General features: G+C 63.2%; 98 protein-coding genes, 2 tRNA genes, 3 rRNA genes and 1 pseudogene (2 of these 104 running past the window's edge). 58 read left to right on the plus strand and 46 right to left on the minus strand.

The features are described 5' to 3' along the window. The 4 genes in view from ACPFMA_RS06460 to ACPFMA_RS06475 are tightly spaced (at most 3 nt apart) and all read left to right on the plus strand, a layout consistent with a single transcriptional unit that may run on beyond the window. A protein-coding gene (locus ACPFMA_RS06460) for a chorismate mutase (RefSeq protein WP_425929871.1) crosses the window boundary here: on the plus strand, positions 1-16 show its final stretch. 323 nt of this gene lie to the left of the window's left edge; 16 of the gene's 339 nt are visible here — the last part of the coding sequence; its start codon lies off the left edge, out of view; the stop codon is at positions 14-16. Continuing rightward, the gene (gene pabB, locus ACPFMA_RS06465) at positions 4-2,013 is read left to right on the plus strand and encodes an aminodeoxychorismate synthase component I (RefSeq protein ID WP_425929872.1); all 2,010 of its coding nucleotides are present in this window, start codon (positions 4-6) and stop codon (positions 2,011-2,013) included. Before ACPFMA_RS06460 ends, pabB begins: the two co-directional genes overlap by 13 nt. 3 nt (positions 2,014-2,016) lie before the next feature. Then, entirely contained in the window at positions 2,017-3,006 is a 990-nt protein-coding gene (locus ACPFMA_RS06470; RefSeq protein ID WP_425929873.1) for a prephenate dehydrogenase dimerization domain-containing protein, read from the plus strand. Beyond that, positions 2,903-4,360, plus strand: a complete 1,458-nt coding sequence (locus ACPFMA_RS06475; protein ID WP_425929874.1) for an MFS transporter — start codon at positions 2,903-2,905, stop codon at positions 4,358-4,360. Before ACPFMA_RS06470 ends, ACPFMA_RS06475 begins: the two co-directional genes overlap by 104 nt. A gap of 110 nt (positions 4,361-4,470) precedes the next feature. On the opposite strand, the gene ACPFMA_RS06480 is transcribed toward ACPFMA_RS06475, so the two are convergent. From ACPFMA_RS06480 to ACPFMA_RS06515, 8 genes are all read right to left on the minus strand, one after another. Further along, positions 4,471-6,129 carry an ATP-dependent DNA ligase gene (locus ACPFMA_RS06480; protein ID WP_425929875.1) on the minus strand — a complete coding sequence of 553 codons (1,659 nt, stop codon included), beginning with the start codon at positions 6,127-6,129 and terminating at the stop codon, positions 4,471-4,473. Then, a complete protein-coding gene (locus tag ACPFMA_RS06485) occupies positions 6,126-7,145 on the minus strand; it encodes a ligase-associated DNA damage response exonuclease (protein ID WP_425929876.1) in 1,020 nt (339 codons plus the stop codon). The genes ACPFMA_RS06480 and ACPFMA_RS06485 overlap by 4 nt, the downstream gene beginning before the upstream one ends. Positions 7,146-7,319: 174 nt before the next feature. Further along, positions 7,320-9,749 carry a penicillin acylase family protein gene (locus ACPFMA_RS06490; protein ID WP_425929877.1) on the minus strand — a complete coding sequence of 810 codons (2,430 nt, stop codon included), beginning with the start codon at positions 9,747-9,749 and terminating at the stop codon, positions 7,320-7,322. 123 nt (positions 9,750-9,872) lie between these two features. Beyond that, positions 9,873-10,514 carry a glutathione binding-like protein gene (locus ACPFMA_RS06495; RefSeq protein ID WP_009394438.1) on the minus strand — a complete coding sequence of 214 codons (642 nt, stop codon included), beginning with the start codon at positions 10,512-10,514 and terminating at the stop codon, positions 9,873-9,875. Between the two features lie 119 nt (positions 10,515-10,633). Next, a complete protein-coding gene (locus ACPFMA_RS06500; protein ID WP_064303720.1) occupies positions 10,634-10,831 on the minus strand; it encodes an SEC-C metal-binding domain-containing protein in 198 nt (65 codons plus the stop codon). 6 nt (positions 10,832-10,837) lie between these two features. Beyond that, complete coding sequence (locus ACPFMA_RS06505) at positions 10,838-11,311, minus strand: LEA type 2 family protein (RefSeq protein WP_425929878.1); 474 nt, start codon at positions 11,309-11,311, stop codon at positions 10,838-10,840. A 2-nt stretch (positions 11,312-11,313) separates the two neighbouring features. Continuing rightward, a complete protein-coding gene (locus ACPFMA_RS06510) occupies positions 11,314-11,790 on the minus strand; it encodes a YchJ family protein (RefSeq protein ID WP_009398572.1) in 477 nt (158 codons plus the stop codon). Positions 11,791-11,794: 4 nt separating this feature from the next. Beyond that, a complete protein-coding gene (locus ACPFMA_RS06515; protein WP_064303722.1) occupies positions 11,795-12,289 on the minus strand; it encodes a DUF6231 family protein in 495 nt (164 codons plus the stop codon). A 140-nt stretch (positions 12,290-12,429) separates the two neighbouring features. On the opposite strand from ACPFMA_RS06515, the gene ACPFMA_RS06520 reads away from it, so the two are divergent. The 4 genes from ACPFMA_RS06520 to ACPFMA_RS06535 all read left to right on the plus strand — a co-directional run bounded on the left by ACPFMA_RS06520 (position 12,430) and on the right by ACPFMA_RS06535 (position 15,024). Beyond that, positions 12,430-13,128: an OmpA family protein gene (locus tag ACPFMA_RS06520; protein ID WP_420059009.1), complete on the plus strand. Its 699-nt coding sequence runs from the start codon at positions 12,430-12,432 to the stop codon at positions 13,126-13,128. A gap of 90 nt (positions 13,129-13,218) precedes the next feature. Next, positions 13,219-13,941: an OmpA family protein gene (locus ACPFMA_RS06525; RefSeq protein ID WP_009398579.1), complete on the plus strand. Its 723-nt coding sequence runs from the start codon at positions 13,219-13,221 to the stop codon at positions 13,939-13,941. Between the two features lie 59 nt (positions 13,942-14,000). Continuing rightward, on the plus strand, positions 14,001-14,273 hold the full coding sequence (locus tag ACPFMA_RS06530) for a DUF1145 domain-containing protein (protein ID WP_009398581.1): 273 nt from the start codon (positions 14,001-14,003) through the stop codon (positions 14,271-14,273). Beyond that, positions 14,266-15,024 (plus strand): collagen-like protein, encoded by a 759-nt coding sequence (locus ACPFMA_RS06535; RefSeq protein WP_425929879.1) that lies wholly within the window; start codon positions 14,266-14,268, stop codon positions 15,022-15,024. The genes ACPFMA_RS06530 and ACPFMA_RS06535 overlap by 8 nt, the downstream gene beginning before the upstream one ends. Positions 15,025-15,080: 56 nt before the next feature. On the opposite strand, the gene ACPFMA_RS06540 is transcribed toward ACPFMA_RS06535, so the two are convergent. Further along, positions 15,081-15,545, minus strand: coding sequence for a CopD family protein (locus tag ACPFMA_RS06540; RefSeq protein WP_009398585.1), 465 nt, complete (start codon positions 15,543-15,545; stop codon positions 15,081-15,083). Positions 15,546-15,644: 99 nt separating this feature from the next. On the opposite strand from ACPFMA_RS06540, the gene dinG reads away from it, so the two are divergent. The 5 genes from dinG to pdxH all read left to right on the plus strand — a co-directional run bounded on the left by dinG (position 15,645) and on the right by pdxH (position 23,312). Next, entirely contained in the window at positions 15,645-17,789 is a 2,145-nt protein-coding gene (gene dinG, locus ACPFMA_RS06545; RefSeq protein WP_420059012.1) for an ATP-dependent DNA helicase DinG, read from the plus strand. A 185-nt stretch (positions 17,790-17,974) separates the two neighbouring features. Continuing rightward, entirely contained in the window at positions 17,975-20,218 is a 2,244-nt protein-coding gene (locus ACPFMA_RS06550; RefSeq protein WP_425929880.1) for a beta-galactosidase, read from the plus strand. Between the two features lie 201 nt (positions 20,219-20,419). Then, entirely contained in the window at positions 20,420-21,565 is a 1,146-nt protein-coding gene (locus tag ACPFMA_RS06555; RefSeq protein ID WP_420059014.1) for a serine hydrolase domain-containing protein, read from the plus strand. Positions 21,566-21,652: 87 nt separating this feature from the next. Continuing rightward, entirely contained in the window at positions 21,653-22,645 is a 993-nt protein-coding gene (locus tag ACPFMA_RS06560; RefSeq protein ID WP_425929881.1) for an OmpA family protein, read from the plus strand. A gap of 19 nt (positions 22,646-22,664) precedes the next feature. Beyond that, positions 22,665-23,312 (plus strand): pyridoxamine 5'-phosphate oxidase, encoded by a 648-nt coding sequence (gene pdxH / locus ACPFMA_RS06565; protein ID WP_064303729.1) that lies wholly within the window; start codon positions 22,665-22,667, stop codon positions 23,310-23,312. Here the strand turns inward: pdxH and ACPFMA_RS06570 are convergent. Beyond that, positions 23,309-23,542, minus strand: a complete 234-nt coding sequence (locus ACPFMA_RS06570) for a hypothetical protein (RefSeq protein ID WP_420059016.1) — start codon at positions 23,540-23,542, stop codon at positions 23,309-23,311. The two genes, pdxH and ACPFMA_RS06570, sit on opposite strands and share 4 nt — an antisense overlap. Positions 23,543-23,685: 143 nt before the next feature. Between ACPFMA_RS06570 and ACPFMA_RS06575 the strand changes: the two genes are divergently transcribed. Continuing rightward, the gene (locus ACPFMA_RS06575) at positions 23,686-24,150 is read left to right on the plus strand and encodes a glycine zipper 2TM domain-containing protein (RefSeq protein WP_009398593.1); all 465 of its coding nucleotides are present in this window, start codon (positions 23,686-23,688) and stop codon (positions 24,148-24,150) included. A 66-nt stretch (positions 24,151-24,216) separates the two neighbouring features. Here ACPFMA_RS06575 and nhaA read toward each other — a convergent pair whose 3' ends face one another. Further along, positions 24,217-25,398, minus strand: coding sequence for a Na+/H+ antiporter NhaA (gene nhaA / locus ACPFMA_RS06580; protein WP_425929882.1), 1,182 nt, complete (start codon positions 25,396-25,398; stop codon positions 24,217-24,219). A gap of 206 nt (positions 25,399-25,604) precedes the next feature. On the opposite strand from nhaA, the gene ACPFMA_RS06585 reads away from it, so the two are divergent. Next, entirely contained in the window at positions 25,605-26,699 is a 1,095-nt protein-coding gene (locus ACPFMA_RS06585; RefSeq protein ID WP_420059018.1) for a PLP-dependent cysteine synthase family protein, read from the plus strand. Between the two features lie 104 nt (positions 26,700-26,803). On the opposite strand, the gene ACPFMA_RS06590 is transcribed toward ACPFMA_RS06585, so the two are convergent. The 7 genes from ACPFMA_RS06590 to ACPFMA_RS06620 all read right to left on the minus strand — a co-directional run bounded on the left by ACPFMA_RS06590 (position 26,804) and on the right by ACPFMA_RS06620 (position 34,368). Beyond that, on the minus strand, positions 26,804-28,420 hold the full coding sequence (locus ACPFMA_RS06590) for an NAD(P)/FAD-dependent oxidoreductase (RefSeq protein ID WP_009408374.1): 1,617 nt from the start codon (positions 28,418-28,420) through the stop codon (positions 26,804-26,806). A 105-nt stretch (positions 28,421-28,525) separates the two neighbouring features. Beyond that, a complete protein-coding gene (locus ACPFMA_RS06595) occupies positions 28,526-29,203 on the minus strand; it encodes a COG3650 family protein (protein ID WP_420059020.1) in 678 nt (225 codons plus the stop codon). A gap of 179 nt (positions 29,204-29,382) precedes the next feature. Continuing rightward, positions 29,383-30,084, minus strand: a complete 702-nt coding sequence (locus ACPFMA_RS06600) for an ABC transporter ATP-binding protein (protein WP_009408370.1) — start codon at positions 30,082-30,084, stop codon at positions 29,383-29,385. Then, the gene (gene livG / locus ACPFMA_RS06605) at positions 30,085-30,852 is read right to left on the minus strand and encodes a high-affinity branched-chain amino acid ABC transporter ATP-binding protein LivG (RefSeq protein WP_009408368.1); all 768 of its coding nucleotides are present in this window, start codon (positions 30,850-30,852) and stop codon (positions 30,085-30,087) included. Continuing rightward, positions 30,849-32,105, minus strand: a complete 1,257-nt coding sequence (locus ACPFMA_RS06610; protein ID WP_009408366.1) for a high-affinity branched-chain amino acid ABC transporter permease LivM — start codon at positions 32,103-32,105, stop codon at positions 30,849-30,851. The genes livG and ACPFMA_RS06610 overlap by 4 nt, the downstream gene beginning before the upstream one ends. Continuing rightward, the gene (gene livH / locus ACPFMA_RS06615; protein ID WP_009408365.1) at positions 32,102-33,025 is read right to left on the minus strand and encodes a high-affinity branched-chain amino acid ABC transporter permease LivH; all 924 of its coding nucleotides are present in this window, start codon (positions 33,023-33,025) and stop codon (positions 32,102-32,104) included. Before livH ends, ACPFMA_RS06610 begins: the two co-directional genes overlap by 4 nt. Positions 33,026-33,252: 227 nt before the next feature. Continuing rightward, complete coding sequence (locus tag ACPFMA_RS06620) at positions 33,253-34,368, minus strand: branched-chain amino acid ABC transporter substrate-binding protein (protein WP_009408364.1); 1,116 nt, start codon at positions 34,366-34,368, stop codon at positions 33,253-33,255. A 364-nt stretch (positions 34,369-34,732) separates the two neighbouring features. Between ACPFMA_RS06620 and ACPFMA_RS06625 the strand changes: the two genes are divergently transcribed. Continuing rightward, entirely contained in the window at positions 34,733-35,038 is a 306-nt protein-coding gene (locus ACPFMA_RS06625; protein WP_009408363.1) for a DUF2288 domain-containing protein, read from the plus strand. 237 nt (positions 35,039-35,275) lie between these two features. Here ACPFMA_RS06625 and ACPFMA_RS06630 read toward each other — a convergent pair whose 3' ends face one another. Beyond that, entirely contained in the window at positions 35,276-37,459 is a 2,184-nt protein-coding gene (locus ACPFMA_RS06630; protein WP_064303734.1) for a hypothetical protein, read from the minus strand. A 196-nt stretch (positions 37,460-37,655) separates the two neighbouring features. Here ACPFMA_RS06630 and ACPFMA_RS06635 point away from each other — a divergent pair, with 196 nt between their 5' ends. Beyond that, a complete protein-coding gene (locus ACPFMA_RS06635) occupies positions 37,656-38,546 on the plus strand; it encodes an NAD(P)-dependent oxidoreductase (RefSeq protein ID WP_420059022.1) in 891 nt (296 codons plus the stop codon). On the opposite strand, the gene ACPFMA_RS06640 is transcribed toward ACPFMA_RS06635, so the two are convergent. Then, on the minus strand, positions 38,446-40,704 hold the full coding sequence (locus ACPFMA_RS06640; RefSeq protein WP_425929883.1) for a putative bifunctional diguanylate cyclase/phosphodiesterase: 2,259 nt from the start codon (positions 40,702-40,704) through the stop codon (positions 38,446-38,448). The two genes, ACPFMA_RS06635 and ACPFMA_RS06640, sit on opposite strands and share 101 nt — an antisense overlap. A 269-nt stretch (positions 40,705-40,973) precedes the next feature. Between ACPFMA_RS06640 and ACPFMA_RS06645 the strand changes: the two genes are divergently transcribed. Beyond that, positions 40,974-42,329 carry a spinster family MFS transporter gene (locus ACPFMA_RS06645; protein ID WP_420059024.1) on the plus strand — a complete coding sequence of 452 codons (1,356 nt, stop codon included), beginning with the start codon at positions 40,974-40,976 and terminating at the stop codon, positions 42,327-42,329. A 117-nt stretch (positions 42,330-42,446) separates the two neighbouring features. Here ACPFMA_RS06645 and rapA read toward each other — a convergent pair whose 3' ends face one another. Then, a complete protein-coding gene (gene rapA / locus ACPFMA_RS06650) occupies positions 42,447-45,296 on the minus strand; it encodes an RNA polymerase-associated protein RapA (RefSeq protein ID WP_425929884.1) in 2,850 nt (949 codons plus the stop codon). Between the two features lie 198 nt (positions 45,297-45,494). Here rapA and ACPFMA_RS06655 point away from each other — a divergent pair, with 198 nt between their 5' ends. From ACPFMA_RS06655 to ACPFMA_RS06680, 6 genes are all read left to right on the plus strand, one after another. Beyond that, positions 45,495-45,839, plus strand: coding sequence for an aspartate-semialdehyde dehydrogenase (locus ACPFMA_RS06655; RefSeq protein WP_420059026.1), 345 nt, complete (start codon positions 45,495-45,497; stop codon positions 45,837-45,839). Between the two features lie 70 nt (positions 45,840-45,909). Continuing rightward, positions 45,910-46,080: a hypothetical protein gene (locus ACPFMA_RS06660; RefSeq protein WP_009408356.1), complete on the plus strand. Its 171-nt coding sequence runs from the start codon at positions 45,910-45,912 to the stop codon at positions 46,078-46,080. Positions 46,081-46,214: 134 nt separating this feature from the next. Continuing rightward, complete coding sequence (ccoM, locus tag ACPFMA_RS06665) at positions 46,215-46,331, plus strand: cytochrome c oxidase subunit CcoM (RefSeq protein WP_042122864.1); 117 nt, start codon at positions 46,215-46,217, stop codon at positions 46,329-46,331. A gap of 322 nt (positions 46,332-46,653) precedes the next feature. Beyond that, positions 46,654-48,642 carry an FUSC family protein gene (locus tag ACPFMA_RS06670; protein WP_425929885.1) on the plus strand — a complete coding sequence of 663 codons (1,989 nt, stop codon included), beginning with the start codon at positions 46,654-46,656 and terminating at the stop codon, positions 48,640-48,642. Beyond that, positions 48,629-48,826, plus strand: a complete 198-nt coding sequence (locus ACPFMA_RS06675; protein WP_420059028.1) for a DUF1656 domain-containing protein — start codon at positions 48,629-48,631, stop codon at positions 48,824-48,826. Before ACPFMA_RS06670 ends, ACPFMA_RS06675 begins: the two co-directional genes overlap by 14 nt. Before the next feature lie 11 nt (positions 48,827-48,837). After that, complete coding sequence (locus ACPFMA_RS06680) at positions 48,838-49,734, plus strand: efflux RND transporter periplasmic adaptor subunit (RefSeq protein ID WP_064303740.1); 897 nt, start codon at positions 48,838-48,840, stop codon at positions 49,732-49,734. Here ACPFMA_RS06680 and ACPFMA_RS06685 read toward each other — a convergent pair. Further along, positions 49,698-50,456: an SDR family NAD(P)-dependent oxidoreductase gene (locus ACPFMA_RS06685; RefSeq protein WP_064303741.1), complete on the minus strand. Its 759-nt coding sequence runs from the start codon at positions 50,454-50,456 to the stop codon at positions 49,698-49,700. The two genes, ACPFMA_RS06680 and ACPFMA_RS06685, sit on opposite strands and share 37 nt — an antisense overlap. Positions 50,457-50,628: 172 nt before the next feature. Next, entirely contained in the window at positions 50,629-51,843 is a 1,215-nt protein-coding gene (locus ACPFMA_RS06690) for a GAF domain-containing sensor histidine kinase (protein ID WP_425929886.1), read from the minus strand. 200 nt (positions 51,844-52,043) lie between these two features. Between ACPFMA_RS06690 and ACPFMA_RS06695 the strand changes: the two genes are divergently transcribed. Continuing rightward, positions 52,044-52,367, plus strand: coding sequence for a DUF2025 family protein (locus ACPFMA_RS06695; protein ID WP_009408346.1), 324 nt, complete (start codon positions 52,044-52,046; stop codon positions 52,365-52,367). A 3-nt stretch (positions 52,368-52,370) separates the two neighbouring features. Here ACPFMA_RS06695 and ACPFMA_RS06700 read toward each other — a convergent pair whose 3' ends face one another. Together ACPFMA_RS06700 and ACPFMA_RS06705 are read right to left on the minus strand one after the other, a co-directional pair. Then, on the minus strand, positions 52,371-54,944 hold the full coding sequence (locus ACPFMA_RS06700; RefSeq protein WP_425929887.1) for a bifunctional diguanylate cyclase/phosphodiesterase: 2,574 nt from the start codon (positions 54,942-54,944) through the stop codon (positions 52,371-52,373). A gap of 54 nt (positions 54,945-54,998) precedes the next feature. Continuing rightward, positions 54,999-56,072 (minus strand): diguanylate cyclase, encoded by a 1,074-nt coding sequence (locus tag ACPFMA_RS06705; protein WP_064303744.1) that lies wholly within the window; start codon positions 56,070-56,072, stop codon positions 54,999-55,001. A gap of 557 nt (positions 56,073-56,629) precedes the next feature. Here ACPFMA_RS06705 and ACPFMA_RS06710 point away from each other — a divergent pair. The 5 genes from ACPFMA_RS06710 to rrf all read left to right on the plus strand — a co-directional run bounded on the left by ACPFMA_RS06710 (position 56,630) and on the right by rrf (position 61,803). Continuing rightward, a 16S ribosomal RNA gene (locus tag ACPFMA_RS06710) occupies positions 56,630-58,166 on the plus strand. Positions 58,167-58,244: 78 nt separating this feature from the next. Further along, a tRNA-Ile gene (locus ACPFMA_RS06715) sits at positions 58,245-58,321 on the plus strand. 35 nt (positions 58,322-58,356) lie between these two features. Further along, positions 58,357-58,432 (plus strand) — tRNA-Ala (locus tag ACPFMA_RS06720). A 228-nt stretch (positions 58,433-58,660) separates the two neighbouring features. Then, positions 58,661-61,551 (plus strand): 23S ribosomal RNA (locus ACPFMA_RS06725). A 136-nt stretch (positions 61,552-61,687) separates the two neighbouring features. After that, positions 61,688-61,803, plus strand: a 5S ribosomal RNA gene (gene rrf / locus ACPFMA_RS06730). The 16S, 23S and 5S rRNA genes sit together here with 2 tRNA genes alongside, the layout of an rRNA operon. Before the next feature lie 103 nt (positions 61,804-61,906). On the opposite strand, the gene ACPFMA_RS06735 is transcribed toward rrf, so the two are convergent. Continuing rightward, the gene (locus tag ACPFMA_RS06735) at positions 61,907-62,206 is read right to left on the minus strand and encodes a hypothetical protein (RefSeq protein ID WP_425929888.1); all 300 of its coding nucleotides are present in this window, start codon (positions 62,204-62,206) and stop codon (positions 61,907-61,909) included. Positions 62,207-62,399: 193 nt separating this feature from the next. Here ACPFMA_RS06735 and ACPFMA_RS06740 point away from each other — a divergent pair, with 193 nt between their 5' ends. The 7 genes and pseudogenes from ACPFMA_RS06740 (at position 62,400) to ACPFMA_RS06770 (ending at position 70,417) form a co-directional block, all read left to right on the plus strand. Next, positions 62,400-62,903: a sigma-70 family RNA polymerase sigma factor gene (locus ACPFMA_RS06740; protein ID WP_420059295.1), complete on the plus strand. Its 504-nt coding sequence runs from the start codon at positions 62,400-62,402 to the stop codon at positions 62,901-62,903. Next, positions 62,903-63,856 carry a FecR domain-containing protein gene (locus ACPFMA_RS06745; protein WP_420059294.1) on the plus strand — a complete coding sequence of 318 codons (954 nt, stop codon included), beginning with the start codon at positions 62,903-62,905 and terminating at the stop codon, positions 63,854-63,856. Before ACPFMA_RS06740 ends, ACPFMA_RS06745 begins: the two co-directional genes overlap by 1 nt. Before the next feature lie 90 nt (positions 63,857-63,946). Next, positions 63,947-66,403, plus strand: a complete 2,457-nt coding sequence (locus tag ACPFMA_RS06750) for a TonB-dependent siderophore receptor (RefSeq protein WP_425929889.1) — start codon at positions 63,947-63,949, stop codon at positions 66,401-66,403. A gap of 331 nt (positions 66,404-66,734) precedes the next feature. Next, positions 66,735-68,873: a catalase/peroxidase HPI gene (katG, locus tag ACPFMA_RS06755; RefSeq protein WP_420059292.1), complete on the plus strand. Its 2,139-nt coding sequence runs from the start codon at positions 66,735-66,737 to the stop codon at positions 68,871-68,873. A gap of 115 nt (positions 68,874-68,988) precedes the next feature. Then, positions 68,989-69,732: a class I SAM-dependent DNA methyltransferase gene (locus ACPFMA_RS06760; RefSeq protein WP_420059298.1), complete on the plus strand. Its 744-nt coding sequence runs from the start codon at positions 68,989-68,991 to the stop codon at positions 69,730-69,732. A gap of 168 nt (positions 69,733-69,900) precedes the next feature. Beyond that, positions 69,901-70,140, plus strand: a complete 240-nt coding sequence (locus ACPFMA_RS06765) for a type II toxin-antitoxin system RelB/DinJ family antitoxin (protein ID WP_420059291.1) — start codon at positions 69,901-69,903, stop codon at positions 70,138-70,140. After that, a pseudogene (locus ACPFMA_RS06770) lies at positions 70,130-70,417 on the plus strand (type II toxin-antitoxin system RelE family toxin). Before ACPFMA_RS06765 ends, ACPFMA_RS06770 begins: the two are co-directional and overlap by 11 nt. A gap of 217 nt (positions 70,418-70,634) precedes the next feature. On the opposite strand, the gene ACPFMA_RS06775 reads toward ACPFMA_RS06770, so the two are convergent. From ACPFMA_RS06775 to ACPFMA_RS06785, 3 genes are all read right to left on the minus strand, one after another. Next, positions 70,635-71,147: a BRO-N domain-containing protein gene (locus ACPFMA_RS06775; protein ID WP_425929890.1), complete on the minus strand. Its 513-nt coding sequence runs from the start codon at positions 71,145-71,147 to the stop codon at positions 70,635-70,637. Between the two features lie 193 nt (positions 71,148-71,340). Further along, positions 71,341-72,588, minus strand: a complete 1,248-nt coding sequence (locus tag ACPFMA_RS06780) for a ribonucleotide-diphosphate reductase subunit beta (protein WP_009398010.1) — start codon at positions 72,586-72,588, stop codon at positions 71,341-71,343. A 173-nt stretch (positions 72,589-72,761) separates the two neighbouring features. Beyond that, positions 72,762-75,665 (minus strand): ribonucleoside-diphosphate reductase subunit alpha, encoded by a 2,904-nt coding sequence (locus ACPFMA_RS06785; RefSeq protein ID WP_279897944.1) that lies wholly within the window; start codon positions 75,663-75,665, stop codon positions 72,762-72,764. A gap of 766 nt (positions 75,666-76,431) precedes the next feature. Between ACPFMA_RS06785 and ACPFMA_RS06790 the strand changes: the two genes are divergently transcribed. Continuing rightward, positions 76,432-77,157, plus strand: a complete 726-nt coding sequence (locus ACPFMA_RS06790) for a response regulator transcription factor (RefSeq protein ID WP_009398006.1) — start codon at positions 76,432-76,434, stop codon at positions 77,155-77,157. Next, entirely contained in the window at positions 77,154-78,764 is a 1,611-nt protein-coding gene (locus ACPFMA_RS06795; protein WP_420059288.1) for an ATP-binding protein, read from the plus strand. Before ACPFMA_RS06790 ends, ACPFMA_RS06795 begins: the two co-directional genes overlap by 4 nt. A 3-nt stretch (positions 78,765-78,767) precedes the next feature. On the opposite strand, the gene ACPFMA_RS06800 is transcribed toward ACPFMA_RS06795, so the two are convergent. Together ACPFMA_RS06800 and ACPFMA_RS06805 are read right to left on the minus strand one after the other, a co-directional pair. Next, positions 78,768-79,469 carry a 4'-phosphopantetheinyl transferase family protein gene (locus ACPFMA_RS06800; RefSeq protein WP_425929891.1) on the minus strand — a complete coding sequence of 234 codons (702 nt, stop codon included), beginning with the start codon at positions 79,467-79,469 and terminating at the stop codon, positions 78,768-78,770. A 113-nt stretch (positions 79,470-79,582) separates the two neighbouring features. After that, complete coding sequence (locus ACPFMA_RS06805; protein ID WP_064305029.1) at positions 79,583-80,371, minus strand: dienelactone hydrolase family protein; 789 nt, start codon at positions 80,369-80,371, stop codon at positions 79,583-79,585. Positions 80,372-80,519: 148 nt separating this feature from the next. Here ACPFMA_RS06805 and ACPFMA_RS06810 point away from each other — a divergent pair, with 148 nt between their 5' ends. From ACPFMA_RS06810 to ACPFMA_RS06825, 4 genes are all read left to right on the plus strand, one after another. After that, a complete protein-coding gene (locus ACPFMA_RS06810; RefSeq protein ID WP_009397998.1) occupies positions 80,520-81,119 on the plus strand; it encodes an outer membrane protein in 600 nt (199 codons plus the stop codon). An 81-nt stretch (positions 81,120-81,200) separates the two neighbouring features. Further along, positions 81,201-81,878 carry a response regulator gene (locus ACPFMA_RS06815; protein WP_009397996.1) on the plus strand — a complete coding sequence of 226 codons (678 nt, stop codon included), beginning with the start codon at positions 81,201-81,203 and terminating at the stop codon, positions 81,876-81,878. Then, complete coding sequence (locus ACPFMA_RS06820) at positions 81,875-83,221, plus strand: ATP-binding protein (RefSeq protein WP_064305028.1); 1,347 nt, start codon at positions 81,875-81,877, stop codon at positions 83,219-83,221. Before ACPFMA_RS06815 ends, ACPFMA_RS06820 begins: the two co-directional genes overlap by 4 nt. Before the next feature lie 278 nt (positions 83,222-83,499). Further along, on the plus strand, positions 83,500-84,828 hold the full coding sequence (locus ACPFMA_RS06825; protein ID WP_009397990.1) for a dicarboxylate/amino acid:cation symporter: 1,329 nt from the start codon (positions 83,500-83,502) through the stop codon (positions 84,826-84,828). A gap of 153 nt (positions 84,829-84,981) precedes the next feature. On the opposite strand, the gene ACPFMA_RS06830 is transcribed toward ACPFMA_RS06825, so the two are convergent. Both ACPFMA_RS06830 and ACPFMA_RS06835 read right to left on the minus strand, forming a co-directional pair. Then, on the minus strand, positions 84,982-85,476 hold the full coding sequence (locus tag ACPFMA_RS06830; protein WP_009397989.1) for a SprT family zinc-dependent metalloprotease: 495 nt from the start codon (positions 85,474-85,476) through the stop codon (positions 84,982-84,984). Positions 85,477-85,604: 128 nt separating this feature from the next. Next, a complete protein-coding gene (locus ACPFMA_RS06835; protein WP_064305027.1) occupies positions 85,605-86,204 on the minus strand; it encodes a Yip1 family protein in 600 nt (199 codons plus the stop codon). Between the two features lie 270 nt (positions 86,205-86,474). Here ACPFMA_RS06835 and ttcA point away from each other — a divergent pair, with 270 nt between their 5' ends. Together ttcA and ACPFMA_RS06845 are read left to right on the plus strand one after the other, a co-directional pair. Continuing rightward, positions 86,475-87,299 (plus strand): tRNA 2-thiocytidine(32) synthetase TtcA, encoded by an 825-nt coding sequence (gene ttcA, locus ACPFMA_RS06840; protein WP_009397987.1) that lies wholly within the window; start codon positions 86,475-86,477, stop codon positions 87,297-87,299. A gap of 3 nt (positions 87,300-87,302) precedes the next feature. Beyond that, positions 87,303-87,974, plus strand: coding sequence for a DNA-3-methyladenine glycosylase I (locus ACPFMA_RS06845; RefSeq protein ID WP_064305026.1), 672 nt, complete (start codon positions 87,303-87,305; stop codon positions 87,972-87,974). An 87-nt stretch (positions 87,975-88,061) separates the two neighbouring features. Here the strand turns inward: ACPFMA_RS06845 and ACPFMA_RS06850 are convergent, their stop codons facing one another. From ACPFMA_RS06850 to arsC, 3 genes are read right to left on the minus strand one after another with little or no spacing between them, the layout of a single operon-like run. After that, positions 88,062-88,478 carry a DUF2069 domain-containing protein gene (locus tag ACPFMA_RS06850; RefSeq protein WP_064305025.1) on the minus strand — a complete coding sequence of 139 codons (417 nt, stop codon included), beginning with the start codon at positions 88,476-88,478 and terminating at the stop codon, positions 88,062-88,064. Further along, a complete protein-coding gene (gene wrbA, locus ACPFMA_RS06855; protein WP_064305024.1) occupies positions 88,471-89,076 on the minus strand; it encodes an NAD(P)H:quinone oxidoreductase in 606 nt (201 codons plus the stop codon). The genes ACPFMA_RS06850 and wrbA overlap by 8 nt, the downstream gene beginning before the upstream one ends. Then, positions 89,073-89,426: an arsenate reductase (glutaredoxin) gene (gene arsC / locus ACPFMA_RS06860; protein WP_420059286.1), complete on the minus strand. Its 354-nt coding sequence runs from the start codon at positions 89,424-89,426 to the stop codon at positions 89,073-89,075. Before arsC ends, wrbA begins: the two co-directional genes overlap by 4 nt. Before the next feature lie 86 nt (positions 89,427-89,512). Here arsC and ACPFMA_RS06865 point away from each other — a divergent pair, with 86 nt between their 5' ends. Beyond that, a complete protein-coding gene (locus ACPFMA_RS06865) occupies positions 89,513-89,977 on the plus strand; it encodes a TlpA disulfide reductase family protein (RefSeq protein ID WP_009397982.1) in 465 nt (154 codons plus the stop codon). 116 nt (positions 89,978-90,093) lie between these two features. Here ACPFMA_RS06865 and ACPFMA_RS06870 read toward each other — a convergent pair whose 3' ends face one another. From ACPFMA_RS06870 to ACPFMA_RS06885, 4 genes are all read right to left on the minus strand, one after another. Further along, positions 90,094-90,483, minus strand: a complete 390-nt coding sequence (locus ACPFMA_RS06870; protein WP_425930578.1) for an META domain-containing protein — start codon at positions 90,481-90,483, stop codon at positions 90,094-90,096. Positions 90,484-90,494: 11 nt separating this feature from the next. Beyond that, positions 90,495-90,932 (minus strand): hypothetical protein, encoded by a 438-nt coding sequence (locus ACPFMA_RS06875; protein WP_064305021.1) that lies wholly within the window; start codon positions 90,930-90,932, stop codon positions 90,495-90,497. A gap of 30 nt (positions 90,933-90,962) precedes the next feature. Then, positions 90,963-91,952, minus strand: coding sequence for a 2-hydroxyacid dehydrogenase (locus tag ACPFMA_RS06880; RefSeq protein ID WP_279897953.1), 990 nt, complete (start codon positions 91,950-91,952; stop codon positions 90,963-90,965). 66 nt (positions 91,953-92,018) lie between these two features. Continuing rightward, entirely contained in the window at positions 92,019-94,772 is a 2,754-nt protein-coding gene (locus ACPFMA_RS06885; protein WP_420059283.1) for a response regulator, read from the minus strand. 172 nt (positions 94,773-94,944) lie between these two features. Between ACPFMA_RS06885 and ACPFMA_RS06890 the strand changes: the two genes are divergently transcribed. From ACPFMA_RS06890 to ACPFMA_RS06920, 7 genes are all read left to right on the plus strand, one after another. Further along, the gene (locus ACPFMA_RS06890; protein WP_064305018.1) at positions 94,945-95,661 is read left to right on the plus strand and encodes a response regulator transcription factor; all 717 of its coding nucleotides are present in this window, start codon (positions 94,945-94,947) and stop codon (positions 95,659-95,661) included. A gap of 43 nt (positions 95,662-95,704) precedes the next feature. Next, positions 95,705-97,033, plus strand: coding sequence for a histidine kinase sensor domain-containing protein (locus ACPFMA_RS06895; protein WP_425930579.1), 1,329 nt, complete (start codon positions 95,705-95,707; stop codon positions 97,031-97,033). Between the two features lie 94 nt (positions 97,034-97,127). After that, on the plus strand, positions 97,128-98,030 hold the full coding sequence (gene cysM / locus ACPFMA_RS06900; protein WP_037059881.1) for a cysteine synthase CysM: 903 nt from the start codon (positions 97,128-97,130) through the stop codon (positions 98,028-98,030). Next, a complete protein-coding gene (gene rlmD, locus ACPFMA_RS06905) occupies positions 98,030-99,397 on the plus strand; it encodes a 23S rRNA (uracil(1939)-C(5))-methyltransferase RlmD (RefSeq protein ID WP_420059282.1) in 1,368 nt (455 codons plus the stop codon). Before cysM ends, rlmD begins: the two co-directional genes overlap by 1 nt. A 90-nt stretch (positions 99,398-99,487) precedes the next feature. Continuing rightward, entirely contained in the window at positions 99,488-101,728 is a 2,241-nt protein-coding gene (relA, locus tag ACPFMA_RS06910; protein WP_009397967.1) for a GTP diphosphokinase, read from the plus strand. 51 nt (positions 101,729-101,779) lie between these two features. Next, the gene (gene mazG, locus ACPFMA_RS06915) at positions 101,780-102,610 is read left to right on the plus strand and encodes a nucleoside triphosphate pyrophosphohydrolase (protein WP_425929892.1); all 831 of its coding nucleotides are present in this window, start codon (positions 101,780-101,782) and stop codon (positions 102,608-102,610) included. A gap of 27 nt (positions 102,611-102,637) precedes the next feature. Next, complete coding sequence (locus tag ACPFMA_RS06920; protein ID WP_009397965.1) at positions 102,638-103,177, plus strand: DUF2058 domain-containing protein; 540 nt, start codon at positions 102,638-102,640, stop codon at positions 103,175-103,177. A gap of 65 nt (positions 103,178-103,242) precedes the next feature. On the opposite strand, the gene ACPFMA_RS06925 is transcribed toward ACPFMA_RS06920, so the two are convergent. The 5 genes from ACPFMA_RS06925 to purM all read right to left on the minus strand — a co-directional run bounded on the left by ACPFMA_RS06925 (position 103,243) and on the right by purM (position 107,583). Continuing rightward, positions 103,243-103,425 (minus strand): hypothetical protein, encoded by a 183-nt coding sequence (locus tag ACPFMA_RS06925; protein ID WP_009397964.1) that lies wholly within the window; start codon positions 103,423-103,425, stop codon positions 103,243-103,245. Positions 103,426-103,634: 209 nt separating this feature from the next. Then, positions 103,635-105,001 (minus strand): IS3 family transposase gene (locus ACPFMA_RS06930; RefSeq protein ID WP_425928094.1). Its coding sequence is split into 2 segments (ribosomal slippage): positions 103,635-104,536 and positions 104,536-105,001, totalling 1,368 coding nucleotides; the frame shifts between segments, so codons are not numbered across the junction. Between the two features lie 151 nt (positions 105,002-105,152). After that, positions 105,153-105,863, minus strand: coding sequence for a DUF3108 domain-containing protein (locus tag ACPFMA_RS06935; protein ID WP_009407376.1), 711 nt, complete (start codon positions 105,861-105,863; stop codon positions 105,153-105,155). Between the two features lie 8 nt (positions 105,864-105,871). Further along, entirely contained in the window at positions 105,872-106,525 is a 654-nt protein-coding gene (gene purN, locus ACPFMA_RS06940) for a phosphoribosylglycinamide formyltransferase (protein WP_009407377.1), read from the minus strand. Then, positions 106,525-107,583, minus strand: coding sequence for a phosphoribosylformylglycinamidine cyclo-ligase (gene purM, locus ACPFMA_RS06945; protein ID WP_009407380.1), 1,059 nt, complete (start codon positions 107,581-107,583; stop codon positions 106,525-106,527). Before purM ends, purN begins: the two co-directional genes overlap by 1 nt. Before the next feature lie 333 nt (positions 107,584-107,916). Between purM and ACPFMA_RS06950 the strand changes: the two genes are divergently transcribed. The 5 genes from ACPFMA_RS06950 to ACPFMA_RS06970 all read left to right on the plus strand — a co-directional run bounded on the left by ACPFMA_RS06950 (position 107,917) and on the right by ACPFMA_RS06970 (position 112,312). Continuing rightward, the gene (locus ACPFMA_RS06950) at positions 107,917-108,972 is read left to right on the plus strand and encodes a DUF2066 domain-containing protein (RefSeq protein ID WP_064305016.1); all 1,056 of its coding nucleotides are present in this window, start codon (positions 107,917-107,919) and stop codon (positions 108,970-108,972) included. 12 nt (positions 108,973-108,984) lie between these two features. Then, positions 108,985-110,058, plus strand: coding sequence for an AI-2E family transporter (locus ACPFMA_RS06955; protein ID WP_425929893.1), 1,074 nt, complete (start codon positions 108,985-108,987; stop codon positions 110,056-110,058). A 115-nt stretch (positions 110,059-110,173) separates the two neighbouring features. Next, complete coding sequence (hda, locus tag ACPFMA_RS06960; RefSeq protein WP_009407385.1) at positions 110,174-110,878, plus strand: DnaA regulatory inactivator Hda; 705 nt, start codon at positions 110,174-110,176, stop codon at positions 110,876-110,878. Between the two features lie 115 nt (positions 110,879-110,993). Next, complete coding sequence (locus ACPFMA_RS06965; protein ID WP_279897959.1) at positions 110,994-111,635, plus strand: C40 family peptidase; 642 nt, start codon at positions 110,994-110,996, stop codon at positions 111,633-111,635. Positions 111,636-111,772: 137 nt separating this feature from the next. After that, on the plus strand, positions 111,773-112,312 hold the full coding sequence (locus ACPFMA_RS06970; protein ID WP_081263301.1) for an NlpC/P60 family protein: 540 nt from the start codon (positions 111,773-111,775) through the stop codon (positions 112,310-112,312). Positions 112,313-112,419: 107 nt separating this feature from the next. Here ACPFMA_RS06970 and ACPFMA_RS06975 read toward each other — a convergent pair whose 3' ends face one another. Beyond that, positions 112,420-113,163: the 3' portion of a PQQ-dependent sugar dehydrogenase gene (locus ACPFMA_RS06975; RefSeq protein ID WP_420059280.1), read on the minus strand. The gene runs 573 nt beyond the window's last position; the window shows 744 of its 1,317 coding nt (coding positions 574-1,317); its start codon lies beyond the right edge, outside the window; it ends in the stop codon at positions 112,420-112,422.

A 113,163-nucleotide genomic window follows, 5' to 3' on the forward strand; every position in this document is an offset into this window, starting at 1 on the left:
ACCATGCGCACGCTGATCATCGACAACTTCGACTCCTTCACCAACAACATCGCCCAGTACCTCTATGAGGTCTGTGGCGAGCAGCCGGTGGTGCTGCCCAATACCTGCAGTTTCGAGCAACTCGACCTGGCCCGTTTCGACGCCGTGGTGCTGTCGCCCGGGCCGGGGCACCCGACCCGCGAGGCGGACTTCGGGGTGTGTCGCGAAGTGCTGGAGAGGGCGCGTATTCCCTTGCTGGGCGTGTGCCTCGGGCACCAGGGCATCAACTGCTACTTTGGCGGCAAGGTCGAGCACGCGCCGCAGCCGGTGCATGGCTACCGCACGCGCATCCGCCATACCGGGCAGGGCCTGTTCGCGGGGCTTGCCCAGGATTTCGAAGTGGTGCGCTACCACTCGCTGGTCTGTACCCGGGTGCCTGAGTGCCTGGAGGTCACCGCCCGTTCCGATTGTGGCCTGGTCATGGGCCTGGCCCATCGCGGGCGACCGATCTGGGGTGTGCAGTTCCATCCCGAGTCCATCGACTCCGAGCATGGCCGGCAGATCCTGCGCAATTTCGCGGGCATGGTGACAGCAGGCCGTGCCCACCGTCGCGAGGCGGACATCGCCAGGGCCTTGCGTGAGGCGGGCGGTCCGCAGCGCCTGGCGTTCGATTTCCAGCCGTTGGCACGGGTGCCGGACCCCCTGGACGCCTTCGCCGCCCAGTTCGGCGACCAGGGCGCGGCGTTCTGGCTCGACAGCGAGCTGGCTGACCGCGGCCAGGCCCGCTACTCGCTGATGGGCGCCTGCGACCCGGGCTCGGCCCTGGTGTTCGGCTATGACGTGGAGAACCGTCAACTGAGCATTCAAGGCCCGCACGGGCAGAGTCTGCTGCGGGGCGACTTCTTCGAGTTGATGGGGCAGGTCATGGCCCGGTTGCGCCAGCCCGAGCGACCCCAGGCGCCTTTTCCCTTCACCGGTGGGCTGGTGGGCTACCTGGGCTACGAACTCAAGGCCTTGACCGGTTCCGACAACATCCATGTCTCCGAACTGCCGGACGCACTCTTGTATCTGCCGCGCAACCTGCTGGTGTTCGACCATCTGCGCAACAAGGCCTGGCTCTGTCATCTCTGGGGGGAACGCCTGGCCCTGAAACCGCCGGGCAAGACCAGCCGGGCGCGCATTCCGCAGTTCTTTCCCGGCCCGGTGTGCGAATCGTCCCTGGGACTGGCCGACTGCGCCGCCACTTACCAGGAAAAGGTCGACCGCTGCCTGCGTGAAATCGTTGACGGCGAGTCCTACGAGATCTGCCTTACCAACCGCGCACGCATGCCTTGCGATGACGCGCCGCTCAAGGCCTACCAGCGCATGCGGGCGATCAGCCCGGTGCCCTATGGGGCCTTCATCGATACCGGTGACTTCGCCATCCTCAGTGCCTCGCCGGAAACCTTCCTGCGTATCGACAGCAGCGGGCGCATCGTTTCAAGGCCGATCAAGGGCACCCGGCCGCGGGGCTGCAATACCGAGGTCGACCAGTCGCTGCGCCAGGAGCTGGCCGACTCGGCCAAGGATCGCGCGGAAAACCTGATGATCGTCGATCTGGTCCGGCACGACCTCAACGGCATCTGCGTACCCGGTTCGGTCAAGGTACCGCGGGCTTTCGCCATCGAGAGCTACTCGTCGGTGCATCAACTGGTGTCCACCGTCGAAGGCCAGTTGCGCGCCGATGTCGCGCCGTTCGCGGCCATTCGTGCCTGCTTTCCCGGAGGCTCCATGACCGGTGCGCCGAAACGCCGGACCATGCAGATCATCGATCGCCTGGAGTCCTCGGCGCGCGGCGTGTACTCCGGTGCCCTGGGCTGGATCGGCATGGACGGCTACACCGACCTGAGCATTGTCATTCGCACTGCGGTGCTCAAGGATGGCACCGCCAGCTTCGGTATCGGCGGCGCCATAGTCGCCGCCTCGGACCCGGCCGAAGAAATGCGCGAGACGCTGGTCAAGGCGAGCGTGCCGTTCCACAGCCTCAGGAGGTGAACCTTGGACAACTATCTGGTCGTCGGCGGCGCCGGCATCGTCGGACGCTTTATTGCCGGGCTGCTGGCCGATGCCGGCCATGCACCATTGATCATCGACCGGGAGCCTGCCGGGCGCGCCTTCGACCAGCGGGTGATGGACGCCCTCGACCTGCCGGCGCAGGCGCCCGAGCTGCTCGAGGCCACCACGGCCCTGGTCCTGGCCCTGCCCGAGGAGGTCGCCTTGCAGGTGCTGGAGCGCTGTGCAGGGGCGATGCCGGCGCTGCGCCTGCTGGTCAATACCTGTTCGGTGCAGCAACCGTTCCAGGAATGTGCCGGAAGGTTGCTGCCGGGTGTGCCGTCGCTGGGGATCAACCCGATGTTCTCGCCGACCCTGGATTGCCGCGGCCGCCCGGTGGTGTTGTGCGAACGCGAACCCGGCGCGGCGGGGGCGCGCTTCGCCACCTTGCTCGCCGGGCAGGGCATGCGCGTGCGGCATCTGGGCCCCGAGGCGCATGACCGGACCATGGCGGTGTGCCAGACACTGCCCCATGCGGCGGTCATGGCCTTTGCCTTTGCCCTGCAACGCAGCGAGTGCGATCCCGGGCTGCTGGCCGAACTGGCACCGCCGCCGATGCAGGCGCTGCTCGCGCTGGCCGCGCGCATCCTGCACAACCCGCCGCAGACCTACTGGGATATCCAGCGCCACAACCGCCATGGCGCCCGCCAGCGCGAGCACCTCGCCGGCGGGCTGGATCTGCTGCACCAGTTTTGCCGCCAGGACTCGGCGGATGCCTTCGCCGCCGAGCTTGATGCGGTGCGCCATTGGTTCGGTCCGGGGGCCGCCGGATACAGCCGGACCTGCACGCGGCTTTTCAATCTGTTGAACCTGTACCAAGGAGATTTACCCGATGCACGAAGCGTCAAGCCCTCTGTTCTCGATGATGCGGGATCGCGCCAAGGGAGCGGCACTGCTGGTGATCATGCTGCCGGTCCTGCTGGTGACCATCGATAACACCATCCTCAACTTTGCCCTGCCACGGATTGCAGCAGACCTGAACCCTGGCGCCGCCGCGCAACTGTGGATGATCGACGCCTATTCGCTGGTGCTGGCCGGATTGCTGGTCACCATGGGCAGCAGCGGCGACCGGCTTGGCCACCGGCGCCTGCTGTTCATCGGCTGCGGCGGTTTCGCCGTGGTTTCCTTGCTGCTGGCGCTGTCCCAGCAGCCCTGGCAACTGATCGCCGGTCGAGCGCTGCTTGGCGTCTTCGGGGCGATGATCCTGCCGGCGACCCTGGCACTGATCAGCAGCGCCTTTCCCGACCGTGAGGAGCGGCGGGTCGCCGTGGCGGTCTGGGCCACCTGCCTGACCCTTGGCTCGGCGCTGGGGCCGCTGCTGGGCGGGGTGCTGTTGCAGTTCTTCGACTGGCCCTCGGTCTTCCTGGTGGCCTTGCCGTTCCTGTTGCCGGTATTGCTGCTGGCACCCTCGATCGCGGAGACCGAGCGGCAGGCCGGGGGCGGCATCGACCTGGCCAGCATCCTGCTCAGCCTCGCCGCGATGACCGGGGTCATGCTCGGCCTCAAGCATGCCGCGACTACGGGCCTCGATGCCCAGGCGGTGCTCTGCCTGCTCGCAGGCGCGGCCTGGGGGCTGCTGTTCGTGCGCCGGCAACTGCGACTGGACCAGCCGCTGCTCGATCTGCGGTTGTTCCGCCGACCGACGTTCAGCGTGTCGATCCTGGTCAACCTGGTCAGCCTCGGCTTGCTGATCGGTTTCATCTTCTTTGCTACCCAGTTGCTGCAACTGGTGTTCGGCTTGTCGCCGCTGGCGGCCTGCCTGGTGCTGGTGCCGGGGCAGGCGCTGGCGATCATGGCCGGGATGGCCGTGGTGCCGGTCGCGCAGCGGGTGGCGGCGAATCGCCTGATTGCCTTGTGCCTGCTTGGCGCGGCGGCGGCCTTTGCGCTGATGGCGCTGGTGGAGGCCACGGTGCTGAGCCTGGGCATCGCCTTCCTTTTGCTGAATGTCAGCGTGGCGGCGATCACCAGCGTGTCCAATGACCTGGTGCTGGGTAGCGTGCCGGCGGATCGCGCAGGGAGTGCTTCGTCGGTGAGCGAGACGGCGTACGAGGTCGGGGTGGTACTGGGGACCACCTTGATTGGCGGGGCGGTGGCGGCGGTGTATCGACTGTCGCTGGTGGTGCCTGATGGGATTTCTGCGGCAACGCTGGCCGAGGCTTATGCCGTGGACGGGCTGGCGCCGGCGGCGGGGCTGGCGTTCCGGGAAGGGGTGATGGTGACCAGCGGGGTGGTGGCGGTGGTGGTCGTGGCTTTTGCGTTGGTGGTGATGCGGGGGTTGCGGGTCAGGTAAGGGTTGTTGTCGATGCTGATGGCCTCATCGCTGGCAAGCCAGCTCCCACAGGGCCTCTGTGGGAGCTGGCTTGCCAGCGAGAGGCCATCAGCAGCACCATAAGGCCCTGGTCAACTGAGCAACCCCTGCAACGTCGCCAGGTCATCCGCTTCCTCCACCGGCTTGTCCTGCCGCCAGCGCAGCATTCGCGGGAAGCGTACCGCGATCCCGCTCTTGTGCCGTTTCGACAGGGCAATGCCTTCGAAGGCCAGTTCGAAGACCATGCTCGGCGTCACGCTGCGTACCGGGCCGAAGGTTTCGATGGTGGTCTTGCGGATCAGTGCATCGACGCTGCGCATTTCGGCATCGCTCAGCCCGGAATAGGCCTTTGCAAAGGGCACCAGGCTGCGTTCCGGCGAGCCCGCCGGCGCATCCCAGACGGCAAAGGTGTAGTCGCTGTACAGGCTGGCGCGCCGGCCATGTCCGCGCTGCGCATAGATCAGCACTGCATCCACGGTAAACGGATCGATCTTCCACTTCCACCACACGCCCATGTCCTTGGTCCGTCCCACGCCGTAGAGCGATTCCCGGGCCTTGAGCATCAGTCCCTCGACCCCCAGGCTGCGCGACGCTTCGCGCTGTCGGGCCAGATCATTCCAGTCACTGGCGGTCAGTACCGGCGACAGTTGCAGTACCGATGCCGCGCAATTGCCCACCACCTGTTCCAGTTGCTGGCGCCGCTGGTACTGCGGCCGGTTGCGCCAGTCTTCGCCCTGCCACTCCAGCAGGTCGTAGGCCAGCAAGGCCACCGGTGCATCGGCCAGCAGTTTCTTGCCCAGGGTTTTGCGTCCGATACGCTGCTGCAACAGGGCGAAGGGCTGTACGGCGATGGCATCGGTGCGGGTGTCGGGCTTCCACACCACGATCTCGCCATCGAGCACCGTGCCGTCCGCCAGGCAGGCGGCGACGGCATGGAGTTCGGGAAAGCGCTCGGTGACCAGTTCCTCGCCGCGCGACCAGATCCACAGTTGCCCGTCGCGCTTGACCAGTTGCGCGCGAATACCGTCCCACTTCCATTCCGCTTGCCAGTCGCCGACCGGGCCGAGCAGGGCGTCGAACTGCTCCACCGGCTGTTGCAGGGCATGGGCCAGGAAGAACGGGTAGGGCTGGCCACCGCGCTGCGCATGTTCCTCGGCGCTGGGCGGGGCGATGAGTGCCAGGTAGCCCTCGGGTTTGGGGCTGTGGCGCAGGTCGGTATAGCCGACCAGGCGCTGGGCGACCTGCTTGGCATCAAGGTCGGCCAGTTGTGCCAGGGCGCGGGTCACCAGCAGTTTCGATACGCCCACCCGGAAGCTGCCGGTGATCAGTTTCATGCACACCAGCAGGCTGTTGCGGTCCAGTTGCGCCCACAGGGGCGGCAGGCGTTCGGCCAGGTCAGTGGGCGCCAGCCCACGCAGGGGCAGCAGTTGTTCCTCGACCCAGTACGCCAGCCCGGCATCGCTGCTGTGCTCGGTCTCCGGCAGCAGCAGGGAGAAGGTCTCGGCCAGGTCACCCACCGCCTGGTAGCTCTCTTCGAACAACCACTCGGGCAGGCCCGACAGGCGCACGGCCAGCTCGCGCAGCAGGCGGGTCGGCACCAGTTGCCGAGGGCGTCCCCCGGAAAGGAAGTACACCGCCCAGGCGGCATCCTCGGCCGGGGCCTCAGCGAAGTAGTCCTGCAAGGCCTGCAGCTTGGCGTTGCTGGAGGTCGTGGCGTCGAGGCGCAGGTACAGCTCGGCGAAGGCCTTCATGCTTCGGCCTCGCCACTAGTGTTGGCATCGTCTTCCTCACCGTACTCGGTGACGAAGCCCCGGGCATCGAGGCCCTGCTCCTTGAGGTAGCGCACCAGCACCTGCACCGAACCGTGGGTGACCATCACCCGTTCGGCGCCGGTCTGCCCGATGGCCCAGAGCAGGCCGGGCCAGTCGGCATGGTCCGAAAGCACGAAGCCGCGATCCACCCCGCGCCGCCGCCGCGTGCCGCGCAAGCGCATCCAGCCGCTGGCGAAGGCATCGCTGTAGTCGCCGAAGCGGCGCATCCAGCTGCTTCCGCCGGCGGACGGCGGGGCGATGATCAGGGCCTGGCGCAGCAACGGGTCGTTGCGTGGGATATCGCCGGCGTAGCGGGTTTCCGGGATGTACACCCCGGCCTCGCGGTAAACGCGGTTCAGCGGCTCCACCGAGCCATGGGCGAGGATCGGGCCAAGGCTGGCATCGATCCCGTGAAGAATGCGCTGGGCTTTGCCGAACGCGTAGGAAAACAGCACGCTGGCCTTGCCCTTGGCCTGGTTGTCGCGCCACCAGGCGTTGATCTGTTCGAAGATCTCCTGCTGGGGTTGCCAGCGGTAGATAGGCAGGCCGAAGGTGGATTCGGTGATGAAGGTATGGCAGCGCACCGGCTCGAACGGCGCGCAGGTGCCGTCGGGCTCGACCTTGTAGTCGCCCGACGCGACCCAGACCTCGCCCTGGTATTCCAGGCGCACCTGGGCCGAACCGAGGACATGGCCGGCAGGGTGGAAGCTGAGGGTGACGCCATGGTGCAGCAGCGTCTGGCCGTAGGGCAGAGTCTGCAGGTTGATGTCTGCGCCGAGCCGGCTGCGCAGGATGCCCGCACCGGGCTCGGCGCAGAGGTAATGCTGGTTGCCGGGGCGGGAATGGTCGCCGTGGCCATGGGTGATGACCGCGCGGTCTACCGGACGCCAGGGGTCGATGTAGAAGTCGCCGGGTGGGCAGTACAGGCCTTCGGGGCGGGCGATGACAAGGTCCATGGGCGTGGGGCCGGAGTGGGTGGGCTTGTATCGATAGAGCAATGGTTGGTCTGGTGGTTCGATTTGTCTGGCGCACTGCGGACCCTGTGGGAGCGGGTTCACCCGCGATTACGCCGGTGAATTCACCACCGTCATCGCGGGTAAACCCGCTCCCACAAGGGACCGAATGTGCACTTACTTGCCAGGCACCAGGGTCAGCCGCTTGCTGCCGAACACCCGCTCATGGTTCTGTCCCTGCAACGGCACGCTCTGGTACTGCCCGCGGAACCAGCCGTCCAGCCCGTTGAATTGCGGGCTTGCCGGGTTCCCCGATTGCCCGGCGCTGGTCAGCACCTGCAACGGCTCGGCCTGGCCGAAGTCCACCACCATGCGTATCGACGAAGGCAACGAGGCCTTGAAATCCTGGCCCCAGGCATAGCCCGACGGATTCAGCGTGCTGTGGTCGCCACCGCTTGCCTGGGCCTGACGCTCGACGTTGTCGCCAATGCCGAACAGGTTCGCCGCCGGCCATTGGTACTGGTGCAGGCGTCCCCATTGCCAGGTACGGCGGTCCGCGCCCATCTGCCGCTCGCCTTCGCTGATCGCCGCGGCAAGGCTGCGGGCCAGGATCGTCGGTTTGTCTTCTTTTGCCGGGGTGTTGCGGTCATCCCAGAACGGGCTGTCGTCCCGGCCCAGCAGGTGGTCGGCCTGCGCCGAGTAGGAGGATCGCGCGGTGCTGACGAACGCCTGCCAGGCCGGGCCCGACTCCGGGCCCAGTTCGTCGAGGAAGATGGCCTTGGTGCTTTCCTGCAGGAACAGCTCGTAGATCGCGGCATCGGTAGAGGTCTGGCTAAGACGTCCATCGAAAGCCATCAACCGGGTATAGGCCTCGCGGGCCCTGGCCTTGTGCTCCGGCGGCAGGGCCTCGATGGCCTTTTTCAGCGGCTGGGCCATGCCCGGGGCTTCGAACATCGCCTTGAGCCTGGTGGCGAACAGCGTGGTCTGGTCGTTCTGCATGGCGATCAGGCTGCGACCGTCATGCTTGCCATTGCCGGCCAGTTGCGCCAGGCGCTCGGCCCGCTCCGGATAGGACCAACTGCTGGACAACTGCATGCCGTAGCCCTTGGGGGCGCTGCGCTGGTTGGCGGTACCGAGCCAGCCCTGCATCGGGTCCTGGTCGTAGGGGTGCAACATCGGGTCGGCGTAACCGTCCCAGTCGTAGCGGCTTTCCCAGCCCGGCGACGGCACCAGGCCCTGGCCTTCGCGACGGTTCGGATAGCGTCCGGTGACCTGCCAGCCAATGTTGCTGGCGTCGGCGAAGATCATGTTCAATGCCGCCGCACCGATCTCGCGGCTGGCTTCGGAGGCCCGCTCGACATTGCGCGCGCGGCTCAGGTCGAACAGCGCATCGAGGCTGCGATCGCCCTTGAGGTCGGGCATTTTCAGGGCCAGGCCAAGGCCGCCCTGGGCGCCCGTGAGCAGCGTGCCGTGGCCGGTTTCGTAGATGACCTCGCGCAGCGGGCTGCGGCCCTTGATGATGTAGGTCTCGTTGCGCGCGCGCGCCGGCTGCCAGCGGCCGTCCACTTCGTAGCTCAATTGGTTGCCGCTGCGACGCAGTTTCTCCAGGTACAGGTCCTGGTTGTCGCCCATTACCGCGCTGCTGGTCCAGGCCAGCGCGCCGTTGAAACCGGAGAGTACGAACGGCAGGCCCGGCAGGCTGAAGCCGGCGGCCTGGTACTTGCCGGTGCGGATCTGCACCGGGCTCAGCACCCAGGCGCCCTGGCTGTCGGCGGCCAACAGGCTCTTGCCGCTGCGGCTGCGCTGCGGGGCGATGGCCCAGTTGGCCGAATTGCCGCTGCCGAGCACATTGAAGGCAGCCAGTTGCGCACTGACGGCGCTCACCGAGGCCAGGCCGGGCAACTGGCTGGCGAGGTTGAGGCCCTTGAGCTTGTCTGCCTCGGCCTCGGCCAGCGGTTCGTCCGGGTAGGTCGGCAGTAGCCATGCCAGTTTGTCGGCGCCGACTTTCTGCGCCAGGGTCAGGGCCGCCAGTTCTTCCTGCAGGTTCACCGACTGGCCGAAGCTGTACAGGGCGAAGACCAGCGCCGAGTCCTCGGCCTTCCAGTATTCCGGGCGATAGCCGGCAATCGGCGAAGGCAGTTTTTCGCGGTAACGGAACAGGTAGGCGTTGACGCCCCGGGCATACACCTCGAAGAAGCGCTTCACCCGTGGCGAGGCGTCGGCGTAGAGCTGGCTGGCGCTCTGCCGCAGGTTGGCCGCGCGCATGAAGCGATCGGCATCCAGGGCGTCGGCGCCGGCCATCTCGGCCAGGCGTCCCTGGGCCAGCAGGCGCATGGCCAGCATCTGCCCGATGCGGTCCGAGGCATGCACGTAGCCGAGGCTGAACAGGGCGTCATGGAAGGAGCTGCTTTCGATCAGCGGCAGGCCCTGGGCGCTGCGCCGTACCGACACGTTGTTCGCCAGGCCCTTGAGCGGTTGCACGCCGACGCTGGGCGGCACGCTGTCGCGGACATTGCCCATCTGGCAACCGCCGAGGCTTAGCAGGCCGAGCGCGGCCGCAGCGACGCCGAAGCGCAGACGTGAAAGGGGAAAGGCTGGCGAGGCCATGGCGAAGCTCCTGCATGCAAGGGGAAGGCTGGCGGCGAAAGGCGCTACGTTAGTGAGCGCGCCAGCGCCATGCAAGCAGGGGCGCGGGCTTTATTTGCAAAGCCGCGCGCTGGCCATGGGCGCTTATTTCTGCGGCGGGTTGATCTTCTCCACCAGGGCGTAGGCGCGCTGGGTCGCCGGACGCGCCTGAATACCTTCGAACCAGGCCTTCAGGTGAGGGAAATCGTCAAGATTCTGCTCCTGCCACTTGTGCGAAACGATCCACGGATAGATCGCCATATCGGCGATGCTGTAGGCCTCTCCGGCGACGAACGGTCGGTCGGCCAGGCGCTTGTTCAACACGCCGTACAGGCGCGCGGTCTCGTCGACGTAGCGTTTGATCGCATAGGGAATCTTTTCCGGCGCGAAGCGGTTGAAATGGTGGTTCTGCCCGGCCATCGGGCCGAGACCGCCCATCTGCCAGAACAGCCATTGCAGGACTTCCTGGCGGCCGCGCAGGTCCTGGGGAATGAATTTTCCGGTTTTCTCGGCGAGGTAGAGCAGGATGGCCCCGGATTCGAACAGCGACAATGGCTGGCCGTCCGCCGTGTCGTGGTCGACGATGGCTGGGATGCGGTTGTTGGGGGCGATTTTCAGGAAGTCGGCGGCGAATTGCTCGCCTTTGCCGATGTTGATCGGGTGGATCCGGTAGGGAAGGCCGGTCTCCTCAAGGAACAGGCTGATCTTGTGGCCGTTGGGGGTGGTCCAGTAGTACAGATCGATCATGAGGCGCTCCGTCAGGAGACGGCGGCATTGAGCATGTCGCCGTCGGTCTGCCGCGCTCTAGCGCAGCGGTCGGCGTCATGGATACCACAAAGCCGCACCGCTGTTACATATTGAAATGCTCAGGCACCATGGCACTTCTTGAATTTCTTCTCGCTGCCGCACGGGCAAGGATCGTTGCGACCGACGTCCTTCAGGGCGTTGCGCACCGGCTCCTGGTGGCCGTGGTTGCAGTGCGGGCCATGTACATGGCCGTGGTCGTGGTGATGATCGTGGTCGTGGTTGCAGTCTGGGCCGTGGACGTGGGGTTGCTGGTTCATTGCAGGTTACTCCGGGAAAAAATCGCCGGGGATTATCTCACCACTGCGCGCCAAGTGCAGGTCGCGGGCGAAGAATAATCCGGTGCGCAGCGTGCCCTCGAGGCGGTAATGCAGGGGCGTGTGCTGGCGTAGCATCTTCGCCACCGGCCTGGCGTGCTTCCACAGGTTGGTGCGCACCTCGACCCTGAAGATCCGGCTGCCATGGGCATCGACCCGCAACCACTGGCCGTCGTCGCCTTCGGCCAGCAGCATGTCGTTGAGGCGCACGGCATAGCTCAGGCCGCGAACCTGCAGGGTGCTGTCGTTGGGGTTATCGATCCGCAGGTGAAGGATGAAGTGTTGCTGCAGCAGGCGCGCCTTCACCGTTTCGATCCTGACCAGGTGCACTTGCGGTTCGCGCCAGTCGCTGTCGAACCAGCTGGCACAACCGCCCAGGCCCAGCAACAGGCTGAACAGCAGCAGCCGCGCCAGCGTCGCCATGCTCAGTTACCGACGTAGCTCGAACAGCATTTCTTGAACTTCTGCCCGCTGGCGCAGGGGCAGGCGTCGTTGCGCCCGGCCTTGAGGCCCACGGTCGGGTCGATGAAATACCAGCGGCCCTGGTTCTGCACGAAGGCCGAGCGCTCACGGTGGCTGTGTTCGCCGTCCAGGTCGTGCCAGCGCGCAGTGAAGGTCACGAAGGCATGCTCGGGCTGGCCGCCGAACACCTCGGCCGATTCAACCTCCAGTCCCAGCCAGGTGCTTTGGGCGCTCCACGCGGCAATGGCTGCGCGGTCGAGCCCGGCCTGCTGCACCGGCAGGGTGGTCGCCACCAGGTAATCGACCAGGCCCAGCACATAGGCGCTGTAGCGCGAGCGCATCAGGGCCTGGGCGTCGGGAGCCGGATGCCCGGCGTGATAATGCCCGCAGCAGGCGTCCAGCAGGTTGCCGCTGCCGCAGGGACAAACCGAAACGCTCATCGTGTCACCACCAGTACTTGCCGAAATTTTGCGGGTTGGCCCAGAACTTGGCGTTGAGCCAGTCCGGGACCTGCTTGTAGTCGCGCACGTCGTAGGTGAACAGGTCAAGCACCTGCTCGTCGCGGCGGAAACGCTCGCTGGCCTGCAAGGCCAGGGAGTAGAAGTCGCGGTCTTGCCATTGGCTGGCGCCCTTGTCGGCGAGCACGGCGATACGGCTGGCATTGAGATTGCGTATGCCGCCCAGCAGTTGCAGGCCGTCGCGTTTCTCCAGGTGCTCCAGGCAATCCACCAGCAACGCCAGGTCGTAGCGCTTGCCGGCCAGTTCCGCCGGCAGCGGGCCGGGGCTGGCGATATCGATGGTGGCTTGCGGATGCGCTGCGGCGAAGGCGTCGAGTGCAGGGAAGGACGCACCCACCAGCAGCACGCTGTGCGGGGCGTAGTGATCCAGCAGCGCCGCCAGGGCCTGTTGTGGCGTGCGCGAAGAAAAACTCTCGGTCATCGAAGATCCTCGTCTGTTCCGCCAAGCCTAGCGGGCAAAGGCTTTCGCGTCATGGCTTATTGCTGGCGGAGATGGAATCGGCGGTCTTTACTCCCAGAGCAGCGGTACCGCAAGGCACATTTCCCATGGAGAAGCAACAGATGAGCATAGTTCGCACAGCTTTACCTCTGGTTCTGCTAACCAGCGTACTGACTGGTTGTGCAGGTCTGCAAAAGACCGACTGGCCGAAATGCGCGGCGGTCGGGGGTGTCGGCGGTGCCGCGTTGGGCGCCATTGAAAGCAGCAGTTGGGCGGGTTGGGGCGCGCTGGTGGGCGGCTCGATGGCGGCTGCCTATTGCTGGGTGCATGGTGATGGCGATGAAGACGGCGATGGCGTACCGGACAGCCGCGACAAGTGCCCGGGCACGCCGCGTGGCACTCCGGTGGATGCCACCGGTTGCCCGCTGGCTCCGCCCGCACCGCCTGTGGTCGAAGAAGTGGTGGTGGTGAAGGAGGAAACCATCGTCATCCGTGATGTGCACTTCGCCTTCGACTCCGACAAGCTGACCGCCGCCGACAAGTCGCGCCTGAACACCATCGCCGAACGCCTGCGGGCAGAGAAAGAGGGTGTGCAACTGACCGTGACCGGACATACCGACAGTGTCGGCTCCGACGCTTACAACCAGAAGCTGTCCGACAGGCGTGCGCACTCGGTCGTTGAATATTTGATCGAGAGCGGCGTGCCACGGGGCTACTTCGGCCGCGTCAGCGGCGCAGGTGAAAGCCAGCCGGTCGCCGATAACAAAACCGCGGAAGGCCGGGCCATGAACCGCCGTACCGAGATCAAGATCCAGCGTTGATGTCCCGCGGCCCGTGGCTTGAGAACTGCCACGGGCCGGTCTTTACTCCTGTGTGCCGGTAATGGCCGGTAACACAGGAGGCATTTCCCCATGAACGCACTCACCAAGGCCGCGCTTCCGGTGTTACTGGCAGCCGGCCTGCTTTCAGGTTGTGCAACCCACAGCGACGGCAGCGCTCCGCTCAATCAACGTACCTGGCCGATCTGCAGCCTGCTGGGCGGGCTGGTCGGTGGCGGTCTCGGCGCCATCGAAAGTTCGGCCTGGGCCGGTGGTGGCGCGGCGGCCGGTGCCATTGCCGGTGGCTTGATCTGTTTTGTCCAGGATGGCGACCAGGACGGTGACGGGGTCTTCGACCGCCGCGACCGTTGCCCGGATACGCCGGCCAACACCCCCGTCAGCCACAACGGCTGCCCGTTGCCGCAATACCCGCCTGCGCAGAAGGTCGCCGAGCCTGAACCGCCGCAGCCCGAGGTGATTACCCTGAGCGACCAGGGCAACGTGCTGTTCGCCTTCGATTCCGCCGAACTGACCCCGGCGGCCCGGCAGCAACTGCAAGGGCTGGTGGAAAGATTGAGCGGTGCGCAGGTCCTGAGTATCCGGGTGGTCGGGCATACCGACAGCAAGGGCACCGATGCCTACAACCAGGCGCTCTCCGAACGGCGTGCCGGGGCGGTGGCGACCTGGCTGATCAACGAGGGCATCGCGCCGCAGAAAGTCACCAGCATGGGCCGTGGCGAAAGCGAGCCGGTGGCCGACAACGAAACCGACGAAGGGCGTGCGCAGAATCGCCGGGTCGAGCTGCATCTGAATTGATCCGGCAACGCTGGCGGTTCGTTTGCGCACGGGCCGCCACGGTTTGAGGAGAACGACGGATGAAAACACTGCTGGGCCTGTTCAAGGTCCTGACCGTGCTGTTCTGGTGGGTGGTGCTGGCCAATCTGCTGATGCCGGCGGAGAAACCCTTCCATCAGTTGATCAACCTGGCGGGCGCCGCCCTGCTGGGCTTGCACCTGCTGGAAGTGCTGTTCTATAACGGTCGCCTGCGCGAGCGCAGCCACCGTTGGTTCGACCGCTTGCAGATCCTCCTGGTGGGCATCTTCCATATCCTCTCCATTCCCGCACCCAAGGAAGTACCGCATGCGTAAGCTGTTGCTGTTGACTGCGATGTTCAGCCCGCTGGCCCTGGCCGGTTCCCTGAACGTCGAGCCCCACTCGGTGTTGCGCCTGGCGGGCAAGGCCGGCGTGGTGCACCTGGAGCGGCTCGAGGTGGCGGACTCGGCCACCCTGGTTTTGCCGGCCAGCCTGGTGGAGCTCAAGGTCGACCAGTTGCACCTGGGGCGTGACGCGCGGATTTCCGTGGTGCCGGCCGATGAAACCTTGCGCATCGCGGTGCAACGGGCGCAACTGGAGGAAGGCAGCCTGATTACCGCCACCGGCATGGCCGGTACCTATGAGCGCGCCGCCAGGCCGGGGCGCAACCTCGACCTGCGCTTGCAGCAGTTGCAGGCGCCCGTACTGGCCATCGACGCCCGGGGCGGCGCCGGAGCGCCGGGGTATGTCGGGCTGGATGGCGCCAATGGCAAGGCCGGCGGCTGCACCTGGGGTTCGGCCAGTCGCGGGGCGAATGGCGACAACGGTGGCGACGGCCACGACGGCTCGGCCGGTGGCCGGGTGCGCCTGGCGTTGCCGGCGGATTACCCGGTCGAACAGATCAAGGTGCGGCTTGAAGGTGGGGCGCCGGGCAAGGCCGGTGCAGCGGGCAAAGCCGGGCAGGGTGGGGCGAGCAAGGGCTGCCTGGTGTATCGCACCGAGGCCGGGGCCGATGGCCGGCCCGGGCTGGAAGGGCAGCCTGGGATGGCTGGGGCTGCTGGCGAGTTGAGTGTTCAGCGCCTCTGAATCTTCTTTGTTCTTCAGGGCCTCATCGCTGGCAAGCCAGCGATGAGGCCCTGAAGTCAGAAGGAAAGCCGGGTAGCTGCCACCAATACCACGGCAATCCCCAGCAGCAGATTGATCCCCACCATCTTCCTGATTTTTCCCAGTACGGCAGCGCCCGCTGCCCAGTCCCCGGCCTCCACTGCCTTGCGCATTTCCGGTAGCAGCAGGCTCTGGATGCGCATGAACAGCGCGAACATCGCGATGCCGCCGCCAATCATCACCTGCACATGCCGCGGCGCGGTGTCGAGGGTGCCGAAGTGCATATGCAACATCCCGACACCACTGACTGCCAGAACCAGGATCGCGATCCATACCCAACTGAAGAACCGGGAAAACACTTCCAGCCACAATTGCAAGCGGGCCGGGCCCTCCAGCACCGTGGCGGCCGCCGGACGCAAGACCATCCAGGCGAAGAACATGCCGCCGACCCACACCAGGGCGGCCAGCACATGCAGGCTATAGGGAAGGGCAAAGGCGGTCATCGGGCACTCCATTCAGCGCAAAGGGAAATTGGCGGGTATGATAGCCCGCTCATTCGAAACACTGAAAATATATCCAGCCCTTCGCGGGCGCCCGAGACCATGATCAGCAACGAACTCAAGTCCCAGATTCAGGGCGCCTATACGCGTTTTCTCGAGGCCAAGGGCCTCAAGCCTCGCTATGGCCAGCGCCTGATGATCGCCGAAGTGGCCAAGGTCCTCGGCGACATCGATTGCGATGAGGAAGGCCGGCGCAGCGGCGAACCGGCGGTAGTGGCGGTGGAAGCCGGTACCGGTACCGGCAAGACCGTGGCCTACAGCCTCGCCTCGATTCCCGCGGCCAAGGCTGCCGGCAAGCGCCTGGTGATCGCCACCGCTACCGTCGCCCTGCAGGAACAGATCGTCTTCAAGGATCTGCCCGACCTCATGCGCAACAGCGGCCTGAACTTCAGCTTCGCCCTGGCCAAGGGGCGCGGCCGCTACCTGTGCCTGTCCAAACTCGACCTGCTGCTCCAGGAAGGCCATGCGCAAAGCGCCACGGCCCAGCTTTTCGAGGAAGAAGGCTTCAGGATCGAGGTGGACGAAGCCAGCCAGAAACTGTTCAACAGCATGATCGAGAAGCTGGCCGGCAACCGTTGGGACGGTGACCGCGACAGTTGGCCCACCGCCCTCGAAGACCAGGACTGGGCACGGGTGACCACCGACCATAGCCAGTGCACCGGACGCCACTGCCCGAACTTCGGCCAGTGCACCTTCTACAAGGCCCGCGAAGGCATGGGCAAGGTCGATGTGATCGTCACCAACCACGATATGGTCCTGGCCGACCTGGCCCTGGGCGGCGGTGCGGTGCTGCCGGATCCGCGCGACACCATCTATGTGTTCGACGAAGGTCATCACCTGCCGGACAAGGCCATCGGCCATTTCGCCCACTACAGCCGCCTGCGCTCCACGGCGGACTGGCTGGAGCAGACCGCGAAGAACCTGACCAAGCTGCTGGCGCAGAACCCGTTGCCGGGTGACCTGGGCAAGTACATCGAGCAGGTTCCCGAGCTGGCGCGGGAGATCAAGAACCACCAGCAGTTCATGTTCGCCGCTTGCGAGCAGGTCGCCGATTTCCGCCCCGGCGAGGATGCCGAAGGCCGTGAACGCCCGCGTTACCGCTTTATCGGCGGGGTGGTCCCGGAGCATATCCGCGAGATCGGCATCGAGCTGAAGAAGGGCTTCGCCCGCCTCAACGACCTGTTCACCCGCCTGGCCGACCTGCTCAAGGAAGGCATGGATGGCGAAGTCAATATCGGTATTCCGAGCCATCAGGCCGAGGAGTGGTACCCGCTGTTCGGCACCCTGCTGACCCGCGCCGGCAGCAACTGGGAGCTGTGGACCGCCTTCACCGCCGAGGACCCGGAAGACAGCCCGCCCATGGCGCGCTGGCTGACCCTGGCCGAAAGCGGCGCGCTGTTCGATATCGAGGTCAATGCCAGCCCGATCCTTGCGGCCGAGATGCTGCGGCGCAACCTGTGGAATGTCGCCCATGGTGCCCTGGTCACCTCCGCGACCCTCACCGCACTGGGTACGTTCGACCGTTTCCGCATGCGCTCGGGCCTGCCGAAGGCCGCGGTCACGGCGGTCGTACCGAGCCCGTTCCACCACACCGACGCCGGCGTGCTGCGGGTCCCGGACCTGCGCGCCGACCCGCGGGACGCCGCCGCCCACACCGCCGCGATCATCCGTGACCTGCCGGAGCTGGTGGAAGGCTCGCGGGGTTCGCTGGTGCTGTTCTCCTCGCGCAAGCAGATGCAGGACGTGTTCGACGGCCTGGACCGCGACTGGCGCCGGCAGGTGTTCATCCAGGGCAACCTGTCCAAGCAGGAAACCCTGAACAAGCACAAGGCACGGGTCGATGACGGCGAGTCCAGCGTACTCTTCGGCCTGGCCAGTTTCGCCGAGGGCGTGGACTTGCCGGGGGCGTACTGCGAGCACGTGGTGATCGCCAAGATTCCTTTTGCCGTGCCTGACGATCCCGTGGAAGCGGCGCTGGCCGAGTGGATCGAAGCGCGGGGAGGCAATCCGTTCATGGAGATCTCCGTGCCGGATGCCTCCTTGAAGCTGATCCAGGCCTGCGGGCGTTTGCTGCGTACCGAGCAGGATCGCGGGACCATCACCTTGCTTGACCGTCGGGTGGTCACCCAGCGCTATGGGAAGGCTATCCTCAATGCGCTGCCGCCGTTCCGTCGGGAAATTTCCTGAAGGCTGACGCGATTCCTGTGGGAGCGGGTTTACCCGCGATTGCTGTGGTGAATTCACCGACGCCATCGCGGGTAAACCCGCTCCCACAGAGTCTGCGATCATCCTGAACAATCTTTTGCGCTTGCCGCTGTCTATCACCGGAACCAAGGCCCCTGAAAAGGCCCCTCAAGGAGAACTCCAGCCCCATGTTGCGCCGTACCCTTCCTGCCGCCTTCCTGCTAGTGCTCAGCCAACCCTTGCTGGCTGCGCAACAGACGCTGTTCAACTTCGTGCGCCCGACCTCGGTGGTCAACGTGGCGACCGAGGATGCCAGCCTGCCGCAGTACAACGCGGAACAGACGGCCGAGGGCGAGGTGCTGCGGCGGGTGGTGTTCAACCCGGTGCAGCGGCCCAGCCTGCGCATGAGCCCGCAGACCGGCGTGTGGGACTGGTCCGCGCAGAAAACCCTGACCCTGCGCCTGCAAAGCGGCATGGACTGGGCCCTGACCCTGAAAGTCACTGTGCAGAGCGCCGATGGCAAGACCCTCACCAGCCGCATCGACCTGCCCGCCGGCCCGGCACAGACCGTGGTGATCCCGCTGCAGGCCGCTTCGCCCCTGAGCCAGGGCATGCGCGCCGGTCCACCGATGCCGTGGACGTACGAGGGCCAGCGCCTGATCGTTGCCAGCAGCAGCGGCGAGCTGGACCTGAGCCAGGTCAGCGCCATCAGCCTGTCGATGAACCAGCCCAACGTCGCCCAGAGCGTGCTCATCGAGCGGATCAACGTGCAGGATGACGAGCGCCTGCAACAGGCCGCCTATGGCCAGCTTATCGACGGCTACGGCCAATACAGCCGGGGCCGCTGGCCGGAAAAGGTCGCTAGCGATGAACAGCTCAAGGCCGCGGCCGGTAAAGAACAGCAACAACTCAAGACCTGGCTCGCCGAGCGCGAGAAGCAACCGCTGGACCGCTTCGGCGGCTGGACCGGCGGCCAGACCTTCGATGCCAAGGGCTTCTTCCGCACGGTCAAGCGCGATGGCCGCTGGTACCTGGTGACCCCGGAAGGGCATCCGTTCTACTCCCTGGGCGTCAATGCGGTGAATGACGAGCCCGGGCGCACCTATGTCGCCGGTCGCGAAAGCATGTTCAGCGACTTGCCGAAAGCCGACTCGCCGCTGGCCGCCTTCTACGGCGAAGGCAACAACAACGACGGCAATGCCTCGTCGAAAGGCCGCAACTTCAACCAGGGCCGTTGGTTCGATTTCTATGCCGCCAACCTGGAAAGGGCCTACGGCAAGCCGTGTCCGACACCGACGGCAGACGCCAAACCCTGCCCGCAGCCTGTCCTCGATGCCGCCCGCTGGCAAACCCACACCCTCGATCGCCTGCAGGCCTGGGGCTTCAATACCCTTGGCAACTGGAGCGAGTCGAGCCTGGAACAGGCCGAGCGGGTGCCCTACACCCTGCCGCTGGCAATCGTCGGCGATTACGCCAGCATCAGCACCGGCATGGACTGGTGGGGCGCCATGCCCGACCCGTTCGACCCGCGTTTCGCCATGGCTACCGAGCGTGCCGTGGCCATCGCCGCCCGTGATCATCGTGACGACCCGTTCCTGATCGGCTACTTCGCCGACAACGAACTGGCCTGGGCTGCCCCGGGAGATGACCCGAAATCCCGCTATGGCCTGGCCTACGGCACCCTGCGCCTGACCACCGACGTACCGGCCAAGCGCGCCTTCCTCAAGCAGTTGCGCGACAAGTACCGTAACCAGGAAGGCCTGTCCAAGGCCTGGGGTATCCAGCTGACCGCCTGGGAACTGATGGAAGATCCGGGCTTCGAGGCGCCGCTGCCAAGCGCCGAGCACCCGCAGATCGAAGAAGACTTCAAGCACTTCCAGCGCTCCTTCGCCGATGCCTACTTCAAGACCATCTCCGATGCCCTGAAATGGCATGCGCCCAACCATCTGCTGCTGGGCGGTCGTTTCGCCGTGACCACACCGGAAGCGGTGGCGGCCTGCGCCCAGTACTGCGATGTCCTGAGCTTCAACTTCTATACGCCCAAACCCCAGGATGGCTACGACTTCGCCCGCTTGCGCGAGCTGGACAAACCGGTGCTGGTCTCCGAGTTCCACTTCGGCTCTCGCGATCGCGGTCCGTTCTGGCCGGGGCCGATGGAGGTGGCACGGGAGGAGGACCGCGGGCCGGCTTACGCCGCGTTCCTCAAGGCGGCGCTGGAGGAGCCGGCGATCGTCGGCGTGCACTGGTTCCAGTTCTTCGACCAGCCGGCCAGCGGGCGTCTGCTCGATGGTGAAAACGGTCACTTCGGTCTGGTGGCAATCACCGACGTGCCGTACCAGGGCTTCATCGAACAGGTGCGCAAGGCCAATCTGCAGGTCGGGAAGCAGATCGTGGGTGTGGCGCACAAGCCCGAGACCGAGCCCGCCAGATAGCTCGCAACCCTTGTGGGAGCGGGTTCACCCGCGATTGCGATGGTGAATCCACTATCGCAATCGCGGGTGAACCCGCTCCCACAGGGTCCGCGCCGTCCCACATGAATAGTGGTCATTGTCCGACCCATGTCTGTTCCAAAATCCTTCGCGGGCTGAAACAATGCACGCCACTTTTCAAACGCTTTCCAGGGGAGTCAACGGGTGCAGATCCAGGGTCATTTCGAACTCAGGTTCGAGGCGGTACGCGAGGCCTTTGCGGCACTTTTCGATGATCCCCAGGAACGTGGTGCGGCCCTGTGCATCCAGGTCGGTGGCGAGACGGTAGTCGACCTCTGGGCCGGCACGGCCGACAAGGACGGCCGTGAGGCCTGGCACAGCGACACTATCGCTAACCTGTTTTCCTGCACCAAGACCTTTGCCGCGGTGACCGCCCTGCAACTGGTGGGCGAGGGCAAGCTGCAACTGGACGCCCCGGTGGCCCGCTACTGGCCCGAGTTCGCCCAGGCCGGCAAGGAATCGGTGACCCTGCGCCAACTGCTCAGCCACCGCGCCGGCCTCCCGGCGATCCGCGAACTGCTTCCCGCCGAAGCCCTCTATGATTGGCAGACCATGGTCGACACCCTGGCCGCCGAAGCCCCCTGGTGGGAGCCGGGGACCGCGCACGGCTATGCGGCGATTACCTATGGCTGGCTGGTCGGTGAACTGATCCGCCGTGCCGATGGCCGCGGCCCCGGCGAATCCATTGTCGCCCGCACTGCCAGGCCCCTGGGGCTGGATTTCCACATCGGCCTGGACGATGCCGAATTCCACCGCGTCGCCCATATTGCCCGGGGCAAGGGCAACCTGGGCGATGCAGCGGCGCAGCGCCTGCTCAAGGTCACCATGACCGAACCCCAGGCCCTGTCGACCCGGGCTTTCACCAATCCCCCGGCGATCCTCACCAGCACCAACAAACCCGAGTGGCGGCGCATGCAACAGCCGGCGGCCAATGGCCACGGCAATGCCCGCAGCCTGGCCGGTTTCTACGCCGGTCTTCTGGACGGCAGCCTGCTGGAGTCGGAGCTGCTCGACGAATTGACCCGCGAACACAGCCTTGGCGATGACAGGACCCTCCTGACCCAGACCCGTTTCGGCCTCGGTTGCATGCTCGACCAGCCCACCGTGGCCAACGCCACCTTCGGCCTTGGCGCTCGCGCCTTCGGGCACCCCGGGGCGGGCGGTTCGGTAGGTTTCGCCGATCCGGAACATGACGTTGCCTTCGGGTTCGTCACCAATACCCTGGGCCCCTACATCCTCATGGATCCGCGCGCGCAGAAACTGGTGCGGGTTCTCGCCGACTGCCTTTGATCGGGTGCCACTGTACTCGCGGGCACGGTTGGCTATTCTGTGACCAGCTCTTTTCCATTTTTCCTTCATTTTCATGGTGTATCGCTGATGTCTTCACATAAAACCTTAGCTCTCGCCCTGTGCCTGGCCATCACTGGCTGCGCCCAGAACCCCCAGAAAGGCGCTGCGGACAGTGGCCACGGCTGGTGGCCGTTCGGCTCGGACAAGGTGGTTGACCAGGAAGTGAAGGAAGCGGTGCAGGAGAAGGTTGCCCGGTCCGAGGCCAAGGCCGAAGCCAAGTCCGAGGGCGGCAACTGGTGGTGGCCGTTCGGCGGCAATGATGACAAGCCTGCGGACAAGGTTGCTGCGGTGCCCAAGGTCGACGTCAAGGCCACCCAGGCCTGGCTGGATAATTACGAGCCGAAGGTGCGCGAGGCGATCAAGGACAGCAAGCTGGAACTGGAGCGCCGCGAAGACGTGCTGGTGGTGACCTTGCCGGTGGACAGCGGCTACAACCCGGACCGTCCGGCCATGCTCCTGCCGATCAGCCTCGGCCCGATCACCAAGGTGGCCAAGGTAATCGAAACCGATCCGAAAACCGCTGTGCTGATCCTCGGCCATGCCGACAGCAGTGGTGCTGCTGCCACCAACCAGAAACTCAGCCTGGAGCGCGCCGCATCGGTGTCGGCGATCTTCCGTCTCAGTGGCCTGCAGCGTGACCGCCTGACCCTGCGCGGGATGGGCTCGGTCGCTCCGCGTGCGGCCAACGACAGCCTCCAGGGCCGCTCCCTGAACCGCCGCGTGGAAATGATCCTGACCCCGCAAGAGACGCTGGTCGCCCTGGTGGCCAAATATAAGCAACCGACCCCAAGCCCGGCCGAGCTGGTCGCGGTGCAGGACGTCAAGCCGGCCGCCGCTGCCGCCAAGCCTGCTGCAAAACCGGCGGCCAAGGCTGCCGCGAAAGCCCCGGCCAAGGCCACCACGGCGAAGAAAACCGCCGCGGCCACTAAAAAAGCGGCTCCAGCCAAAGCGGCTGCGAAAAAAGCCGAGCCTGCCGCCAAGAAGGTGGCAGTCAACAACAGCCCTGCGAAGACCAACTGATCCTCAAGGAACGCTGTAGATGACCCAGACACTGGCTGATATGCGCCGTGACTACACCCGTGACGGCCTGGCCGAGGCGCAAGCACCGGCCGAGCCGTTCGCCCTGTTCCACCAGTGGTTCGCCGACGCGGTGAAAACCGAGCAGGCGCCGGTGGAAGCCAACGCCATGACCCTGGCCACCGTCGATGCCGACGGTCGGCCGCATTGCCGTGTTCTGCTGCTCAAGGGCCTGGACGAGCACGGTTTCACCTTCTTCACCAACTACGAGAGCGCCAAGGGCCAGCATCTGCTGGCCAACCCGTTCGCCGCCATGACCTTTTTCTGGCCGGCGCTGGAGCGTCAGGTGCGTATCGAAGGACGGGTGGTGAAGGTGTCGGCGCAGGAGTCCGACGCGTATTTCCAGGTACGCCCGCTGGGCAGTCGCCTGGGCGCCTGGGCCTCGCCGCAGAGCCGGGTGATCGCCGACCGTGGCGAGCTTGAAGCCTTGCTCAAGGCTACCGAGCAGCGCTTCAGCGATACCCAGCCGCACTGCCCGGAGCATTGGGGTGGTTACCGGCTGCTGCCGGAGCGCATCGAGTTCTGGCAGGGACGCCCCAGCCGTCTGCATGACCGCCTGAATTACCGCCTGGAGCAGGGCAACTGGCTGCGTGAGCGCCTGGCTCCTTAACCGGCGTAGTTGGCGGCCTCGCGTTCCAGCCAGGCCGCCAGTTCCTTTCGCTTGACCTTTTGCGCTCTTGCGGCATCCAACCTTTGCAGCATGAATGTGCGCTTGTCTTCGTCCTTGCCGGCGAAGGACAGCGCCAGGTCACGATCGGTCCATCGTCTGATCCGCACATAGAGCCAGCCGTGGAAATACAGGCCGGCCAGGGTGGTGATGGCGATGATGAAGTAATCCATGTCTATTCTTCCTGCAGGTTTCTGACGGTTCAGACCGAATGCCCCTGTACCGGAGCTGAATGAAAGCAATTTTATCCATCGCACGTCGTGACAGTCGTCAACACGCGCAGTCTAATGGGCACCTGTCTTAAGGAGTGATTCCTATGCGTAAATCTGTACTGCTGGTCGCATCGTTCACCACGATGTCGCTGTTGCTGGGCGGTTGTGCCTCGAACCTGTCCGGTGATTCCTATTCCCGTGACGAGGCGCGCCGCGTGCAGACCGTGCGCATGGGCACCATCGAATCCCTGCGCCCGGTCAAGATCGAAGGCACCAAGACGCCAATCGGCGGTGGTGCAGGTGCGGTGGTCGGCGGGGTTGCCGGTAGCGCCATCGGTGGCGGCCGCGGCAGTATCGTCGCCGCTGTGATCGGTGCGGTTGCCGGTGGTTTGGCCGGCTCTGCCGCCGAAGAAGGCCTGACCCGTACCCAGGGCGTGGAAATCACCGTGCGCGAAGACGACGGCAGCATGCGTGCCTATGTGCAGCAGGTTCAGGAAAACGAGATTTTCCGGGTCGGCGAGCGCGTGCGCATCATGACCGTAAACGGCACCAGCCGCGTCAGTCACTAAGGCTTGCGGCAAAAGAAAACCCCGGTCGGCTTGAGCCGCTCGGGGTTTTTTTACGCCTCTCGATCGTCAGCTGGTTGGCTGTTTCGGACTGGAGAGGGCAGTGATGGTGTAGCCGATGATGGCCGCAAGGATCGAACCGGTGAGGATACCCATGCGGTCCATGCCCACGTACTCGCTGGCGCCGGGGACGAAGGCCAGGGAGCCGACGAACAGGCTCATGGTGAAGCCGATGCCACAGAGGATCGCCACGCCGAGGACCTGCCCCCAGTTGGCCCCGGCCGGCAGCGCGGCCAGGCCCAGCTTGATGGCGATCCAGGTCAGGCCGAACACGCCGATGGTCTTGCCCGCCAGCAGGCCCACGGCAATGCCCATGGGCACGGCGTGGGTGAAGTTTTCAAGAGTCACCCCGGCGAGGGACACGCCGGCGTTGGCGAAGGCGAACAAGGGCAGGATGCCGAAAGCCACCCATGGGTGCAGGGCGTGTTCCAAGGTGAGCAGGGGCGAGGTTTCGGCATTGCGCGTGCGCAACGGGATGCACAGCGCCAGGGTGACGCCCGCCAGGGTTGCATGCACGCCACTCTTGAGTACGCAGACCCAGAGGACAAGGCCGATCACCAGGTACGGACCTAGCTTGACCACGCCGAGGCGGTTCATCGCGATCAGTGCGGCGATGCAGGCGGCTGCCAGCATCAGCGAGAGGGTCGACAGGGCACCGGAATAGAACAGGGCGATGATGATGATCGCGCCGAGGTCGTCGATGATCGCCAGGGTCATCAGGAACAGCTTCAGCGACACCGGCACGCGCTTGCCGAGCAGCGCCAGCACGCCGAGGGCGAAGGCGATGTCGGTGGCGGTGGGGATGGCCCAGCCGGCGATCGCGGAGGGGTTGTCGCGGTTCATGAACCAGTAGATCAGCGCCGGCACCAGCATGCCGCCAAGGGCTGCCGCGCCGGGCAGGACCACCTGGGACGGCTTGGACAGATGTCCCTCGACCAGCTCGCGCTTGACCTCTAGGCCGATGAGCAGGAAGAACAGCGCCATCAGGCCGTCGTTGATCCATAGCAGCAGCGGCTTGGCGATGCTCAGGGCACCCACCTGCACGGCCACCGGTACCTCCAGCAGGCCGTTGTAGAGCCAGGACAGCGGCGAGTTGTTGACGATAAGGGCCAGCACCGCAGCGGCGATCAGCAACAGGCCGCTGGCGGCTTCGAGCTGGAAGAACCGGGTGAATGTGCTACGTAGAGGCAAGGTCGCTCCTCCATCGAATGACAAAAAGGTCGAACACCCTAACCCGTTGTGATATTCATTAAAATAAAAATTATATTCTTTTTTGTTATAAGCTGTTTCAGTGTTTTCATGGCTATCGGGCTTTTCTGGCAAGGATGTAGGAAGTTGCCTAAATGGACGGTAGTCGTTTCTACAGCCATTTGCCCCTGACGCATGAGAACCGCCCCATGAATCATCACCGCACCTGGGTCCGTGAAGCCATTCGCATCATCGATGCCGATTTCCAGCGTAGTGCCGATACCCATCTGATTCCCCTGTCCATGCCGGGCTTTCCGGATATCGACCTGTACTTCAAGGACGAGTCCAGCCACCCCACCGGCAGCCTCAAGCACCGGTTGGCCCGTTCGTTGTTTCTCTATGCCTTGTGCAATGGCTGGTTGCGCCCCGGAGCGCCGGTGATCGAGGCGTCCAGCGGTTCGACGGCCATTTCCGAAGCGTATTTCGCCCGGCTGCTGGGCTTGCCTTTCATTGCGGTCATGCCGGCCACCACATCGCGGGAAAAGATCGCGCAGATCGAGTTCTATGGTGGCCAGCCGCACCTGGTCCAGGACCCGACGCAGATCTACGCCGAGTCCGAGCGTCTGGCCCGGGAAAGCGGCGGCCACTTCATGGATCAGTTCACCTACGCCGAGCGTGCCACCGACTGGCGCGCCAACAACAATATCGCCGAGTCGATCTTCAGCCAGATGCACTTCGAGCGGCATGCCGAACCGGCCTGGCTGATTTCCAGCCCGGGTACCGGCGGGACCACGGCGACCCTGGGCCGCTACGTGCGCTACCGCCGACACGCGACGCGGGTGCTATGCGCCGACGCCGAGCGCTCGGTGTTCTTCGATTGCTATCGCAGTGGCGATCGTTCGCTGCGCCTGGACTGCGGTTCGCGCATCGAGGGCATTGGTCGGCCGCGGGTCGAGGCCTCGTTCCTGCCGGCGGTGATCGATGCGATGGTCAAGGTGCCGGATGCACTGTCGCTGGCGGCCATGCACTACCTGGCGCAGCGTCTGGGACGGCGTGTCGGCGGTTCGAGCGGGACCAACCTGGTCGGGGCTTTGCAGGCGGCGCTGCATATGCAATCGGCGGGCGAGTCGGGATCGATCGTGGCGATCCTGTGCGATAGCGGGGAGCGCTACGCGACGACTTATTACGATGAGCAATGGCTGGGGCAGCAGGGGTATGTGTTGGAACCGTTGATTGCGGCGGTGGCGGGGTGTGTGGAGCGTGGAGAGGGGTTGCCGGAGTCGGTACTGCGCGAAGGGATCTGATCATTTGTGTTGTTGCTGATGGCCTCAACGCCGGCTCCCACAGGTTCGGTGTGCGCCGCGAACCTTGTGGGAGCCGGCGTTGCCGGCGATGAGGCCCGAGAGCCTTACTCGGTCAGCCCGAGCATACTGCGGGCCACGGCTTCGGCAATCCGGATGCCATCGACACCCGCCGACAGAATGCCCCCGGCATACCCGGCCCCTTCACCCGCCGGGAACAACCCCTTCAGGTTCAGGCTCTGCAGGGTCTCGTCCCGGGTGATCCGCAGCGGCGACGAGGTCCGGGTCTCGATGCCGGTCAGGATTGCGTCCGCCAGGTTGTAGCCCTTGATCTGCCGGTCGAAGGCCGGGATCGCCTCGCGCAGGGCTTCGATGGCGAAGTCCGGCAGGCTCGGCGCCAGGTCGCCGAGGTTGATGCCCGGCTTGTACGAGGGCTCTACGCTGCCCAGGGCCGTGGACGGACGACCTGCCACGAAATCACCCACCAGTTGAGCCGGCGCGTGGTAGTTGCTGCCACCCAGTTCATAGGCGCGCTCTTCCAGGCGCTCCTGCAGCTCGATCCCGGCCAGCGGGCCACCCGGATAATCCTGCTCCGGAGTGATGCCGACGACGATGCCCGAGTTGGCGTTGCGCTCGTTGCGCGAGTACTGGCTCATGCCGTTGGTCACGACACGGCCCGGCTCGCTGGTGGCGGCGACCACGGTCCCGCCCGGGCACATGCAGAAGCTGTAGACCGAACGGCCGTTTTTCGCGTGGTGCACCAGCTTGTAGTCGGCGGCGCCGAGTTTCGGGTGGCCGGCGTACTTGCCCAGGCGCGCCTTGTCGATCAGCGATTGCGGGTGCTCGATGCGGAAACCGATGGAGAACGGCTTGGCTTCCATGAACACGCCACGGCCGTGCAGCATGCGGAAGGTGTCGCGGGCGCTGTGGCCAAGGGCCAGGACGACATGGCGCGAATGCAGCTGTTCGCCGGTATGCAGGACCACGCCATGGAGCTGGCCGTCTTCCATCAGCAGGTCGGTGACCTTGTGCTCGAAGCGCACTTCGCCACCGAGTGCGATGATCTCCTCGCGGATGTTCTCGACCATGCCGGTCAGGCGGAAGGTACCGATATGCGGCTTGCTGACGTAGAGGATTTCCTCGGGGGCGCCGGCCTTGACGAACTCGTGCAGGACCTTGCGGCCATAGTGCTTCGGGTCCTTGATCTGGCTGTACAGCTTGCCGTCGGAGAAGGTCCCGGCGCCGCCTTCGCCGAACTGCACGTTGGACTCGGGGTTGAGCACGCTCTTGCGCCACAGGCCCCAGGTGTCCTTGGTCCGCTGACGGACTTCCTTGCCGCGCTCCAGCACGATCGGGCGCAGGCCGGCCTGGGCCAGGATCAGGCCGGCGAAGATGCCGCAAGGGCCGAAACCGACCACGATGGGCCGTTCGGCCAGGCCGCCCTCGGGCGCCACGCCCACCGGCTTGTAGCTCACGTCAGGGGCGATGCCGACGTTGTGGTCGTCGGCGAACCGCGCGAGAACCGCGGCTTCGTCACGCAGGCTCAGATCGATGGCGTAGATGAACAGCAGTTCGGTGTTCTTCTTCCGCGCGTCGTAGCTGCGCTTGAAGATAGTGAAGTCGAGCAGCTCGGCGTCGTCGATGCCCAGGCGTTGCACGATGGCCTCGCGCAGGGCTTCGTCGGGATGATCCAGCGGCAGCTTCAGTTCGGTGATTCGTAGCATGACAGGGTCCAGTATCCCGGCCATGGAAGGGCCGGCGGCTTTACACAAACGCGAGAGTATAAAGCTTTCGCCGGCCTGGCAGGCAGTCTGAATGCGCGCCGGCGGTCAGTCGTTGCGCGACCCGCCGAAGTAACCGCAGCCCTGGAGGGTCTGGCCGTCCAGGCGCAATTGCGCGGTCAGGTGGCTGACACCGCCGGTGGCGCTGTCGACGCAACGTTGCGGAGCGAGCCACAGCTCGACCTTTTGCCCGTTGGCTTCGCTGCTGACGCTGATACCGCCGCCGGGCATCTGCTCTTCCAGATAGGGCAGGGCCAGTGGTGGCTGGTCCGGACGGTTGAGGACCATGCCCTGGCCGCTGACATTGAGGTTCCAGAATGGCTCGTGGCCGGCGGCGCGCAGGGTCAGGCGCTTGAAATTGGGGTCGCTGCAGGCGCTGGCCGAGTGATCGAGCCGGTACAACTGGTGCACGTTGAACTGGCCGTCGGCGCCTTCGCTTTTACTGGAGGAAAGGGTGCCGCGCAGGTCGGCGAAAAGTACGCCCGGAGTGGCGGCGAGGGTCGCGGCTTCCTGGAGCAGGCCGGTATTGCCGGCGTCCTGGACGACGAAGCGGCGGCTTTCGGTGCAGGGTTTGAACAGCAACTGGCCATTGGCGGCACTGAGCTCGCCTTGCAGGCGGGTCATGCCGGCGGTGGAGACGCTGGTTTCCGGCTGGTCGGCGAGCAACTGGCAACCGGCGAACAGCGGCAGCAGCGCGGCGACGAACAGCGAGGGGGCGATACGCATCGAGGAAAACTCCGGGATCTCTGCCTGAAAAGTTTCCAACGGTATGCAGGGTGAGGGGGGATTACAAGTGAAGTTGTGTCAGGGAAATGTGTATTGCAGGTGAGGGCCTTATCGCTGGCAAGCCAGCTCCCACAGGGATCGTGTGGGAGCCGGCGTTGCCGGCGATGAGGCCCGGGAGATCAACCCCCCAGGTAAGCGTCGCGCACTTTAGGATCGGTCAACAGCGCTTCCCCGGTCCCTTGCATCACCACATGCCCGTTCTCCAGCACATAGGCGCGGTCGGCGATCTTCAGCGCCTGGTTGGCGTTCTGCTCCACCAGGAACACGGTCACGCCATCACGGCGCAACTGTTCGATGATGTCGAAGATCTGTTGGATGATGATCGGCGCCAGGCCCAGCGATGGCTCGTCGAGCAGCAGCAGCTTGGGCTTGCTCATCAGCGCCCGGCCGATGGCGAGCATCTGCTGTTCGCCGCCGGACATGGTGCCGCCACGCTGGCTGTAGCGTTCCTTCAGGCGCGGGAACAGGTGCAGGACCTTGTCCAGTTGCTCCTGGTAGTCGCCCTTGTCGGTGAAGAAGCCGCCCATGGCCAGGTTTTCCTCGACGGTCAGGCGCGAGAACACGCGGCGGCCTTCCGGAACCACGGCGATGCTCTTGCGCATGATGTGCGACGACGGCTGGCCGACCAGTTCCTCGCCCAGGTAGCGGATGCTGCCGCTATGGGCTTGCGGCGAACCGCACAGGGTCATCAGCAGGGTGGACTTGCCGGCACCGTTGGCGCCGATCAGGGTGACGATCTCGCCCTGGTTGATTTCCACGTTGACCGAGTGCAGCGCCTGGATCTTGCCGTAGAAGGTGGAAACGTTTTCGAACTGCAGCATTTACGCTTCCCCCAGGTAGGCTTTGATCACGTCAGGGTTGTCGCGGATCTGTTCCGGCGTGCCATCGGCCAGGGGCGTGCCCTGGTTGATCACGACGATGTGGTCGGAAATGCTCATGACCAGCTTCATGTCATGCTCGATCAGCAGCACGGTGACGTTGTGCGATTCGCGCAGGTACGCGATCAGCGCCTTGAGGTCCTCGGTTTCCTTGGGGTTGAGGCCGGCGGCCGGCTCGTCGAGCATGATGATCCGTGGCTGGGTCATCATGCAGCGGGCGATTTCCAGGCGGCGCTGCTGGCCGTAGGCCAGGGTTCCGGCGGTACGGTTGGCGAACTCGGTCAGGTTGACCTTGTCCAGCCAGTACTGCGCACGCTCCATCGCTTCCTTCTCGCTGCGACGGAAAGCCGGGGTCTTGAACAGACCGGCGAAGAAGTTGGTGTTGAGGTGGCGGTGCTGGGCGATCAGCAGGTTCTCCAGCGCAGTCATTTCCTTGAACAGGCGTACGTTCTGGAAGGTCCGCACTACGCCCTTGCGGGCGATCTGGTGACCGGCCAGGCCCTGGATCGGCTGGCCATCGAGGAGGATGGTGCCGCCGCTGGGCTTGTAGAAACCGGTCAGGCAGTTGAACACTGTGGTCTTGCCGGCGCCGTTCGGGCCGATCAGGGCGACCACCTGTTTTTCCTTGACGGTCAGGCCGACGCCGTTGACCGCCAACAAGCCGCCGAAGCGCATGCTCAGGCCGCTGACTTTCAGAATTTCGCGGCTCATCGACGCAGCTCCATATGTGGACGTTGCATAGGCAGCAGGCCCTGCGGACGCCAGATCATCATCAATACCATCAGGGCGCCGAACATCAGCATGCGGTATTCGCTGAAGTCACGCATAAGCTCCGGCAGCAGGATCATCACGATGGCCGCGAGGATCACGCCCAACTGCGAGCCCATACCGCCGAGCACGACGATGGCGAGGATGATCGCCGATTCGATGAAGGTGAAGGATTCCGGTGTCACCAGGCCCTGGCGCGCGGCGAAGAAGCTGCCGGCGAACCCGGCGAAGCAGGCACCCAGGGTGAACGCCGAGAGCTTGATCACGGTCGGGTTCAGGCCCAGTGCGCGGCAAGCGATCTCGTCTTCGCGCAGCGCTTCCCAGGCACGCCCGATCGGCATGCGCAGCAAGCGGTTGATGACGAACAGCGCCAGCAGGGCGAGGAGCAGGGCCACCAGGTAAAGGAAGATCACCTTGTTGATCGAGTTGTATTCCAGCCCGAAGAACTCATGGAAGGTCTGCATGCCCTCGGCAGCCTTGCGCTCGAAGGTCAGGCCGAAGAAGGTCGGCTTCTCGATGTTGCTGATGCCGTTCGGACCGCCGGTGATATCGGTGAGGTTGCGCAGGAACAGCCGAATGATCTCACCGAAACCGAGGGTCACGATGGCCAGGTAGTCACCGCGCAGGCGCAGCACCGGGAAGCCCAGCAGGAAGCCGAAGGTGGCCGCCATCAGGCCGGCGATCGGCAGGCAGATCCAGAAGCTCAGGCCGAAGTAGTGCGAGAGCAGCGCGTAGCTGTACGCACCCACGGCGTAGAAGCCGACGTAGCCGAGGTCGAGCAGGCCCGCCAAGCCGACCACGATGTTCAGGCCGAGGCCGAGCAGTACGTAGATCAGGATCAGGGTGGCGATGTCGACCGCGCCGCGCGAGCCGAAGAACGGCCAGACCAGGGCGACCACGATCAGGCCGAGGATGATGTAGCGCTGGGTCTTGGGCAGGGTCAGCCAGTTGCTGACCTTAGGTGGCACCAGCGGGCCGTCCCGACGCGAGCGCATCATTGCGCTCCATTGCTTGTCCAGCAGCACGCGCAGGAACATCAGCACCGAACACAGGGCGATCACGCCGAGGGTGAACGGACCCTGGCCGTGCACTTCCAGGTTGATGCCGACGATGCTGAGTTTCAGGCCGAGCACCGGGAAGGCCACGGCCCAGACCAGCAGGGCGCTGAAGAACGCCGATTTGAGGTTTCTGTTCATACTTTCTCAACCTCCGGACGGCCGAGGATGCCGGTCGGACGGAACAACAGGACGAGAACCAGCAGGCCGAACGCCACGACGTCCTTGTACTGGTCGCCGAAGATGTCAGCGCCGAAGGCTTCGGCCACACCCAGCACCAGGCCGCCGAGCATGGCGCCCGGAATGCTGCCGATGCCACCGAGGACTGCCGCGGTGAAGGCCTTCAGGCCCACCAGGAAGCCGGCGTTGGGGTTGATCACGCCGTACTGCATGCTCAGCAGCACTGCGGCCACGGCTGCCAGGGCGGCACCGATGACGAAGGTCAGGGCGATGATATTGTTGGTGTTGATCCCCAGCAGGTTGGCCATCTTGATGTCTTCGGCGCAGGCCCGGCAGGCCCGGCCCAGACGCGAGCGGGAGATGAACAGGGTAAGGCCGGTCATGGCGATCAGGGTGACCACGAAGACCAGGATCTGCATGTAGGACACCAGGACTTCTTCCGCACCGCCCGGGCCGAAGGAAATGCTCCCCGGGATCAGGTTGGGAATGGATTTGTCCTTGGAGTCCTGGGAAAGCAGTACGGTGTTCTGCAGGAAAATCGACATGCCAATGGCGGAAATCAGCGGGATCAGGCGGTTGCTGTTGCGCAACGGCCGGTAGGCGACCCGTTCGATACTGTAGCCGTAGGCACTGGTAACGACGATCGTCGCGATGAACGCGGCGGTCATCAGCAGCGGCAGCGAATGGATGCCCATCATGGCCAGTCCGGCAAGGACGATGAAGGCCACGTAGGAACCAATCATGTACACCTCGCCGTGGGCGAAGTTGATCATTCCAATGATGCCGTAAACCATTGTGTAGCCAATGGCTATCAAGGCATAGGTGCTGCCAATGGTCAGGCCATTAACCAGCTGTTGGAAAAAGTGATAGATCTCAGGCATTACAGCGCTCCTAAAAACCTGAATATGCATTTCGCTGGCGGGGCTTGCCCGGCATGGCCTTGTGGTCTGGAGCCACTTCGGCCGATGCGTTGCCAGGGAACCGCTGGTGACGGTTTTAAGATTTTCAGGTGAACCCGATCCCGGATCGCGGGAAGCGGGCCCATGAACCTCGTAAAACAAAGCCCACTGCTCGCACAGTGGGCTTTTCGGTCAAGTATCAGACGGTGTTACTGAGGGGAAACTTCGGTTTTCGGTTTGCCGAAATGCCATTCGTAGACCACGAACTTGAAGTCCTTCAGGTCGCCTTTTTCGTCGTAGGACAGTTCACCGGTCGGGGTCTTGAAGGTGCCGGCGTGGATGGCTGCGGCCACCTTGTCGGTATCTTCGCTACCGGCTTTCTTGATGCCCTGGGCGATCAGCTCGACAGCCGAGTAGGCCGGGAACACGAACGGACCGCTAGGGTCCTTGCCGTCGGCCTTGATGGCTTCGACGATCTTCTTGTTCTCGGGATCGGCATCGAAGGACTTCGGCAGGGTCACCAGCAGGCCTTCGGACGCGTCCTGGGCGATCTGCGAGATGGAGTCGTTGCCGACGCCTTCCGGACCCATGAACTTGGCGTTCAGGCCTTTTTCCTTGGCCTGGCGCAGGATCAGGCCGAGCTCCGGGTGGTAGCCGCCGTAGTAGACGAAGTCGACGTTGTTCTGCTTGAGCTTCTGGATGATCGAGGAGAAGTCCTTGTCACCGGCGTTCAGGCCTTCGAAGACGGCAACCTTGGTGCCTTTCTTCTCGAGGGTCGATTTGACCGCGGTGGCGATGCCTTCACCGTACTGCTGCTTGTCGTGCAGTACCGCGACGACCTTGGGCTTGACGTGATCGGCGATGTAGTTGCCGGCGGCCGGGCCCTGGGCGCTGTCCAGGCCGATGGTGCGGAAGATCAGCTTGTAGCCGCGGGAGGTGATTTCCGGGCTGGTGGCAGCCGGGGTGATCATGATCACGCCTTCGTCTTCGTAGATGTCGGACGCTGGCTGGGTGGAGCTGGAGCAGAGATGGCCGATGACGAACTTGACGCCGTCGTTGACCACCTTGTTGGCGACTGCCACGGCCTGTTTCGGGTCGCAGGCGTCGTCGTATTCCTTGGCTTCGAGCATCTTGCCGTCGACACCGCCAGCGGCGTTGATGTCCTTGATGGCTTGCTTGGCACCGATGAACTGCATGTCACCGTATTGCGTCACCGGACCGGTCTTCGGGCCGGCGATGCCGATCTTGATGGTATCGGCGGCGAAGGAATGGCTGGCAACGCCGGCCAGGACCATCGCGGCGAACAGCTTGGAAACTTTACTCATAGTGCTCCACTCATTCTGTTGTAATTTTTATCGTCCTTGCGCCATGGCAGAGGACCCGACGGACCCGGTACGGCTACGCCGTATCGCAGCCCGCATTCCGGTTTCATCCCCGGTGAATGCCCTGGCAACTGTACCGGTACAGTGTAGAGCGCCGCTTCATCGCTTGAAAAGCAGGCCCGCCGAGGCAAAAACAAGGGGTGTCGCCTGATCGACATAAAGATACAAAAAAGCGTCTTCTTGCTGTCCGGAAGTTCCGGAAACGTTTGGCTTTGCTGGACCTGTCGACCAATTACTTATTTGAAACTGGGTTTTTCTGCAAAAATACCGGCCTTTCGAATGACCTGAATACTTTTTGGTGAAACCCATGACTGATGAACCAAGCACCCTCTATGCCAAACTGCTCGGCGAGACGGCGGTAATCGAGTGGAAAGCCCTGGAGCGTTTTTGGGCAAAGGGTGACCTGATTTGGGTCGACCCTTCCCTTGACCTGATCGAAGTCGCACAGGCGATGGCCGAGAACCGCAGCGAAACCTTTGCACAGTGGCGTGATGCTGGCACTGTCGGCCCGGTCAGCTCCGAGCAGGCCCTCGACCTGCAGAGCCGCGATCCAGAGATCTGGGCGGTGGTGGTGCAGCCGTTCATCGTGATTCAGGTTCGGCCGTCGGCCTGAGGCGGCGCCAATCGGGTGCGTAAAAACGCACAACGAGTCCATTTTGGTGCGCGAGGTCGATCAAGTGGGGTGACGGTTGGTAACAGTGCCTGATGAACCACTTGGGGGCGGTAACAGTTCCCGAGCCCTGAAAACGACGCGGACCCTGTAGGAGCTGGCTTGCCAGCGATAGCTATGGTGAATTCACTAAAGCCATCGCTGGCAAGCCAGCTCCCACAGAGTCCGCGTCGCGCTTTTTTAGTAGTCGACTTTGCCAGTATGACTATTGAGCGAAATGACCTTGGTCTTGCCAATCCGGTGGCGATAAATTTCGCGCAAGTATTTGATGGCCTTTTTCACGCACTCCCGCGACAAGCGAATATCGTTGATGGAAACGAACTTGTTCTTGTCGTTGATGAGTTCGCGGTACTTCTTCTCGTACATCGGTTTGATCGCGTACCAGTTGGTGTCGAGGATCTTCGCCGGGTTCTCGAATTCGCTGAGCAATTCGTCGATGCGCTCTTCCTCGAATTCTTCCCGGGTAATGAATTCAAGAATCGCGTTGTCCAGGGTGTCGTCGAAGCGATAGGGCATCCTGGCGAAGCAGCGCTTGATGAAGGCCACGATCAAGGTCAGGAAGTCGTCCGACAGGCATGGGCTCTTGGCGATCAGGGTGGTCAGCGACAGGTTGGCCGAGGCACCGATCACCAGCGCATAGCGTTTCAGCGTGGTGTTGGGGAACAGGCTGTTGAGGTGGGTCTTGAGCCGGTTCAGGTCCATGTAGGACAGCTTGTAGTCCTTGGGCAGCGAAACGATGGACACCACCGACGAGCAATTCTTGAAGAAATGCAGGTCGTGCAGTGCCGCGGCGTCGCAGCCGGACTTGCGGTACTGCTCCAGGGCCGCGCGGTAGCGCCTGGACTCGATCGGCAACAGGCTGATGCCCTCGATGGCCTGGGTGTCCTTGTTGAAGTGCGGCAGGTCGATGGAGCGGAAGAACAGGTCGTCGATGTCCAGGCGCGGCGGTTCCTTCTCGAACACCTTGAAACCTTTCTCCGAACTGTTGCCCGGGGTTTCCGGGACTACCGACTCGGCGTAGGCGATCGCCACCGGGCCGGCCAGGCTCATGAACAGGTCGTTGGCATCCAGGCGGATGGTCTCGCCGATATCGATGCCGGCGCGCCGGAAGTAGTTCTGGTCGTAGTCGGTGGTGACCGCCTGGGCCGTGAGGATGTTGAAGATCTGCTGGGAGATGTACTGGTTGGCGTGCTTCTCCATGGCGTTGACGTCGATATTCTGGATGTTGCCGTCGTCGCTTTCTTCGGCGTAGCGCATGATGTCGTTGGAAATCAGCATCATCGCGTTCCACGGGCGAATCCGCCCCATCACGCTGGCTTCGCTGCTGTCTTCGTTGTCGAAGTTGTAGGAGAAGTCCCATTCCTCTGACAGGTATTTGCACAGAAGCCTGCCGGCGTTGATGTGTAGCGCTTCTGACATTTCACTGCGGTGATCGGAAATGTTCGGCAGTACGCAGATGCCACTGGTGAAGATCGGTTCGAAGACGAACGAATGCCCGGCCTCGCCGTCCTGTTCGTCGGCCGGCTTGGTGTCGAAGGTCTTGTTCATGTACGAGAATTGCTGGGCCAGGCCGAATTCCGAGGCCATGCCCGAGCCGGTACCGCCGCCAGCGCTGAAGATATAGAAGTACAGCCGCGACTGGTTGGCCTTGATCCCGCAGGAATCGATCAGGTACGAGTGGATCAGTTTCCAGTCGGCGCTGGAGAACCGGTGGGTTTCCTTGTTGAGGATGATCTTCGCCAGGTACTGGCCAAGGATCGGCGCGTTACCGGCACCACCGGCATGGACCTCGGACAGGTCCATGATCTTCATCTTGCTGTAGTCGCGCAGGAAGCCGCTTTTCTCGCCCTTGCGCGAGAAACGGATGCGCCCGGCGATGTCCTTGTCCAGGTCGCCGAGCATGACCAGCGGTTCCACCAGGAATACCGGCTTGGCGCTCTTGGCCTGGACCAGGCGCAGGTTGTTGCGGATCCAGCGCGCCGGGTTGTAGGACGGATCGTTGCCGACCCGGTCGTCGCTCTTGAATTCGTTGAGGTAGAACGTCCGTGCGTTGTACACCAGCTCGGCGACATCCAGGGCAATGTTCGAACCGCAGCGACCGAGGCCGATCAGGCATACCGAGGGGAACTGCTGGTCGAGGCGCAGCTGGGCGTCATCCTCGACATGCAGGCTTGGCGGAAACACCAGGTCGCGCAGGCCGTCGAGGTTATCGAGGATGCGCTGGGTGTCGGGTTCGGTGAAATACAGGTATTGCTGCGGGCTCAGGGTTGGCTGGCTGTAGTAGCTGCGCGCGCCATTGGCGGTGGGCGCAGTGGCTGAAAGCAGCTCGGAAATCACGTTGGCAGGAGTATTCTTGGAGGTCATTTTGCGCCATGTGCCTGGGGGGAAGGCTTTTCAGCAGTCGATATCATTGAGCCATCCCTGGAAAGTTTCGCGACTGTATCAGTGCGTCTCCGGCGTAAGCGATCAGGTTTTACCCTATGAATGCTAGGGGTTTTCCTGTCGCGCCTTTTTCTGAATCGTCCGATCCGTCAACTTCTTTAACTGTCTGGAGCTGTAGATGAGCAATTCATTGCCTTTGTCCCTGGGTTTTGCCGGTATCGGCCTGATGGGGTTGCCCATGTGTCGCCGCTTGCTGGCGGCGGGCCACAAGCTGACGGTATGGAACCGTTCGCCGGACAAATGCGCGCCCCTGGTGGCTGCCGGCGCACGTCAGGTGCAGGCGCCCGGCGAACTCTGCGAGGCTGCCGACGTGGTGATGCTGTGCCTGGCCGACACTGCGGTGGTGCGCGAGGTGGTGTTCGGCCCGGATGGCATTGCCGGCAAGGCCCGGCCCGGGCAATTGCTGGTGGACTTCTCCAGCCTGGAACCTTCCGCCACCCGGGAAATGGCCGCGCAACTCAAGGCCGCGACCGGCATGGGCTGGCTCGATACCCCGGTGTCCGGTGGTACGCCTGGCGCGCAAGCCGGCACCCTGGCGATCATGGTGGGAGGCGACGCGAGCGATCTTGAGCGGGTACGTCCGGCACTCCTGTCACTGGGCCAGCGGGTTACCCATATGGGGGGCGTGGGCGCGGGCCAGGTCACCAAGGCCTGCAACCAGATGATCGTCGCCTGCAATGCATTGGTGATCGCCGAAGTGGTGGCCCTGGCGGAAAAGTCGGGAGTGGACGCCGGCCTGATCGCCGACGCCCTGGCCGGCGGTTTCGCTGATTCCAAACCTTTGCAGATCCTCGCCCCGCAAATGGCCGAAAGCCGCTTCGAGCCGGTGAAATGGCATGTGCGGACGTTGCTCAAGGATCTCGACAGCGCCGTGAAGTTTTCCCGCGAACAGGGTGTGGCGACGCCGGTCAGCGGCCTGGCTGCGCAGTTGATGCGCTTGCATGGCAGTCAGGGCTATCTGGAAAAAGATCCGGCGACGCTGATCGATCTGTATCGCAGCACGCCGTAAGGCGCTCTTCGCGATGGTTGAGGCTGTCGAGCACCGCGTGCAGGTTCTCCAGCGGTACCGGCCGGCTCAACAGGTAACCCTGGATGGCGTCGCAGCCCAGGCGCCGCAGGAAGCTGTATTGTTCCTCGGTTTCCACGCCCTCGGTGATTACCTTCAGGTGCAGGGTGTGGGCCATCACCATGATCGCCTGGACGATATTGTTGTCTGCCCGGGAATGCGGCACGTCCTGGATGAACGAGCGGTCGATCTTCAGGGTATCCAGGGGCAGGCGCTTGAGATAGGCCAGGGACGAATAGCCGGTGCCGAAGTCATCGATCGACAGTGACACGCCCTGCTGGCGGATACGCCGCAGCAACTCGATGGTGCTGTGGATATTGGCCATCAGGGCGTTTTCCGTGACTTCCAGCTCAAGGCGCCAGGCCGGCAGGCCGGCGTTGTGCAGCGCGTCTTCGACTTCCCTGGCCAGCTCGTCACGGCCCAGGGTCAGGGCCGAGCAGTTCACTGTCACCTTCAATTCGTCGAAGCCGTGCTGGCTCAGTTGGGCCAGGTCCTGGCAGGCGCGACGCAGCACCCAGAGATCGAGGTCGGCGATCAGCCCGTTGGTTTCGGCGATGCCGATAAAGCGGTCGGGGCTGAGCAGGCCGTGTTGCGGGTGCTGCCAGCGGATCAACGCCTCGAGCTTGCTGACCTTGCCGCTGGCCAACTCGTAGATCGGCTGGTAGTGCAAGCGCAGGCCATGGTCTTCCTGCAAGGCGATGCGCAATTCTTCTTCCAGTTGCAGTTCCAGGGTGGCGCGGGTCTTGAGGTTGTCGCTGAAGAAATTCGCCTTGTTGCGCCCGCCGCCCTTGGACTGGTAGAGCGCCAGGTCGGCGTGCTTGAGCAGTTCATCGCAGGTGTTGCCATCGGTGGGGTAAAGGCTGATGCCGATACTGGTGGTCATGACCATGCGTCGCCCCGCCAGGTCGATGGGCTCGCGGACCTTGTTCAGGATGCGCTGGGCCAGGCCGCGCGCCTCTTCGGGGCTGTTCAGGCTGAAAAGAATGCAGAACTCGTCGCCGCCAAGGCGGGCGACTACGTCCTGGGTCCGGGTGGCGGCGCTGATCAAATGGGCGATGGCCTTGAGCAACTGGTCGCCGGCGTCATGTCCGAGGCTGTCGTTGATGCGCTTGAAGTGATCGATATCGAGGAACATCACTCCGAGCATGCCACCCTGCTGGGTGCGCTCGGCCAGGCGCTCGGCGAAGATCTGGTTGAAGCCGCGGCGGTTGACCAGGTTGGTCAGGGCATCGTAGTGCGCTGCCTGTTGCAGCGAAACCCGGGCCTGGTCGAGCTGGCTGAGCAGGGTGTTGACCCGGCGCAGGTCCTGTTCCTTGCTTTGCAGCTTCTTGTCCGAGAGCGCGGCGCTGATGCAACTGCCGCTGATCAGCAGGGTGATCACGGCGATGGTCAGGCTCAGTTGCAAGCTGTTGTCGGTGACCACGATCTGGGGCGCGGCCCCGTCGGGAAGCACCAGGGTCAATGCGTGCATGCCGGCGTAGTGGGTGGCGATGATGCCGGCCGCCATGATCAGCGCGGCGCTGTACTTGAACAGTTGCGGGCGCGCTACGTTTCCCTGGCGCAGGTGACGGGCCATCATCATCGACAGCAGCGCGGCGAGCAGCCCCACTACCACCGAGCCCAGCACCAGGGTCGGATCGTAGAGTTGCACGGCCCGGGAACGCATGGCCGCCATGCCGGTGTAATGCATGATCGCCACCCCCGAGGCGATGCACAGCGCGGCCAGGGTGTAGTGGCGGTTGCTCGGTTGGCTCTGGCCGAGGAAGCTCATGGCGCCGAGGGCAGCGAACAGCATGATCAGCAGCGACACGCTGGTGAGGAACATGTCGTAATGGACTTCCAGCGAAGTCTCGAAGGCCAGCATGCCGATGTAGTGCATGGCCCACACACTGCAGGCCAGGCAGCAGGCGCCCAGCAGTTTCCAGCGTCGTCGGGCGCTGGCCTGTTCGGCGTCGCCGATGCGTTCGATGATGTCGAGGGTGGCGAAGCTGCCGGCGCACATCACCAGGTAGGCGAGGAGGATCAGCCAAGGGTCGTGTCGCGCCGCCAGAGCAAAATGCCCCGCCGGATGCTCGGCGAGCATGATATGCAGCCATTCCATTAGCGCGCCTCTCAGTTCAGCCGAGTTTGCACTCGTCCCCAAACCGCCTGGAGACTCTTTTGGTTTTGAGTATGGTGCGCTATCCGCTTGGATGGCAGATTGATTTCACTGAAGCGATGGGTGTTTTTATCGCGACGGGTTATAACGGTGCAAATGGTTACAATTACCTGCCATCAATCTCGTGGATGATCGCAGACAGACCGGGAATGGCCCTCTAGATTTTGTCCGGCGTGCGGTACGCGCCGACAACAATAAAGAGGGATCGACCGATGCACAGCCCCACTCAAGCGGCGAATGCCTGGCGCATTCTGTTCCTGCTGTTCCTGGCCAACCTGTTCAATTTCTTCGACCGCACCATTCCCGCGATCGTGATCGAGCCGATCCGCCTGGAGTGGCATCTCAGCGACATGCAGATCGGCCTGATCGGCACGGCCTTCACCCTGGTCTATGCGATTGCCGGCCTGCCCCTGGGACGCCTGGCCGACACCGGTTCGCGCAGCAAGGTGATGGGCTGGGGCCTGACCGTATGGAGCGGGCTGACGGCAGTCAATGGCATGGTCGGCAGCTTCTGGAGCTTCCTGTTGGTGCGCATGGGCGTCGGGATCGGCGAGGCCAGCTATGCGCCGGCGGCCAATTCGCTGATCGGTGACCTGTTCCCGGCCGAACGACGCGCCCGGGCCATGGGCATCTTCATGCTCGGTCTGCCGCTGGGGCTGTTGCTGGCGTTCTTCACCATCGGCGCGATGGTCCAGTATTTCGGCAGTTGGCGTGCGCCGTTCTTCATCGCGGCGGTGCCAGGGCTGCTGCTGGCGGTGTTCATGTTCATGATCCGCGAGCCGGCACGCGGCGCGGCGGAAGCGGTGGCATCCTCCCAGGCTCCGCTGGACCGGCCGTTGCGCCGGGTGCTGAGCATCCCGACCTTCGGCTGGCTGGTGCTCGCGGGCCTGGCCTACAACTTCGCCACCTACGCCTGCAACTCGTTCATGGTGCCGATGCTGCAACGCTACTTTTCCCTGTCATTGCAGAACGCGGCGGTGGCGACCGGGGTGATAGTCGGCGTGACCGGCCTGGTCGGACTGACCCTGGGCGGGTGGGTCGCGGACAAGATCCATCAGCGCCTGCCGGGCGGGCGCCTGCTGTTCGGGGCCTTCAGCATGCTGGTGGCGACCGTCGGGACCGGAACGGCGCTGTATCTGGGACGGGTGGAGATCGGCGTGTTCATTGCCCTGTTCGGTATTGGCTGGCTGTTTGCCTATAACTTCTACACCTGCGTCTACACCGCGATCCAGGATGTGGTGCAGCCGCGCCTGCGAGCGACGGCGATGGCGTTGTTCTTTGCCGGCTTGTACCTGTTGGGTGGGGGGCTTGGGCCACTGGTGGTCGGGACCCTGTCGGATCATTACGCCCAGGTGGCGATGCTGGAAGCGGGTGCGGTCGACATGACCGAGGCATTCAAGGCGGTGGGCCTGCATAACGCCATGGGGCTGATTCCGTTTGCCCTGGCGGCGACCCTGGTATTCCTGCTGTTCGCGACGCGCACCTTTGCCCGGGATGCGCAGAAGATGAAGGACGGGATGGTGGAGGAGGGGGCTGCGCAGGCGGGCAAGGCCGCCGAGGCTCTTTAAGCCGGGTGTCAGTGCCGGCCTCATCGCCGGCAACGCCGGCTCCCACAAGGTTCAGCGGTGCACGCTATACCTGTGGGAGCTGGCGTTGCCAGCGATGAGGCCGTCCCGGACACAGACTCAGCCAGCGACCAGCACCCGAATCGCCTCGAGCCGCAGAGCGGCCTTTTCCAGCATCGCCAAGCCATCCTCGCGCAGCTTGCGCAGCGCTACGATCTCGCTGTCTCGCACCGTCGGGTTCACCGCTTGCAGGGCCGTCAGGCGTGCCAGCTCCTCATCGGTTTCCGCCGCCAGGCGGCGTTGCGCCTCGGCCACGCGTTCGTTGTGACGCGGCAGGACCTTGGCTTCGCCGGCGTTGATCCTTGGCGCCAGCACGTCACGCTGGGCCTGGATGAACTTGTTGGCGCTGGCCTTGGGCACGCTTTCCAACTGGTCGGTGATGGTCTCGAAGGACACCCGTGGCGCCAGGTCGTTGCCATTGGCGTCCAGCAGGCAGCGCAGCGCTGCCGGCGGCAGGTAGCGGCCCAGTTGCAGCGAGCGCGGCGCGACCACTTCGCTGACGTAGAGCAGTTCCAGCAGTACGGTGCCCGGCTTGAGCGCCTTGTTCTTGATCAGCGCGACGGCCGTGTTGCCCATCGAGCCGCTCAGCACCAGGTCCATGCCGCCTTGTACCATCGGATGCTCCCAGGTCAGGAACTGCATGTCCTCGCGGGACATGGCCTGGTCGCGGTCATAGGTGATGGTCACGCCTTCGTCGTCGCCCAGCGGGAAGCTGGCATCGAGCATCTTCTCGCTCGGCTTGAGGATCAAGGCGTTGTCCGAGTGGTCCTCGCTGTCGATGCCGAAGGCGTCGAACAGGGTTTCCATATAGATCGGCAGGGCGAACTGATCGTCCTGTTCGAGGATTGCCTCCACCAGCGCCTGGCCTTCGCCAGCACCGCCGGAATTGAGTTCCAGCAGACGGTCGCGACCGCTGTGCAGCTCGGCTTCGAGACGCTCGCGCTCGCCACGTGCCTCGGCGATCAGCGCTTCCCACTGGCTTTCATCGGTGTCTTCCAGCAGCGGCAGCAGGCGCGGGCCGAACTGGTGCTGCAGGGCGTTGCCGGTCGGGCAGGTGGCGAGGAAGGCGTTGAGAGCCTGGTGGTACCACTGGAACAGGCGCTCCTGCGGGCTGTTCTGCAGGTGCGGTACGTGCAGCTCGATGGTGTGCTTCTGGCCGATCCGGTCGAGACGACCGATGCGCTGTTCCAGCAGGTCGGGGTGGGCCGGCAGGTCGAACAGCACCAGATGATGGGCGAACTGGAAGTTGCGTCCTTCACTGCCGATTTCCGAGCAGATCAGCACCTGGGCGCCGAATTCCTCGTCGGCGAAGTAGGCGGCGGCGCGGTCGCGCTCGAGGATGCTCATGCCTTCGTGGAACACCGTGGCCGGGATGCCGGAGCGCACGCGCAGGGCGTCTTCCAGGTCCATGGCGGTTTCGGCGTGGGCACAGATCACCAGGACCTTGACCCGCTTGAGCATCTTCAGGGTATCGATCAGCCAGTCGACCCGCGGGTCGAAGCGCCACCAGCGGTTTTCTTCGTCGCCATCGCCCTGGGCCTGGAAGCTGACTTCCGGGTACAGGTCGGCGTGCTCGCCCACCGGCAGTTCCATGTACTGGTCCGGGCAGGGCAGGGGATAGGCGTGCAACTGGCGCTGCGGGAAGCCCTGGACGGCGGCACGGGTGTTGCGGAACAGCACGCGGCCGGTGCCGTGGCGGTCCAGCAGTTCGCGGATCAGGCGCGCGCTGGCCTGGCTGTCGCCGTCGTTGACGGCAGCCAGCAAGGCTTCGCCTTCGGCACCCAGGAAGCCCTGGATGGTGGCATGGGCCTTCGGCGACAGCCGGCCGTTGTCGAGCAGTTCCTGGACGGCTTCGGCCACCGGGCGATAGTGCTCGCTCTCGGCACGGAAGGCGGCCAGGTCGTGGAAGCGGTTCGGATCGAGCAGGCGCAGGCGGGCGAAATGGCTGTCCTGGCCGAGCTGCTCCGGGGTGGCGGTGAGCAGCAGGACGCCGGGGATGACTTCGGCGAGCTGCTCGACCAGCGCGTATTCAGGGCTGACCTGGTCCTCGTGCCAGACCAGGTGGTGCGCTTCGTCGACCACCAGCAGATCCCAGCCGGCGGCGAACAGGGCGTCCTGGGCCTTTTCGTCCTCGGTCAGCCACTCCAGGGCTACCAGGGCCAGTTGGGCGTCTTCGAACGGGTTGCTGGCGTCGCTTTCGATGAAACGCTCGGCATCGAACAGCGCGACCTGCAGGTTGAAGCGCCGGCGCATTTCCACCAGCCATTGGTGCTGGAGGTTTTCCGGGACCAGGATAAGCACGCGGCTGGCGCGACCGGAGAGCAACTGGCGATGGATCACCAGGCCGGCTTCGATGGTCTTGCCCAGGCCTACTTCGTCGGCCAGCAGAACCCGTGGGGCGATGCGGTCGGCCACTTCACGGGCGATATGCAATTGGTGCGCGATCGGCTGGGCGCGCACGCCGCCGAGGCCCCACAGCGACGACTGCAACTGGCGGCTGGTGTGCTCCAGGGTGTTGTAGCGCAGCGAGAACCATGGCAGCGGGTCGATCTGCCCGGCGAACAGACGGTCGCTGGCCAGACGGAACTGGATGAAGTTGGAGAGCTGGGTTTCCGGCAGGATACGCGCCTGGTTCTGCGCGTCGAGGCCGTGATAGACCAGCAGGCCGCCGTCGGTCGTCTCGACTTCGCGTACGGTCAGTTTCCAGCCTTCGAAATGGGTGATCTGGTCACCGGGAGAAAAGCGCACCCGGGTCAGCGGGGCATTGCGCAGGGAGTACTGGCGGGTATCGCCAGTGGCCGGGTAGAGCACGGTCAACAAGCGGCCATCCTGTGCCAGAACGGTACCCAGACCCAGCTCGGCTTCGCTGTCGCTGATCCAGCGTTGTCCCGGTTGATACTGCTGCGCCATACTGCCTGACTCCCGCCATGAAAAAGCTGGCTATCTTAACGGATAGCGGCCTTTCAAACCAAAGATTCCGGCCACACGGCAACGCGTCCCGTTCGTCGATTGCCCGGTGGGGCCTGCAACATCGACCGGGGAAGCCGGTCCTAGGCTCAAGCATAGAGATATCGAGCCGATAGAACGGGTGACAGGAGACCGAATCCCATGCTGCCACCACTGATCCCGCTGAGCGCTGCTCCCATTACGCAGCAGATGGACCCGGTCAAGCCGACCCCGGACATCAAGCCCGTGGTGCCGACCCAGCCGGCTTCCAGCGAGGGCGCGATCGACCTCAAGCACCGCGACCCGGAGCAGGCTGCGCTCCTGCTGCGCGAAGAGCAGCGCCGTCGCCAGGGCCAGCACGGCGGGCAACATCCTGGTGAGGAGCAGGGCGATGATCCCTACTTGCCGACGCCTGGCGATGACCTCAACGCCGACAATACCGTGCCGGTCGCTCCCTTGATGGGCGGCGAGAACCGCCAGGGGCTGCTGGTGGACATCGAAGTCTGAGCCGGGTCTTTGCAGTATCGGCGCGAGCCTTCATGATGAGTGCTCCGCTGTCCGCCTTCCGAGCCCGACCATGAGCCAAGACGACAACCTGATCGATTTCGGCGCCGAGCGCGCCCGCCGCATCCATGACCTCAATGACAAGCGCCTGAACGAAGTGCGCAAGGCCTTCGAGCAGGCCATGCCGATCGGTACCGCGAAGAAGTCGAAGAAAAAGCCCAAGGGCAAACCCGGCAAACGCTGAAAATCTTGATGCAGGTCAAGCCTGCACCCCCCTCCGGCGCCCGCCCCGGGCGCCATTGACCTCGGTCAATTTTCCCTCCCGGCACATTCGCTACTGTTCACCCATCGGACAGGCACAGGCAAATGGAGGCCGACATGTTCTTCGATAATGTGGTTGTCGCTGGCGTCGTCACGGTCGGATTGATGTTTGTTTTCTTCGCCGGTTTCGGACTTTTCATCTGGAAGGACTCGCAGAAGCGCAAAGACCGCTGATCCTTCCCGATACAACGAGCACGCAAGGCATTTAGGGCGACTTCGGTCGCCCATTTTTTTTGCCTGTTATTTTTCCAGTAGTACGCTTTATCTCTGGGATGACACGGAACCCTGTGGGAGCTGGCTTGCCAGCGATTACTTTGGTGAATTCACCATCGCAATCGCTGCGGTTCGGCGGTCCGACAAGCCAGCTCCCACAGGGTTTTTTGTTGCCCTAGGAAAAGGTGCTGGACTAATGATAGTTAGCTAGCTAATAATTGTGTTTCGGATCTTTTCCGCTCCACTGTCTATCGTTAACTCCACCACCTTCAGGTTCACACCATTGCCCATCACCCTCCACGCGCTGTTCGCCCCCGACAAAGCGGCTTTGCAGTTCGCCATCAAGACCTTGCTCGGTGGCGGCCTGGCGTTGTGGCTGGCCTTGCGCTGGGGCCTTGAACAGCCGTCCTGGGCGCTGATGACCGCGTTCATCGTCGCCCAGCCACTGTCCGGCATGGTCCTGCAAAAGGGCCTGGCGCGGCTGCTTGGCACGCTGGTCGGCACGATCATGTCGGTGCTGTTCATGGCCGTTTTCGCCCAGACTCCCTGGCTGTTCCTGGTCTGCCTGGCGCTATGGCTGGGCCTGTGCACCGCCTGCTCGACCCTGCTGCGCAGCGCCTGGGCCTACTCCTTCGTCCTGGCCGGCTATACCGTGGCGATCATTGCGCTCCCGGCGATCAGCCACCCGTTGCAGATATTCGACCAGGCCGTTGCCCGTTGCACCGAGATCAGTCTCGGTATCGTCTGCGCCACCCTGGCCAGTGCGTTGCTCTGGCCCTTGCGCGTCGAGCGACAGTTGGCGGTGCAGGCGCGCCAGGCCTGGCAGAGCGGTTTGCAGACGGCCAGCGCGACCCTCGGCGGCGACGAGGAGGGGCGCAAGGGCCTCGTGGAGATCCTCGGGCGTATCGTTGCCGTGGACTCCCAGCGTGAACACGCCTGGTTCGAAGGCAGTCTTGGCCGCCAGCGCGCCCGGGCCATCCGCGGGCTGAGCCAGAAGCTCCTGGTGCTGCTGCGTATCGCCCGTTCGGTACGGCGCCAGTGGCGACAACTGGACGACCGCGAGGCGGCGCATCTGCAACCCTGGCTGGACGAAATCCGCGCCGCGCTGGCCAATCCCGACACCGAGGCCTTGCAAGCCTTGCGCGAGCGGGTCTGGCAAGCCGCCCTGGAACTGCGCGACAGCGCCGCCGAACACTATTGCCTGGCGCGCATGACCCTGTTGCTGGACAACGCCGTCGCCGCGACGCAGGCACTGCATGCGGTGGAGCAGGGCCAGGCGCCGGCCGATCTTCCCGATAGCCTTGCGGTACACCGTGATGTGCCCCTGGGCCTGCTCTTCGGCTCACGCAGTGCGCTGGCATTCCTGGCGATGGCGACGTTCTGGATGGCCACGGCCTGGGGCGCGGCGCCCGGTGGCCTGGTGCTGACCTGCGTGGTCTGCAGCCTGTTCGCCAGCCGGGAAAACGGCGCGCAGATCGGTATGAGTTTTCTGCGCGGGATTCTCCTGGCGCTACCGGTGGCCTTCCTGGTCGGGCAGATCCTCTTGCCGCAATGGAGCAGTTTTGCCCTGCTGTGCCTGGGCATGGGCGTGCCGCTGTTCTTCGGTGCGCTGGGTATGGCCAATCCACGCATCGGCGCTACGGCCACGTCCTATTGCCTGCACTTCATCGTGCTGGTCTCGCCGCTGAACACCATGACCTTCAGTGTCGAAAGCTTCCTCAACAATGCCCAGGCCATGCTGATGGGCGTCGGTGCGGCGGTGCTGGCGTTCAAGTTGCTGGTGCTGCGCAATCCGGCCTGGCATGGCCGGCGCTTGCGCGCCGCGACCCAGAGCGACCTGGTACGCCTGACCCGGCGCGACCTGCGTGGCGCCGAAACCTGGTTCGGCGGGCGCATGGCCGATCGCCTGCTGCAATTGGCACGGCACTACAACGCCCTGCCGGAGCATGAGCGCAGCCGCTGGGACGATGGCCTGCATGGCCTGGATATGGGGGATGAGTTGCTGCATTTGCGCATGTGCCTGGCGATCGCCCGGGCCCCGCTCGCGTCGGCCGAACGCGAGTACCTGGAGCGGTTGCAGGACGTGCTGGCGCGAGGCCCGGGGCCTGGGCGCGAGCAGCGCCTGGATGCCGCCAGCGAAACCTTTATCGCCGCCCTGCGCGAGCAACCTGCCAGCGACGCCCTGCGCCTGGCGGTGGGCGCCGTTGTGCAACTGCAAAAGAGCTGGGGCCGCTGGTGCCGCCGCCTGGAGGATCTGCATGGGCTTGCGTGAGTGGGCGCTGGGCGGGGTGCTGCTCAGTCCGTTTCTTCTTTATGTAGTGCTGGCGTTGCTGCTTACCGGGCTGCTGCGCTTCATCCTGCGCCTGACCCCGTTGCAGCGCTGGATCTGGCACGAGGCGCTGTTCGACAGTGCCTTGTTCGTTTGCGTGCTGACCCTGGTCACGCTGTACCTTTGAGGAGTTCGTTCATGCGTACCATCGTGCGTATCGCCTTGACCCTGTGCCTGGTGGCCGTGGCCATCTTCGCCGGCACCCGACTATGGCAGTACTACATGCTCACACCCTGGACCCGCGACGCGAAGATCCGCGCCGACGTGGTGATCGTCGCGCCGGATGTATCTGGCTGGGTGCGCGAGCTGAACGTGAAGGACAACCAGGAGGTCAAGGCCGGCGACCTGCTGATGTCGATCGACAGTGACCGTTTCGAAGCCGCGCTGGACAAGGCCAATGCGGTAGCCGACACCCGTCAGCAACAGTTGCGCTTGCGCGAGCATGAGGCCTCCCGCCGTGCCGCCCTCGGGCCCCAGGCCATCAGCGCCGAACTGCGCGAGAACGCCCAGATCGGCGCCGCCGTGGCCCGTGGCGAACTGCGCCAGGCCCAGGCCGATGCCAAGCTGGCGCAGATCAACCTGGAGCGCAGCAAAGTCAAGGCGCCGCGCAACGGCCATATCACCAACCTGCGCCTGGCCGAGGGCAATTACGTCAATGCAGGACAGTCGGTGATGGCCCTGGTGGATGATTCGACCTTTTATGTCCAGGCCTACTTCGAGGAAACCAAGCTGCCGCGGATCAAGGTCGGCGCGCCGGTGAAAATCTGGTTGATGAGTGCCGGCGAGCCGATGCAGGGCCACGTGCAGAGCATCAGCCGCGGCATCACCGACCGTAACGCCAACCCCGACAGCCAGCTGCTCGCCGAAGTCGAGCCAACCTTCAACTGGGTGCGCCTGGCCCAGCGCATCCCGGTACGCATCAGCCTCGACAAGGTGCCGGAAGGCGTCAACCTGAGCGCCGGCATGACCGCCAGCGTTCAGGTGGGTGAAGCTGACGATCAGAGGAACATGCCGCCGGAGGCCTCGAGGCGCTGACCGGTCACCCAGCCGGCACCGTCGCTGGCGAGCAGGGCAATGGCCGCGCCGATGTCGTCCGGCAGCCCGACCCGTCCGAGCGCAGTATTGCCGGCGATTCCCGCATTGACTTGCTGGTTGTCGCGCACCAGGCCGCCACCGAAATCGGTCTCGATGGCGCCCGGGGCAAGGATGTTCACGCGTATCCCGCGTGGCCCCAGTTCCTTGGCCTGGTAGCGGGTCAGTACTTCCATCGCACCTTTCATCGCCGCGTAGGCGGCATGGCCGGGCATGGTGAAGCGGGTCAGGCCCGTGGAAATATTGATGATCCGGCCATTGTCGGCGATCAGTGGCAACAGGCGCTGGGTGAGGAAGAACGGACCCTTGAGCTGGATGTTCAGCATCTGGTCGAACTGCGCTTCGCTGGTTTCGGCGAAAGGCACGTTCAGGCCAATCCCGGCATTGTTCACCAGCACGTCCAGATGGTCGCGGCCGAAGTCCTTGCTCAGGGTGGCTTTCAGCGTATTGGCGAAAGCTTCGAAGCTGGCGCTGTCGCCAACGTCCAGTTGCAGCATGACGGCGCGGGCACCTGAGTTCTCCAGGGTCGAGGCCAGTGTCTGCGCTTCGCCGGCCTTGCTGTGCCAGGTGCCGATGATATCGAAGCCCTGGGCCGCCAGGTGTTGCGCTGCGTTCTTGCCCAGACCGCGGCTGGCGCCGGTGATAAGTGCAATCTTGCGGGGCATGTGCATTACCTCTTTTTGGGAGCGGGGAGTGAGGCCAGTCTATTGGTCGGTTATGTGCTGATAAATCCGTGCTTATTGGAAAGACTGTTCGCCTGATCCGAACAATGAGTGCTCCGGGAAATGCGCCGGCTTTATGCGCGTCAGCACTATCTGCCGCCGCGGGTGCGCCTGTTCATGGGCTGGCTGTCCGCCCGGCTGCGCGAGCAGCTCGGACCAGCGGCAGATGCAGGCTGAACAGGGTGCCGGCCGCGGCAGACGATTGCACATCCATGTACCCACCATGGGCCAGAGCGATCTGCTTGGCGATGTAGAGTCCCAGGCCAAGGCCGACCTGCGGCGCATCCGAGGCAGGGTGGGAAAAGGGTTCGAACATCTGCGCCATGATGGCCGGGGCGATGGGCTCGCCGTTGTTGTGCACGCTGAGGATGAAATCATCGTCGGCAATCCTCGCCGAAATCCGGATGACTCCCTGTTCGTCGCCGTGCTGCAGCGCGTTGGCGATCAGGTTGGAGAGCACCTGGCAGATCCGCTCGCGATCGCAGTGCATGCCGGAGAGGTCGCCGATGTCCAGTTCGATCAGTCGAGCCGGATGCACCCGCTGCAATTCTCCCGCGACATGGCGCAGCGCCTGGTCCAGATCGGCGCAGGGCTGGATATTCAGGGGAATGCCATCGCCGAGGCGGCCGCGGGCGAAGTCAAGAACGTCCCGTACCAGTTGCGTGGCACGATGACCGGAGGTGAGGATGTGCTCGGCGATGGTCCGCGAGCGCTCGTCGGTAAGGCGCTTGCTCAGCAATTCGGCGCCGGCGGTGATGGCGAACAGCGGATTGCGCAGATCATGGCCGAGCACGGCAATGAATTTTTCCCTTAGCCCGGCGATCTGCCGCTCTTTTTCCAGGGCGATCTCGGTGCGCTGGACGCTTTCTTCGCTTTCGATCTGGATCGACAGCAGGCGGGCAAAGGCTTCCATCATGGGTTGGATGGCACTGCCCTTGAGCGAGCGGGGCAGGGGATCCAGGGCGCAGATGGTGCCGAAGAAGCTGCCGTCGCTGCGCAGTACCGGCACCGCGATGTAGCTCTCGAAGCCGTACAGGCGTGGCGTGGGGTGGTCGCGGTAGGTTTCGTCCTGGCTGGCGTGGTCGATCACTATGGTTTTCTGCCCGGCGCGAATCTCGTTGCACAGGGTGGTGGAGGCTTCCAGTTCGCCACCCACGGCAATGCCGAAACCGAAGGTGTCGAGTACCGCGAGTGCCGTCCAGCGCGCTTCGGTCACCCGCGCGACTGCCGCAAAACGCAGCCCCGTGGTCTCACTGATGACCTGCAGGATGGCCGGGATCACGTTGATCCTGCCTATGGTAGCGCTGTCTGAAAGTGCTGCATTAGTCATCGGAAAAACGGCCACCGAAACGTCGACAAGGATTTCTAGTGTAGCGAGCATCCGGGACTACGAAGAAAATTCCACCCAAGCGGTAGGCAATTTCCAGTAATCTTTCGGAACTCGAGCATTCCCGTCAGAGGTCTGCCCATTCGCCTGCGTGCCAATTCCTTTTGACCAGCACCCACATGGGTGTTTCAGCGAGGTTTGACATGCACATCACTTCCCAGGACATCTGCGCCGCAGCCGACCAGCTCAAGGGCTTCGTCGGGTTCCACCGCAAGCTCGGCAAGCACATCGTGCGCTTCAGCGAAGACTCGTTCGGCATGGACGTGGCCGACGACAGCATCACGCCCAGCAGCGAATTCGTCTGGCAGCGCGGCGAAGGCGAGCTCATGACCTTGAGCCGCGAGCTGATCGACGTACTGCTGGAACAGAATGTCGATGATCGCTTGAATATCAGCGAGCCGCTTCGGGTTTATCAGCGCAGGCGAGATCTGCCGCAGATCATGGCGCAACGTCGACGGCTTGGCTGAGCGCTACCCGGCCTGGCCGTCCTTGCTCCGGTGGCTGTGCAGCAGGGCTTCGAAATCGGCACGTTCCAGTGGCCGGCTCAGGTAGAAGCCCTGGACTTCATGACACTGTTCCATGCCCAGCGCGCGCAATTGCTGTTCGGTCTCGACGCCCTCGGCGGTCACGGTCAGGCCCATGGCCTTGCCCAAGTTGATGATCGCCTGGACCACGGCGCGGTCGTTGCTGTCGCTGCTGAGCCCGGCGACGAAGCGCTTGTCGATCTTGATGCTATCGAAGGGGTAGGTGCGCAGGTAACCCAGGGATGAGTAGCCGGTACCGAAGTCGTCCATGTTCAAACGCACCCCCAGCTCCTTCAGGGCATTCATGGTCCCCAGTGCGCCTTCGATATCGTTGAGCATGACATTCTCGGTGATCTCCAGTTCCAGGCGCTGCGCCGGGAATCCGGTTTCCACAAGGATCCGCCGTACATCGGCGACCACATCGCTGCGCGAGAACTGCGCTGGCGACAGGTTGACCGACACCAGCAGCGGGGCGGGCCAGTCGCGGGCGATCTCGCAGGCGTTGCGCAGGACCCACAGCCCCAGGGGCACGATCAGGTCGCTCTGCTCGGCAAGGGGGATGAAGGTGTCCGGGCCCAGCAGGCCTTCCACCGGGTGCTGCCAGCGCACCAAGGCTTCCACCGAGACGATCTCCAGGCTTTGCAGGTGATAGCGTGGCTGGAAATGCAGGACGAACTCATGATTCTTCACCGCCCGGCGCAAGTCGTTCTCCAACTGCCGGCGATGCTGGATCTGCTGGTTCATTTCCGCTGAGAAGTAGCGCCAGGTGTTCTTGCCCTCGGCCTTGGCCTGGTACAACGCGATATCGGCGCAGCGGATCAGTTCCCCGGGATCGTAGCCCTGCAGGCGGGTCTGGGCGATGCCGAGGCTGGCGCCCACGTGCAGGCTTTGATCCTCGTAGCCGATAGGCTGCTGCAGGCTGTCGATCAAGCGGGCGCAGAACCGATCGATTTCCTTGCGGTTGTTCATGTTGGCGAGTGCCAGGATGAACTCGTCGCCGCCGAGGCGGGCCACCAGGTCACCGTCGCGGGTGGTTTCGCGCAGGCGTGCCGCGACCTCCAGCAATACTGCGTCTCCCGCAGCGTGGCCAAGGGAATCATTGATCGGCTTGAAACTGTCCAGGTCAAGCAGGATCAGGGTCAGTGGCGCAGCCTGCTCGCCCTTGACCAGCGCCTGCTCGAGAAAGCGCGAGAGCTTGTTGCGATTGGCCAGCCCGGTCAGCGCATCGTGCATCGACAGGTGCTGGATATGGGCATGGGCGGCGACTTCGTCGGTGATATCGCTGGCGGTGCCGCGAAAACCGATACGCTGGCCTTTGACCTGTATGGGGCGTGCCGACAGTCGGCAGAAGCGCAGAAGGTTGTGCTTATCGTGATAGACGCAGCGCAGGTGAGCCGCTTGCTGACCCGTGGTTTCGTCGAGGTCGTCGAGCCAGGCGCCGAGAGGTGTGGTGTCGCAACCAAGCAGCAGGTTCAGCGGCTGGCCAAGCCAGTCCCTGGTCTTGTAGCCGGTGACGTCGACGAAGCGTTGCGACAGATAGGTCAGTCGCAGCTGTCGGTCGGTTTCCCAGATCCAGTCGGACGCCGCCTCCGCCACGGCACGAAAACGCTGTTCGCTGGCTTCCAGGGCCTGGTTGCTGGCTTGCAGGGCGCTGAGGTTGTCGTTGATCTGGCGTGAGGCACGCAGGGCATAGCGGAACAACCCGAGCATCAGCAAGCCCAGGAGCAGCATGGCCCCGAGCAGGGCTGGCAATACGCCCCAGAGCAACTGGTCGCCGGGGCGAGGCGGGGTCCATTGCAGGCTATAGCCCAGGTCGTCGAGAGGCAGTTGCGGGGCCTCGTTACTGGCCTTGGCGATGTGCAAGCCGGTGAGGCCGGCATCATCGGCCAGTTTGTCCAGCTTGGCCTGGGTCAGTTGGTCGATGAACAGCATCACCGAGGTGGTTTGCGGATCGATGCCCAGCACGTCGTCATCCGGGCGGATCGCCGCGGCAGTCAGTATTGCCGGCCAGCCGTTGAACAGGACGTAGCGGCTCGCTTGCCCGCGTTCGGGGGCAAGTGCGCGGGCGGCCTCGACGATGGGTTGCACCGCGACATCCATATAGCTGGCAATAGGCGCTGCGCTGGGTTGCCCCTTGAACAGTCCGTACTTGGTGCGCTTGTCGTCGATGACGAAGACACCTTCGTAACCGCTGGCGGTGTACAGCGATTCGCCGACGTTTTTTTCGATATAGGCCCACTGTTCGTCGACCTTGCCGTCCAGGTGTTCGTAGGCGGCGTTCCACACCGCATAGCTGGAAAGAAAGCGGCGCGAGGACTCAAGGCGCTGCTGGAGGGCCTTGTCGACATAAAAGACGCTTTTGCGCCCGGCGCTCTCATTCAGTTGTTGCGCGATGTTGAACAACGCGCCGAAGGCGATCATGCAGGCGAGGACGAACAGCAGCGAGATGCCTGTAATCAGTTTGCGCGTATGCAGGCGGGGACGTGATGAAGGGGAGTGAGCGCTGGCGGGACTATCCATGAAGCGTGCCGGTCCTGTTGCACTGCCTTCGCGAGCCTGCCTCGCGGGCGAACTTCACTCAGGATAGGCGACTCTTGTGGTTGCGCCGCTGTCATCGGCGAAATTGACCTGGTCGCGACCGTTGTTCTTGGCGCTGTAGAGCGCCCGGTCGGCCTCGTTGAGCCAGGCGACCGGGTCGTCGAAGTCGCTGCGGCAAAGGGCAAGGCCGATGCTGAGGCTGATACGCAATTCCGGCAGGGCGTCGTCGCGATAGGCCGCGACCCGTTCGCGCAGGTGTTCCATGAGGCGTCCTGCCTGGGGCAGGGTGGTATCGGGCAGAATCACGCAGAATTCGTCGCCGCCGTAGCGCCCGGCCAGGTCGTTCTCGCGCAGGCTGATCTTCAGCTCCTTGCTCAAGTGGCGCAGTACGGCGTCACCGGCCACATGTCCATAGCTGTCATTGATGCGCTTGAAGTGGTCAATGTCGATGATCGCGATCACCGCGCTGCGTCGCTGCTGCTGGCAGTTCTGGAACTTGAGCTGCAGGAGGTCTTTCCAGGACCCATGGTTGAGCAGGCCGGTCAGGCTGTCGGTGCGACTCAAGGCACTCAGGCTGCGCTTGTGCTCCGACAATTGGATGGCAAGGCGATAGCAGACCCAGCCCAAGGCCAGTGGATAAAGAGTAAGCATGGGCAGGCAGGCGTAGACTTGCTGGGTCGTGCTGACCAGTTGCAGGCCCGGACCCAGCAGCGCCATGCCCAGCAACATGCCGCAAACCTGGGCGAGCGCACCGCGCAGGAACAGGCGCTGTCCGCCAGCGGCTACATTGTTCATGGTCATCATCGACAGGATGGTGATGCTGGGCAGGGGATTGAAATGCATGGCGGCGGTCCAGAATCCGCCGGTCAGGGAGTCGATCAACAGGCTGCGTTGTTCTGTCTGATAGGGTGAGCGCGAGCGCAGCCCGACGAAATAGGCGATGTGCGGCCAGGCCAGGCCATTGATGAACATGGCAACCCATACCCAGGCCGGGGGATCGAGAGGCAGCATGCCCGCATAGACGCCGAGCAGGCCGATGCCCATGCCGATCGTCCGTGGTGCATGGATCCTTCTTACGAATGAAAGTCCCTTGCCTCTTTTATTGTCCATCATTGGGTTCGCACTTTTCCGGAACGCCGTTTATCGCATAAAACCGTGCGTATTGTTGAACAATCGCCCTGTGGCCAAGAATGGCCTTGCGAGCCATTTGAAGGGTGATCGGACGCATACGCGTATCTATTCATGCGCATGGCACTCTTCGGCCGTGATCACCGAGCACTTCCGCCCGCGCGCATGAAGCTTTTGAAAATTTTGGAAATATTCCCTTGACGGGGCGTTTTCGTTCTGTAGAATGCGCCCCCACACAGCGAGCAAACGCTGATGTAGCTGAAGCAAGTGTTTGAAGTTGAACGAAAAATTCTGAAAGACTTCAAAATAAACGCTTGACAGGCTGAGAGGAAAGCGTAGAATGCGCGCCTCGGTTGAAGCGAAACGCTTCGCCAAACGCTCTTTAACAATCGAATCAAGCAATTCGTGTGGGTGCTTGTGGTAATGGACTGATAGTCAGAAAGATTATCAGCATCACAAGTGACTATACGAGCAATCGAATAGTTCATTTTGAGATTGCTGAGCCAAGTTTAGGGTTTTCTCAAAACCCAAGCAGTATTGAACTGAAGAGTTTGATCATGGCTCAGATTGAACGCTGGCGGCAGGCCTAACACATGCAAGTCGAGCGGATGAGAAGAGCTTGCTCTTCGAGTTAGCGGCGGACGGGTGAGTAATGCCTAGGAATCTGCCTGGTAGTGGGGGACAACGTTTCGAAAGGAACGCTAATACCGCATACGTCCTACGGGAGAAAGCAGGGGACCTTCGGGCCTTGCGCTATCAGATGAGCCTAGGTCGGATTAGCTAGTTGGTGAGGTAATGGCTCACCAAGGCGACGATCCGTAACTGGTCTGAGAGGATGATCAGTCACACTGGAACTGAGACACGGTCCAGACTCCTACGGGAGGCAGCAGTGGGGAATATTGGACAATGGGCGAAAGCCTGATCCAGCCATGCCGCGTGTGTGAAGAAGGTCTTCGGATTGTAAAGCACTTTAAGTTGGGAGGAAGGGCAGTAAGCGAATACCTTGCTGTTTTGACGTTACCAACAGAATAAGCACCGGCTAACTCTGTGCCAGCAGCCGCGGTAATACAGAGGGTGCGAGCGTTAATCGGAATTACTGGGCGTAAAGCGCGCGTAGGTGGTTCGTTAAGTTGGATGTGAAAGCCCCGGGCTCAACCTGGGAACTGCATCCAAAACTGGCGAGCTAGAGTAGGGCAGAGGGTGGTGGAATTTCCTGTGTAGCGGTGAAATGCGTAGATATAGGAAGGAACACCAGTGGCGAAGGCGACCACCTGGGCTCATACTGACACTGAGGTGCGAAAGCGTGGGGAGCAAACAGGATTAGATACCCTGGTAGTCCACGCCGTAAACGATGTCAACTAGCCGTTGGAATCCTTGAGATTTTAGTGGCGCAGCTAACGCATTAAGTTGACCGCCTGGGGAGTACGGCCGCAAGGTTAAAACTCAAATGAATTGACGGGGGCCCGCACAAGCGGTGGAGCATGTGGTTTAATTCGAAGCAACGCGAAGAACCTTACCAGGCCTTGACATGCAGAGAACTTTCCAGAGATGGATTGGTGCCTTCGGGAACTCTGACACAGGTGCTGCATGGCTGTCGTCAGCTCGTGTCGTGAGATGTTGGGTTAAGTCCCGTAACGAGCGCAACCCTTGTCCTTAGTTACCAGCACGTCATGGTGGGCACTCTAAGGAGACTGCCGGTGACAAACCGGAGGAAGGTGGGGATGACGTCAAGTCATCATGGCCCTTACGGCCTGGGCTACACACGTGCTACAATGGTCGGTACAGAGGGTTGCCAAGCCGCGAGGTGGAGCTAATCTCACAAAACCGATCGTAGTCCGGATCGCAGTCTGCAACTCGACTGCGTGAAGTCGGAATCGCTAGTAATCGCGAATCAGAATGTCGCGGTGAATACGTTCCCGGGCCTTGTACACACCGCCCGTCACACCATGGGAGTGGGTTGCACCAGAAGTAGCTAGTCTAACCTTCGGGGGGACGGTTACCACGGTGTGATTCATGACTGGGGTGAAGTCGTAACAAGGTAGCCGTAGGGGAACCTGCGGCTGGATCACCTCCTTAATCGACGACATCAGCCGTACCATGAGCTCCCACACGAATTGCTTGATTCATTGAAGAAGACGGAAGAAGCAGCTTATTGGGTCTGTAGCTCAGTTGGTTAGAGCGCACCCCTGATAAGGGTGAGGTCGGCAGTTCGAATCTGCCCAGACCCACCAATTAAGTTACACCATTCAGTGTCATGCCTCAGTCTGGGGCCATAGCTCAGCTGGGAGAGCGCCTGCCTTGCACGCAGGAGGTCAGCGGTTCGATCCCGCTTGGCTCCACCATAATCTGCTTCCTGTAGCTAAAGCTTAGAAATGAGCATTCGGTTCGAATGTTGATTTCTAGTCTTTGTTGACTGGTCCGTTCTTTAAAAATTTGGGTATGTGATAGAAATAGACTGAACGACACTTTCACTGGTGTTGATTCAGGCTAAGGTAAAATTTGTGAGTTTTTGTCATGAATTTTCGGCGAATGTCGTCTTCACAGTATAACCAGATTGCTTGGGGTTATATGGTCAAGTGAAGAAGCGCATGCGGTGGATGCCTTGGCAGTCAGAGGCGATGAAAGACGTGGTAGCCTGCGATAAGCTTTGGGGAGTCGGCAAACAGACTGTGATCCAGAGATCTCTGAATGGGGGAACCCACTCAGCACAAGCTGAGTATCTTGTACTGAATACATAGGTACATGAGGCGAACCAGGGGAACTGAAACATCTAAGTACCCTGAGGAAAAGAAATCAACCGAGATTCCCTTAGTAGTGGCGAGCGAACGGGGACTAGCCCTTAAGTTGACTTGAGATTAGTGGAAGGCTCTGGAAAGTGCCGCCATAGTGGGTGATAGCCCCGTACACGAAAATCCCTTGTCAATGAAATCGAGTAGGACGGAGCACGAGAAACTTTGTCTGAATATGGGGGGACCATCCTCCAAGGCTAAATACTACTGACTGACCGATAGTGAACCAGTACCGTGAGGGAAAGGCGAAAAGAACCCCGGAGAGGGGAGTGAAATAGAACCTGAAACCGTATGCGTACAAGCAGTGGGAGCCTACTTTGTTAGGTGACTGCGTACCTTTTGTATAATGGGTCAGCGACTTATATTCAGTGGCGAGCTTAACCGAATAGGGGAGGCGTAGCGAAAGCGAGTCTTAATAGGGCGTTTAGTCGCTGGGTATAGACCCGAAACCGGGCGATCTATCCATGGGCAGGTTGAAGGTTAGGTAACACTGACTGGAGGACCGAACCGACTACCGTTGAAAAGTTAGCGGATGACCTGTGGATCGGAGTGAAAGGCTAATCAAGCTCGGAGATAGCTGGTTCTCCTCGAAAGCTATTTAGGTAGCGCCTCATGTATCACTCCAGGGGGTAGAGCACTGTTTCGGCTAGGGGGTCATCCCGACTTACCAAACCGATGCAAACTCCGAATACCTGGAAGTGCCGAGCATGGGAGACACACGGCGGGTGCTAACGTCCGTCGTGAAAAGGGAAACAACCCAGACCGTCAGCTAAGGTCCCAAAGTCATGGTTAAGTGGGAAACGATGTGGGAAGGCTTAGACAGCTAGGAGGTTGGCTTAGAAGCAGCCACCCTTTAAAGAAAGCGTAATAGCTCACTAGTCGAGTCGGCCTGCGCGGAAGATGTAACGGGGCTCAAACCATGCACCGAAGCTACGGGTATCACTTAGGTGATGCGGTAGAGGAGCGTTCTGTAAGCCTGTGAAGGTGAGTTGAGAAGCTTGCTGGAGGTATCAGAAGTGCGAATGCTGACATGAGTAACGACAATGGGAGTGAAAAACTCCCACGCCGAAAGACCAAGGTTTCCTGCGCAACGTTAATCGACGCAGGGTTAGTCGGTCCCTAAGGCGAGGCTGAAAAGCGTAGTCGATGGAAAACAGGTTAATATTCCTGTACTTCCGGTTATTGCGATGGAGGGACGGAGAAGGCTAGGCCAGCTTGGCGTTGGTTGTCCAAGTTTAAGGTGGTAGGCTGGAATCTTAGGTAAATCCGGGATTTCAAGGCCGAGAGCTGATGACGAGTTGCCTTCAGGCGACGAAGTGGTTGATGCCATGCTTCCAAGAAAAGCTTCTAAGCTTCAGATAACCGGGAACCGTACCCCAAACCGACACAGGTGGTTGGGTAGAGAATACCAAGGCGCTTGAGAGAACTCGGGTGAAGGAACTAGGCAAAATGGCACCGTAACTTCGGGAGAAGGTGCGCCGGCGAGGGTGAAGGACTTGCTCCGTAAGCCCATGCCGGTCGAAGATACCAGGCCGCTGCGACTGTTTATTAAAAACACAGCACTCTGCAAACACGAAAGTGGACGTATAGGGTGTGACGCCTGCCCGGTGCCGGAAGGTTAATTGATGGGGTTAGCTAACGCGAAGCTCTTGATCGAAGCCCCGGTAAACGGCGGCCGTAACTATAACGGTCCTAAGGTAGCGAAATTCCTTGTCGGGTAAGTTCCGACCTGCACGAATGGCGTAACGATGGCGGCGCTGTCTCCACCCGAGACTCAGTGAAATTGAAATCGCTGTGAAGATGCAGTGTATCCGCGGCTAGACGGAAAGACCCCGTGAACCTTTACTATAGCTTTGCACTGGACTTTGAATTTGCTTGTGTAGGATAGGTGGGAGGCTTTGAAGCGTGGACGCCAGTTCGCGTGGAGCCATCCTTGAAATACCACCCTGGCAACTTTGAGGTTCTAACTCAGGTCCGTCATCCGGATCGAGGACAGTGTATGGTGGGTAGTTTGACTGGGGCGGTCTCCTCCTAAAGAGTAACGGAGGAGTACGAAGGTGCGCTCAGACCGGTCGGAAATCGGTCGCAGAGTATAAAGGCAAAAGCGCGCTTGACTGCGAGACAGACACGTCGAGCAGGTACGAAAGTAGGTCTTAGTGATCCGGTGGTTCTGTATGGAAGGGCCATCGCTCAACGGATAAAAGGTACTCCGGGGATAACAGGCTGATACCGCCCAAGAGTTCATATCGACGGCGGTGTTTGGCACCTCGATGTCGGCTCATCACATCCTGGGGCTGAAGCCGGTCCCAAGGGTATGGCTGTTCGCCATTTAAAGTGGTACGCGAGCTGGGTTTAGAACGTCGTGAGACAGTTCGGTCCCTATCTGCCGTGGACGTTTGAGATTTGAGAGGGGCTGCTCCTAGTACGAGAGGACCGGAGTGGACGAACCTCTGGTGTTCCGGTTGTCACGCCAGTGGCATTGCCGGGTAGCTATGTTCGGAAGAGATAACCGCTGAAAGCATCTAAGCGGGAAACTTGCCTCAAGATGAGATCTCACTGGAGCCTTGAGCTCCCTGAAGGGCCGTCGAAGACTACGACGTTGATAGGTTGGGTGTGTAAGCGCTGTGAGGCGTTGAGCTAACCAATACTAATTGCCCGTGAGGCTTGACCATATAACACCCAAGCAATCTGCGCTGAGAAGCCGGATTGTGGTGGTGAAGACGCAATGAACCGAAAGTTCGTGCAGACCACAACTGTCACATACCCGATTTGCCGAGGCGTCGAAAGACGAGTTGGCACACAGAATTTCTTGACGACCATAGAGCATTGGAACCACCTGATCCCATCCCGAACTCAGTAGTGAAACGATGCATCGCCGATGGTAGTGTGGAGCTTCTCCATGTGAGAGTAGGTCATCGTCAAGATTCAATTCCGAAACCCCTATCTGCTTATGCAGGTAGGGGTTTTGTCTTTTCCGGCCAGAAAAAACACCTGAAAACACGGGGCCATTTGGCCCCGTGAAAAGATTTAGACGAATGCCTGGGGTGCAACGCCTCGTGGCAGGCGGCAACGATCGGGAAGAGCGCTCAGGCGCGCGCGCCAGTTGGCCTTGAAGCAGAAGGTGGCGGCTTTCTCGCGTGCCTGACTCACCTGGCGCTGCTTGCGCAGTTCAGCCAGGGACGGTGCTTTCTTCACCGGCGCGGCTTCCGCCTTGGCCAGCGAGCGCTGGCACGATTTGCAATCCACTTCGGCCTCGACCGCGCTGATGCTCAGGTTGTTACCGACGCGACCACAGGCGACGCTGTCGCCGTTCGTTGAGTAATGCATTACCAAAACAGTACATCTCCATTCTGCGGAACAAAAAAGCCGCGCATTTTCTCACAGCTGGGCAAAGAGATGCCGCGTCCGGTCGGCCTGTACTCATCTTGTTGCAATTGCCAGAGCGGACTCTGCACAGATAGAATTGATAGCAATTCTTACTTACATTAATGCCGTCCGCCGTCGGCGCCCAGTGGTCTCTATGTCGTTGACTGATCGCGCCTCCTACCCGCATATCCAGGCCCTCTATTGCGAGCATCATGGCTGGCTGCACGGCTGGCTCCAACGCAAACTGGGTAACACCAGCGATGCTGCCGACCTGGCCCACGATACCTTCGTACGCTTGTTGACCCGACCGTCCCGCAGCTTTGGCAGTGAACCTCGGGCCCTGTTGACTCACATCGCCAAGGGCCTGGTCATCGACCGCTGGCGACGTCAGGATGTCGAACGGGCGTATCTGCAAAGCATCGCCCATTTGCCCGAAGCCGAAGTTCCCTCGCCAGAAACCCGCTGGCTGATCCTCGAGACGCTGCAGCGCATTGACGCCATGCTCCGCGAACTGCCCGAGCGCACGCGCGAAGCCTTCCTTCTTTCGCAGATCGACGGCTTGACCTACCCGCAGATCGCCAACCGGCTCGGCGTATCGTTGATCACCGTCAAACGCCATATGCGCGAGGCGTTTATCGCCTGCCTGAGCGTCGGCTGATGAATCCCGATATCGACCCGCTGATCCTCGGTGAAGCCGCCGACTGGCTGGTGCAACTGCAGTCCGGTGCTCCGACCGACGCAGACCACCGCGCGATCCAGCTGTGGTGCAAGCGCAGCCCGCAGCATGCATTGGCCTGGCAACGTGCCGAAGCCCTGCTCGGTGACTTGCATGCGTTACCCGGCAGTCTTGCCAGTGACACCTTTCGGCGCCTGCACCACAGCAAGCGCGTCGGCCGCCGCCAGGCCCTGCACCGTCTTGGCTTGTTCCTGCTGGCTGGTCCCGCATTGTGGATGGCCTATCGCGAGCTTCCCTGGCAGCAGTGGAGCGCTGATCAGCGCACCGCCATTGGTGAGCAGAAGTCCGTCGTCCTCCCGGACGGCACGCAACTGCTGATCAATACCGGCAGCGCCGTGAACATCGCCTTCAACGCCCATGAGCGGCGGATCAAGCTGCTGGAAGGTGAACTTCTGATCAGCACCGCCAAGGACCCGACCCGTTCCCTTGTTCTCGAAACCCGTCACGGCACCGCCCGGGCCCTCGGCACACGGTTCAGCGTTCGGATCGAAGGGCAGCAGAGTCATGTGTTCGTCACCGAAGGCGCCGTGGAAATGCACCCGGCCCAGGCAAGTGGGGCACTGATCCTGAACGCGGGTGAACAAGGCAGTTTCGGCCGCGAAACCCTCAGCCCGGCCCAGCCCCTGGACACGGCAGCGCTGAGCTGGGAGCACGGCATGCTGCTCGCGCGCACTATGCGCCTCGACGACCTGCTCGCCGAGCTTGGCCGCTATCGCCGCGGGGTGCTGCGTTGCCATGGCGACGTCGCCGCCCTGACGGTATCCGGCGCCTTCCCTGTGAAAGATACCGATGCCAGCCTGCGCCTGCTCCAGGACACCCTGCCGATCCGCATCAACAGCCTGACCCATTACTGGGTTGCGATCGAACCCCGCTGAAATAAAATCACACGCCGCCTGATACCTTTTTCCAGCCCCTTCGGTGAGGAAGTGAATCCTCACTTTCCTTTTTGCCGACAGGAGCTTCGCATGACATCCAGGCTGTTGCAGTCCGTTTCCCGAGTCAGTCCTCCGCGTATTGTCTTGAAGACGTTGAGCCTGGCTATCGCCCTCGCAGCCCTGGTTCCGCCACACAGTGTCAGCGCCGCCGAAGCGCTGCCGAACAGCGTTGGCCGCGGCTACAGCATCGAGCCCGGAGCCTTGGGGGATGTACTGGCCCGGTTCGCCGTGATTTCCGGCGTGCCGCTGTCCTTCGATGCGAAGCTGCTCAATGATCGGCATAGCCCTGGTCTGCAAGGCAACTACAGCGTCGAGGGCGGTTTCGCCCAACTTCTGCAGGGTAGTGGCTACGTGTTGCAGAGCCTTGGCAGCAATGGCTACACCCTGGCCCCGGCCGCCAGCGGCGACGTGTTGCAACTGGGCGCCACCAATGTCAATGCTACAGGTGACTTCGCTGACGATACCTATGCCGGCGGCCAGGTCGCACGCAGTGCCCACCTCGGTGTGCTGGGCAACCGATCGATCACCGACGTGCCTTTCAGCGTTGTCAGCTATACCGCCAAGACCATCGCCGACCAGCAAGCCCGTACCGTTGGCGACGTCCTGCTCAACGATGCCGCCGTGCGCCAGTCGGCGGGTTTCGGTAACTTTTCCCAGGTTTTCACCATCCGCGGCCTGCCGCTGCAAAGCGACGATATCGCCTTCAACGGCCTGTACGGTGTTCTGCCTCGGCAGATCATCAACACCGAGGCGGTGGAAAGGGTGGAGTTGTTCAAGGGGCCCAATGCCTTCATCAACGGCGTCGCCCCGCAAGGCAGCGGTATCGGCGGCAGCGTCAACCTGGTGCCCAAGCGCGCCGGAGACACTCCGACACGCAGCGTGACCCTGGACTACACCAGCGACGCCCAGGTTGGCGGCCATCTCGATCTTGGCCAGCGTTTCGGCGAAGACAACCGCTTCGGCGCACGGATCAACCTGGCCCAGCGCGGCGGAGAAACGGCCATCGATGATGAGCGCAAGCGCACTTCGCTGATCGCCGTCGGCCTCGATTACCGTGGCGAGCGGCTGCGGCTTTCTACCGATTTCGGTTACCAGAAGCAGCGCATCGACAATGGTCGCGCCGTGGTCTACCCCAATGGCACCAAGGTGCCCCATGCACCCTCGGCGAAGAACAACTACGCCCAGGACTGGAGCTGGTCCGAGCTGGAAGACACCTACGGCATGCTCAATGGCGAGTACGACCTCAACGACAACTGGACCGCCTACGCCGGTATCGGTGCCAAGCACACCCGGGAGAACGGTATTTATTCTTCGTTGTATGTGGGCAACGACGGTAGCGGTCGCACGGGCTTTCTGTATCCGCCCCATGACGAGGATAACAAGAGTGCCGTCGCCGGCCTGGATGGTCGGTTCGACACCGGCCCTGTCAGCCACCGGATGAACCTGGGCCTGTCCGGCATGTGGGGCGAGCAGCGTTCGGCGTATGAAGCGATCCTGGTGGCGAACCGGCCGGTGGGCAACCTGTACCAGCCGATCCAGGTGCCGCGGCCGACCAACACCTATTTCGGCAGCGATATCCACGACCCGCGTGTCGTCGGCAAGAACCGCATCAAGAGTGTCGCGCTGTCCGATACCTTCGGTTTTATCGACGATCGTGTGTTGCTCACCCTTGGCGTACGTCGCCAGACCCTTGAGGTCGACGCCTGGAACACTGCCAGCGGTGCGCGCACCAGCAACTACGACGAGTCCATCACCACACCGGTCTATGGCCTGGTGATCAAGCCCTGGGAGCACGTGTCCTTCTATGCCAACCGCATCGAAGGCCTGGCCCAGGGGCCGACCGCTCCGCTGACCAACGTCACCAACCCTGGTGAAGTCTTTCCGCCCAAGCGCAGCAAGCAGACCGAGGCCGGGGTCAAGCTGGACTGGGACAGTTTCGGTGCGACCCTGGGTGTTTACCGCATCGAGCAGCCGAACAATTCCACCAGCTACACCCCCGGCGTAGCCCTCGGTACCTTCAATGTCGATGGCGAACAGATCAACAAAGGGGTCGAGCTGAACGTCTTCGGCGAGCCACTCGACGGCCTGCGGGTGCTGGCCGGTGCCACCTGGATGGACACCGAGCAGAAGAACACGGCCAATGGCGCCACCGACGGTAATCGCGCTGCCGGTGTGCCTCGCTTCCAGTTCAACCTTGGAGGCGAATGGGATGTGCCGGGCATCCAGGGCGCTGCCATCAGCGGGCGCCTGCTGCGCACCGGGGGTGAATACGTCAATGCGGCCAACACCCTGAGCATTCCGGCCTGGACGCGGGTCGACCTCGGTGCGCGGTATGGCTTCAAGGCCGACGATAAGTACATCACCCTGCGCGCCAATGTGGAGAATGTGGCGAACAAGGCGTACTGGGCCTCGGCCTCGACGGCGAACAACTACCTGACACAAGGAGAGCCGCGCACCCTGAAGCTTTCCGCCACCGTGGATTTCTAAGCGTCCTTTCGGCGCCGATCGCCAGCTCCCGTCCACCGGTGGAGATTGGCGATCGGAGCCCGCCGCTTCGCTTTTATTTACATATCTTCCAATCGCCGCCCCCGGCCCTCTGCTTTACTTCTCCGCGCAGCTCGCGCCGTTCGTCGATTTCCGGATCGACCAGAAGGAACTTTTCATGTGCCTGCCTTGGTTTCGCTTGCCAAGAAGGAAATGGCTATTGAATTCATATAATTAATAAATTTTTCCCATGCGGGCGTGCAGTCTTAAAGTTCCACCATTGTCGGCCGCGTCACCAAGGGCCGGTCTGCTGAGGAAAAAGGAGAAAGCAGCAATGTCGAACCAAGGTAAGTGCCCGTTCCACAACACATCCGGCGGTGGTACCAGCAATCGTGACTGGTGGCCGAATCAGTTGCGCGTGGACCTGCTCAACCAGCACTCGGATCGTTCGAACCCGCTCGGGGAGAAATTCAACTACCGCGAGGAATTCAAGAAGCTCGATTATTCCGCGCTCAAGGCCGATCTGAAAAACCTCCTGACCGACTCCCAGGACTGGTGGCCTGCCGACTGGGGCAGCTACGGCGGCCTGTTCATCCGCATGGCCTGGCACAGCGCCGGCACCTACCGCACCGTGGACGGCCGTGGTGGCGCCGGTCGTGGCCAGCAACGCTTCGCTCCGCTCAATTCCTGGCCCGACAACGTCAGCCTGGACAAGGCACGCCGCCTGCTGTGGCCGATCAAGCAGAAGTACGGGCAGAAGATTTCCTGGGCCGACCTGATGATCCTTGCCGGCAACGTCGCGCTGGAAGCCTCGGGCTTCCGTACTTTCGGTTTCGGTGCCGGTCGTGAAGACGTCTGGGAGCCGGACTACGACGTGAACTGGGGCGACGAGAAAGCCTGGCTGACCCACCGCGATCCGGAAACCCTGGCCAAGAACCCGCTGTCGGCCACTGAAATGGGCCTGATCTACGTGAACCCCGAAGGCCCGAACGCCAGTGGCGACCCGGCTTCGGCGGCGGCGGCGATCCGCGCCACCTTCGGCAACATGGCCATGGACGACGAGGAAATCGTCGCCCTGATCGCTGGCGGTCACACCCTCGGCAAGACCCACGGTGCCTCCGCAGCCAGCCATGTGGGTGTCGATCCGGAAGCCGGTGGTATCGAATCCCAGGGCCTGGGCTGGGCCAGCGCCTACGAAAGCGGCGTCGGTGCCCACGCCATCACCTCCGGCCTGGAAGTGATCTGGTCGCAGACGCCAACCCAGTGGAGCAACAACTTCTTCGAAAACCTGTTCAAGTTCGAATGGACCCAGACCCGCAGTCCGGCGGGTGCCATCCAGTTCGAAGCGCTGGACGCACCGGAGATCATGCCCGATCCGTTCGACCCGTCGAAAAAGCGCCGGCCGACCATGCTGGTGACCGACCTGACCCTGCGTTTCGATCCGGGCTTCGAGAAGATCTCCCGTCGCTTCCTCAACGACCCGCAGGCATTCAGCGAAGCCTTCGCCCGCGCCTGGTTCAAGCTGACCCACCGTGACATGGGGCCGGTGGCACGCTACCTCGGTCCGGAAGTGCCGCGTGAAGAGTTGATCTGGCAGGACCCGTTGCCCCGCCCGGTGCACAATCCGAGCGCGGCGGATATCGCCGACCTCAAGGCGAAGATCGCTCAGGCCGGCCTGTCGGTGGGCGAACTGGTTTCGGTGGCCTGGGCCTCGGCCTCGACCTTCCGCGGTGGCGACAAGCGTGGCGGCGCCAACGGGGCGCGCCTGGCCCTGGCGCCGCAAAAAGACTGGGCGGTGAACGAGATCGCCGTCGGCACCCTGGAGCGCCTCAAGGCGGTGCAGCAGGCGTCGGGCAAGGCATCGCTGGCCGATGTCATCGTGCTGGCCGGTGTGGTCGGTATCGAGCAGGCGGCGCAGGCGGCCGGCGTCAACGTCCAGGTGCCTTTCGCACCGGGTCGCGTCGATGCGCGCCAGGACCAGACCGACGTCGAGTCGTTCGAATACCTCGAACCGCTGGCTGACGGCTTCCGTAACTACCGCCGCAGCACCAGTGCGGCCACCACCGAATCGTTGCTGATCGACCGTGCGCAACTGCTGACGCTCACTGCGCCGGAACTGACCGCGCTGGTAGGCGGCATGCGGGTCCTGGGTACCAACTTCGATGGTAGCCGGCATGGTGTCTTTACCGATCGTGTCGGCGCGTTGAGCAACGACTTCTTCGTCAACCTGCTGGACATGAATACCGTCTGGAAAGCGGCGGATGACAGCAACGAAGTCTTCGAAGGCCGTGACCGCAAGACTGGCGAAGTGAAATACACCGCCACCCGCAACGACCTGGTGTTCGGTTCCAACTCGATCCTGCGGGCCTACGCCGAGGTCTACGCCAGCAGCGACGCCAAGGAGAAGTTCGCCCGGGACTTCGTCGCGGCCTGGACCAAGGTCATGAACCTGGACCGTTTCGACCTCGCCTGAGGGATCTACCGAAGTAAAGGAGGGCCCGGTGAAGTTCTGCTTCACCGGGCCTTTTTTCGTCCGTGCTTCCGGCTACAATGCCGCCCCCTCGATCCCTTTGCATACCCAGGTGCCCATGTCCGGCAATGCTCTCTACACCGACCTGTCGGGCTACTACGACCTGATGTGCGCGAATATCGACTACCGCGCGCAAAGCCACTGCGTGCAGCGCCTGCAGCAGTTGTTCGGCAACGGCGGCAAGCGCCACCTCGACCTCGCCTGCGGCACCGGTCCGCATGTCCGCCACTTCATCGATGCAGGTCATCAAAGTGCCGGACTGGATATCAACCAGCCGATGCTCGACAAGGCGGCGTTGCGCTGTCCCGAGGCGCATTTCTCGCTGGGCGACATGTGCGGCTTCACTGTGGCCGAGCCGGTGGACTTGATCACCTGCTTCCTGTATTCGGTGCATTACAGCGGCTCTGTTGAACGGCTCAAGGCATGCATCGCCAGCGTGCACGCGGCGCTGGAGGAGGGCGGGGTGTTCTGTTTCAACAGCGTGGACCGGCGGCGGATCGACAACGGCTCGTTCGTCTCCCACACCGCGACCCTGGATGATGCCCGCTTCACCTTCCGCTCGGCCTGGAATTACCCGGGTGAGGGCGAGCGGCAGGCCTTGCGGTTGAGTATCGAGCGCACGCTGGCGGGGCAGACCCAGGTCTGGCATGACGAGCACCCGATGGTAGCGGTGAGCTTCGACGAGTTGCAGGAACTGCTGGAGCCGTATTTCGAGGTGCATGTGCTGGAGCATGACTACGAAAAACTGGTGCCGTGGGATGGGGTTTCCGGGAATGGGTTGTTCGCCTGCGTAAAGCGCTGATATCAGCTGCCGACCACTGTGCTACCGGGTGGAGCATGCCGTTCATTCATGCCAGGAAGCCAATTCTGGCCCGTTCGTCTCGAAGTCCATGACCCTCCTTCCATGTGGTTGCATTTGGTGTTGGCTCAAGGCATTGTAAAGACGTTTGTCATTACAGGAGGGCAGGTGATGGCTTCCATCAATATTCGTGTCGACGATGAACTGAAAACCCTTGCATACAGCGAGCTTGAGCGGCTGGGAATCACGCCTTCAGAGTTTATGCGCCAGGCGCTGCAATATGTGGCGGAGCAAGGGCGGCTCCCTTTTCGGCCTGTGCTGTTGACGGAAGAGGATGAAGAACTGGTTGCAACTGTCCGCGAACGACTTGCCACTCCTCAGCGAGTGAAGGTTGAACTGGATGACTTATAGTCTTGAATTCGATAAGCGCGCACTGAAGGAATGACGAAAGCTTGGCGATACGGTGCGCAAGCAATTCAAGAAAAAGTTGGCAGAGATCCTTCTACAGCCTCGTATTGAGGCAAATCGCCTTCACTCACTACCTGATTGCTACAAGATCAAATTACGCAGCAGCGGGTATCGTTTGATCTATCAAGTGATTGATCAGGAGGTCGTCATTTTTGTGGTTGCGCTTGGTCGGCGAGATCATGACCAAGCCTATCAAAGCGCTGCTGAGAGGCTTGAGTAGCCGGTATGGCTGCTGCTGAGGCAGCCACACCAAGCTGGCGCAACCCGGTCGAGGTGGGAGCGGATTCATCCGCGATTGGGCGCGAAGCGGCCATAAAACCTAAAGCCCCGGTGTATCAGACAAACCTGGGACTTAGGTTTTACGACGGCTTCGCTGCCGATCGCGGATGAATCCGCTCCTACCCCGTCCGCTTAGTGCCTTCATCCTGTAGCTGACCTCAAAACCGCAAAACCCGCCCCACCCACCCGCGCCGCCGAGTTTCCTGCGGCTCTGGCCCGACCTCATCCACCACCACCGGCATATCCCGCAACCTCACCCAAGGCTCGCTTTGCCAATACAACAAACTCACCACCCGCTCGCCACCCCAGCGCATCTGCCCCAACCTCGGCCCACCATCCCCAGCCGCTCCCTGCCCATCCCGCAACACCGCCACCACCTCATGGGTCAGCCAGTGCCGCAATGACCGGTTCTCCGGCACATAGTGATGCGCCAGCAACGTATAGGCCCCGGACTCACTGACCATCAGCGCCTCTACCTCCCGGCCATAGCGCAACAGCCTCAGCGTGCGCCACTGATCCGGATCGAGCCGGCCGATGCAGCGCTCATCCACGAACCGGCCCATCAGACGGCCGAGTTCGCGGGCGCAGAACCAGGCCTGGGATTCGAGCCAGAGGGTGTGGAGAGGGCGGTTGTGGCGGGTAAAAAGAGTAGGTTCGTAGGTAACGGTCATGGTCGGCCTGCCAGTAATGGAAGAGCCGTTTCTGTCGGGAACGGATTGCCGCCGCGTGAGCGTTCTTAAGCGCTGAAGGCCAAAGCTAGGAAAGTAAAGGCTACCCGTCAATCTGTTGGGGTTGGTTTGACACACAAAGTAAAAAGGCTGCCCGAAGGCAGCCTTTTCCATAGAACAATGTGGTGCGAGCCCATCAATCCCAGCTCAACGCCCCACCCGTCTGATACTCGATCACCCGCGTCTCGAAGAAGTTCTTCTCCTTCTTCAAGTCCATGATCTCGCTCATCCACGGGAACGGGTTGGTAGTGCCTGGATATTCTTCCTTCAGGCCAATCTGCGACAGGCGACGGTTGGCGATGAACTTGAGGTAGTCCTCCATCATCGCGGCGTTCATGCCCAGCACGCCGCGTGGCATGGTGTCGCGTGCGTATTCGATTTCCAGCTGGGTGCCCTGCAGGATCATCTGCGAGGCTTCTTCCTTCATTTCGGCATCCCACAGGTGCGGGTTTTCGATCTTGATCTGGTTGATCACGTCGATACCGAAGTTCAGGTGCATGGATTCGTCACGCAGGATGTACTGGAACTGCTCGGCAACGCCGGTCATCTTGTTGCGACGGCCCATGGAGAGGATCTGGGTGAAGCCGCAGTAGAAGAAGATGCCTTCCAGGACGCAGTAGTAGGCGATCAGGTTGCGCAGCAGTTCCTTGTCGGTCTCGACGGTGCCGGTCTTGAATTCCGGGTCGGAGATCGAGCGGGTGTAGCGCAGGCCCCAGGCGGCCTTTTTCGCGACCGACGGGATCTCGTGGTACATGTTGAAGATCTCGCCTTCATCCATGCCCAGCGACTCGATGCAGTACTGGTAGGCGTGGGTGTGGATCGCTTCCTCGAAGGCCTGGCGCAGGATGTACTGGCGGCATTCGGGGTTGGTGATCAGGCGGTATACGGCTAGCGCGAGGTTGTTGGCAACCAGGGAGTCGGCGGTGGAGAAGAAGCCGAGGTTGCGCATGACGATGCGACGCTCGTCGTCGGTCAGGCCTTCCGGGCTCTTCCACAGGGCGATGTCCGCGGTCATGTTGACCTCTTGCGGCATCCAGTGGTTGGCGCAGCCGTCGAGGTATTTCTGCCAGGCCCAGTCGTACTTGAACGGGACCAGCTGGTTGAGGTCGGCGCGGCAGTTGATCATGCGCTTTTCATCGACCGCGACACGGGCAGCGGAGCCTTCCAGCTCGGCCAGGCCTTCGGCGATGTCCAGTTCGTCCAGCGCAGCCTTGGCGCGGACCACCGCAGCCGAGTCGTTGGCGGTGACGGCGCGGGCTTCGAGGGCGGCAGCGCCACCGGCACTGTCCAGCTTGTCGATGCCGGCAGCAGCGGAGTGGCCGGCAGCGCCGGTCTTGGCGACGGCTTCGCCGTCTTCTTTGTCGAATTCGTCCCAGCTCAGCATGGTGGGGTCTCCTGCTTGAGGGCCATGTTCAAAGTATGGCCGGTGGATCTTGGTTGCGTTGCTTGCGTCGGGGTACAGCAGTGCACGCAAAATCTGAGTGCCGAAGCGCAGGCTTCGGTTTTGTTGTTTCTGGCCCAGGCAACGAGGCGCCCCGCAGGACGCCTCGATTCACCTTACTGGCAGGCCTCGCAGTCCGGCTCGTCGATGGCGCAGGCCTTCGGCACTGGCGCTGGAGCCGGTTCTGCCGCCGGTGCGGCCTTGGCCTGGACCGGGGCGCTGCTGTCGCCACCACTGGACACGGCGTTGAGCTTGCCGGTGGTGATGGTCGACTTCTCGGTGCTGGTCGCGGCCAGGGCACGGAGGTAGTAGGTGGTCTTCAGGCCACGGTACCAGGCCATGCGGTAGGTCACGTCGAGCTTCTTGCCCGAAGCGCCGGCGATGTACAGGTTCAGCGACTGTGCCTGGTCGATCCACTTCTGGCGGCGGCTGGCGGCGTCGACGATCCACTTGGTTTCCACTTCGAAGGCAGTGGCGTACAGGTCCTTCAGCTCTTGCGGGATACGCTCGATCTGCTGCACGGAACCGTCGTAGTACTTCAGGTCGTTGATCATCACCGAGTCCCACAGGCCGCGCGCCTTGAGGTCGCGAACTAGGTACGGGTTGATCACGGTGAATTCGCCGGACAGGTTCGATTTCACGTACAGGTTCTGGTAAGTCGGCTCGATGGACTGCGAGACGCCGGTGATGTTGGCGATGGTCGCGGTCGGCGCGATGGCCATGATGTTCGAGTTGCGGATACCTTTCTGCACGCGCTCGCGCACCGGTGCCCAGTCCAGGGTCTCGTCCAGGTTGACGTCGATGTACTTGGCGCCACGGGCTTCGATCAGGATCTGTTGCGAGTCCAGCGGCAGGATGCCCTTGGACCACAGCGAACCCTGGAAGGTCTCGTAGGCACCGCGCTCGTCGGCCAGGTCACAGGAGGCCTGGATGGCGAAGTAGCTCACCGCTTCCATGGAACGGTCGGCGAACTCGACGGCCGCGTCGGAACCGTAGGCGATGTGCTGCAGGTACAGCGCGTCCTGGAAGCCCATGATGCCCAGGCCGACCGGACGGTGCTTGAGGTTCGAGTTGCGAGCCTGCGGCACGGAGTAGTAGTTGATGTCGATCACGTTATCCAGCATGCGCACGGCGGTGTGCACGGTGCGTTGCAGCTTGGCGTGGTCGAGCTTGCCGTCGACGATGTGGTTCGGCAGGTTGATCGAGCCCAGGTTGCAGACCGCGATCTCGTCCTTGTTGGTGTTCAGGGTGATCTCGGTGCACAGGTTCGAACTGTGGACCACGCCCACGTGCTGCTGCGGGCTGCGCAGGTTGCACGGGTCCTTGAAGGTCAGCCATGGGTGGCCGGTCTCGAACAGCATCGAGAGCATCTTGCGCCACAGGTCCTTGGCCTGGATGGTCTTGAACACCTTGATCTTGTTGTACTCGGTCAGGGCTTCGTAGTACTCGTAGCGCTCTTCGAAGGCCTTGCCGGTCAGGTCGTGCAGGTCCGGCACTTCCGATGGCGAGAACAGGGTCCACTTGCCGTCTTCGAAGACGCGCTTCATGAACAGGTCAGGGATCCAGTTGGCAGTGTTCATGTCGTGGGTACGACGACGATCGTCACCGGTGTTCTTGCGCAGCTCGATGAATTCTTCGATATCGAGGTGCCAGGTTTCCAGGTAGGCGCAGACCGCGCCCTTGCGCTTGCCGCCCTGGTTGACCGCGACGGCGGTGTCGTTGACCACTTTCAGGAACGGCACGACGCCTTGCGATTTGCCGTTGGTGCCCTTGATGTAGGAGCCCAGCGCGCGCACCGGAGTCCAGTCGTTGCCCAGGCCACCGGCGAATTTCGATAGCATGGCGTTGTCGTGGATCGCATGGTAGATGCCCGACAGGTCGTCCGGGACGGTGGTCAGGTAGCAGCTCGACAGCTGTGGACGCAGGGTACCGGCGTTGAACAGGGTCGGGGTCGAGGCCATGTAGTCGAAGGACGACAGCAGGTTGTAGAACTCGATCGCACGGGCTTCACGGTCTTTCTCGCCGAGGGCCAGGCCCATGGCGACGCGCATGAAGAACACCTGCGGCAGCTCGAAGCGCACGCCGTCCTTGTGGATGAAGTAGCGGTCGTAGAGGGTCTGCAGGCCGAGGTAGGTGAACTGCTGGTCGCGCTCGTGGTTGATCGCCTGGCCGATGCGCTCCAGGTCGAAGCTGGCCAGGGCCGGGTCGAGCAGCTCGTATTCCACGCCCTTGGCGATGTAGGCCGGCAGCGCCTTGGCATACAGGTCGGCCATCTCGTGGTGGGTGGCGCTCTCGGCGACCTCAAGGAAGCCCAGCGCTTCGGCGCGCAGGGTGTCCATCAGCAGGCGGGCGGTGACGAAGGAGTAGTTCGGCTCGCGCTCGACCAGGGTACGGGCGGTCATCACCAGGGCGGTGTTGACGTCCTTGATGGCCACGCCGTCGTAGAGGTTCTTCAGGGTTTCGCGCTGGATCAGGTCGCCATCGACTTCGGCCAGGCCTTCGCAGGCTTCGGAAATGATGGTGTTCAGGCGGTTCATGTCCAGTGGCGCGAGACTGCCGTCGGCCAGGGTGATGCGGATGCTCGGGTGCGGCTGCACCACGGCGTCGCTGCTGCCACGGTTGGCGCGCTCGCGGGCACGCTGTTCGCGGTAGATCACGTAGTCGCGGGCGACTTTCTGCTCGCCGGCACGCATCAGGGCCAGTTCAACCTGGTCCTGGATTTCTTCGATGTGGATGGTGCCGCCGGACGGCATGCGGCGCTTGAAGGTGGCGGTGACCTGCTCGGTCAGGCGCGCGACGGTGTCGTGGATGCGCGACGAGGCGGCAGCGGTGCCGCCTTCAACTGCGAGGAACGCTTTGGTGATGGCAACGGTGATCTTGTCGTCGGTGTAGGGAACGACAGTGCCGTTGCGCTTGATCACGCGCAGTTGGCCGGGGGCGGTCGCTGCCAGATCCTGGGTCGAATCGGCGGCCTGCGGCGCCTTGGCCTGCGGGTTCTCGCGAGTTGTGTCGGTGTGCATGGGTGTCTCCACGTTCTCTATGTTTATTCAGGCGCCGGATAGGCACCCACCGTTCCATCCAAAGGTCCGACAGGCATCTGCCGCAGGCGTGGCTCGAAAGCACTCGCGCCGCGACAGGGCGTGCACCCGACTTCGGGACGGATCAGGAAAAAGGGGCATTCGCATGCCGCTCCCTGGCCGAAGTCAAAAGTCTTGGGTCGCCGACCCAAAATCTGTTGCTGTGCGGATGTGCGGCACTGGCCGGCGCCATCCATACCCGGAACAACGCCCTCTGAGGGCTTGCAACGGTCGCCTCCGCAGGAGCGGTTTGGCTGCTGAAATCACCTAAAGTTCAAGCAAAAAAAACAGCCACTGAAAGGCTTGAGTTCGATGCTTGACTTGTGCTTGGGATTTTGATGAAAACCCAAGATGTAGTGTTTTGCTGTGAGTGAGATACAAGATAATGCGGTATCGACCCTATTGCAAGGCGACGATCTGTGGATAACTTGTGTGTAGTTTGTGAGTGAAACTGGACAAAACGCTGTAGGCCGCGTCCTATCGGGAGAAGACCGCCTGTCATCCTTTTTTCATGTAGGAAAAGGCGACAGAGGATTTTTTGCGGGCGCGAACCCTATCACAAAAAGCCCCCTCCACAGCGATCGCTGGCAGGCAAATTGCGTGCCCATGGCAAGCGGTTGGCAGTGCCCGGGGTGCCACGTAGTATCCGCTGCCGATGTTGCCTTTTGGCGACAGGATTCCAATAACAACGAAACGCAGGAGTGGGGCCGTGGAGCAGCGAAGCTGTCAGGTATTGATCGTCGAGGATGACCAGCGTCTTGCCGAGCTGACCCGCGAATACCTTCAGGCCAACGGTTTCAGCGTCGAGGTCGAGGGCGACGGGGCCAAGGCCGCCGCGCGCATCATCAACCAGCAGCCGGACCTGGTGATCCTCGACCTGATGCTTCCCGGCGAAGACGGCCTGAGCATCTGCCGCAAGGTGCGCCAGCGCTATCCGGGGCCGATCCTCATGCTCACCGCACGCAGCGATGACCTCGACCAGGTCCAGGGCCTCGACCTTGGCGCCGACGACTATGTGTGCAAGCCGGTGCGCCCGCGCCTGCTGCTGGCGCGGATCAACGCCCTGTTGCGCCGGGCCGAGCCGCCTGCGGTCGAAGAACAGTTGCGCAGCGTGCAGTTCGGCCCGCTGCGGGTCGATAACACCTTGCGCGAAGCCTGGCTGGGGGATGCCGTCATCGAGCTGACCGGCGCCGAATTCGACCTGCTCTGGCTGCTGATCAGCAACGCCGGGCGCATTCTTTCCCGGGAAGAGATCTTCACTTCCCTGCGCGGCGTCGGCTACGACGGCCAGGACCGTTCCATCGACGTCCGTATCTCGCGCATCCGTCCGAAGATCGGCGACGACCCGATCCATCCACGGATGATCAAGACCATCCGCAGCAAGGGCTACCTGTTCGTGCGCGAGGCCGCCGAGACGCTGGATCGCAACCCATGAACTCGATCTTCCTGCGCATCTACGGCGGAATGCTCGCCGTGCTGGTGCTGGTGGCGGTCCTCGGTACCCTCAGCCTGCACCTGCTCAACGAAGTGCGCGCCGGACAGTACCGCGAGCGCCTGGCCCACGGCACCTTCACCCTGATGGCCGACAACCTGGCACGGATGAACGGCGTCGAGCGTACCCGTGCCCTGGCCCTGTGGGAGCGCCTGCTGGGGATTCCGTTGGCCGTGCAGACCAGCGCCGATGCCCATCTCGATGGTAGCCAGCGCACCCGCCTGCAACGCGGCCAGGTGCTGGTGGAGCATCTTGGTCCGCACCAGGCCCGGGTGGTCAGCCAGCTCAAGGGCCGTGACCTGGTGCTGACCGGCGAAGTGCAGCAGATCAGCGAGCAACTGGCCCGGGCCACCATCTACCTGCTGGTGGACGAACTGGTGCGCTACCCGGTGGCCGAGCAGGCCCGGCGTCTGGCGGAGCTGAAAGAGAGCAAGGGCTTCGGGTTCGACCTGCGCCTGCTGGCGCAAGGCAACGCGGATATGGATGACGACCAGCGTCGCCGGGTCGAGGAGGGCGATACGGTGATGGCCCTGGGCAAGGATGGCGATTCGATCCGCGTCTTCGCCGGGATCGCCGGTACACCCTGGGTCCTGGAGATCGGCCCGCTGTACCAGATGAACCCTTATCCGCCGCAACTGCTGGTGCTGATCGCCGTGCTCGGGTTGAGCCTGATCGGCCTGGTGGTCTACCTGCTGGTGCGCCAACTGGAACGGCGCCTGTCGCAGGTCGAAGTGGCCGCCACCCAGATCGCCCAGGGCAGCCTGGACACCCGGGTGGTCGTCGAGGGTGCCGATTCGGTGGGGCGCCTGGCCGAGGCTTTCAATGGCATGGCCGAACACCTGCAACGCTCACTGACCATCCAGCGCGAGCTGGTGCGTGCCGTTTCCCATGAGCTGCGCACCCCCGTGGCGCGGCTGCGCTTCGGCCTGGAAATGATCGCCAGTGCCAGTACCGAGCAGGCCCGCGACAAGCACCTGGCCGGGATGGACAGCGATATCCAGGACCTCGACAAGCTGGTGGACGAGATGCTCATGTACGCCCGCCTCGAGCAGGGGGCGCCAGCCCTGCATTTCCAACGGGTCGACCTCGATGCGTTGCTCGATCAGGTCATCGCCGAGCTGGCCCCGTTGCGGCGTGAGGTGCGGGTGCTGCGCGGTGCCTCACAGGACAGCGGCGAGGGCGCCTGGGTGGAGGCCGAACCGCGCTACCTGCACCGGGCCCTGCAGAACCTGGTGAGCAATGCCATGCGCCACGCCGAGGCGCAGGTCGTCCTCAGTTATCAACTGGGCCTGCAGCGCTGCCGCATCGATGTCGAGGACGACGGCCCGGGCGTGCCGGAAAGTGCCTGGGACCGGATTTTCACCCCCTTCACCCGGCTCGACGACAGCCGTACCCGTTCATCCGGCGGGCATGGCCTGGGCCTGTCGATCGTCCGGCGAATCATCTACTGGCACAACGGTCGGGCCCTGGTGGGCCAGAGCCAGCGGCTTGGCGGCGCCTGTTTCAGCCTGAGCTGGCCGCGAGAGCAGCCGGGGCCGGGCGGAGAATGAAGATCAGACCGCGATCAGGCTGAGTACCTGGTCGCCCATGCGGCAGAACTGGCCATGCACTTCGCGGCCGTGGTGCCAGTGCTCGGACAGGTCGGTGAGCAGGCGCAGGCGGGCGGAGCCGTCGTCGGACCATTCCAGCACTTCGGCGTGTTCGAAGTAGAAGCGCTTGAGCACCAGCGGATAAAGGGCCTTGAACAGGCTTTCCTTGAGCGAGAAGGTCAGGGTCACGCCCAGGCTCTGGCGGGCCGGGTCGAGACGCTGGAGTTCGGCTTCGGTGAGGATTTCCTTCGCCAGCCGTGCGGCGCGCTCGTTGTCGAGCAGGGTCTCCTGGTCGAGGCCGAGGCCCTGGCAGTCCTTCTTGTGGGCGACCACGGCGGCGGCCCAACCCTTGCCATGGGTAATGGAGCCGGTGATATCGGCGGGCCAGATCGGCGCGCGGTCGTCGCCGGTGGGCGGCACGTAGAGACGCCCATCCAGATGCTGCAGGGCGGCGCGGGCGCAGGCCCGGCCGGCCAGGTACTCGGCCTGGCGCTTGGCGACCGAGCGCTGCAGGGCGGGCGTCTGTTCGATCGCGGCGCGCTGGAAGTCGTCGGCGCGCAGGGCGGCCGGGTCGAAGGTGCAACTGACCAGTTGCGCGCCGGGGACCGGGCGGGCCAGGGGCCAGTGGTGCTGGAGGGGGGAGCAGCAGGCGGGGAGTCGGTTCATGGCGGGTATTCTAGAGCCGAAGCTGCAAGCCGCAAGCTTCAAGCTGCAAGAGAAAGCGGCGGTGATGCCGGTTGCTCTTCTTGCCACTTGTTGCTTGAAGCTTGCCGCTGTGATCAGAAGATCTTCTTGAAGAACGCCTGCAGATCCGCCCACGAACTTTCGTCCGCCGCCTTGTTGTAGCCAATGTCCGGCCCGCCATGTTCGCCATGGCTCAAGCGATCGGCATCCGGATTGGTAAACCCGTGCTTGGCCCCCTGGATGCTGACGAACTCATAGGTCGCGCCGGCGGCGTCCATTTCCTTCTTGAAGTCCAGCACCTGCTCCGGGGTGACCATGCTGTCCGCCGCGCCATGTTCCACCAGGATCCTGGTCTTCACGCTACCGGGCGTCGCTGGCGTGCTGGTCACCAGCGCGCCGTGGAAACTCGCCACGCCGGCCAGCGATTCCCCGCGCCGTGCTGCGTCCAGCACCACCTTGCCACCGAAGCAATAGCCGATGGCGGCGATCCGCGCCTTGTCGGTCTGCGGTTGCAGCTTGAGCAGTTCGACGCCTGCATCGAAACGCCTGGCTGCCGCCGCCGGGTCCTTGAGCGCCGCCTGCATGAAGCCCATGGCATCCGCCGGGTGCTCGGTGTTCTTGCCGTCGCCATACATATCGATGGCCAGTGCGCTGTAGCCCAGGGCGGCGAGGTCGCGGGCGCGGCGCTTGGCGTAGTCGTTCAGCCCCCACCATTCGTGCACCACCACCACGCCCGGCACCGGGCCCTTCACCGCATCGTCGTAGGCGTAATAGCCGACCAGGCGCTTGCCGTCGGCGTCCTGATAAGGAATCTCGCGGGTCTGCACGGCAGCCTGGGCCAGCCCGGCGGCGCCCAGCAGGGCGGCAGCAAGCAATAAACGCATGATCGGTACTCCTGTTCTCTGAATCATGGATAAGCGAAACATCGATGACGTTCAGCCCCGGTTCAGGCGGGGTTCAGCCGCGGTTCAGGGCCGGGTTCCTACTCTAGCCTCCACACCTCAACCGCGCACCACCCTGGAGAACATCATCATGAAAAGCCTCAATACCCTGCTGGCCGCACTGACCGTCCTCGGCGCGAGCATGAGCGTCCAGGCCGACGATACCTTCGCCGGCCTCACCTATGGCCAGACCAGCGACAAGGTCCGCAAGTCCAGCGGCCTGGAGCAGAACCTCGGCAACCAGAATACCGATGGCATCATCGGCAAGGACGATACCTGGGGCGTGCGCCTCGGCCGGATCAACGACGACGGTCGCTACTACGCCACCTACGACAACGTTTCAGGCACCCACAACGGCCTTAAATTGCGTCAGGAGAATCTGCTCGGCAGCTACGATCTGTTCTATCCGCTGGGTAGCAGCACCAAGCTGTTCGGCGGTGCCAGCGCCGGCCTGACCAAGCTGACCCAGGACTCTCCGGGCGCCAGCCGCGACAGTGATATCGGTTATGCAGTCGGCCTGCAGGGCGGCGTGCTCCAGCAGGTCAGCGATAACGCCTCGGTGGAGCTGGGCTACCGTTACCTGCGCAGCAACGCCAGTACCGACCTGGGCGAGCGCGGCGAGAGCAAGCAAGGGGCACTGCGCCTGACCAGCAGTGCGCAGACCTACCTCTCGGCCAACTACAGGTTCTGAGCCCATGTTGCCTGAGCCGGCCCCATCGAGCGGGGCCGGTTCGCTGTTATGCTGCGTAACGCATTGCCAAGGGAGAAACCGATGAAATTGCTGGTGGTCGAGGACGAAGCGCTGCTGCGCCACCACCTCCAGACCCGCTTGACCGAGAGCGGCCATGTGGTCGAAGCCGTGGCCGACGCCGAAGAGGCGTTGTACCAGGCCGGGGAGTTCAACCATGACCTGGCCATCGTCGACCTCGGCCTGCCGGGGATGAGCGGACTGGAGCTGATCGGCCGCCTGCGCGCCCTCGACAAGACCTTCCCGATCCTGATCCTGACCGCCCGCGGCAACTGGCAGGACAAGGTCGAGGGATTGGCTGCCGGGGCCGACGACTACCTGGTCAAGCCGTTCCAGTTCGAAGAGCTGGAGGCCCGCCTCAATGCCTTGTTGCGCCGCTCCAGCGGCTTCACCCAGGCCACCATCGTCGCCGGCCCGCTGCGCCTGGACCTCAACCGCAAGCAGGCGGTGCTGGACGAGCAGCCGCTGGCGCTGACCGCCTACGAATACCGCATCCTTGAATACCTGATGCGCCATCACCAGCAGGTGGTCGCCAAGGAGCGGCTGATGGAACAGCTCTACCCCAACGACGAGGAACGCGACCCCAACGTCATCGAAGTGCTGGTCGGTCGTTTGCGGCGCAAGCTCGAAGGCGATTGCGGCTTCAAGCCGATCGATACCGTGCGGGGCCTGGGCTACCTGTTCACCGAGCGCTGCCGGTGATCCGTTCCCTGCGGGTGCGGCTGATGCTGGCGGCGGCGGTGCTGGCGCTGCTGTTCATGCTGGCGCTGCTGCCGGCGTTGCAGAAAACCTTCAGCCTGGCCTTGCAGGAGTCCATCGAGCAGCGCCTGGCTTCGGATGTGACCACGCTGATTTCCGCCGCCCGGGTGGAAAACAATCGCCTGAGGATGCCGGTACTGCTGCCGGACGAACGCTTCAACCTTCCCGACAGCCGCCTGCTCGGCTACATCTATGACCGCGACGGGCGGCTGGTCTGGCGCTCGCGGGCCACCGCCAACGAAAACATCAACTATCAGCCGCGCTATGACGGGCGTGGCAACGAATTCGCGCGAATCCGCCAGGACGACGGCGAGGAATTCTTCGTCTACGACGTCGAGGTCAAGCTGCTCGGCGGCAAGAGCGCCGCGTTCAGCATCGTTGCCCTGCAGCCGGTGCGTGAATACCGGCAAACCCTGGATGGCCTGCGGGAAAAGCTCTATCTCGGCTTTGGTGCCGCCCTGCTGGTGCTGATGCTGCTGCTCTGGGCCGGATTGACCTGGGGCCTGCGCTCGCTGCGGCGAATGACCGTGGAGCTGGACGAGATCGAATCCGGCGCCCGTGAAGGGCTCAGCAGCGAGCATCCACGTGAGCTGCTGCGCCTGACCCGTTCCCTCAACCGCCTGCTGCGCAGCGAGCGCGAGCAGCGCGGGCGCTATCGCGACTCGCTCGGCGACCTGGCCCATAGCCTGAAAACGCCGTTGGCGGTATTGCAGGGCGTCAGCGAGGGCATGGCCCAGCGTCCGGCGGACCGCGAGCAGGCGCGGGTCCTGCAAGGGCAGATCGAGCGCATGAGCCAGCAGATCGACTACCAATTGCAGCGCGCCAGCCTGCGCAAGAGCGGCCTGGTGCGCCACCAGGTGCACCTGCGACCGATGCTCGACAGCCTGTGCGGGACGCTGGCCAAGGTCTACCGCGACAAGCAGGTCGCGGTCGGTTACGACATGCCCGACGATGCACGGGTGCCGATGGAGCAGGGCGCCTTGATGGAATTGCTCGGCAACCTGCTGGAGAACGCCTGGCGCCTGTGCCTGGGCCAGGTGCGCATCGGCCTGCGCGAGGTCGATGGCGCGCTGGAACTGAGCATCGAGGACGATGGCCCCGGCGTACCGCCGGACCAGCGCGAGCGCATCCTCCAGCGTGGCGAACGGCTCGACCGCCAGTACCCGGGGCAGGGCATCGGGCTGGCTGTGGCCAAAGACATCATCGATAGCTACGACGCGCGCCTGACCCTCGGGGACTCCTCCCTCGGCGGCGCCGCCTTCCGTATCCGCTTCACTTCCGACTGACGGCGGGCGGATATCCGCCAACCTGGCCTGGCGAAATTCCGCCCCGGGCGGAAATCCGCCAACTCAGGCCCCATCGCGTGCCACCTGTTTGTGCGAGAAAGTCCCGTAAATGCAGGGGCTGCACCGCAAAAGCGCAAATTGGCATCGGGCTTGCTATGAAGCTCGCAGAGTTCTGCCACGCAGCTCGACACAACAAATCCCTCCAATGCAGGAGGGTTCGCGATTCAGGTACCCCGCGTCCTGGGAAGGACCGGCCGGTGCCCTTGAGGAACATAGCCATGACGACAGCCCGTCAGCCACTGTACAAATCGCTTTATATCCAGGTGTTGGTAGCGATCACCATCGGTATCCTCCTCGGCCATTACTACCCTGAAGCCGGCGTTGCCCTGAAACCCCTGGGTGACGGCTTCGTCAAACTGATCAAGATGGTCATCGCCCCCATCATCTTCTGCACTGTGGTGAGCGGTATCGCCGGCATGCAGAGCATGAAGTCGGTGGGCAAGACCGGCGGCTACGCGCTGCTGTACTTCGAGATCGTTTCCACCATCGCCCTGATCATCGGCCTGGTCGTGGTCAACGTGGTCAAGCCGGGCGCCGGCATGCACATCGACGTGTCCACCCTGAACGCCAGCAGCGTGGCCGCCTACGCCGCCGCCGGTGCGCAGCAGACCACCGTCGGCTTCCTGCTCAACATCATCCCGGCCACCGTGGTCGGTGCCTTCGCCAACGGCGACATCCTGCAGGTGCTGATGTTCTCGGTGATCTTCGGCTTCGCCCTGCATCGCCTGGGTTCCTACGGCAAGCCGCTGCTGGAAATGATCGACCGTTTCGCCCATGTCATGTTCAACATCATCAACATGATCATGAAGCTGGCCCCGATCGGTGCGTTCGGTGCCATGGCCTTCACCATCGGCCAGTACGGCGTGGGTTCGCTGGTGCAGCTGGGCTACCTGATGGCCTGCTTCTACATCACCTGCGTGCTGTTCATCCTGGTCATCCTCGGCGGTATCGCGCGTGCCCACGGCTTCAGCGTGCTCAAGCTGATCCGCTACATCCGTGAAGAGCTGATGATCGTGCTGGGTACTTCCTCCTCGGAATCCGCCCTGCCACGCATGCTGACCAAGATGGAGCGCCTGGGTGCGAAGAAATCCGTGGTTGGCCTGGTGATCCCGACCGGCTACTCGTTCAACCTCGACGGTACCTCGATCTACCTGACCATGGCCGCGGTGTTCATCGCCCAGGCCACCGACACCACCATGGACATCACCCACCAGATCACCCTGCTGCTGGTGCTGCTGGTTGCCTCCAAAGGTGCTGCGGGCGTTACCGGTTCGGGCTTCATCGTCCTGGCGGCAACCCTGTCGGCCGTAGGTCACCTGCCGGTTGCCGGCCTGGCCCTGATCCTCGGTATCGACCGCTTCATGTCCGAAGCCCGTGCCCTGACTAACCTGATCGGCAACGCCGTGGCGACCGTGGTCGTGGCCAAGTGGGTCAAGGAACTGGACGAAGACAAGCTGCACAAGGAACTGGATTCCGGTGGTTCGCCGCTGGTTGAAAGCCGTCCGGTCGACGACTTGGGCGTAGCTGAAGGTCCTGCCGTTCGCTAAGCGAATCGTGTGATGCAAAAAGCCCATCTTCGGATGGGCTTTTTCATGTCTGCCTGAAGGAACACTGCGGACCCTGTGGGAGCGGGTTCACCCGCGATTGCGGTGGTGGATTCACCGCCGTAATCGCGGGTGAACCCGCTCCCACAGGGGATCTCATTCCACCCTCACTTCCCCGGTGAACACGAGCGTCTGCCGGCACCGCCGACACAGATACCGCCGTCCCTTGCGCACCAACCCATGGCGCTGCGCCGAAAACGGGAAATCACTCCCGGCACACGGACACCGGTAGATATACCGGGTCACCGTGCGCCGCTGCACTTCATAGTTGTGGCAACGATTCGGCGGCAGTTCATACACGCCGCGCATGATCAACTGCCATTCTTCGCCATGGGGCTGGATACGGTCACCGAACAATTGATGGGCAACCAGGTGCGCGACCTCGTGGGCCACGGTCTGGCGCAAAAAGTCCTCGGCATTCTCGCGGTACAGCTGCAGGTTGAAGCGCAGCAGGTTCTCGTGCAGGTGGGCGACACCGGCTTTCTGCCCGCGCAGCTTGAAGCTGACCTCGGGGCGCTGGAAGGGACGTTTGAAAAAGGCTTCTGCTTGCTTGTAGCAGTCTTCGACGCGGGTTTTGAGCAGCTCTGGCATGCGTGACGGTACTCCTGAGGCGGCCGATTATGCCGCAACCGCCGAAGCGCTGCCGAGACCGCCCGTCTGCACATGAAATCGGGCCGCCCGAAGGCGGCCCGTGGTGTTGCCCCTATGCTGGCATCTTTCTAATTGGTGTAGACCGGTCCCACGCCCAGTCCCCAGGTGATCACGGTAAAGGCCATGATGGCGACCAGCACCACCAGCCCCACCGCCAGCACCGAACTGGAGAACAGGAAGCCTTCGTCTGACGGAATGTTCATGAAGGTCGGCAACCCGACATACAGCAGGTACACCGTGTAGCAGATGGCCGCCGTGCCGACGATCATCCCCAGCCACAGGTGCGGATAGAGCGCCGCCAGGCCGCCGATGAACAGCGGGGTCGCGGTGTAGGTGGCGAACGCGATGCATTGCGCCAGGCTCGGGTTGGCATCGTAGGTGCGTGCCATCCAGTGGATGAACGCGCCCATGACCGCGACGCCGGCAAGCATGGCGACGTACGACATCAGGGTCATCCACAGGGCGCTGTCCATGGTCAGCATGACCGGTGCGCGCTCGCCGATGACCCAGCCGACCTGGGTGGTGCCGATGAACGCCGATACCGCAGGGATGGCTGCCAGTATCAGGGTGTGGGTGAGGTACATGTGGCTGATGGTTTCTTCTTCGCCACGGATTTCCCGCCATTCCTGGTCAGGATGGGTGAACAGCCCAACAACGTGATGGATCATGCCAATCACTCCTACGCCGTTTCCAATCGCCCCCCAGTGGAGCGCTTGCTAGCCCGCAAGGCACGGGCCGGACAGGACAGGCCGCTATCGTTGCGGTCTTATGTCGCAGTATAGGAAGGCGTTCGTCGCACAAATCCGCTTTTTTAGAGCAAATCGCGCTCTAAGCGCCGTGCTTGATTTCCTTGCAGTCTTTATCGGATGGGTCTGTGTCGCGCGGCGGTTTGTGCGTAAAATACGCGCCTTTTGTCACACCTCGCGGATTCAAGCGCCATGGGCACCCTTTCGGTCAATCAGAACAAGCTGCAGAAACGCCTGCGCCGTCTCGCCGGCGAAGCCATCACCGACTACAACATGATCGAGGATGGCGACAAGGTCATGGTCTGCCTGTCCGGCGGCAAGGACAGCTACACCATGCTCGACGTTCTGCTGCACCTGCAGAAAGTGGCGCCGATCAAGTTCGAGATCGTGGCGGTGAACATGGACCAGAAGCAGCCCGGCTTCCCCGAGGAAGTGCTGCCGGCCTACCTGAAGACCCTGGGCATCGAGTACCACATCGTCGAAAAGGACACCTACTCGGTGGTCAAGGAGCTGGTCCCGGAAGGCAAGACCACCTGCTCGCTGTGCTCGCGCCTGCGCCGCGGCACCCTGTACACCTTCGCCGACGAGATCGGCGCGACCAAGATGGCCCTCGGTCACCACCGCGACGATATCGTCGAAACCTTTTTCCTCAACATGTTCTTCAACGGCACCATGAAGGCCATGCCGCCCAAGCTGCGGGCCGACGACGGCCGCAACGTGGTGATCCGCCCGCTGGCCTACTGCTCGGAGAAGGACATCCAGGCCTACTCGGACATGAAGGAATTCCCGATCATCCCGTGCAACCTCTGCGGCTCCCAGGAAAACCTGCAGCGCCAGGTGGTCAAGGAGATGCTGGTGGAGTGGGAACGCAAGTCACCCGGGCGGACCGACAGCATCTTCCGCAGCCTGCAGAACGTGGTGCCGTCGCAACTGGCCGACCGCAACCTGTTCGACTTCACCAGCCTGCGCATCGACGAGACCGCGGCCCCGCGTTTCCTCGACGTGCTGAATATCTGACCCATGCGCGACTACCAATGGCTGCATGAGTATTGCCTGAACCGCTTCGGCTCCGCCGCCGCGCTGGAAGCGTACCTGCCGCAACCGAAGACTTCGGCGCAACTGCGCGCGATCAGTGACGACCGCTACCTCTCGACCCTGGCCCTGCGCGTATTCCGCGCCGGGCTCAAGCACAGCCTGGTGGACGCCAAATGGCCGGCGTTCGAGCAGGTGTTCTTCGGCTTCGACCCGGAGAAAGTGGTGCTGATGGGCGCCGAGCACCTGGAGCGGATGATGCAGGACACCCGCCTGATCCGCCATCTGGGCAAGCTCAAGAGCGTGCCGCGCAATGCGCAGATGGTGCTGGATGTGCAGAAGGAGAAGGGCAGCTTCGCGGCGCTGATCGCCGACTGGCCAGTGACCGATATCACCGGGTTGTGGAAGTACCTGGCCCGGCATGGCAACCAGTTGGGCGGGCTGTCGGCACCGCGGTTCCTGCGGATGATGGGCAAGGATACGTTTATCCCGACCGACGACATGTCGGCGGCGTTGATTGCCCAGGAGGTGATCGACAAGAAGCCGACCAGCTTGAAGGACCTGGCGCAGGTGCAGGCCGCTTTCAATCAGTGGCATGCCGAGAGTGGCAGGCCGCTGTGCCAGTTGTCGGTGATGCTGGCGCATACCGTCAACCATTGACGGCCTCATCGCTGGCAAGCCAGCTCCCACAGGTACTGTGTTCACCGGACCTGTGGGAGCTGGCTTGCCAGCGATAGGGCCCTCAAATCAGACCGATCCTTCCCCTGCCATCCTGCGATCCAGCTGAAACCGCCAGCGGATATACAGCAGCGCACTGACGAACAACGTCAGGCTGATCACCACTTCCAGCCAGCCGAACAGCGCCCGCGCCGGGTCGAAGGCCGCTTCCACCCCGGTGATGAAGTACAGGTTGAGCACGAAGCACATCCACGCATGGGCCCGCGCGCTGCCGCCGATCATTCCCGGCGCCACCAGCGCCAACGGCAGCAGTTGCACGCCCAGGATCACCCAGCTGCGTGCACCGTGCAGGTCGGTGAAGAACAGCGTATTGACCACCAGCAACAGCACCAGGCTGGCGAAGGCCGCCAGGCTCAGGGCGCGGGTCAGGCGTACCCGCGGCTCCAGCCATTGCAGCGGCGGCAGGATCTTCGGCTTTTTAGCCACGCCCGTTCTCCAGCCGTTTCGCGGTGCTCGCCAGGCGCTGGCCGAGTGCACGGCACAGGGCGATTTCGTCGGCATCCAGGTCGCGCTTGCCATCGGCGCCGGCATGGTGGCTGGCGCCATAGGGCGTGCCGCCGCCTCGGGTCTCGATCAGCGCCGACTCGCTGTAGGGCAGGCCCATGATCAGCATGCCGTGGTGCATCAGCGGCAGCAGCATCGACAGCAGGGTCGATTCCTGGCCACCGTGCAGGCTGGCGGTGGAGGTGAACACCGCCGCCGGCTTGCCCACCAGGCCACCGCTCAGCCACAGGCTGCTGGTGCCGTCGATGAAGTACTTGAGCGGCGCGGCCATGTTGCCGAAGCGGGTCGGGCTGCCCAGGGCCAGGCCAGCGCAATTGCGCAGATCGTCGAGGGTGGCGTAGAGCGCGCCGGTCTCCGGGATCGACGGCGCTACCGCTTCGCATTCGGTGGAGATCGCCGGCACCGTGCGCAACCGGGCCTCCAGGCCGGCCAGTTCCACACCGCGGGCGATCTGCCGGGCCATTTCGCTGGTGGAGCCGTGGCGGCTGTAATAGAGGATCAGGATGTAGGGCTGGCTCACGACAGGATCTCCAGCACTTTTTCCGGCGGACGACCGATCACCGCCTTGTCGCCAGCCACCAGGATCGGCCGTTCGATCAGCTTGGGATGCTCGACCATGGCGGCGATCAGTTGTGCATCGGTCAGGGCCGGGTTGGCCAGGCCGAGGCTGCTGTACTCGTCTTCACCGCTGCGCAGCAGCTGGCGCGCGCCGATGCCCAGCTTGCCGAGCAGGGCCTTGAGGGTTGCCGCATCCGGCGGGGTTTCCAGGTAGCGCACGACGGTGGGCGCGAGGCCCCGTGCTTCGAGCAGTTCCAGGGCACCGCGGGACTTGGAGCAGCGCGGGTTGTGGTAAAGCGTCAGGTCGGTCATGTCAGGGTCGCATCCGGCTGTGAGTGGCGGGTATTCTAACCGCAGCAAACCGGCATTTTGCCTGAATCTTGAAGAAGGATTGACCCATGACAAGGCGTTTGGCAGCAGCCCTGGCCATCAGCATGAGCCTGATGCTCGGTGGTTGCGGTGCGGACTACGGCCTGGACCAGAACGGCAACACGGTGAAAGCCGAGCAACTCGACGGGCGCTGGGTGGTGCTCAACTACTGGGCCGAATGGTGCGGCCCGTGCCGGGTGGAGATTCCCGAACTGAACCAGTTCGCCCAGGAATGGCAGGGCCAGGGTGTGACCGTGGTCGGGGTGAACTTCGACGGGTTGCAGGGCGAGGAACTGAAGAAATCCGTGGACACCATGGGCATCGGTTTCACCGTACTGGCCCAGGACCCGGCCGAGCGCTACGACCTGCCGCGCAGCGAAGGATTGCCGGTGACCTACATCATCGACGACAAGGGCAAGGTGCGTGAGCAGTTGATGGGCGAGCAGACGAAGGCGGGGCTGGTAGAGAAGATCAAGGCGCTCAAGGGCGCCTGAAGTCGGATTGTTCTCCCGGGCCTCATCGCCGGCAACGCCGGCTCCCACAATGTCCGCGTACATCGCAGACCTTGTGGGAGCCGGCGTTGCCGGCGATTAGGCCCGGGAGAACCCCCTCAGCCTTCTTCCGGCCAGAACCGCAGCGGCTTGCCCTCGGCCGGCCAGAACCTGACCTGCTCGATCGGCGAGATATCCCAGCGCTCCACCTTGGCCAGCGCTTCCAGGAAGCGCTTTTCCTGCTCCATCAGCGCCGGTGCACAGAGCTTGCGGGTGCTGCCGATGGTGCCGAAGCTGAGATGGTGGCCCTGCAGGCTGTACTGGGCGAACCAGTGGTTGCAGCCGGCATTGCCATAGGCCCGGCCATCATCGGCGAGGGTCAGGGTCAGGTGGCTGTAGTCCATCAGCGGACGTTCGCCGATCCACTCCAGCACGTAGCTGCGTTCCTTTTGCAGCTTTACCGGCTCGGCCGCGCAGCCCGCCAGGGCCGCCAGCAACGCGCCGCTCATCAGCAGCTTGTTCACTGCGCCTGCTCCCGGCATTTCGGGCACAGGTGCTTGTCACCCTTGGTCGCCCAGCCCAGTTCGGCAATCCGCGCCACGGCCGCCGGTTGCTGGGCTTTCTTGCCCAGCTTGGCGTCTACCGCGAACTCGAATTCGAGCTCGGCATCGCAGCTATTGCACTCTACTTTCCATTGGTGAATGGCCAACTCGCCGAAGGCCGGGCCATTGGCCGTGGCGACCCATTGGCCGCGTGGGTTGATCAGGTGGCGGACGTTGTCCACGGCCAGGCGCATCGACAGGTCCTTGCTGCCCTTGAGGGTGACCAGCAGGACGTCGCCTTTCTGGATCGAGCCGCCGTTGCCGGTAACCTGGTAACGGCCCGGCGCCAGCGCGCGGCATTCGATCAGGGTGTGTTGCGGGTTGAAGAGGGTGTAGCGGAAATCGTGTTCGACCATGGGGCCTCCAAATTTGCCGCGTATCCTACCCTATCCCTCCACCAGATTCTGCGGCGTGCCGACCATCCATCGGGCGATGTTGTCCAGGGTGGTGGCGGCAATGGCGGCCAGCGCCTCGTGGGTCAGGAACGCCTGGTGCGCGGTGACGATCACGTTGGGGAAGGTCAGCAGTCGCGCCAGCACGTCATCCTGCAGCGGCTGGTCGGAGCGGTCCTCGAAGAAGATCTGCGCTTCCTCCTCGTAGACGTCCAGGCCCAGGTAGCCCAGGTGGCCGCTTTTCAGTGCCTCGATCAGCGCCGGGGTGTCTACCAGGGCGCCGCGCCCGGTGTTGATCAGCATGGCGCCGGGCTGCAGTTCGGACAGGCTTTCGATATTGATCAGGTGCCGGGTCTGCGGGGTCAGCGGGCAATGCAGGCTGATGATATTGGCCTGGCGCAGCAGCTGGTCCAGCGGCAGGTAGCGCGCGCCCAGGGCCTCGACGTGCGGGTTCGGATACGGATCATGGGCCAGCAACTGGCAGCCGAAACCGGCCATGATCCGCGCGAAGGCCAGGCCGATCTGCCCGGTGCCGACCACGCCCACGGTCTTGCCGTGCAGGTCGAAGCCGGTCAGCCCGTGCAGGCTGAAATCCCCTTCGCGGGTGCGGTTGTAGGCGCGGTGCAGGCGCCGGTTCAGGGCGAGGATCAGCGCCACCGCATGTTCGGCAATGGCATGCGGGGAATAGGCCGGGACCCGGGTCACGCTCAGGCCCAGGCGTCGCGCCGCCGCCAGGTCGACATGGTTGTAGCCGGCCGAGCGCAGGGCGATCAGGCGCGTGCCGGCCGCGGCCAGGCGTTCCAGCACTGGCGCCGAGAGGTCATCGTTGATGAAGGCGCAGACCACTTCATGACCGGCGGCGAGGGCGGCGGTGTCCTCGTTCAGGCGGGCGGGCTGAAAGTGCAGCTCCAGCCCGTCCACCGCGCGGGCGGCGGTGAAGCTGTTCTGGTCGTAGGACTGGCTGCTGAAAAACAGGACGCGCATCGTTCATGCTCCCTAACGGTCGAACCGCCAGTGTAGCCAAGTGGCGTCCTGACGCCTTGCCCTGGGTCAGGCACTCTGGCGTGCGACGTGCGTCAGCCGGTCGATGGCCCGCTCCAGGTCGTCGAGGGCCTGCTGGGCTTGCGGGTCGTCCTGCTTCAACAGCGTTTCGCTGCGCTGGCAGGCCGCACGCAATTGCGGCACGCCACAGTAGCGGGTGGCACCGTTGAGCCGGTGCACGCGCTCGATGGTCGCCGCGCGGTCGCCGGTATCGCGGGCGGCGCGGATGGCGTGGCGGTCCGACTCCAGCGAGGCCAGCAGCATCGCCAGCATGTCCGCCGCCAGGTCCGGCTTGCCGGCGGCCAGGCGCAGGCCTTCCTCCGGGTCCAGTACCTTCAGTTCGCTGCCGCCGTAAGCACTGGTGCTGCTGCGCTCGTCACGGGTCACGTGGACGGTCAGCCCGGTCCATTTCTGCACCACCTGGGCCAGTTGCCGGTCGCTGATCGGCTTGGTCAGGTAGTCGTCCATGCCGCTGTGCAGCAGGGCGCGCTTTTCATTGGCCATGGCGTGGGCGGTAAGGGCGACGATGGGCAGCGCCTGGCCGCCGTGACCGGCTTCCCAGCGGCGGATCTGCTCGGTGCATTCGCGACCGTCCATGCCCGGCATCTGCACGTCCATCAGCACCAGGTCGAAACTGTCCTGCTGCACCGCCTGGAGCGCCGCCTTGCCGCTGTCTACCGCCAGTACCTCGGCGCCCAGGTCTTCCAGCAGCGTCTGCACCAGCAGCAGGTTGGCCGGGTTGTCATCGACACACAGCACCTTTGGCAGGCGCTGGCCCGGTATTGCCTTGAGCTCGCCCTGGCTGCGCCGCGGCTGGACCAGTTCGAGCAGGGCGCGGCGCAGTTTGCGCGTGCACGCCGGCTTGGCGTGCAACTGGCCATGGGCATTGGGCAGGAACGGGTGATACAGGGTCTGTTCGGTGGTCGGGCAGAGCACCAGGGCCTGGCAGGCGAACCGCTCCAGGCGCTGGATCAACTGGCCGAGGCTTTCCGGAGCCATGTCGTGCAGGTTGACGCCAAGCACCGCCAGTTCGAACGGCTGCCCGGCCAGATGGGCGGCCTCGACCGCGCCAAGCAGTTGCTCGGGAGTGCCGAAGGTGCTGACCGCCAGGCCGCAATCTTCCAGTTGGTGCTCCAGCGCCTGGCGCGCCAGTTCGTGGTTGTCGGTGATCGCCGTGCGCCGTTGGTGCAGGGCTGGCAGTGGCTGGTCCTCGGTGGTGTCGCGGGCCCGTGGCAGGCTCAGGCTGATCCAGAACTGCGAGCCTTCTCCCGGCGTGCTGTCGACACCGATCTCGCCACCCATCTGCTCGATCAGGCGCTTGGAGATCACCAGGCCCAGCCCGGTACCGCCGGCCTGGCGCGACAGCGAGTTGTCGGCCTGGCTGAACGCCTGGAACAGGGCCCGCACATCCTGGGCCGAGAGGCCGATCCCGGTGTCCTGGATGCAGATGCGCAACTGCACCGAGTCTTCGCGCTCGTCCTCGAGCATGGCGCGGGCGACGATGGTGCCCTCGCGGGTGAACTTGATCGCGTTGCTGACCAGGTTGGTAAGGATCTGCTTCAGGCGCAGCGGGTCGCCGATCAGCGACAGCGGCGTGTCCCGATAGACCAGGCTGACCAGCTCCAACTGCTTGGCATGCGCCTGGGGCGCCAGGATGGTCAGCGTGTCCTGGATCAGGTCGCGAAGGTTGAACGGAATGCTCTCCAGCACCAGCTTGCCGGCCTCGATCTTGGAAAAGTCGAGGATCTCGTTGATGATCCCCAGCAGGCTGTCGGCGGACTTCTCGATGGTGCCGAGGTAGTCGTGCTGGCGCGGGGTCAGCTCGCTTTTCTGCAGTAGATGGGTAAAGCCCAGGATACCGTTGAGCGGCGTGCGGATCTCGTGGCTCATGTTGGCGAGGAACTCGGATTTGATCCGGCTCGCCTCGATCGCTTCCTTGCGCGCCATGTCGAGTTCGATGTTCTGGATCTCGATGGTTTCCAGGTTCTGCCGTACGTCCTCGGTGGCCTGGTCGATGCTGTGCTGCAACTCTTCGTGGGCGCTGTGCAGGGTCTCGGCCATGCGGTTGATGCCGGCGGCCAGCTCGTCCAGTTCATAGCTGCCCATGCTCGGCAGGCGCTCTTCAAGGTTGCCGTCCTTGAGCTGGCTGACCGCGTGCTTGATTTGCCCGATCGGGCCATTGATCGCCCGGCTCATGCGCAGGGCGATCAGGGTGGTCGCCATCAGCCCGAGCAGGATCAGCAGCAGGCTGGCGAACAGCGCCCGGTAACCGCGCAGCAACGTGCTGCCATGGGATATCTCGATCTCGACCCAGCCCAGCAGGCGATCGGTTTCATGGGGCACGGGATCGTCGGCCAGGTCCCGATGATGGCCGAACACCGGCAGCAGGTAGCGGGTGGCATCGCTGCCGGAGCGCTGGAGCATCTGCGTACCGCCACCGGCCGGCGGCATGTTGAGCATGCTCGGCCCGGCGTGGGCGAGGCTGCCGCGGTCGGGGCTGAGGAAGGACACGGCGCGGACATCGGCCTGTTCCAGGGTCTGCGCGGCGATGCGTTCCAGTTGCGCGCGATCCTTGCGTGCCAGGGCCGGGCCCGCAAGGGGCGCCAGGCTCTCGGTAATCATCTGTCCGCGCTGGAGCAACTGGGTCTGCAGTTCGTTCTGCTGCAGCCAGGTGAAATAGCCGCCAAGCACCAGGGCCATGGTCCCGGCGGGCACCACGGCGAGCAGCAGCACGCGGGTCCTGATTCCAAATCGATTCAGCACGCCCGGTCTCCTGTGTCTGCGCGGCGCTGTATGGACAGAAAGCTACCGCGTGTATCGAGGTATTGCACTGGTTAATCGCTCCGTGATGAACCCTCCCTTGTACCCGGATCGGGTTGCCTGGGGAAAGCAATTGCTAAATAATCGCGCGATTGAGAATCGCTAGCAGCCGCCAATGAATCCCGACGTCATCCGCAATCCCAACATTCTCGCGATCGAGGACGATCCGGTGCTTGGTGCCTATCTTCACGAGCAACTCCAGCGTAGTGGTTTTCTCGTGACCTGGTGCCGCAACGGCCGTGACGGCCTGGACCAGGCGCGCCAGCAGCATTTCGACGTCGTGCTGATGGATATCCTGCTGCCGGGCATGACCGGCCTCGACGCCCTGGTGCAGTTGCGCGAGCGCAGCAGCACGCCGGTGATCATGATGTCGGCGCTCGGGGCAGAGGCGGACCGCATCACCGGCTTCCAGCGCGGCGCCGACGACTACCTGCCCAAGCCATTCAGCATGGCCGAACTGAGGGTGCGCATCGAAGCGATCCTGCGCCGGGTCGATCTGGAACGTCGACAGTGGCCGGCAACCAGGGCGCCGGGCGGCGAACTGCAATTCGACGAGAAGGCCAGCGATGTGTGCCACGATGGCCGATGGGCCGGCCTGACGCCCAGCGAGTACCGGGTGCTCGAAACCCTGCAGCGCAGCCCCGACGAGGTGCTGAGCAAGCCCTTCCTTTACCAGCATGTGCTGCAGCGCGGCTACTCGCGCCACGACCGCAGCCTGGACATGCATGTCAGCCAGATCCGGCGCAAGCTCAAGGCCATCGGCTACCAGGGGCGCCAGCTTCGCACCGTATGGGGCCAGGGCTACATGCTTGGCGCCGGCGAGGACGCGTGAGTTGCCCAATCGTCATTCGCTGTTCTGGAAACTGGCGATCCTCATGGTGGGCTTCTGCCTGCTGCTGATTGGCCTGAGCCTGTCCTGGGGCCGGCAGATGGAAGTGCGCAATGCCTACCTGGCCCCGCATGCGCGGGAACTGCTCGAAGGGTATGCCGCCGAGGCCGAGCGTGCCCTGTTGAGCGGCGGCACGGCGGGTATCGATCTGTGGCTGGGCGGCATGCGCGAGCGTGAACAGGGTTTTATCGCCGTGATCGGGCCAGACCTGCAACCGCTGGGCAGCCTTCCGCTGAGCGATGCCCAGGTCGAGCGCTTGACCAACCTGCGTGGCGTGGATCGTCCGGTCAGCCGCCATTCCAGCACCGCGCCGTGGATGCGCGTACCGTTTCCCGGCGACTCGTCCCTCGGCAGCCTGGTCATCGAGTTGCCCCAGCGGCTGGTCCCCGACCGCTGGAACCTGCTGTTCTGGCGCATGGTCACCAATGGCCTGATCCCCGGGCTGCTGACCCTGCTGTTCTGCTTCGGCCTGTACCGGATGTTGATCCGCCCGCTGCATCAACTGCGCGACCAGGCCAATGCCTGGCGCGCCGAGCAACTGACGGCACGGGTGGCCAGCGCCACCACCAGCCGCCATGACGAATTCGGCGAACTGGGCCGGGCCTTCGACGATATGGCCGAGCGCCTGCAGGGCACCGTGGCCTTGCAGCAGCAACTGTTGCGCGACCTGTCCCATGAGTTGCGTACGCCACTGAGCCGGCTGCAGGTAGCCAGCGATAGCGAGCAGGATGGGCAACGGCTGCGCGAGCGTTTGCGGCGCGAGGTGCGGGGCATGCAGCGCCTGGTCGAGGATGCCCTGCAACTGGCCTGGCTGGATGCCGAGCGTGCGCCGCTGCCCAGCGAGCCGATCGGCATCGCCGCTCTGTGGGAAATGCTCTGCGAGGATGCCTGCTTCGAAAGTGGCTGGCCGCGAACACAACTGCTGTGCGAAGTGGGTGACGACTGCTGGGTGCAGGGCCATCTCGACAGCCTCGCCCAGGCCCTGGAAAACATACTGCGCAATGCCATCCGTCACTCACCGGCGGGCGGCCTGGTCCGCCTCGGCGGCCAACGCCAGGGCGAGCACTGGCTGCTCTGGCTGGAAGACGAGGGCGGTGGCGTGGACGAGACGGAGCTGGAGCGGATATTCGCTGCTTTCACCCGCCTGGACGGCTCGCGCCCCGGCGATGGTGGCTTCGGCCTGGGCCTGAGCATCGCCCGCAATGCCGTGCAGCGCCAGGGTGGCCGACTTTGGGCGCAGAACGGGACACGGGGCCTGCGCCTGAATATTCGCCTGCTGGCGGCGCAAGCGACAGGCTGCCGCCCAGGCTTATAGCGATCCGCTATAAACCTCGCAGATTGCGTGATATGGAGTGCGACGGTTTGCCGGTATGATAGGCGGCCCCGTGAGTCTGGATTGCGAAAACGCCATGACCTTGCAGTACCCCACCATCGCCGATTGCGTCGGCAATACCCCCCTGGTCCGCCTGCAACGCATGGCCGGCGACACCAGCAATACTCTCCTGGTGAAACTCGAAGGCAACAACCCGGCGGGTTCGGTCAAGGACCGTCCGGCGCTGTCGATGATCACCCGTGCCGAGCTGCGCGGTCAGATCAAGCCGGGCGATACCCTGATCGAGGCGACCTCCGGCAACACCGGTATCGCCCTGGCCATGGCGGCGGCGATCAAGGGCTACAAGATGATCCTGATCATGCCCGACAACTCCAGCGCCGAACGCAAGGCGGCGATGACCGCCTATGGTGCCGAGCTGATCCTGGTCAGCAAGGAAGAGGGTATGGAAGGTGCCCGTGACCTCGCCGAGCGCCTGCGTGACCAAGGTCGCGGCCTGGTCCTCGACCAGTTCGGCAACGGTGACAACCCCGAGGCCCACTACGTCAGCACCGGCCCGGAAATCTGGCGCCAGACCGGCGGCAACATCACCCACTTCATCAGTTCCATGGGCACCACCGGCACCATCATGGGCTGCTCGCGCTACCTCAAGGAGCAGAATCCGCAGGTGCAGATCGTCGGCCTGCAGCCCATGGAGGGCTCGGCCATCCCGGGCATCCGTCGCTGGCCCGAGGAATACCTGCCGTCGATCTTCCAGGCCGAGCGCGTCGATCGCGTGGTCGACATGGCCCAGAGCGAAGCCGAGGAAACCACCCGTCGCCTGGCCCGGGAAGAGGGCATTTTCTGCGGCGTGTCGTCCGGTGGTGCAGTGGCAGCCATGCTGCGCCTGTCCCGCGAAGTGGAGAACGCGACCATGGTGGCGATCATCTGCGACCGTGGCGACCGCTATCTGTCGACCGGCATTTTCGACGCGGATCGCTGATGTCCAAAGGTAAACGTAACGGCGGCCTGCGCTTCCAGCCGGCCGGCGGCAGCCGTGCGCCCCAGGTGCCGACGGGCAAGAAGCAGCGCCTGACCATCGAGCGCCTGGCTGGCGATGGCCGCGGCATCGCCTTCCTCGACGGCCGCACCTGGTTCGTCAGCGGTGCGCTGGCGGGCGAAGAGGTCGAGGCGCGGGTGCTCAATGCCCATGGCAAGGTGGTCGAGGCCCGCCTGGAGCGGGTCTTCGGCGCCAGTGCCCAGCGCCGCGCGGCACCCTGCCGGCACTTCGAGCGTTGTGGCGGCTGCAACCTGCAGCACCTGTCCCATGACGATCAGCTTCAGCTCAAGCAGCGCCTGCTTGCCGAACAGTTGCAGCGGGTGGCGGGTGTCGTGCCCGAGCAATGGGCCGCGCCTTTGAGCGGGCCGGAATTCGGCTATCGCCGCCGGGCCCGGATTGCGGTGCGCTGGGATCACAAGACGAAGAAACTCGACGTCGGTTTCCGCGCCGAAGCCAGCCAGGACATCATCGCCATCGACGACTGTCCGGTGCTGGTACAGCCCTTGCAGTCGGTGCTGCGCCATCTGCCGCTGCTGTTGCAGAGCCTGGGCAAGCCCCAGGTGGTAGGGCACGTCGAGTTGTTCAGCGGTACCGCCCTGGCCATGCTGGTGCGCCACACCGCACCGCTGGGCGAGGTGGACCTCGGCAAGCTGAAAGCCTTCTGCGCCGAAGCAGGCGTGCAGCTCTGGCTGCAAGGCGAAGGCGAGCCCTGGTCAGTGGAACCGGAGCAGTCCCTCGGGTTCGAACTGCAGCCCTGGAACCTGACCCTGGCCTATCGCCCGGGCGATTTCGTCCAGGTCAACGCCGGCGTCAATACGGCGATGATCGAACAGGCCCTCGACTGGCTCGCCCCGCAGAATGACGAGCGCGTGCTGGACCTGTTCTGCGGCCTGGGCAACTTCGCCCTGCCGCTTGCGCAGAAGGCCGCCGAGGTGGTGGCCGTGGAAGGGGTGCAGGCAATGGTCGAACGGGCCGCTGCCAATGCCCGTAGCAATAATTTGAATAATGTTCGCTGTTTTCAGGCGGATTTATCCCAACCGCTGGCAGCGTCCGGGTGGGCGACGGAAGGCTTTTCTGCGGTACTCTTGGACCCACCCCGAGACGGTGCCTACGAAGTCGTCAGAAATATCGCAGCACTGGGTGGAAAGCGCTTGGTCTATGTGTCGTGCAATCCGGCGACCCTGGCCCGCGATACGCTTGAGTTGATCAAGCAGGGTTACCGGTTAAAAAGGGCCGGGATCCTCGACATGTTCCCGCAGACAGCACATGTCGAGGCCATGGCGTTATTCGAGGCGGGTCAGCCAGGCTGACCGCCCGGTGTCGTGCCTTTATCGATCTGTGGCACGGCACCCGAGTTTTCAGGCGCATCGCGCATGCGCTGCAGGAAAAGGTAAACAAAGATGGTACAGGTGAGAGTGCACCAGCCGGTCAACACCGACGGCAGTATCAATCTCGAAGCATGGCTGGATCATGTGTGCAGCGTCGACGCGGCGCTGGATCGCGAAGCGCTGAAGGTTGCCTGCGAATTCGCCCAGGAAATCGAGAAGCAGGGCAACCAGGCCAAACACTCCTGGGCCGATGGCACCTCGAGTTTCCAGGCCGGTCTTGAAATCGCCGAAATCCTCGCGGACCTCAAGCTCGACCAGGACTCGCTGGTCGCCGCGATCATTTATCGCGCCGTGCGCGAGGGCAAGGCAACCCTGGCCGAAGTCGCCCAGCGCTTCGGTCCGGTGGTGTCCAAGCTCATCGACGGCGTGCTGCGCATGGCCGCCATCAGCGCCAGTCTCAATCCGCGCCAGTCCCTGGTGCTGGGTTCCCAGGCCCAGGTGGAAAACCTGCGCAAGATGCTCGTGGCCATGGTCGATGATGTGCGCGTGGCCCTGATCAAGCTGGCCGAACGCACCTGCGCCATTCGCGCGGTGAAGGGCGCCGACGACGAGAAGCGCCACCGTGTCGCCCGCGAGGTCTTCGATATCTACGCGCCGCTGGCGCATCGCCTGGGTATCGGCCATATCAAGTGGGAGCTGGAGGACCTGTCCTTCCGCTACCTGGAGCCGGACCAGTACAAGCAGATCGCCAAGCTCCTGCACGAGCGCCGGCTCGATCGCGAACGCTTCATCAACGATGTCATGGCCCAGTTGCAGAACGAACTGCTGGCCACCGGGGTCAAGGCCGATATCAGCGGTCGGGCGAAACATATCTATTCCATCTGGCGCAAGATGCAGCGCAAGGGCCTGGAGTTCAGCCAGATCTACGACGTGCGCGCGGTGCGGGTGCTGGTTCCGGAAATGCGCGACTGCTACACCGCGCTCGGCATCGTCCACACCCTGTGGCGGCACATTCCCAAGGAGTTCGACGACTACATCGCCAACCCCAAGGAAAACGGCTACCGCTCCCTGCACACCGCAGTGATCGGGCCCGAGGGCAAGGTCCTCGAGGTGCAGATCCGCACCCACGCCATGCACGAGGAAGCCGAGCTGGGCGTGTGCGCCCACTGGCGCTACAAGGGCACCGACGTCAAGTCCGGCTCCAACCACTACGAAGAGAAGATCTCGTGGCTGCGCCAGGTCCTGGAGTGGCACGAGGAGCTGGGCGATATCGGCGGCCTGGCCGAGCAGTTGCGGGTGGATATCGAGCCCGACCGGGTCTACGTGTTCACCCCTGACGGTCACGCCATCGACCTGCCCAAGGGCGCGACGCCGCTGGACTTCGCCTACCGGGTGCACACCGAGATCGGCCACAACTGCCGGGGCGCCAAGATCAACGGGCGCATCGTGCCGCTCAACTACAGCCTGCAGACCGGCGAGCAGGTGGAGATCATCACCAGCAAGCACGGCAACCCGAGCCGCGACTGGCTGAACTCCAACCTCGGCTATGTCACCACCTCGCGGGCGCGGGCGAAGATCGTCCACTGGTTCAAGCTGCAGGCACGTGACCAGAACGTTGCGGCCGGCAAGACCCTGCTGGAGCGCGAGCTGAACCGCCTCGGCCTGCCCCAGGTGGACTTCGAGCGCCTGGCGGAAAAAGCCAACCTGCGTACCGCCGAGGACATGTTCGCTTCCCTCGGTGCCGGCGACCTGCGCCTGGCCCACCTGGTCAACGCCGCCCAGCAATTGGTGGAACCGGAGCGGATCGAGGAAATCGATCTCATCACCCGCAAGGCCACCGGCTTCAAGCCGGGCAAGCGCGGCGACATCCAGATCCAGGGCGTGGGCAACCTGCTGACCCAGATGGCCGGCTGCTGCCAGCCGCTGCCGGGGGATGCCATCGTCGGCTACATCACCCAGGGCCGCGGCGTGACCATCCACCGCCAGGACTGCGCTTCGGTATTGCAACTGGGCGGGCGCGAGCCGGAACGGATCATCCAGGTCAGCTGGGGGCCGGTGCCGGTGCAGACCTATCCGGTGGACATCATGGTGCGTGCCTACGACCGTCCGGGGTTGCTGCGTGACGTCTCCCAGGTCCTGCTCAACGAGCGGATCAACGTGCTGGCGGTCAACACCCGCTCGAACAAGGAAGACAACACCGCGCTGATGTCGCTGACCATCGAGATTCCCGGCCTGGATGCCCTCGGCCGCCTGCTCGGGCGTATCTCGCAGTTGCCGAACATCATCGAGACCCGGCGCAACCGCACCCCTTGACCGAGACAGGCCCGCCCTCGCGGCGGGCCTGTGCTGTTACGAGAAGCCACGATGTACACCCTGGACGACCTGCTGCACCTCATGGCCCGCCTGCGCGATCCGCAATACGGCTGCCCGTGGGACCTGAAACAGACCTACGCGAGCATCGTTCCCCATACCCTGGAGGAAGCCTACGAGGTGGCCGATGCCATCGAGCGCGGCGATTTCGAGCACCTCCAGGGCGAACTGGGCGACCTGCTGTTCCAGGTGGTCTACTACAGCCAGCTGGCCATGGAGGAAGGCCGCTTCGAGTTCGCCGGGGTGATCGACAGCATCACCCGCAAGCTGATCCGCCGCCATCCCCATGTATTCCCCACCGGCGAGCTGTATGCGCCGTTGGACACCCCGCGCCTGGATGAACACCAGGTCAAGCAGCGCTGGGAAGAGATCAAGGCCCAGGAGCGGGCCGAGAAGGGCGTTCCCGAACAACTGTCCCTGCTCGACGATGTTCCGGCGGCGCTGCCGGCGCTGTCCCGCGCGGCCAAGCTGCAGAAACGCACGGCCCAGGTCGGTTTCGACTGGCCGGGCCCGCTGCCGGTGCTGGACAAGGTCCGCGAGGAACTGGACGAAGTGCTGGAAGCCATGGCCGACAACGATGCCGTGGCCCTGGCCGATGAAGTGGGCGACCTGCTGTTCGCCACGGTCAACCTGGCCCGGCACCTGAAGATCGACCCGGAAAATGCCCTGCGTAGCGCCAACGCCAAGTTCGAGCGACGCTTCCGTTTTATCGAGCAGGCATTGCGCGACAGCGGGCGTCCGATCGAAGATTGCACCCTCGAAGACTTGGATGCGCTCTGGGGCGAAGCCAAGCGTCAGGAAAAGAACCTGCCCAGCTGCGGCTGAGCGCGATGCATTAAGTGAGTGAACACGATGAGCCTTTCCCTTCGCGACCAATTGCTCAAAGCCGGCCTGGTCAACCAGAAGCAGGTCAAGCAGGTCAACAAAGAGCAAAAGAAGCAGAAACGCCTGGAGCATAAAGGCCAGGTCGAAGTCGACGACAGCCAGCAGCGCCTGGCCAAGGAGGCGATGGCCGAGAAGGTTGCGCGTGACCAGGAGCTGAACCGCCAACAGCAGGAAAAGGCCGAGCAGAAGGCCCGTGCCGCGCAGGTCAAGCAACTGATCGAAGCCTCGCGCCTGCCCAAGCTGACCACCGAGGACTACTACAACTTCGTCGACGACAAGAAGGTCAAGCGCATCTCGGTCAATGCCCTGATGCGCAGCAAGCTGAGCAGTGGCTCGCTGGCCATCGTCGCCCACGCTGGCGGCTACGAGATCATTCCCCGTGAAGCGGCGCTGAAGATCCAGGAGCGCGATCCCAAGCGCATCCTGCTGCTCAATACCCAGGTGGAAGAGCCGGATGCCGACGATCCGTACGCGGCCTACGTGATCCCGGACGACCTGATGTGGTGATCTGATTCGGTAGAAACGACAAACCCCGCCATGGCGGGGTTTGTTTTATGTGGAAAAGGCTGGTTTCAGGACTGGGTCCGGCGGGTTTCCCAGACTTCCAGTTCCATGCGGTAGCGGTGGGCTTCGTGTTCAGTGTGGAACATGCCGACCAATTGGCCCTGCTGGTGCACATCCCAGATGCGTACGCCAGCGGCGACGCCTTCGTGGGACAGTTTCGATTCGTCGCGCTCAGTTACTTTGACAGTCATGTGCAAACTCCAAATCCGGTTAACTGCGGCACTCTGTCGCAGGCTTCATTTATAGGATTTGTTAGCTCGCTAAGTAAATTAAAAGCGCCATGAAAGATCTTTCATGCTTGCTCTTGAGGGCCTCATCGCCGGCAACGCCGGCTCCCACAGGGACCTGAGTACACCGCCGATTGAGCTGCGCCCCGGATGTTGGACACTTTTGTCTAAAGCTATGCGGCTTGTGCTCTGTACGCTACAGGGCTCAGGCCGCCGAGCTTCATCTTGATACGTTCGTGGTTGTAGTAGCGGATGTAATCATCAATCCCAGCGCGTAATTGCTCGATGCTCTCAAATTTCTCGCGGTAGAAATACTCCGACTTCAGCGTGCCGAAAAAGCTTTCCATCGCCGCATTGTCCAGGCAGTTGCCCTTGCGCGACATGCTCTGTTCCAAGCCCGCTTCTTTCAAGCGCTGGCGGTAATCCGGATAGCGATAATGCCATCCCTGATCTGAGTGCAGCATCGGCTTACTGTCAGTCGGCAGCTTCTCCAGCGCTCGTTCAAGCATCGTTCCCACCAGGGTGTAACGCGGCCGAGTATCCGTTTGATAGGCCACGATCTCCCCGTTGTACAAGTCCAGAACTGGCGACAGATAAAGCTTTTCTCCAGCCACCTTGAACTCGGTAACGTCTGTCACCCATTTCTGATTCGGCTGATCAGCAGCGAACTCCCGGTTCATGGTGTTCGGCGATGCTTCGTCCATCAGCACTCTGTACGACTTGTATTTCTTCGGTCGTACCGTGCACTTGAGGTCCAACTCGCCCATGAGGCGGCGCACTTTCTTGCCGTTGATCACGTGCCCTTTCTGGCGCAGCGCAGCGGTCATGCGACGATAACCATACCGGCCCCTGTGGTGCTCCTGAATGCCCCGCATCGCCTGTTTCAGTGGAGCGTACTTATCCTCGGCGCCCTCGTCCCCGAAGTAGGTGTAGTAAGTGCTACGAGGCAAACCAGCAGCGATCAGCAGGTATTTCAGCCTGAACTGTCGGCGCAGCGCGGTAATCAGCTGGGCTTTTTCCTTACTGCCCGGGTCTGCCTGAGCTTCGCCTCCTCTAACTCCTCGAGCTTTTTTAGGTAGGCGTTCTCCGCTTCAAGCATGCGAACTTTCTCTAGTAACTCTTTGGGCGAGAGGTCCTCGTTACGCACGGCTGCAGGCTTGGAGGACTTGGCGGAAGGCTTGGGCATGGTGCGGGTTGAACTCTTTTCTACAGAAAGCTGGTTTGCGAGCCCGTCACTGTAATACTGGCGCAGCCATCTGCCCAGCTGACTAGAGTTACCTAGGTTGAACAACGCTGCGGCGGCGCGCTGAGAAAGACGGTCATTTAGCATGCGGTGAAGCACCGTAATCTTGAATTCGGCGCTGTGGCGCTGATGGCGACGCTCAAGGCTGGACCTGCCGTGTTGCTGATAGGCCACGACCCAACGGCGAAGCAAGGTGGGATCTATCTGGAACTGGTTCGCCACATGACGGAAACCTCGGCCTCGCTTGAGGAAGGCTTCGATGGCGGACAACTTGAACTGCTTTGAATACTTGGTCATGCAAAACACCCCGATGTTGGATTTTTTGTCCAACATCCGGGGCGCAGCTCAGATCCTTGTGGGAGCCGGCGTTGCCGGCGATGAGGCCGTCCCAGGCAAAAGAAAACCCCGCACTTGGCGGGGTTCCCGAATACAACGAACAACCAGCCGGTCAGTTACCCTTGACCGCCTTGCCATCCACCGTGCCGTCCTGCAGCACGATCACGTATTCCTTGCCATCGGTCTCGACCTGGCGCAGTTGCACCAGCAGGTAGTCCCAGTCCTTGGCGAACCACAGCTCGGTGATGCGCTTGCTCTGGCTTGGATCGCGGACGCGCTCGACCTTGATCGCATCGACCTGGCCGGTCCGGGTGGTGACCTTCTCGGTGCCCAGTACGCGGAAGTCGTAGGTGTCGATCTCGTCGCCATCGACTACCTGGTAGCTCACGCTTTTCTTGCCGGCAGCCACGTCATGCTGCAGCGCCAGCTGGTAGGTGGACTTGTCCAGTACGCCACGGTTGAGCGGCAGCTTCACCGCGTCGCCACGGTCGGTGCCGGTGATGACCTTCTGCGACCAGTCGAAGTCCAGGTCGACTTTCTTGGCCTTGCCCAGGCCGCCACGTTCGAAGTGATAGCTCTGCGGCAGCAGGGTGTCCTTGTCCAGCGACAGGGTGCTTTGCTCGGTCAGGCTGGCGATCATCATCGACGCCTTGAAGTTGAGGCTCCAGGTGCCGTTGGCGTTCTTTTCCAGGCTGCGTTCGGCAGTGCCGCTCATGGGCAGTTGCTTCCAGTCGGCGGTATAGCTGGCCGAGAAGGGTTTCAGCTCGGCTGCCTGAAGCGGCAGTGCGAGCACGGCGAGGGCGAGAAGCAGGGCGCGACGCATAAAATCTCCTAGGGTCGAATCAAGTGGCCGCTGGCCGCCAGGGGCTGGCCATCCAGTAGAGCACCGCTTTCACCGAGGCGCAAACGGCCTGCGGCGAACCAGCTCACTGCCAGCGGGTAGATCTGGTGTTCCTGGCTGTGAACCCTCTGCGCCAGGGTCTCTGGCGTGTCATCCGGGGCCACCGGGATGATTGCCTGTACGACCAGCGGCCCGCCATCGAGTTCCTCGGTGACGAAGTGCACGCTGCAGCCATGCTCGGCATCACCCGCCTCCAGCGCGCGCTGGTGGGTGTGCAGGCCCTTGTACTTGGGCAGCAGGGAAGGGTGGATATTCAGCAGGCGCCCGGCGTAGTGGCGGACGAAGTCGGCGCTGAGGATGCGCATGAAGCCGGCGAGCACTACCAGTTGCGGCGAGAAGGCATCGATCCGCTCGATCAGGGCCTGGTCGAAGGCTTCGCGGCCGTCGAACGCCTTGTGATCGAGCACGGCGGTGTCGATGCCGGCGTCACGGGCGCGCTGCAGGCCGTAGGCATCGGCGCGGTTGGAAATCACGGCGCGGATCCGGACCGGGGAATCCCCGGCACGGGCGCTGTCGATCAGGGCTTGCAGGTTGCTGCCGGAACCCGACAGCAACACCACCACATCGCACTTCGTGGTGGGCATCAGTGTGCCTTGACGTTCTTCAGCTCGACCTGGGCGGCGCCCTCGGCGGCCACGCCGATCTGGCCGATCACCCAAGGCTGCTCACCGGCCTGGCGCAGGCTGTTCAGGGCGGTTTCGACCTGGTCCTGGGCCACGCAGATGACCATGCCAACGCCGCAGTTCAGCACGCGGTGCATTTCGTGCTCGTCGACATTGCCTTGCTCTTGCAGCCAGTTGAAGACCGCAGGGCGCTCCCAGCTCGCCACGTCGACGATCGCCTGGGCGCCTTTTGGCAGGACGCGCGGGATGTTGTCCAGCAGGCCGCCGCCGGTGATGTGGGCCATGGCCTTGACCGCGCCGGTCTCCTTGATCAGCTTGAGCAGCGGCTTGACGTAGATGCGGGTCGGCGCCATCAGCAGTTCGGTCAGCGGTTTGCCGTCCAGTTGCACCTGCTCGATGTCGGCACCGGAGACTTCGATGATCTTGCGGATCAGCGAGTAGCCGTTGGAGTGCGGGCCGGAGGATGGCAGGGCGATCAGGGCGTCACCGGTGGCGACCTTCGAACCGTCGATGATCTCGGCCTTTTCCACAACACCCACGCAGAAGCCGGCCAGGTCGTAGTCTTCGCCTTCGTACATGCCCGGCATCTCGGCGGTTTCACCGCCGACCAGCGAGCAGCCGGCCAGTTCGCAGCCGGCGCCGATGCCGGTGACCACGGTGGCGGCCACATCGACGTTGAGCTTGCCGGTGGCGTAGTAGTCGAGGAAGAACAGCGGCTCGGCACCACAGACCACCAGGTCGTTGACGCACATGGCGACCAGGTCCTGGCCGATCGAGTCGTGCTTGTTCAGGTTCAGCGCCAGGCGCAGCTTGGTGCCGACGCCGTCGGTGCCGGAGACCAGGACGGGTTGCTTGTAGCCGGCCGGGATTTCACAGAGGGCGCCAAAGCCGCCCAGGCCGCCCATGACTTCCGGGCGCGCGGTGCGCTTGGCCACGCCTTTGATGCGTTCGACCAAGGCTTCGCCGGCGTCGATGTCTACACCGGCGTCCTTGTAGCTAAGGGAGGGTTGCTTGCTCATGTGATCCAGGCCTTTAGGAGGGAGGGATTCGGGGAAATCGACCCTGACCTGCCAGGCTGCGGGGAAAACTGGATCCGCCTGCCCGACCGTCAGTGGTCTGCGAAGGCGCGCGATTTTATCAGGGTTGCCCGGCAGCGGCCATCCTCAGGCCGACGGGCAGGGCCTGAATATAAGGAAAAAACATGAATCACCGCGGGCGGGTGGTTGCCTTGTCGCGGCCTGTATAAGGTATAGGAGGTGAAACAGCGCCCACCCAGTGAATTTTGCGCTGTGGCGAGGGTCTTGGCTTCACGCTGGACTTCGCTTCTTTCTATATCTGGACAGGAATCCTTCATGCCTTTGCGTTCATATCTGTTCGGTTGCTGCGTTGCCCTGTTCGCCGTGGCGGCCCAGGCCGAAAGCGTCTCCGGGCTGTACCAGGTGCGCGAGCCGTTGGCCGGGCAGGGTGCCGATGCCCGCGCCCAGGCTACCCAGGCGGCGCTGGACACCCTGGTCCTGCGCCTGACCGGCGATCCCAAGGCGCCGCAGAATCCCGGGCTTGCCGAATTGCGCAAGGACCCGCAACAGATCATCAGCCAGTTCGGCACCGAGGCCGGTCCGCCGGAAACCCTGCTGGTGGACTTCGACCCCGGCAGCACCGAGCGTGCCCTGCGCAAGGCCGGGCTGGCCCTGTGGGGCAGCAACCGTCCGGCGATCCTCGGCTGGTGGTTGAACGACAGCACCGAGGGCTCCAGCCTGGTCGGCGATGGCCAGAGCAATGCCGAAGTGCTGCGCCGTGCCGCCCAGCACCGTGGCCTGCCGCTGCGCCTGCCACTGGGCGACCTGGAGGAACAACTGGTCGCCACGCCGAAGAATCTCGAAGGTACTGACCCTTCGCCGCTGCAGGCCGCTTCCGGGCGCTACGCTGCCGACGCGCTGCTGGCGGTGCATGCCAGCGAAGCCGATGGCAAGTGGAATGGCACCTGGCGCCTGTGGCTGGGCGAGCAGCGTGAACAGGGCAAGGTCGAGGGCGCAGACCAGGCGGCCGTGGCCGATGCCGTGATGCTCGCGGTGAGCCAGCGCCTGGCGCCGCGTTTCGTGGCCAGGCCGGGGGCCAGCAGCGAGCAGCAGGTCCAGGTCCAGGGCATGAACCTGGAGCGCTATGCCGAGCTGGGCCGGGTGCTCGAACCGTTCGGTGGTCGGGTCATCGAGGTGCAGGGCGATGTCATGACCTGGAAGGCCACCGGCAGCAGCGACCAATTGCGGGCCCAGCTGGGGCTGGCGAAACTGCAGGAAGTGCCAGCCGATGCTGCCCAGGTGGCTGCACCGGCAGCTGCGACGCCCGCCGGGCCAGGTGCGCAACCGGCACCAGCACCGGCCCCGTTCACCGGCCTGCGTTTTCGCTGGTAAGGAGCCGTCGCGATGATCGACCTGCGCCGCTGGATGTGGCCTATCGCGCTGCTGGTGCTAGGCATTCTTCTCTATCTTCTGCACGGCATCCTTTCGCCCTTCCTGGTCGGGATACTCCTGGCCTACCTGGGCGATCCACTGGTGGATCGCCTGGAACGCATGGGCTTGTCGCGTACCGCCGGGGTGGCGGTGGTCTTCGCCTTGTTCAGCCTGGTCCTGCTGGCGATGCTGCTGGTGCTGATTCCGATGCTGGCCAAGCAACTGGTGCGCCTGTACGAAGTCGCGCCGCAGATGCTCGACTGGCTGCAGCACGTGGCGCTGCCCTGGGTCCAGGTCAAGCTGGGCCTGGCCGACGGTTTCTGGAAATTCGACAAGGTCAAGGCCGCCATCAGCGCCCATATGGGCCAGACCACCGATATCGTCGGCGTGGTGCTGTCCCAGGTCACCGCCTCCGGCCTGGCGCTGGTCGGCTGGCTGGCCAACCTGGTGCTGATCCCGGTGGTGGGCTTCTACCTGTTGCGTGACTGGGACCTGATGATGGCCAGGCTGCGCAGCCTGCTGCCGCGCCAGCGCGAGCCGCAGGTGGTGGAGCTGGCGGGGGAATGCCACGAGGTGCTCGGCGCCTTCGTTCGCGGCCAGTTGCTGGTGATGCTGGCCCTGGGCGTGATCTACGCCTCGGGGTTGATGCTGGTGGGGCTGGAGCTGGGCCTGCTGATCGGCCTGCTGGCCGGGCTGGCGGCGATCGTACCCTACATGGGCTTCATCATCGGGATCGGCGCGGCGATGGTCGCCGGGCTGTTCCAGTTCGGTGTCGATCCCTATCCGCTGCTGGGTATCGTGGCCGTGTTCATGGTCGGCCAGGCGCTGGAGGGGATGGTCCTGACCCCGCTGCTGGTTGGCGACCGCATCGGCCTGCATCCGGTGGCGGTGATCTTCGCCATTCTTGCCGGTGGCGAGCTGTTCGGCTTTACCGGGGTGCTGCTGGCCCTGCCGGCAGCGGCGGTGATCATGGTGCTGCTGCGTCATATGCATGACTTCTATAAGAAGTCGGACATGTATGGCGAGGAGATCGATCCGCATCTCTAGGCTGCTCTGCAAGCCTTTGATTTTCTTCGCTCATTGTGCGACCGACGGCGCAGGTATAGACTTTGCAAACTTTTACCAAGGGCCCTTTGCGGTTCCTCGCGACCGCCCAGCCAGCATGAAACCGATCCAGTTGCCCCTGGGTGTGCGTCTGCGCGATGACGCCACCTTCATCAACTACTATCCGGGTGCCAACGCCGCAGCATTGGGCTACGTCGAGCGACTCTGCGAAGCCGACGCCGGCTGGACCGAAAGCCTGATCTACCTGTGGGGCAAGCAGGGGGTCGGGCGTACTCATCTGTTGCAGGCCGCCTGCCTGCGTTTCGAGCAACTGGGCGAGCCCGCCGTCTACCTGCCGCTGGCGCAACTGCTCGATCGGGGTGTCGAACTGCTGGACCATCTGGAGCAGTACGAGCTGGTGTGCCTCGACGACCTGCATGTGATCGCCGGCAAGCCGGAGTGGGAAGAGGCCATGTTCCATCTCTTCAATCGCCTGCGCGACAGCGGCCGGCGCCTGTTGCTGGCGGCGTCCGCCTCGCCGCGGGAGTTGCCGATCAAGCTACCCGACCTCAAGTCGCGCCTGACCATGGCCCTGATCTTCCAGATGCGCGCCCTGTCCGACGAAGACAAACTGCGCGCCCTGCAACTGCGCGCGTCTCGCCGTGGCCTGCACATGACCGATGAAGTCGGGCATTTCATCCTTACCCGCGGTACTCGCAGCATGAGTGCGCTGTTCGACCTGCTGGAGCGCCTGGACCAGGCTTCCCTGCAGGAAAAACGCAAGCTCACCATCCCCTTCCTGAAGGAAACGTTGGGCTGGTAAACCGCGTCCTTGACCTGCCGCACATAAAAGTCACATTTTTTTCGATTGAATTTGCAAATCGAATCGATAGAAGGCATAGTCGCGACTTCATCAAATTCAAGACACGGTCGTGCCCATGCTGAATCGCTTCGCACCCCTCGTGCCCCTCGCACTCGTGACGCTGCTGTTTGGCTGCGCGGCTCATAGCCCGGCCCCGCAACAGCAGGATCACTTCTCCGTTTCCGCCAAGTCCGCTACCAAGTCCTCCGTCGAGACTTCCGTCTTCGAGGAAGAGCTGGCTACCGAGCAGGATCTGGAACAATTCTCCAGCAGCAAGTCCTACCAGCTGCCCGCCCTGGCCGACAGCATCCTCGAGCGCGGCATGTCGCTGATCGGTACCCGCTACCGCTTCGGTGGCACCTCCGAGCAGTCGGGCTTCGATTGCAGCGGCTTCATCGGTTACCTGTTCCGCGAGGAAGCCGGCATGACCCTGCCGCGTTCGACCCGCGAGATGATCAACGTCGATGCGCCGCTGGTTTCGCGCAACAACCTCAAGCCCGGTGACCTGCTGTTCTTCAGCACCAACGGTCGCGGGCGCGTCAGCCATGCCGGCATCTACCTGGGCGACAACCAGTTCATCCATTCCAGCAGCCGCCGCAGCGGTGGTGTGCGGATCGACAGCCTGGGTGATCGCTACTGGAGCAAGACCTTCATCGAGGCCAAGCGCGCCCTGGCCCTGGCGCCGCCGGCAGCGACCACGACACTTTCGCGCAACTAAGCGATTCGCAGCGGTGTCAGACACACGGCGACTATGCTGAAAAGCTAGTCGCCGTGCGTGTTTACAGAAAACGTCTAATCTGATTTCTCACCACTTATTCCGGCCCCGCGCCGGGCTCCTTCAGACAGGATGTTCTGATGAAGACGATGATGGCGCGTTCAGCGGTATTGTCCCTGGCAGCACTGCTCGGTGCCTGCTCCAGCCAGGCTCCGACCCCGGCCCCGGTGGTCCAGCCGGCCTATGTTCCTGCCCAGATCAGCTACTCGCCAGCCGCTGAGGACGTGCTTTTCCGCGCCCTTGGCCTGGTCGGCACGCCCTATCGCTGGGGCGGCAATACGCCGGATTCCGGCTTCGATTGCAGTGGCCTGATCGGTTATGTCTACCGCGATGCGGCAGGTATTTCCCTGCCACGTTCGACCCGCGAGATGATCGTCATGCGTGCTCCGGACGTTCAGCGTGATGCGCTGCAATCGGGGGATGTGGTGTTCTTTGCGACGAACGGTGCGAGCCAGGTGAACCACGCTGGCATCTACGTCGGGGAAGGGCGCTTCGTGCATGCTCCATCCACCGGTGGGACGGTGCGGCTGGATTATCTGTCGAACAACTACTGGCAGAAGTCTTACCTGAATGCGAAGCGGGTGTTGATGGCGCCTGCACATCTGGCACATAACCCGTAGGAAGGGCGTACGCGGACCTTGTGGGAGCGGGTTCACCCGCGATGCGGTGGTGAATTCACCGACGTCATCGCGGGTGAACCCGCTCCTACAAGGTCCGCGTACGCCCGTTAGTTCGTCCTGCTCACCCGCCACACCACATTCCCCACATCATCCGCCACCAGCACTCCACCCCTCTGGTCAGTGACCACGCCCACGGGCCTGCCCATGGCCTTGCCCTCTTCGTTCAAGAAGCCCGTCAGCAGGTCCACCGGTTTACCCGCAGGTTTGCCTTCGCTATTGAACGGCACGAAAAGAACCTTGTAGCCACTGTGCGGCTTGCGGTTCCACGAGCCATGCTGGCCGATGAACGCACCCTGGTCGAACGGCGGCGGCAGTGCCCCGGCCTCGGCGAAGGCCAGGCCCAGCGAGGCGGTATGGGGGCCGACCGCATAGTCGGGGGCGATGGCCTTGGCCACCAGGTTGGGATCCTGCGGGTCTACCCGCACATCCACGTGCTGGCCGTAATAGCTGTAGGGCCAGCCATAGAAGGCTCCATCCTGCACCGAGGTGATGTAGTCCGGTACCAGGTCACTGCCGATCTCGTCGCGTTCGTTCACGGCGGTCCATAGCTGTCCGCTGTGCGGCTCCCAGGCCAGGCCGTTGGGGTTGCGCAGGCCGGAAGCGAAGATCCGGTGCTGGCCGGTGGCCGGGTCCACTTCCCAGATCGCCGCACGTCCTTCTTCCTTGTCCATGCCGTTCTCGGCCACGTTGCTGTTGGAGCCGACGGTGACGTAGAGCTTGCTGCCGTCCTTGCTGGCGATCACGTTCTTGGTCCAGTGGTGGTTCAGCGGCCCGCCCGGCAACTCGGTGAC

Origin of the sequence: Pseudomonas sp. NyZ201, from assembly GCF_049860765.1 — a bacterium.
GTDB lineage: Bacteria > Pseudomonadota > Gammaproteobacteria > Pseudomonadales > Pseudomonadaceae > Aquipseudomonas > Aquipseudomonas bharatica.

Excerpts from the sequence above, each read along its gene's own strand:
- ACPFMA_RS06560 (WP_425929881.1), top strand. The coding sequence starts at position 21,653 with ATGTCTTCACATAAAACCTTAGCTCTCGCCCTGTGCCTGGCCATCACT.
- ACPFMA_RS06835 (WP_064305027.1), bottom strand. The coding sequence starts at position 86,204 with ATGATCCATCACGTTGTTGGGCTGTTCACCCATCCTGACCAGGAATGG.
- ACPFMA_RS06680 (WP_064303740.1), top strand. The coding sequence starts at position 48,838 with ATGCGTACCATCGTGCGTATCGCCTTGACCCTGTGCCTGGTGGCCGTG.
- ACPFMA_RS06955 (WP_425929893.1), top strand. The coding sequence starts at position 108,985 with ATGATCGACCTGCGCCGCTGGATGTGGCCTATCGCGCTGCTGGTGCTA.
- ACPFMA_RS06920 (WP_009397965.1), top strand. The coding sequence starts at position 102,638 with ATGAGCCTTTCCCTTCGCGACCAATTGCTCAAAGCCGGCCTGGTCAAC.
- ACPFMA_RS06635 (WP_420059022.1), top strand. The coding sequence starts at position 37,656 with ATGAGCAATTCATTGCCTTTGTCCCTGGGTTTTGCCGGTATCGGCCTG.
- ACPFMA_RS06485 (WP_425929876.1), bottom strand. The coding sequence starts at position 7,145 with ATGGACCTTGTCATCGCCCGCCCCGAAGGCCTGTACTGCCCACCCGGC.
- katG (WP_420059292.1), top strand. The coding sequence starts at position 66,735 with ATGTCGAACCAAGGTAAGTGCCCGTTCCACAACACATCCGGCGGTGGT.
- purN (WP_009407377.1), bottom strand. The coding sequence starts at position 106,525 with ATGCCCACCACGAAGTGCGATGTGGTGGTGTTGCTGTCGGGTTCCGGC.
- ACPFMA_RS06890 (WP_064305018.1), top strand. The coding sequence starts at position 94,945 with ATGAATCCCGACGTCATCCGCAATCCCAACATTCTCGCGATCGAGGAC.
- ACPFMA_RS06760 (WP_420059298.1), top strand. The coding sequence starts at position 68,989 with ATGTCCGGCAATGCTCTCTACACCGACCTGTCGGGCTACTACGACCTG.
- ACPFMA_RS06570 (WP_420059016.1), bottom strand. The coding sequence starts at position 23,542 with ATGGATTACTTCATCATCGCCATCACCACCCTGGCCGGCCTGTATTTC.
- ACPFMA_RS06765 (WP_420059291.1), top strand. The coding sequence starts at position 69,901 with ATGGCTTCCATCAATATTCGTGTCGACGATGAACTGAAAACCCTTGCA.
- ACPFMA_RS06520 (WP_420059009.1), top strand. The coding sequence starts at position 12,430 with ATGAGCATAGTTCGCACAGCTTTACCTCTGGTTCTGCTAACCAGCGTA.
- ACPFMA_RS06825 (WP_009397990.1), top strand. The coding sequence starts at position 83,500 with ATGACGACAGCCCGTCAGCCACTGTACAAATCGCTTTATATCCAGGTG.
- ACPFMA_RS06700 (WP_425929887.1), bottom strand. The coding sequence starts at position 54,944 with ATGGATAGTCCCGCCAGCGCTCACTCCCCTTCATCACGTCCCCGCCTG.
- ACPFMA_RS06630 (WP_064303734.1), bottom strand. The coding sequence starts at position 37,459 with ATGACCTCCAAGAATACTCCTGCCAACGTGATTTCCGAGCTGCTTTCA.
- ACPFMA_RS06690 (WP_425929886.1), bottom strand. The coding sequence starts at position 51,843 with ATGACTAATGCAGCACTTTCAGACAGCGCTACCATAGGCAGGATCAAC.
- ACPFMA_RS06705 (WP_064303744.1), bottom strand. The coding sequence starts at position 56,072 with ATGGACAATAAAAGAGGCAAGGGACTTTCATTCGTAAGAAGGATCCAT.
- ACPFMA_RS06795 (WP_420059288.1), top strand. The coding sequence starts at position 77,154 with ATGAACTCGATCTTCCTGCGCATCTACGGCGGAATGCTCGCCGTGCTG.
- mazG (WP_425929892.1), top strand. The coding sequence starts at position 101,780 with ATGTACACCCTGGACGACCTGCTGCACCTCATGGCCCGCCTGCGCGAT.
- ACPFMA_RS06875 (WP_064305021.1), bottom strand. The coding sequence starts at position 90,932 with ATGGTCGAACACGATTTCCGCTACACCCTCTTCAACCCGCAACACACC.
- ACPFMA_RS06610 (WP_009408366.1), bottom strand. The coding sequence starts at position 32,105 with ATGAACAGAAACCTCAAATCGGCGTTCTTCAGCGCCCTGCTGGTCTGG.
- ACPFMA_RS06685 (WP_064303741.1), bottom strand. The coding sequence starts at position 50,456 with ATGCCCCGCAAGATTGCACTTATCACCGGCGCCAGCCGCGGTCTGGGC.
- ACPFMA_RS06880 (WP_279897953.1), bottom strand. The coding sequence starts at position 91,952 with ATGCGCGTCCTGTTTTTCAGCAGCCAGTCCTACGACCAGAACAGCTTC.
- ACPFMA_RS06505 (WP_425929878.1), bottom strand. The coding sequence starts at position 11,311 with ATGGCGACGCTGGCGCGGCTGCTGCTGTTCAGCCTGTTGCTGGGCCTG.
- ACPFMA_RS06620 (WP_009408364.1), bottom strand. The coding sequence starts at position 34,368 with ATGAGTAAAGTTTCCAAGCTGTTCGCCGCGATGGTCCTGGCCGGCGTT.
- ACPFMA_RS06540 (WP_009398585.1), bottom strand. The coding sequence starts at position 15,545 with ATGACCGCCTTTGCCCTTCCCTATAGCCTGCATGTGCTGGCCGCCCTG.
- ACPFMA_RS06800 (WP_425929891.1), bottom strand. The coding sequence starts at position 79,469 with ATGAACCGACTCCCCGCCTGCTGCTCCCCCCTCCAGCACCACTGGCCC.
- hda (WP_009407385.1), top strand. The coding sequence starts at position 110,174 with ATGAAACCGATCCAGTTGCCCCTGGGTGTGCGTCTGCGCGATGACGCC.
- cysM (WP_037059881.1), top strand. The coding sequence starts at position 97,128 with ATGACCTTGCAGTACCCCACCATCGCCGATTGCGTCGGCAATACCCCC.
- ACPFMA_RS06815 (WP_009397996.1), top strand. The coding sequence starts at position 81,201 with ATGAAATTGCTGGTGGTCGAGGACGAAGCGCTGCTGCGCCACCACCTC.
- ACPFMA_RS06865 (WP_009397982.1), top strand. The coding sequence starts at position 89,513 with ATGACAAGGCGTTTGGCAGCAGCCCTGGCCATCAGCATGAGCCTGATG.
- ACPFMA_RS06535 (WP_425929879.1), top strand. The coding sequence starts at position 14,266 with ATGCGTAAGCTGTTGCTGTTGACTGCGATGTTCAGCCCGCTGGCCCTG.
- ACPFMA_RS06515 (WP_064303722.1), bottom strand. The coding sequence starts at position 12,289 with ATGACCGAGAGTTTTTCTTCGCGCACGCCACAACAGGCCCTGGCGGCG.
- ACPFMA_RS06480 (WP_425929875.1), bottom strand. The coding sequence starts at position 6,129 with ATGAAGGCCTTCGCCGAGCTGTACCTGCGCCTCGACGCCACGACCTCC.
- ACPFMA_RS06965 (WP_279897959.1), top strand. The coding sequence starts at position 110,994 with ATGCTGAATCGCTTCGCACCCCTCGTGCCCCTCGCACTCGTGACGCTG.
- ACPFMA_RS06740 (WP_420059295.1), top strand. The coding sequence starts at position 62,400 with ATGTCGTTGACTGATCGCGCCTCCTACCCGCATATCCAGGCCCTCTAT.
- ACPFMA_RS06895 (WP_425930579.1), top strand. The coding sequence starts at position 95,705 with ATGGTGGGCTTCTGCCTGCTGCTGATTGGCCTGAGCCTGTCCTGGGGC.
- ACPFMA_RS06780 (WP_009398010.1), bottom strand. The coding sequence starts at position 72,588 with ATGCTGAGCTGGGACGAATTCGACAAAGAAGACGGCGAAGCCGTCGCC.
- ACPFMA_RS06805 (WP_064305029.1), bottom strand. The coding sequence starts at position 80,371 with ATGCGTTTATTGCTTGCTGCCGCCCTGCTGGGCGCCGCCGGGCTGGCC.
- ACPFMA_RS06935 (WP_009407376.1), bottom strand. The coding sequence starts at position 105,863 with ATGCGTCGCGCCCTGCTTCTCGCCCTCGCCGTGCTCGCACTGCCGCTT.
- ACPFMA_RS06495 (WP_009394438.1), bottom strand. The coding sequence starts at position 10,514 with ATGATCGATCTGTACTACTGGACCACCCCCAACGGCCACAAGATCAGC.
- ACPFMA_RS06750 (WP_425929889.1), top strand. The coding sequence starts at position 63,947 with ATGACATCCAGGCTGTTGCAGTCCGTTTCCCGAGTCAGTCCTCCGCGT.
- ACPFMA_RS06510 (WP_009398572.1), bottom strand. The coding sequence starts at position 11,790 with ATGAGCGTTTCGGTTTGTCCCTGCGGCAGCGGCAACCTGCTGGACGCC.
- ACPFMA_RS06870 (WP_425930578.1), bottom strand. The coding sequence starts at position 90,483 with ATGAGCGGCGCGTTGCTGGCGGCCCTGGCGGGCTGCGCGGCCGAGCCG.
- ACPFMA_RS06785 (WP_279897944.1), bottom strand. The coding sequence starts at position 75,665 with ATGCACACCGACACAACTCGCGAGAACCCGCAGGCCAAGGCGCCGCAG.
- ACPFMA_RS06735 (WP_425929888.1), bottom strand. The coding sequence starts at position 62,206 with ATGCATTACTCAACGAACGGCGACAGCGTCGCCTGTGGTCGCGTCGGT.
- ACPFMA_RS06550 (WP_425929880.1), top strand. The coding sequence starts at position 17,975 with ATGTTGCGCCGTACCCTTCCTGCCGCCTTCCTGCTAGTGCTCAGCCAA.
- ACPFMA_RS06660 (WP_009408356.1), top strand. The coding sequence starts at position 45,910 with ATGAGCCAAGACGACAACCTGATCGATTTCGGCGCCGAGCGCGCCCGC.
- ACPFMA_RS06925 (WP_009397964.1), bottom strand. The coding sequence starts at position 103,425 with ATGACTGTCAAAGTAACTGAGCGCGACGAATCGAAACTGTCCCACGAA.
- ACPFMA_RS06530 (WP_009398581.1), top strand. The coding sequence starts at position 14,001 with ATGAAAACACTGCTGGGCCTGTTCAAGGTCCTGACCGTGCTGTTCTGG.
- ACPFMA_RS06745 (WP_420059294.1), top strand. The coding sequence starts at position 62,903 with ATGAATCCCGATATCGACCCGCTGATCCTCGGTGAAGCCGCCGACTGG.
- ACPFMA_RS06590 (WP_009408374.1), bottom strand. The coding sequence starts at position 28,420 with ATGCTACGAATCACCGAACTGAAGCTGCCGCTGGATCATCCCGACGAA.
- ACPFMA_RS06970 (WP_081263301.1), top strand. The coding sequence starts at position 111,773 with ATGAAGACGATGATGGCGCGTTCAGCGGTATTGTCCCTGGCAGCACTG.
- rapA (WP_425929884.1), bottom strand. The coding sequence starts at position 45,296 with ATGGCGCAGCAGTATCAACCGGGACAACGCTGGATCAGCGACAGCGAA.
- ACPFMA_RS06575 (WP_009398593.1), top strand. The coding sequence starts at position 23,686 with ATGCGTAAATCTGTACTGCTGGTCGCATCGTTCACCACGATGTCGCTG.
- ACPFMA_RS06675 (WP_420059028.1), top strand. The coding sequence starts at position 48,629 with ATGGGCTTGCGTGAGTGGGCGCTGGGCGGGGTGCTGCTCAGTCCGTTT.
- purM (WP_009407380.1), bottom strand. The coding sequence starts at position 107,583 with ATGAGCAAGCAACCCTCCCTTAGCTACAAGGACGCCGGTGTAGACATC.
- ACPFMA_RS06695 (WP_009408346.1), top strand. The coding sequence starts at position 52,044 with ATGCACATCACTTCCCAGGACATCTGCGCCGCAGCCGACCAGCTCAAG.
- pdxH (WP_064303729.1), top strand. The coding sequence starts at position 22,665 with ATGACCCAGACACTGGCTGATATGCGCCGTGACTACACCCGTGACGGC.
- ACPFMA_RS06810 (WP_009397998.1), top strand. The coding sequence starts at position 80,520 with ATGAAAAGCCTCAATACCCTGCTGGCCGCACTGACCGTCCTCGGCGCG.
- ACPFMA_RS06625 (WP_009408363.1), top strand. The coding sequence starts at position 34,733 with ATGACTGATGAACCAAGCACCCTCTATGCCAAACTGCTCGGCGAGACG.
- ACPFMA_RS06655 (WP_420059026.1), top strand. The coding sequence starts at position 45,495 with ATGCTGCCACCACTGATCCCGCTGAGCGCTGCTCCCATTACGCAGCAG.
- ACPFMA_RS06585 (WP_420059018.1), top strand. The coding sequence starts at position 25,605 with ATGAATCATCACCGCACCTGGGTCCGTGAAGCCATTCGCATCATCGAT.
- arsC (WP_420059286.1), bottom strand. The coding sequence starts at position 89,426 with ATGACCGACCTGACGCTTTACCACAACCCGCGCTGCTCCAAGTCCCGC.
- ACPFMA_RS06595 (WP_420059020.1), bottom strand. The coding sequence starts at position 29,203 with ATGCGTATCGCCCCCTCGCTGTTCGTCGCCGCGCTGCTGCCGCTGTTC.
- ACPFMA_RS06830 (WP_009397989.1), bottom strand. The coding sequence starts at position 85,476 with ATGCCAGAGCTGCTCAAAACCCGCGTCGAAGACTGCTACAAGCAAGCA.
- rlmD (WP_420059282.1), top strand. The coding sequence starts at position 98,030 with ATGTCCAAAGGTAAACGTAACGGCGGCCTGCGCTTCCAGCCGGCCGGC.
- dinG (WP_420059012.1), top strand. The coding sequence starts at position 15,645 with ATGATCAGCAACGAACTCAAGTCCCAGATTCAGGGCGCCTATACGCGT.
- ttcA (WP_009397987.1), top strand. The coding sequence starts at position 86,475 with ATGGGCACCCTTTCGGTCAATCAGAACAAGCTGCAGAAACGCCTGCGC.
- pabB (WP_425929872.1), top strand. The coding sequence starts at position 4 with ATGCGCACGCTGATCATCGACAACTTCGACTCCTTCACCAACAACATC.
- ACPFMA_RS06845 (WP_064305026.1), top strand. The coding sequence starts at position 87,303 with ATGCGCGACTACCAATGGCTGCATGAGTATTGCCTGAACCGCTTCGGC.
- ACPFMA_RS06600 (WP_009408370.1), bottom strand. The coding sequence starts at position 30,084 with ATGCTGCAGTTCGAAAACGTTTCCACCTTCTACGGCAAGATCCAGGCG.
- ACPFMA_RS06640 (WP_425929883.1), bottom strand. The coding sequence starts at position 40,704 with ATGGAATGGCTGCATATCATGCTCGCCGAGCATCCGGCGGGGCATTTT.
- ACPFMA_RS06525 (WP_009398579.1), top strand. The coding sequence starts at position 13,219 with ATGAACGCACTCACCAAGGCCGCGCTTCCGGTGTTACTGGCAGCCGGC.
- ACPFMA_RS06475 (WP_425929874.1), top strand. The coding sequence starts at position 2,903 with ATGCACGAAGCGTCAAGCCCTCTGTTCTCGATGATGCGGGATCGCGCC.
- livG (WP_009408368.1), bottom strand. The coding sequence starts at position 30,852 with ATGAGCCGCGAAATTCTGAAAGTCAGCGGCCTGAGCATGCGCTTCGGC.
- livH (WP_009408365.1), bottom strand. The coding sequence starts at position 33,025 with ATGCCTGAGATCTATCACTTTTTCCAACAGCTGGTTAATGGCCTGACC.
- ACPFMA_RS06950 (WP_064305016.1), top strand. The coding sequence starts at position 107,917 with ATGCCTTTGCGTTCATATCTGTTCGGTTGCTGCGTTGCCCTGTTCGCC.
- relA (WP_009397967.1), top strand. The coding sequence starts at position 99,488 with ATGGTACAGGTGAGAGTGCACCAGCCGGTCAACACCGACGGCAGTATC.
- ACPFMA_RS06775 (WP_425929890.1), bottom strand. The coding sequence starts at position 71,147 with ATGACCGTTACCTACGAACCTACTCTTTTTACCCGCCACAACCGCCCT.
- ACPFMA_RS06490 (WP_425929877.1), bottom strand. The coding sequence starts at position 9,749 with ATGGCCTCGCCAGCCTTTCCCCTTTCACGTCTGCGCTTCGGCGTCGCT.
- ccoM (WP_042122864.1), top strand. The coding sequence starts at position 46,215 with ATGTTCTTCGATAATGTGGTTGTCGCTGGCGTCGTCACGGTCGGATTG.
- ACPFMA_RS06500 (WP_064303720.1), bottom strand. The coding sequence starts at position 10,831 with ATGAACCAGCAACCCCACGTCCACGGCCCAGACTGCAACCACGACCAC.
- ACPFMA_RS06645 (WP_420059024.1), top strand. The coding sequence starts at position 40,974 with ATGCACAGCCCCACTCAAGCGGCGAATGCCTGGCGCATTCTGTTCCTG.